Origin of the sequence: Novosphingobium sp. KCTC 2891 (genome assembly GCF_025938155.1) — a bacterium.
In the GTDB taxonomy this organism is placed as follows: Bacteria; Pseudomonadota; Alphaproteobacteria; order Sphingomonadales; family Sphingomonadaceae; genus Novosphingobium.
In genome coordinates this window covers 112,315-225,294 of record NZ_JAPCZG010000002.1, presented here as the reverse complement: position 1 = coordinate 225,294, position 112,980 = coordinate 112,315, and the positions used below count along the sequence as shown (strand labels likewise).

Annotated in this window: 108 protein-coding genes and 2 tRNA genes (2 of these 110 cut by a window edge); 44 read left to right on the top strand and 66 right to left on the bottom strand. The window is 67.9% G+C overall.

Going from position 1 to position 112,980, the window contains the following annotated elements:
- Positions 1–263 carry the 3' end of an esterase-like activity of phytase family protein gene (locus OLX02_RS04755; RefSeq protein ID WP_264420664.1) on the top strand. Its footprint begins 736 nt before the window's first position, so only the last 263 of its 999 coding nucleotides appear in the window; its start codon lies off the left edge, out of view; the stop codon is at positions 261–263.
- A 24-nt stretch (positions 264–287) separates the two neighbouring features.
- Here OLX02_RS04755 and rpmB read toward each other — a convergent pair whose 3' ends face one another.
- Positions 288–572 (bottom strand): 50S ribosomal protein L28, encoded by a 285-nt coding sequence (rpmB, locus tag OLX02_RS04750; RefSeq protein WP_264420663.1) that lies wholly within the window; start codon positions 570–572, stop codon positions 288–290.
- Between the two features lie 145 nt (positions 573–717).
- Here rpmB and OLX02_RS04745 point away from each other — a divergent pair, with 145 nt between their 5' ends.
- Positions 718–1,173, top strand: a complete 456-nt coding sequence (locus OLX02_RS04745) for a nucleoside deaminase (RefSeq protein ID WP_264420660.1) — start codon at positions 718–720, stop codon at positions 1,171–1,173.
- Between the two features lie 3 nt (positions 1,174–1,176).
- Here OLX02_RS04745 and OLX02_RS04740 read toward each other — a convergent pair whose 3' ends face one another.
- The 5 genes from OLX02_RS04740 to OLX02_RS04720 all read right to left on the bottom strand — a co-directional run bounded on the left by OLX02_RS04740 (position 1,177) and on the right by OLX02_RS04720 (position 5,360).
- Positions 1,177–1,803, bottom strand: coding sequence for a ribonuclease T2 (locus tag OLX02_RS04740; protein WP_264420658.1), 627 nt, complete (start codon positions 1,801–1,803; stop codon positions 1,177–1,179).
- 76 nt (positions 1,804–1,879) lie between these two features.
- The gene (locus OLX02_RS04735) at positions 1,880–2,404 is read right to left on the bottom strand and encodes a hypothetical protein (protein ID WP_264420656.1); all 525 of its coding nucleotides are present in this window, start codon (positions 2,402–2,404) and stop codon (positions 1,880–1,882) included.
- On the bottom strand, positions 2,401–3,273 hold the full coding sequence (gene nadC, locus OLX02_RS04730; RefSeq protein ID WP_264420654.1) for a carboxylating nicotinate-nucleotide diphosphorylase: 873 nt from the start codon (positions 3,271–3,273) through the stop codon (positions 2,401–2,403). The genes OLX02_RS04735 and nadC overlap by 4 nt, the downstream gene beginning before the upstream one ends.
- 37 nt (positions 3,274–3,310) lie before the next feature.
- On the bottom strand, positions 3,311–4,108 hold the full coding sequence (locus OLX02_RS04725; protein WP_264420652.1) for a LytR/AlgR family response regulator transcription factor: 798 nt from the start codon (positions 4,106–4,108) through the stop codon (positions 3,311–3,313).
- Between the two features lie 67 nt (positions 4,109–4,175).
- On the bottom strand, positions 4,176–5,360 hold the full coding sequence (locus OLX02_RS04720; RefSeq protein WP_264420650.1) for a sensor histidine kinase: 1,185 nt from the start codon (positions 5,358–5,360) through the stop codon (positions 4,176–4,178).
- A gap of 84 nt (positions 5,361–5,444) precedes the next feature.
- Here OLX02_RS04720 and OLX02_RS04715 point away from each other — a divergent pair, with 84 nt between their 5' ends.
- Complete coding sequence (locus OLX02_RS04715) at positions 5,445–6,044, top strand: HD domain-containing protein (RefSeq protein WP_264420648.1); 600 nt, start codon at positions 5,445–5,447, stop codon at positions 6,042–6,044.
- Positions 6,045–6,047: 3 nt separating this feature from the next.
- Here OLX02_RS04715 and OLX02_RS04710 read toward each other — a convergent pair whose 3' ends face one another.
- From OLX02_RS04710 to OLX02_RS04665, 10 genes are all read right to left on the bottom strand, one after another.
- Positions 6,048–6,968: a hypothetical protein gene (locus tag OLX02_RS04710; protein WP_264420647.1), complete on the bottom strand. Its 921-nt coding sequence runs from the start codon at positions 6,966–6,968 to the stop codon at positions 6,048–6,050.
- Between the two features lie 4 nt (positions 6,969–6,972).
- The gene (locus OLX02_RS04705; protein ID WP_264420646.1) at positions 6,973–7,773 is read right to left on the bottom strand and encodes a DsbA family protein; all 801 of its coding nucleotides are present in this window, start codon (positions 7,771–7,773) and stop codon (positions 6,973–6,975) included.
- Between the two features lie 11 nt (positions 7,774–7,784).
- On the bottom strand, positions 7,785–9,143 hold the full coding sequence (locus OLX02_RS04700) for a M48 family metalloprotease (RefSeq protein ID WP_264421180.1): 1,359 nt from the start codon (positions 9,141–9,143) through the stop codon (positions 7,785–7,787).
- Between the two features lie 15 nt (positions 9,144–9,158).
- Positions 9,159–10,103 (bottom strand): alpha/beta hydrolase, encoded by a 945-nt coding sequence (locus OLX02_RS04695; protein WP_264420645.1) that lies wholly within the window; start codon positions 10,101–10,103, stop codon positions 9,159–9,161.
- 55 nt (positions 10,104–10,158) lie between these two features.
- Positions 10,159–11,538: a hypothetical protein gene (locus OLX02_RS04690; RefSeq protein ID WP_264420644.1), complete on the bottom strand. Its 1,380-nt coding sequence runs from the start codon at positions 11,536–11,538 to the stop codon at positions 10,159–10,161.
- Between the two features lie 94 nt (positions 11,539–11,632).
- The gene (locus tag OLX02_RS04685) at positions 11,633–12,538 is read right to left on the bottom strand and encodes an HpcH/HpaI aldolase/citrate lyase family protein (RefSeq protein ID WP_264420642.1); all 906 of its coding nucleotides are present in this window, start codon (positions 12,536–12,538) and stop codon (positions 11,633–11,635) included.
- Positions 12,510–13,796 (bottom strand): MFS transporter, encoded by a 1,287-nt coding sequence (locus tag OLX02_RS04680; protein ID WP_264420640.1) that lies wholly within the window; start codon positions 13,794–13,796, stop codon positions 12,510–12,512. Before OLX02_RS04680 ends, OLX02_RS04685 begins: the two co-directional genes overlap by 29 nt.
- On the bottom strand, positions 13,793–14,224 hold the full coding sequence (locus tag OLX02_RS04675; RefSeq protein ID WP_264420638.1) for a DUF2141 domain-containing protein: 432 nt from the start codon (positions 14,222–14,224) through the stop codon (positions 13,793–13,795). The genes OLX02_RS04680 and OLX02_RS04675 overlap by 4 nt, the downstream gene beginning before the upstream one ends.
- Positions 14,221–14,964, bottom strand: a complete 744-nt coding sequence (locus tag OLX02_RS04670; protein ID WP_264420636.1) for a sterol desaturase family protein — start codon at positions 14,962–14,964, stop codon at positions 14,221–14,223. The genes OLX02_RS04675 and OLX02_RS04670 overlap by 4 nt, the downstream gene beginning before the upstream one ends.
- Before the next feature lie 71 nt (positions 14,965–15,035).
- The gene (locus tag OLX02_RS04665; RefSeq protein ID WP_264420634.1) at positions 15,036–16,571 is read right to left on the bottom strand and encodes a DEAD/DEAH box helicase; all 1,536 of its coding nucleotides are present in this window, start codon (positions 16,569–16,571) and stop codon (positions 15,036–15,038) included.
- 315 nt (positions 16,572–16,886) lie between these two features.
- Here OLX02_RS04665 and OLX02_RS04660 point away from each other — a divergent pair, with 315 nt between their 5' ends.
- Positions 16,887–18,203: a M20/M25/M40 family metallo-hydrolase gene (locus OLX02_RS04660; protein WP_264420632.1), complete on the top strand. Its 1,317-nt coding sequence runs from the start codon at positions 16,887–16,889 to the stop codon at positions 18,201–18,203.
- Positions 18,200–18,397 carry a DUF1289 domain-containing protein gene (locus OLX02_RS04655; RefSeq protein WP_264420631.1) on the top strand — a complete coding sequence of 66 codons (198 nt, stop codon included), beginning with the start codon at positions 18,200–18,202 and terminating at the stop codon, positions 18,395–18,397. The genes OLX02_RS04660 and OLX02_RS04655 overlap by 4 nt, the downstream gene beginning before the upstream one ends.
- Here the strand turns inward: OLX02_RS04655 and OLX02_RS04650 are convergent.
- Positions 18,370–19,764 (bottom strand): alginate export family protein, encoded by a 1,395-nt coding sequence (locus OLX02_RS04650; RefSeq protein WP_264420629.1) that lies wholly within the window; start codon positions 19,762–19,764, stop codon positions 18,370–18,372. The genes OLX02_RS04655 and OLX02_RS04650 overlap by 28 nt on opposite strands.
- A 334-nt stretch (positions 19,765–20,098) precedes the next feature.
- Here OLX02_RS04650 and OLX02_RS04645 point away from each other — a divergent pair, with 334 nt between their 5' ends.
- Positions 20,099–20,674 (top strand): TMEM165/GDT1 family protein, encoded by a 576-nt coding sequence (locus OLX02_RS04645; RefSeq protein ID WP_264420627.1) that lies wholly within the window; start codon positions 20,099–20,101, stop codon positions 20,672–20,674.
- A gap of 15 nt (positions 20,675–20,689) precedes the next feature.
- On the opposite strand, the gene OLX02_RS04640 is transcribed toward OLX02_RS04645, so the two are convergent.
- Both OLX02_RS04640 and OLX02_RS04635 read right to left on the bottom strand, forming a co-directional pair.
- Entirely contained in the window at positions 20,690–21,196 is a 507-nt protein-coding gene (locus OLX02_RS04640) for an MmcB family DNA repair protein (protein WP_264420626.1), read from the bottom strand.
- Between the two features lie 38 nt (positions 21,197–21,234).
- Positions 21,235–21,669: a hypothetical protein gene (locus OLX02_RS04635; protein ID WP_264420624.1), complete on the bottom strand. Its 435-nt coding sequence runs from the start codon at positions 21,667–21,669 to the stop codon at positions 21,235–21,237.
- 106 nt (positions 21,670–21,775) lie between these two features.
- On the opposite strand from OLX02_RS04635, the gene OLX02_RS04630 reads away from it, so the two are divergent.
- The 3 genes from OLX02_RS04630 (at position 21,776) to OLX02_RS04620 (ending at position 25,738) form a co-directional block, all read left to right on the top strand.
- Positions 21,776–21,852 (top strand) — tRNA-Arg (locus tag OLX02_RS04630).
- Between the two features lie 146 nt (positions 21,853–21,998).
- Positions 21,999–23,087: an ecdysteroid 22-kinase family protein gene (locus tag OLX02_RS04625; protein WP_264420622.1), complete on the top strand. Its 1,089-nt coding sequence runs from the start codon at positions 21,999–22,001 to the stop codon at positions 23,085–23,087.
- Between the two features lie 182 nt (positions 23,088–23,269).
- A complete protein-coding gene (locus tag OLX02_RS04620) occupies positions 23,270–25,738 on the top strand; it encodes a beta strand repeat-containing protein (RefSeq protein ID WP_264420621.1) in 2,469 nt (822 codons plus the stop codon).
- 213 nt (positions 25,739–25,951) lie between these two features.
- On the opposite strand, the gene OLX02_RS04615 is transcribed toward OLX02_RS04620, so the two are convergent.
- Positions 25,952–26,026: transfer RNA gene (locus tag OLX02_RS04615), tRNA-Gly, on the bottom strand.
- A gap of 210 nt (positions 26,027–26,236) precedes the next feature.
- On the opposite strand from OLX02_RS04615, the gene OLX02_RS04610 reads away from it, so the two are divergent.
- Both OLX02_RS04610 and OLX02_RS04605 read left to right on the top strand, forming a co-directional pair.
- Positions 26,237–27,145: a tetratricopeptide repeat protein gene (locus OLX02_RS04610; protein ID WP_264420619.1), complete on the top strand. Its 909-nt coding sequence runs from the start codon at positions 26,237–26,239 to the stop codon at positions 27,143–27,145.
- 5 nt (positions 27,146–27,150) lie between these two features.
- Positions 27,151–27,780 carry an LON peptidase substrate-binding domain-containing protein gene (locus tag OLX02_RS04605; protein WP_264420617.1) on the top strand — a complete coding sequence of 210 codons (630 nt, stop codon included), beginning with the start codon at positions 27,151–27,153 and terminating at the stop codon, positions 27,778–27,780.
- Here the strand turns inward: OLX02_RS04605 and OLX02_RS04600 are convergent, their stop codons facing one another.
- A complete protein-coding gene (locus OLX02_RS04600) occupies positions 27,781–27,978 on the bottom strand; it encodes a toxin-antitoxin system HicB family antitoxin (RefSeq protein ID WP_264420615.1) in 198 nt (65 codons plus the stop codon). It lies immediately after the preceding gene.
- 8 nt (positions 27,979–27,986) lie between these two features.
- A complete protein-coding gene (locus OLX02_RS04595; RefSeq protein WP_264420613.1) occupies positions 27,987–28,895 on the bottom strand; it encodes an SPFH domain-containing protein in 909 nt (302 codons plus the stop codon).
- A gap of 290 nt (positions 28,896–29,185) precedes the next feature.
- Between OLX02_RS04595 and OLX02_RS04590 the strand changes: the two genes are divergently transcribed.
- Complete coding sequence (locus OLX02_RS04590; protein ID WP_264420611.1) at positions 29,186–29,368, top strand: YdcH family protein; 183 nt, start codon at positions 29,186–29,188, stop codon at positions 29,366–29,368.
- On the opposite strand, the gene recQ is transcribed toward OLX02_RS04590, so the two are convergent.
- The 4 genes from recQ to OLX02_RS04570 form a co-directional block, all read right to left on the bottom strand.
- A complete protein-coding gene (gene recQ, locus OLX02_RS04585) occupies positions 29,352–31,139 on the bottom strand; it encodes a DNA helicase RecQ (RefSeq protein ID WP_264421178.1) in 1,788 nt (595 codons plus the stop codon). The two genes, OLX02_RS04590 and recQ, sit on opposite strands and share 17 nt — an antisense overlap.
- A gap of 131 nt (positions 31,140–31,270) precedes the next feature.
- Positions 31,271–31,750 carry a nuclear transport factor 2 family protein gene (locus OLX02_RS04580; protein ID WP_264420610.1) on the bottom strand — a complete coding sequence of 160 codons (480 nt, stop codon included), beginning with the start codon at positions 31,748–31,750 and terminating at the stop codon, positions 31,271–31,273.
- 62 nt (positions 31,751–31,812) lie between these two features.
- Positions 31,813–32,373 (bottom strand): hypothetical protein, encoded by a 561-nt coding sequence (locus tag OLX02_RS04575; RefSeq protein ID WP_264420608.1) that lies wholly within the window; start codon positions 32,371–32,373, stop codon positions 31,813–31,815.
- 24 nt (positions 32,374–32,397) lie between these two features.
- A complete protein-coding gene (locus tag OLX02_RS04570; protein WP_264420606.1) occupies positions 32,398–33,591 on the bottom strand; it encodes a cation:proton antiporter in 1,194 nt (397 codons plus the stop codon).
- A 107-nt stretch (positions 33,592–33,698) separates the two neighbouring features.
- On the opposite strand from OLX02_RS04570, the gene OLX02_RS04565 reads away from it, so the two are divergent.
- Both OLX02_RS04565 and fumC read left to right on the top strand, forming a co-directional pair.
- Positions 33,699–34,004: a hypothetical protein gene (locus OLX02_RS04565; RefSeq protein WP_264420604.1), complete on the top strand. Its 306-nt coding sequence runs from the start codon at positions 33,699–33,701 to the stop codon at positions 34,002–34,004.
- Between the two features lie 66 nt (positions 34,005–34,070).
- Positions 34,071–35,447, top strand: coding sequence for a class II fumarate hydratase (fumC, locus tag OLX02_RS04560; protein ID WP_264420602.1), 1,377 nt, complete (start codon positions 34,071–34,073; stop codon positions 35,445–35,447).
- A 25-nt stretch (positions 35,448–35,472) separates the two neighbouring features.
- Here the strand turns inward: fumC and metH are convergent, their stop codons facing one another.
- Genes metH through OLX02_RS04540 form a run of 4 tightly spaced genes read right to left on the bottom strand, consistent with a single transcriptional unit; the run spans position 35,473 to position 41,100 of the window.
- Positions 35,473–38,121, bottom strand: coding sequence for a methionine synthase (metH, locus tag OLX02_RS04555; protein WP_264420601.1), 2,649 nt, complete (start codon positions 38,119–38,121; stop codon positions 35,473–35,475).
- 17 nt (positions 38,122–38,138) lie between these two features.
- Positions 38,139–39,197, bottom strand: a complete 1,059-nt coding sequence (locus tag OLX02_RS04550) for a homocysteine S-methyltransferase family protein (protein WP_264420598.1) — start codon at positions 39,195–39,197, stop codon at positions 38,139–38,141.
- Complete coding sequence (gene metF, locus OLX02_RS04545; RefSeq protein ID WP_264420597.1) at positions 39,197–40,123, bottom strand: methylenetetrahydrofolate reductase [NAD(P)H]; 927 nt, start codon at positions 40,121–40,123, stop codon at positions 39,197–39,199. The genes OLX02_RS04550 and metF overlap by 1 nt, the downstream gene beginning before the upstream one ends.
- Positions 40,120–41,100 (bottom strand): ArsR/SmtB family transcription factor, encoded by a 981-nt coding sequence (locus OLX02_RS04540; protein WP_413630061.1) that lies wholly within the window; start codon positions 41,098–41,100, stop codon positions 40,120–40,122. Before OLX02_RS04540 ends, metF begins: the two co-directional genes overlap by 4 nt.
- A gap of 211 nt (positions 41,101–41,311) precedes the next feature.
- Between OLX02_RS04540 and OLX02_RS04535 the strand changes: the two genes are divergently transcribed.
- Both OLX02_RS04535 and OLX02_RS04530 read left to right on the top strand, forming a co-directional pair.
- Complete coding sequence (locus tag OLX02_RS04535; RefSeq protein WP_264420596.1) at positions 41,312–41,623, top strand: hypothetical protein; 312 nt, start codon at positions 41,312–41,314, stop codon at positions 41,621–41,623.
- A gap of 29 nt (positions 41,624–41,652) precedes the next feature.
- Positions 41,653–41,862, top strand: coding sequence for a hypothetical protein (locus OLX02_RS04530; protein WP_264420595.1), 210 nt, complete (start codon positions 41,653–41,655; stop codon positions 41,860–41,862).
- Positions 41,863–41,874: 12 nt separating this feature from the next.
- Here the strand turns inward: OLX02_RS04530 and arfB are convergent, their stop codons facing one another.
- The 4 genes from arfB to pabB are packed head-to-tail and all read right to left on the bottom strand — an operon-like array spanning position 41,875 to position 45,898.
- Positions 41,875–42,288, bottom strand: a complete 414-nt coding sequence (gene arfB, locus OLX02_RS04525; RefSeq protein WP_264420593.1) for an alternative ribosome rescue aminoacyl-tRNA hydrolase ArfB — start codon at positions 42,286–42,288, stop codon at positions 41,875–41,877.
- Complete coding sequence (locus tag OLX02_RS04520; protein WP_264420592.1) at positions 42,288–42,941, bottom strand: RluA family pseudouridine synthase; 654 nt, start codon at positions 42,939–42,941, stop codon at positions 42,288–42,290. Before OLX02_RS04520 ends, arfB begins: the two co-directional genes overlap by 1 nt.
- Complete coding sequence (locus tag OLX02_RS04515; protein WP_264420591.1) at positions 42,938–44,107, bottom strand: pyridoxal phosphate-dependent aminotransferase; 1,170 nt, start codon at positions 44,105–44,107, stop codon at positions 42,938–42,940. The genes OLX02_RS04520 and OLX02_RS04515 overlap by 4 nt, the downstream gene beginning before the upstream one ends.
- A 3-nt stretch (positions 44,108–44,110) precedes the next feature.
- Positions 44,111–45,898 (bottom strand): aminodeoxychorismate synthase component I, encoded by a 1,788-nt coding sequence (gene pabB, locus OLX02_RS04510; RefSeq protein WP_264420590.1) that lies wholly within the window; start codon positions 45,896–45,898, stop codon positions 44,111–44,113.
- A 154-nt stretch (positions 45,899–46,052) separates the two neighbouring features.
- Here pabB and OLX02_RS04505 point away from each other — a divergent pair, with 154 nt between their 5' ends.
- Positions 46,053–47,627 carry a DUF853 domain-containing protein gene (locus OLX02_RS04505; protein WP_264420589.1) on the top strand — a complete coding sequence of 525 codons (1,575 nt, stop codon included), beginning with the start codon at positions 46,053–46,055 and terminating at the stop codon, positions 47,625–47,627.
- On the opposite strand, the gene OLX02_RS04500 is transcribed toward OLX02_RS04505, so the two are convergent.
- The 6 genes from OLX02_RS04500 to OLX02_RS04475 form a co-directional block, all read right to left on the bottom strand.
- Positions 47,619–49,061 (bottom strand): sensor histidine kinase, encoded by a 1,443-nt coding sequence (locus OLX02_RS04500; RefSeq protein ID WP_413630060.1) that lies wholly within the window; start codon positions 49,059–49,061, stop codon positions 47,619–47,621. The two genes, OLX02_RS04505 and OLX02_RS04500, sit on opposite strands and share 9 nt — an antisense overlap.
- Positions 49,054–49,794, bottom strand: a complete 741-nt coding sequence (locus OLX02_RS04495) for a response regulator (RefSeq protein WP_264420587.1) — start codon at positions 49,792–49,794, stop codon at positions 49,054–49,056. Before OLX02_RS04495 ends, OLX02_RS04500 begins: the two co-directional genes overlap by 8 nt.
- Positions 49,795–49,826: 32 nt before the next feature.
- Positions 49,827–50,528 carry an EF-hand domain-containing protein gene (locus tag OLX02_RS04490; RefSeq protein ID WP_264420585.1) on the bottom strand — a complete coding sequence of 234 codons (702 nt, stop codon included), beginning with the start codon at positions 50,526–50,528 and terminating at the stop codon, positions 49,827–49,829.
- Positions 50,529–50,779: 251 nt separating this feature from the next.
- Positions 50,780–51,175 carry a cupin domain-containing protein gene (locus OLX02_RS04485; protein ID WP_264420584.1) on the bottom strand — a complete coding sequence of 132 codons (396 nt, stop codon included), beginning with the start codon at positions 51,173–51,175 and terminating at the stop codon, positions 50,780–50,782.
- Positions 51,176–51,181: 6 nt separating this feature from the next.
- The gene (locus OLX02_RS04480) at positions 51,182–51,553 is read right to left on the bottom strand and encodes a VOC family protein (RefSeq protein WP_264420582.1); all 372 of its coding nucleotides are present in this window, start codon (positions 51,551–51,553) and stop codon (positions 51,182–51,184) included.
- Positions 51,554–51,625: 72 nt separating this feature from the next.
- Positions 51,626–53,425 carry an aminopeptidase P family protein gene (locus OLX02_RS04475; RefSeq protein WP_264421172.1) on the bottom strand — a complete coding sequence of 600 codons (1,800 nt, stop codon included), beginning with the start codon at positions 53,423–53,425 and terminating at the stop codon, positions 51,626–51,628.
- A gap of 64 nt (positions 53,426–53,489) precedes the next feature.
- Between OLX02_RS04475 and OLX02_RS04470 the strand changes: the two genes are divergently transcribed.
- The gene (locus OLX02_RS04470) at positions 53,490–55,598 is read left to right on the top strand and encodes a S9 family peptidase (protein WP_264420580.1); all 2,109 of its coding nucleotides are present in this window, start codon (positions 53,490–53,492) and stop codon (positions 55,596–55,598) included.
- Between the two features lie 10 nt (positions 55,599–55,608).
- Entirely contained in the window at positions 55,609–56,046 is a 438-nt protein-coding gene (locus OLX02_RS04465) for an acyl-CoA thioesterase (RefSeq protein ID WP_264420577.1), read from the top strand.
- Here OLX02_RS04465 and OLX02_RS20165 read toward each other — a convergent pair.
- Together OLX02_RS20165 and ald are read right to left on the bottom strand one after the other, a co-directional pair.
- The gene (locus OLX02_RS20165) at positions 56,043–57,773 is read right to left on the bottom strand and encodes a diguanylate cyclase (RefSeq protein ID WP_319641232.1); all 1,731 of its coding nucleotides are present in this window, start codon (positions 57,771–57,773) and stop codon (positions 56,043–56,045) included. The genes OLX02_RS04465 and OLX02_RS20165 overlap by 4 nt on opposite strands.
- A 39-nt stretch (positions 57,774–57,812) precedes the next feature.
- The gene (gene ald, locus OLX02_RS04450; RefSeq protein ID WP_264420575.1) at positions 57,813–58,928 is read right to left on the bottom strand and encodes an alanine dehydrogenase; all 1,116 of its coding nucleotides are present in this window, start codon (positions 58,926–58,928) and stop codon (positions 57,813–57,815) included.
- Between the two features lie 136 nt (positions 58,929–59,064).
- On the opposite strand from ald, the gene OLX02_RS04445 reads away from it, so the two are divergent.
- Positions 59,065–59,526, top strand: a complete 462-nt coding sequence (locus tag OLX02_RS04445) for an Lrp/AsnC family transcriptional regulator (RefSeq protein WP_264420573.1) — start codon at positions 59,065–59,067, stop codon at positions 59,524–59,526.
- A gap of 22 nt (positions 59,527–59,548) precedes the next feature.
- Here the strand turns inward: OLX02_RS04445 and OLX02_RS04440 are convergent, their stop codons facing one another.
- Positions 59,549–61,963, bottom strand: a complete 2,415-nt coding sequence (locus OLX02_RS04440; protein ID WP_264420571.1) for an FtsK/SpoIIIE family DNA translocase — start codon at positions 61,961–61,963, stop codon at positions 59,549–59,551.
- Positions 61,964–62,049: 86 nt separating this feature from the next.
- Complete coding sequence (locus OLX02_RS04435) at positions 62,050–62,613, bottom strand: thiamine phosphate synthase (protein ID WP_264420570.1); 564 nt, start codon at positions 62,611–62,613, stop codon at positions 62,050–62,052.
- Between OLX02_RS04435 and OLX02_RS04430 the strand changes: the two genes are divergently transcribed.
- The gene (locus tag OLX02_RS04430; RefSeq protein ID WP_264420567.1) at positions 62,612–63,283 is read left to right on the top strand and encodes a YggS family pyridoxal phosphate-dependent enzyme; all 672 of its coding nucleotides are present in this window, start codon (positions 62,612–62,614) and stop codon (positions 63,281–63,283) included. The two genes, OLX02_RS04435 and OLX02_RS04430, sit on opposite strands and share 2 nt — an antisense overlap.
- A gap of 147 nt (positions 63,284–63,430) precedes the next feature.
- Entirely contained in the window at positions 63,431–64,750 is a 1,320-nt protein-coding gene (locus tag OLX02_RS04425) for a GGDEF domain-containing protein (RefSeq protein WP_264420566.1), read from the top strand.
- A 26-nt stretch (positions 64,751–64,776) separates the two neighbouring features.
- Here the strand turns inward: OLX02_RS04425 and pyk are convergent, their stop codons facing one another.
- Entirely contained in the window at positions 64,777–66,246 is a 1,470-nt protein-coding gene (pyk, locus tag OLX02_RS04420) for a pyruvate kinase (RefSeq protein ID WP_264420564.1), read from the bottom strand.
- A 71-nt stretch (positions 66,247–66,317) separates the two neighbouring features.
- On the opposite strand from pyk, the gene OLX02_RS04415 reads away from it, so the two are divergent.
- A complete protein-coding gene (locus OLX02_RS04415; RefSeq protein ID WP_264420563.1) occupies positions 66,318–66,659 on the top strand; it encodes a DUF1244 domain-containing protein in 342 nt (113 codons plus the stop codon).
- On the opposite strand, the gene OLX02_RS04410 is transcribed toward OLX02_RS04415, so the two are convergent.
- The gene (locus OLX02_RS04410; protein ID WP_264420561.1) at positions 66,656–67,351 is read right to left on the bottom strand and encodes an HPP family protein; all 696 of its coding nucleotides are present in this window, start codon (positions 67,349–67,351) and stop codon (positions 66,656–66,658) included. The two genes, OLX02_RS04415 and OLX02_RS04410, sit on opposite strands and share 4 nt — an antisense overlap.
- A gap of 99 nt (positions 67,352–67,450) precedes the next feature.
- Here OLX02_RS04410 and OLX02_RS04405 point away from each other — a divergent pair, with 99 nt between their 5' ends.
- On the top strand, positions 67,451–68,380 hold the full coding sequence (locus tag OLX02_RS04405; RefSeq protein WP_264420560.1) for a 1-phosphofructokinase family hexose kinase: 930 nt from the start codon (positions 67,451–67,453) through the stop codon (positions 68,378–68,380).
- 195 nt (positions 68,381–68,575) lie between these two features.
- Here the strand turns inward: OLX02_RS04405 and rpsI are convergent, their stop codons facing one another.
- From rpsI to OLX02_RS04390, 3 genes are all read right to left on the bottom strand, one after another.
- On the bottom strand, positions 68,576–69,121 hold the full coding sequence (gene rpsI / locus OLX02_RS04400) for a 30S ribosomal protein S9 (protein ID WP_264420559.1): 546 nt from the start codon (positions 69,119–69,121) through the stop codon (positions 68,576–68,578).
- 3 nt (positions 69,122–69,124) lie between these two features.
- Entirely contained in the window at positions 69,125–69,604 is a 480-nt protein-coding gene (rplM, locus tag OLX02_RS04395; protein WP_264420557.1) for a 50S ribosomal protein L13, read from the bottom strand.
- Between the two features lie 155 nt (positions 69,605–69,759).
- Positions 69,760–70,827: a COX15/CtaA family protein gene (locus tag OLX02_RS04390; RefSeq protein WP_264420556.1), complete on the bottom strand. Its 1,068-nt coding sequence runs from the start codon at positions 70,825–70,827 to the stop codon at positions 69,760–69,762.
- 154 nt (positions 70,828–70,981) lie between these two features.
- Between OLX02_RS04390 and OLX02_RS04385 the strand changes: the two genes are divergently transcribed.
- The gene (locus tag OLX02_RS04385) at positions 70,982–71,353 is read left to right on the top strand and encodes a MerC domain-containing protein (RefSeq protein ID WP_264420554.1); all 372 of its coding nucleotides are present in this window, start codon (positions 70,982–70,984) and stop codon (positions 71,351–71,353) included.
- Positions 71,354–71,406: 53 nt separating this feature from the next.
- Entirely contained in the window at positions 71,407–72,405 is a 999-nt protein-coding gene (thiS, locus tag OLX02_RS04375) for a sulfur carrier protein ThiS (protein WP_319641231.1), read from the top strand.
- Positions 72,406–72,483: 78 nt separating this feature from the next.
- Here thiS and OLX02_RS04370 read toward each other — a convergent pair whose 3' ends face one another.
- Together OLX02_RS04370 and OLX02_RS04365 are read right to left on the bottom strand one after the other, a co-directional pair.
- Positions 72,484–74,748 (bottom strand): NADP-dependent malic enzyme, encoded by a 2,265-nt coding sequence (locus tag OLX02_RS04370; protein WP_264420553.1) that lies wholly within the window; start codon positions 74,746–74,748, stop codon positions 72,484–72,486.
- Between the two features lie 151 nt (positions 74,749–74,899).
- Positions 74,900–76,537, bottom strand: coding sequence for a hypothetical protein (locus OLX02_RS04365; protein ID WP_264420551.1), 1,638 nt, complete (start codon positions 76,535–76,537; stop codon positions 74,900–74,902).
- A gap of 108 nt (positions 76,538–76,645) precedes the next feature.
- Between OLX02_RS04365 and mutS the strand changes: the two genes are divergently transcribed.
- Together mutS and OLX02_RS04355 are read left to right on the top strand one after the other, a co-directional pair.
- Positions 76,646–79,228 (top strand): DNA mismatch repair protein MutS, encoded by a 2,583-nt coding sequence (gene mutS / locus OLX02_RS04360; RefSeq protein WP_264420550.1) that lies wholly within the window; start codon positions 76,646–76,648, stop codon positions 79,226–79,228.
- Positions 79,225–80,199 (top strand): hypothetical protein, encoded by a 975-nt coding sequence (locus OLX02_RS04355; RefSeq protein ID WP_264420549.1) that lies wholly within the window; start codon positions 79,225–79,227, stop codon positions 80,197–80,199. The genes mutS and OLX02_RS04355 overlap by 4 nt, the downstream gene beginning before the upstream one ends.
- Here OLX02_RS04355 and OLX02_RS04350 read toward each other — a convergent pair.
- Complete coding sequence (locus OLX02_RS04350) at positions 80,189–81,445, bottom strand: NupC/NupG family nucleoside CNT transporter (protein WP_264420547.1); 1,257 nt, start codon at positions 81,443–81,445, stop codon at positions 80,189–80,191. The two genes, OLX02_RS04355 and OLX02_RS04350, sit on opposite strands and share 11 nt — an antisense overlap.
- 125 nt (positions 81,446–81,570) lie before the next feature.
- Here OLX02_RS04350 and OLX02_RS04345 point away from each other — a divergent pair, with 125 nt between their 5' ends.
- The 10 genes from OLX02_RS04345 to OLX02_RS04300 all read left to right on the top strand — a co-directional run bounded on the left by OLX02_RS04345 (position 81,571) and on the right by OLX02_RS04300 (position 88,399).
- Positions 81,571–82,257, top strand: coding sequence for a queuosine precursor transporter (locus tag OLX02_RS04345; RefSeq protein WP_264420546.1), 687 nt, complete (start codon positions 81,571–81,573; stop codon positions 82,255–82,257).
- A 51-nt stretch (positions 82,258–82,308) separates the two neighbouring features.
- On the top strand, positions 82,309–83,235 hold the full coding sequence (gene argB / locus OLX02_RS04340) for an acetylglutamate kinase (protein ID WP_264420544.1): 927 nt from the start codon (positions 82,309–82,311) through the stop codon (positions 83,233–83,235).
- A 10-nt stretch (positions 83,236–83,245) separates the two neighbouring features.
- On the top strand, positions 83,246–83,830 hold the full coding sequence (locus tag OLX02_RS04335) for a hypothetical protein (protein WP_264420542.1): 585 nt from the start codon (positions 83,246–83,248) through the stop codon (positions 83,828–83,830).
- A gap of 72 nt (positions 83,831–83,902) precedes the next feature.
- Entirely contained in the window at positions 83,903–84,196 is a 294-nt protein-coding gene (locus tag OLX02_RS04330; RefSeq protein ID WP_264420540.1) for a YggT family protein, read from the top strand.
- 11 nt (positions 84,197–84,207) lie between these two features.
- The gene (folD, locus tag OLX02_RS04325) at positions 84,208–85,101 is read left to right on the top strand and encodes a bifunctional methylenetetrahydrofolate dehydrogenase/methenyltetrahydrofolate cyclohydrolase FolD (protein WP_264420539.1); all 894 of its coding nucleotides are present in this window, start codon (positions 84,208–84,210) and stop codon (positions 85,099–85,101) included.
- Positions 85,102–85,156: 55 nt separating this feature from the next.
- Entirely contained in the window at positions 85,157–85,942 is a 786-nt protein-coding gene (locus OLX02_RS04320; RefSeq protein WP_264420538.1) for a hypothetical protein, read from the top strand.
- A gap of 3 nt (positions 85,943–85,945) precedes the next feature.
- Positions 85,946–86,566 carry a MarC family protein gene (locus OLX02_RS04315; RefSeq protein WP_264420537.1) on the top strand — a complete coding sequence of 207 codons (621 nt, stop codon included), beginning with the start codon at positions 85,946–85,948 and terminating at the stop codon, positions 86,564–86,566.
- Positions 86,567–86,668: 102 nt separating this feature from the next.
- Positions 86,669–87,658: a right-handed parallel beta-helix repeat-containing protein gene (locus tag OLX02_RS04310; protein WP_413630059.1), complete on the top strand. Its 990-nt coding sequence runs from the start codon at positions 86,669–86,671 to the stop codon at positions 87,656–87,658.
- 38 nt (positions 87,659–87,696) lie between these two features.
- A complete protein-coding gene (locus OLX02_RS04305) occupies positions 87,697–88,044 on the top strand; it encodes a hypothetical protein (RefSeq protein WP_264420536.1) in 348 nt (115 codons plus the stop codon).
- Between the two features lie 55 nt (positions 88,045–88,099).
- Positions 88,100–88,399 carry a hypothetical protein gene (locus tag OLX02_RS04300; RefSeq protein WP_264420535.1) on the top strand — a complete coding sequence of 100 codons (300 nt, stop codon included), beginning with the start codon at positions 88,100–88,102 and terminating at the stop codon, positions 88,397–88,399.
- A gap of 40 nt (positions 88,400–88,439) precedes the next feature.
- On the opposite strand, the gene ribA is transcribed toward OLX02_RS04300, so the two are convergent.
- The 6 genes from ribA to ppk2 all read right to left on the bottom strand — a co-directional run bounded on the left by ribA (position 88,440) and on the right by ppk2 (position 93,636).
- A complete protein-coding gene (gene ribA, locus OLX02_RS04295; protein ID WP_264420534.1) occupies positions 88,440–89,522 on the bottom strand; it encodes a GTP cyclohydrolase II in 1,083 nt (360 codons plus the stop codon).
- A complete protein-coding gene (locus OLX02_RS04290) occupies positions 89,519–90,310 on the bottom strand; it encodes an exodeoxyribonuclease III (protein ID WP_264420533.1) in 792 nt (263 codons plus the stop codon). The genes ribA and OLX02_RS04290 overlap by 4 nt, the downstream gene beginning before the upstream one ends.
- Before the next feature lie 351 nt (positions 90,311–90,661).
- Positions 90,662–91,318, bottom strand: coding sequence for a LolA family protein (locus tag OLX02_RS04285; protein ID WP_264420531.1), 657 nt, complete (start codon positions 91,316–91,318; stop codon positions 90,662–90,664).
- Between the two features lie 118 nt (positions 91,319–91,436).
- Entirely contained in the window at positions 91,437–91,604 is a 168-nt protein-coding gene (gene rpmG / locus OLX02_RS04280) for a 50S ribosomal protein L33 (RefSeq protein WP_264420530.1), read from the bottom strand.
- Between the two features lie 84 nt (positions 91,605–91,688).
- Entirely contained in the window at positions 91,689–92,732 is a 1,044-nt protein-coding gene (locus tag OLX02_RS04275) for an acyltransferase family protein (protein ID WP_264420528.1), read from the bottom strand.
- A gap of 124 nt (positions 92,733–92,856) precedes the next feature.
- Complete coding sequence (gene ppk2 / locus OLX02_RS04270) at positions 92,857–93,636, bottom strand: polyphosphate kinase 2 (RefSeq protein WP_264420527.1); 780 nt, start codon at positions 93,634–93,636, stop codon at positions 92,857–92,859.
- A 155-nt stretch (positions 93,637–93,791) separates the two neighbouring features.
- On the opposite strand from ppk2, the gene OLX02_RS04265 reads away from it, so the two are divergent.
- Together OLX02_RS04265 and phhA are read left to right on the top strand one after the other, a co-directional pair.
- Positions 93,792–94,949, top strand: a complete 1,158-nt coding sequence (locus OLX02_RS04265; protein WP_264420525.1) for an acyltransferase family protein — start codon at positions 93,792–93,794, stop codon at positions 94,947–94,949.
- Between the two features lie 70 nt (positions 94,950–95,019).
- Positions 95,020–95,958 carry a phenylalanine 4-monooxygenase gene (gene phhA / locus OLX02_RS04260; protein ID WP_264421166.1) on the top strand — a complete coding sequence of 313 codons (939 nt, stop codon included), beginning with the start codon at positions 95,020–95,022 and terminating at the stop codon, positions 95,956–95,958.
- Between the two features lie 75 nt (positions 95,959–96,033).
- On the opposite strand, the gene OLX02_RS04255 is transcribed toward phhA, so the two are convergent.
- The 5 genes from OLX02_RS04255 to OLX02_RS04235 form a co-directional block, all read right to left on the bottom strand.
- Positions 96,034–96,318, bottom strand: coding sequence for a hypothetical protein (locus OLX02_RS04255; RefSeq protein ID WP_264420523.1), 285 nt, complete (start codon positions 96,316–96,318; stop codon positions 96,034–96,036).
- A 78-nt stretch (positions 96,319–96,396) separates the two neighbouring features.
- Positions 96,397–96,663, bottom strand: a complete 267-nt coding sequence (locus OLX02_RS04250) for a GlsB/YeaQ/YmgE family stress response membrane protein (RefSeq protein ID WP_264420521.1) — start codon at positions 96,661–96,663, stop codon at positions 96,397–96,399.
- Between the two features lie 109 nt (positions 96,664–96,772).
- Positions 96,773–97,588, bottom strand: coding sequence for an undecaprenyl-diphosphate phosphatase (locus tag OLX02_RS04245; protein WP_264420519.1), 816 nt, complete (start codon positions 97,586–97,588; stop codon positions 96,773–96,775).
- A 75-nt stretch (positions 97,589–97,663) separates the two neighbouring features.
- Positions 97,664–99,823, bottom strand: coding sequence for a M13 family metallopeptidase (locus OLX02_RS04240; RefSeq protein ID WP_264420517.1), 2,160 nt, complete (start codon positions 99,821–99,823; stop codon positions 97,664–97,666).
- 150 nt (positions 99,824–99,973) lie between these two features.
- Complete coding sequence (locus tag OLX02_RS04235; RefSeq protein WP_264420515.1) at positions 99,974–101,761, bottom strand: ABC transporter transmembrane domain-containing protein; 1,788 nt, start codon at positions 101,759–101,761, stop codon at positions 99,974–99,976.
- Positions 101,762–101,905: 144 nt separating this feature from the next.
- On the opposite strand from OLX02_RS04235, the gene OLX02_RS04230 reads away from it, so the two are divergent.
- Complete coding sequence (locus OLX02_RS04230; RefSeq protein WP_264421164.1) at positions 101,906–103,162, top strand: polyhydroxyalkanoate depolymerase; 1,257 nt, start codon at positions 101,906–101,908, stop codon at positions 103,160–103,162.
- Between the two features lie 57 nt (positions 103,163–103,219).
- Here OLX02_RS04230 and OLX02_RS04225 read toward each other — a convergent pair whose 3' ends face one another.
- The 3 genes from OLX02_RS04225 to OLX02_RS04215 form a co-directional block, all read right to left on the bottom strand.
- Complete coding sequence (locus OLX02_RS04225) at positions 103,220–103,681, bottom strand: MaoC family dehydratase (protein WP_264420513.1); 462 nt, start codon at positions 103,679–103,681, stop codon at positions 103,220–103,222.
- A 91-nt stretch (positions 103,682–103,772) separates the two neighbouring features.
- A complete protein-coding gene (locus OLX02_RS04220) occupies positions 103,773–105,146 on the bottom strand; it encodes a putative O-glycosylation ligase, exosortase A system-associated (protein ID WP_264420512.1) in 1,374 nt (457 codons plus the stop codon).
- Between the two features lie 2 nt (positions 105,147–105,148).
- Positions 105,149–105,319, bottom strand: coding sequence for a hypothetical protein (locus tag OLX02_RS04215; RefSeq protein WP_264420510.1), 171 nt, complete (start codon positions 105,317–105,319; stop codon positions 105,149–105,151).
- 108 nt (positions 105,320–105,427) lie between these two features.
- Between OLX02_RS04215 and OLX02_RS04210 the strand changes: the two genes are divergently transcribed.
- From OLX02_RS04210 to gltB, 3 genes are all read left to right on the top strand, one after another.
- On the top strand, positions 105,428–106,663 hold the full coding sequence (locus OLX02_RS04210) for a TIGR04063 family PEP-CTERM/XrtA system glycosyltransferase (RefSeq protein ID WP_264421162.1): 1,236 nt from the start codon (positions 105,428–105,430) through the stop codon (positions 106,661–106,663).
- A gap of 64 nt (positions 106,664–106,727) precedes the next feature.
- Positions 106,728–108,572, top strand: a complete 1,845-nt coding sequence (locus OLX02_RS04205) for a hypothetical protein (RefSeq protein WP_264420508.1) — start codon at positions 106,728–106,730, stop codon at positions 108,570–108,572.
- Positions 108,573–108,764: 192 nt separating this feature from the next.
- On the top strand, positions 108,765–112,980 hold the 5' portion of the coding sequence (gene gltB, locus OLX02_RS04200; RefSeq protein ID WP_264420506.1) for a glutamate synthase large subunit. 425 nt of this gene lie beyond the right edge of the window; 4,216 of the gene's 4,641 nt are visible here — the first part of the coding sequence; its start codon is at positions 108,765–108,767; its stop codon lies beyond the right edge, outside the window.

The window sequence follows — 112,980 nt, the reverse complement described above, 5'->3', positions numbered from 1 at the left end:
TGGGGTTCCGTAGCGTGATCATGACGGCCGATCCCGCGGCGCTGCGCGCAGGGGCGGTGGTCCGGACGCACGAAATCGCGAGGATCGACGATCCACGCGTGCGGGACAACTACGAGGGAATGGCGGTTTCGCGGGAGCGAGACGGATCGACGGCCATCTGGATCATTTCAGACAGCAACGCGATGGTCTGGATGCAGCGAACAATCCTGCTCAAGCTGCGCTTCCGCTCCGGCCGCGCCGGAGGGCGGAAGGCCGGCCCCTGAGAGAGGTGCCGGCCTTACCCGAAATCAGGCAGCAACAGCCTTCGACAGCTCGCGCTTGACCTTGCGGGCGCGCGGGCTGAGCTTGGCTTCGTCCTGCTTCAGCAGCCAGTTGTCGAGACCGCCGTTGTGCTCGACCGAGCGCAGACCGTGCGTCGAAACGCGGAACTTGAAGCTGCGATCCAGCTTCTCGCTCATCAGCGTCACGTTCTGCAGGTTGGGCAGGAACAGACGCTTGGTCTTGTTATTGGCGTGGCTTACGTTGTGACCGACTTGGCGGCCCTTACCGGTCAGTTCGCAGATACGCGACATGGCTAAACTCGCTTCGTGTGTTCGATAAACCTATCGGGAAGGCGCGGCCATTATCGATTCACGGAGGGAAGTCAAGGATTCGCGCCCTCCAATCGCGGCTCAATTCGCGTTGCGCGCCTGACCCGCGCGGTTTAGCCCGGGCGTCATGAACCGCTGGCCGCTTCCCGAACCCATGCGAAAAGCACTGGAACAGGCGCATCGCGCCGCGGAGGCAGGCGAAGTGCCGATCGGCGCGGTGGTGGTCAAGGGCGGCGAGGTGATCGCCGCCGCGCACAACGCGCCGCGGGCGATGACCGATCCCACCGCCCATGCGGAACTGCTGGCGATTCGCGAAGCGGCCCGCGTGCTGGGGCAGGAACGGCTCGACGGGTGCGACTTGTGGGTGACGCTGGAGCCGTGCGCGATGTGTGCCGGGGCCATCGTCCATGCGCGGATCGGCCGTGTTTATTATGCCGCGCCCGATCCCAAGGGGGGCGCGGTGGAGCATGGCGCGCGCGTGTTCGAGCAGCCGACCTGCCTGCACCGGCCCGAAGTCTATGCGGGCATGGGCGAGGGCGAGGCGGCGGACCTGCTGCGCACGTTCTTCCGCGCAAGGCGCTAGACCCTAGGGCGGGGTGACCCGCACCGGCGTCTGGTCCCCCGGGCCGGCATTGGCCGCAGGGCAGCGCGTGGGGGTGAAACGGCGCGAGAGGCACAGATGCACTTCGCGCAAAGCGCCGTCCCGGCCCAGCAGCAGGCGGATCGCCTCTGGCGTGAGCCATGGGTTGGCCCGGGTGAAAGCGGCCCGGACCGCGCCCGCGTCAAGGCCGGGCCGGCGGGCCAGAGCCGTCATGTCGGGATAGCGGACGCGGGCGTAGAGGGCGTCGGCCCTGGCGAAGTAGGCCTGGGGGCTGGCGGTCATGCAACTGCCATGCTTGGCCCATTCGTGCGTCAGGAGCGCTGGTGAGGGGGTCATGCACAGATGGCGGCGCAAGGTGGCGGCATCGGGCATCCGGCGCACAGGGCACCACTGGGGCCACTGGCGGCCGCGCCCTTCGGGCCAAAGGCCGTGCAGGATGAAGCCGAACCGGCCGAGGCGGCCTCCGCATTGCAGCGCCTGCGCCGGATCGGCGCGGCGGCTGCGGCAGAATTCGGGCGACCAGCTGAGCGCGAGCGTATGGCCGGCAATGGGAAGGCGGCGGACCGGCCCGTCCGGCACCGGCGGCGCGGGCAGGTCGACCGCAGGGGGCAACCGGCAGGACTGCGCGAGCGCCGGGGCGCAAAGGCCTTGGGTTAGTGCAAGAGCGACCAGAACTCTCGTGGAGTAGCTAATCAGGACGTCTCGCCTTCTTTATGACGGCGTTCCGGTGCGTCACAGTGACGGATGTTTCTGTTGCCTTCAGGACATCCTCTGTGTGAAGATCGCTATCGCTCGCTGATCCAATGGCAGAATTGACACTCCTGCTGCGCGCCTTGAGCCAGTCGCTGGTCTCCTTGCGGAAGGCAAAGACCATCGCGGCCACTTCCACCGACATCGCGGCGAGCACGAACAGCGCGAAGACCGGGCTGACGCCCCTCGCGAGCGCGGGAACGCCGGCCAGGCCAAGGAGGTCAAGCACGACGATGGCAACAAGGAACCAGCGCGCAATCCCGCTGCGGCCGCGCGCGACGACGAGCGCGAGGCCCGACGAGACAGCGGCGTTGGCGAAGGCCCCCATCATCACCGCGAGCGGCTGCACGCCGCCCAGCGCGGCGAGCGCCGCCGCGAAGACCGCTGCATTGACGAGGCGGATCGCCTGGCTGGCAAGGAACAGCCGCTCGAACCAGACGACCGATTGCGGGCGCGGGGTCATGCGGCGTCCAGCGGGGTGAAATCGAGGCCGATGTCGGCGGCGGGGGCCGACTGGGTAAGGCGCCCGACCGAGACGTAGTCGACCCCCGTCGCGGCGATGCCGGCGATGGTGTCGAGCCGGACCCCGCCCGAAGCTTCGCACGGCACGCGGCCGGCGACGAGCGCGATGGCTTCGCGCAGTGTGTCCGGGCCCATGTTGTCGAGCAACAGGCGGGTGGCGCCGGCGGCCAGCGCGGGTTCGATCTGGTCGATCCGGTCCACTTCGCAGATCACGTCGGCGATCCCGGCGGCCAGCGCGCGCTGCACCGCTTCGGCGACGCCGCCGGCGACCAGCACGTGGTTGTCCTTGATCATGGCTGCGTCCCACAGGCCCATGCGGTGGTTGTGGCCCCCGCCGGTGCGGACGGCATACTTTTCGAGATGGCGCAGGCCGGGGATGGTCTTGCGCGTATCGAGCAGCTTCGCGCGGGTATCGCCCATCGCATCGACATATTGCCGCGTGAGCGTGGCGACGCCCGACAGATGCTGCACGGTGTTGAGCGCGCTGCGCTCCGCCGTGAGCATGGCGCGGGCATTGCCCACCAGCCGCATGAGATCGGTGCCGGGGGCGACCTGCGCGCCTTCCTCGACCAGGATCTCGATGGCGATGGCGGGATCGAGCGCGCGGAAGAAGGCGGCGGCGATGGGCAGCCCGCACACGGTGATCGCGTCGCGGCTGTCCATCACGCCGGAGAACAGCGCGTCGGAGGGGATCACGCTCTCGCTGGTGACGTCATGCCCGCCGCCGGGCAGGCCGTTCCCCAGATCTTCGGCGAGCGTGGCGGCGACGAAAGCTTCGATATCGAAGCCGGGAATGGCAAATTGGGTCATGCCCTTGCCTTACCATCCCCGCGCCGGCTGTCGAGGCTCAGTGGACGAAGCGGGCCACCACGTCGCGGTAGGAGCGGCTGACTTTCACTTCCGCGCCCGATTCGAGCACGAGGAAGCATTCGCCATTGGTGTGCGGACGAACCTGGCGCACCTGATCGAGATTGACGATCTTCGAGCGGTGGACGCGCTGGAACACGCGCGGGTCGAGCCGCCGTTCGAGATCCTTCATCGTCTCGCGCAGGATCAGCGAATTGTCGCCGGTGTAGATGCACATGTAGTCGCCCGCGGCCTCGATCCGCTCGATCGTGTCCACATCGACGCGGAAGATCTGGCCGCGATCCTTGATGTTGATGAGCTTTTCAAAGCGGCCGGCGGCGGGTTCGGCGTCTTCGGGCATATCCGGCATCGCATCGGGCGCGACTTCGGCGAGCACGTTCTTGAGCTTTTCGGCCTCCTCCAGCCCGCGCTTTTCGGCAAGGCGCGTGCGCGCGCGGTCGAGCGCGTCGGCGAGGCGGTCTTCCTCCACCGGCTTGAGCAGGTAGTCGACGGCGTTGGCCTCGAATGCCTTGATCGCGTGCTCGGAATAGGCGGTGACGAAGACGAACAGCGGCGGGTCGATCTCCATCACGCCCTTGACCACGGAAAAACCGTCGAAGCCGGGCATCTGGATGTCGCAGAAGACAAGGTCGGGCTTCTCCGTCTTGATCTTGCGGATCGCCTCGCGGCCGTTCGAGCAGGTGTCGATCACCTCCACGTCGGGGAAGGCCTGAAGGCGGAGCTGAAGGCCCTGAATGGCGAGCTTCTCGTCGTCGACGAGGATCGTGCGGATGGTCATGCGCTACCCTTGTTATATCTGAGGCAACCGCGACAGAAATGCGGGCGCGGGCGGAAGTTCCCGCGCATCAACCAGCAATGGCCCTTCCAGGGACCATACGTGTTGTGGAAGCCGGCAGGGGAGCAGCTTCGCGGGCTTCGAACGGAAGTTCGATCACCACGGAAAAGCCGCCCTCCGGCCGATTGGAAATCTCGAATCGCTGGTTCTCGCCGTATGCCTGTCCAAGCCGGTCGCGAATGTTCGCAAGGCCGACGCCTGTCGAGACATGGCCCGACGAGAGTGTGTCGCTGCTGTCGCTGGTCACGCCGAACAATGTTGATGGGTCCGTGCCCGTAGGCAAGCCCGGGCCGGTGTCCGACACGGTGACGCGAAGCATCGAGCCGACGAGTTGCGTCGCGATGGTGATCTGGGCGCCATCCTCGACCGGACTCACGGCATACTTGATCGCGTTCTCCACCAATGGTTGCAGCAGCAACGAAGGCATCAGCGCAGCGCGGGTGTCCTCGTCGATGCGGAAATCGGTGCGCAGGCGCTCTTCGAAGCGCATCCGCTCGATGTCGAGATAGAGCTTCAGCGTCTCCACCTCCTGCGCGACGGTGACGCGCGCGGTCGGCTCGTTGATCAGCGTGTAGCGCAGGAACGAGGATAGGCGGCTCAGCATCGCGTTGGCCGGCTCGGTCTGCTTGAGCAGGACCAGGGTGGAGATCGAGTTCAGCGTGTTGAACAGGAAGTGCGGGTTCAACTGATAGCGCAGCATGGCGAGCTGCGCGCTCGTCGCCTGGTTTTCGAGGTGGATGAGCTGGTCGTTCTGCTCTTCCACCTGAATGTAGAAATTGATCGCGTAATAGAGCGCCGACCATGCGCCCAGCAGCGTCAGGTCGAGATAGAACACCCCGAGGAACAGCTGCGCGAACTTGGCGTCGCTGTTGGGCCGGTAAAGGCTGATGACCCAGGAATCGATGAAGGCATAAAGCCCCACCGCGATCGCCAGCACCAGCGCGGTCACCCCCCAGGTGATCAGCGGGCGGCGGTTGATCAAAGCGCGGTAGATGACCGACAGGATCAGCGAGATCGAAAATCCGGTGATCGTGGCGATCAGCACGATGATCAGGAACGACCAGGGCTGCGCGTTGGCAATGCTCGACAAGGCACGCAGCAGCATGGCGCCGCCCCAGCCGAGGAATTGCAGGCGCCAGAAGGCGCGGTTCTTGTTGCCGAAGAACGGCGTCGGGGTCAGCGGCAGCACGGCCATCGTGGTACTGTAGCGCCAAGCCGGCCATTGCGCCAAGGGCGGAAAGGCGTAGCCTCGCTCTCAATCAAAAAACAGGAGAGGCCCATGGAGCACGATTCGCCCGGAGAAACCCTGGAACGGGCGCACTTTCGCTCGATGATGGAAGGCACGCAGGAAGACTGGTCGATCATTTCGCGCGACTACAACGCCTTTGCCGGCGCGCTGGCCGACCGCGTGCTGACCCACCTGAAGCTGCTCGACGGCGATTTCGGCGGGTTCCCGGTCGACCGGATGACCCACAGCCTGCAATGCGCCACGCGCGCCCACCGCGACGGGCGGCCCGAGAGCTACGTGGTGATGGCCCTGCTGCACGACATCGGCGACACGCTGGGCACCTACAACCATCCCGATGTCGGCGCCGCGATCATTAAGCCCTTCGTGACCGAGGAAGAGCACTGGATCTGCCAGAATCACGGCGCGTTCCAGGGCTATTACTACTTCCACTTCCTGGGCATGGACCGGAACCTGCGCGACCGCTTCCGCGACCACCCGTTCTACGATTCCTGCGCGGAGTTCTGCGCCAAGTACGACCAGTCCGCGTTCGACCCGGATTATGACACGCTGCCGCTGTCGTTCTTCGAGCCGATGCTGCGCCGGGTCATGGCGAAGCCCCGCAACCGGACCGCGGTGCCGGCCGAGGCGTAACCGTCAGCGCACGTTGCGGCGGAAGCGCAGCGGCCAGTCGGTGTCGGGTGCGGCGGTGAGCGCCGCGATTTCCGTCCGCACGTCTGCCGCGCGGGTGCGCCAGCCGCCGTGAGTGGGCGGCGCGAGGAACGATTGCTGTCGGGCGATGACGGTTTCCATCAACCGTACTTCGGATTCGGGCGCATAGCCCGCGTTGGCGAGTAGCCAGACCGCCAGCCGGTCCGCTTCTCGCTCGGTTTCGCGCACCGTGGCGAGGCGATTTCGCGCGGCGTCGATCGCGGCGGGGTGATCGAGCGCGGCATGGGCCAGTTCGTGCGCGATGAGCGCGGCGAGCAGCGTCTCGTCGCCGTGCGTGGCATCATACAGCCGGCGGCCGATGCGCACGTCGTCGCGATTGGCGCTGGCGTTGCCCTCACCGTCATCGAGGAGGAAGCGGACGTGGCACGCGCTCTCGCCCGCCACGGTGACCTCGCGCCCCCCTGCGAGTGTTAGCGTGACCGATCCGGTCGTGGCGACGGTATTCTCCAGCAGGCCCTGCAGCGCGAACACGCGGTCCCAGCTGCCTTGGGCGGGGACGGCCACGGCGCTGACAGGCCGCCCGGCGACCGCGATCACCGTATCGTTGGCATCGAGCCCCGCTTTCGCAGCCGTGCCATCGCGGGCGACCGCGCCGACCGCGATGTCCCCCTTGAGGCCGTAAAGCGTGCGGGCAGCCGCCGGATCGTCGAAAGTGCGGGCATCCTGCAGCAGCAGCCCGATGCCCGGCGCGGTGCGTGTGCAGAACCGGGCATTGGCGCGCGCCAGCTTCCAGCCGACCGACTGTACCGCCGCATCGGCCTGCTGGAGCGCGTCGAGCGGCTGGGCGGAAACCGGCGCAGCGAGAAGCGACGCCGCGCCTGCCAGAGCAAGAAGCGTGCGCCGCATGGGATCAGCCCTTGCGCGCGGCGTCGATCGCCTGTTGCAGTCGCTCCGGCCCGACCGCGCCATTGATCAGGTCTTCGCCGATCACCCACGACGGAGTGCCGTTGATGCCGAGCTGACGCGCCATGCCGAGGTTGCGTTCGAGTTCCTTCTGCACGTCTGCCTTTGCACCGAAAGCCTGCGCGGCGGCCATGTCCAGGCCGGCTGCCTGAGCAGCGGCGGCGATGCTGGCGGCGCTGGGGCGCGGGCCTGCGAACATGGCCTTGTGGAAGGCGGCATATTTGCCCTGCGCGGCGGCGGCGAGGCCCATGCGCGCCGCGGGTTCGCTTTCGGGCGCGATGATCGGTAGTTCGCGCACCACAACTTTCAGATCGGGATTGGCACGCACCAGCGCTTCCACGTCCTCGACGCTCTTGCGGCAATAAGTGCAGGCGAAGTCGGTAAACTCGACGAGCGTGATCTTGCCCGCCGGGTTCCCCAGCACAGCGCCGGGGAAGGGCGTTTCGAGCGCGCCGCGCATCGGGGCGAGGCGGGACTGGTTCTCGCGCGCCTGGAGCCGGTCCATCGCCTCGGGCAGGATTTCCGGATGATCGAGGATGTAGCTTCGCACCAGCGCTTCGATCGCGGCGCGTTGGCGCGCGTCGATGCCGGCGCCGGAAAGCGTGGCGGCCAGCGCCCTGTCGTCCGTGCCCGCACCTGCCGAAGCTTCGCGGTGCGATTCGAACCACCAGCCCCCGCCGATGCCGGCAACGACGAGCAGGATGGCGAGGATGAGGAAGGGGCGGACGCGCGGGGGGGATGAGGCCATGGTGGGCAGCGCTACTTCTTCTTGCCCCGGCGCTCAATCATCGCGCGTGCCGACATCGCGATATCCTGCGCGCGCAGCCAGTCGGGCGTGCCCTTCGGCAGCGCGGCTTCGGCCGCTTCGGCGCTGCCGACGGCCTCGGGCAGCTGCAATTCCATCAATTGCTGTTCCGCGCTGGCGAGCCGCGCGCGGGCGGTATCACCGCGTGCCTCGTAGACGACGCCCAGCTGATACCACGCGAAGGGATTCTCGCGGTCGCGCGCCACGGCCGTGCGCAGCACCTTTTCCGCTTCGGCGAAGTTGGCCTTGTCCTCGGTGGCGAGCAGGGCATGGCCGAACGTGGTAGCGATCAAAGGGGCGTTGTCGCTGAGCTGGGTCGCGCGGCGCAGCGGCGCGAGCGCCGCGGCCGGCTTGCCGGATTCGAGCAGGATCTGGCCCTTCAACTCCAGCACGTAGGGGTCGTCCGGCGTCCTTGCCAGCAGCGTGTCGGTTTCGGCCAGTGCCTTGTCGAGGAACGCCTCCTTGTGGAAGGCATAGGCGCGCGCGTAATGTGCCGGCGCGTCGTCGAGGTAATCGGGATAAGCGGCCAGCGTGGCCTGCGGTTCGGCGAGGTAGCCGTAAAGCTTGGCCTTGATCCGCAGGAACCGGGCCTGGAGCGCCGGATCCTCGGGCTTGTTCCACGCCGGATCCTTTTCATAGGTGTCCTGCAAGGTGGTCAGGCGGTCGGCCGTCATCGGGTGCGAGCTGTAGAACTCCGAATCCGCATTGCGCTTGAAGCCGTAGCGGAACTCCTGGTTTTGCAGCTTCTTGAAGAAATCGATCGAGCCGCGCCCCGAGATGCCGGCTTTCGACAGATACTGCGCGCCGGCAGCATCCGCCGAGGATTCCTGCGCGCGGCTGAAGGCGAGATAAGTGCCCAGCGCGGCCTGCTGCCCGGCCATGAACACGCCCATGCCTGCGTCGGGGGAGCCGGCCGCCACTGCCGCTGCGCCCAGCAGCAGGCTGAGCAGCGTGATGTTGGTCGCTGGCCGCGCGCCCTCGTCGTTGCGGATGACGTGGCCGCCGATGATGTGGCCCAGTTCGTGCGCGATCACGCCCTGCACTTCGTTGACATGGTCGGCAGCGCCCAGCAGTCCCGAATGGACGTAGATTGCCTGCCCACCCGCGACGAAGGCATTGATCGAGCCATCGTTGAGCAGGATGATGTCGACGTTCTTGGGATCGAGCCCGGCGGCGGCGATGATCGGCGCGGACATGTCGCGGAACAGCGCCTCGGTTTCGGCATCGCGCAGCACCGATTGCGCGGCGGCGGGCTGCACCGCCAGCAGCAGGGCGGCGGCGAGGGCGGCCAGACGGGAATGGAGGCGCTGCATCACGGTGGTTGCCGGTTATCGGGCCGGCGTCTGAACCGGCGGTGAAGGGCGGGCGGTGACCCGGTCGAGAAAGGCCGTGACGGCATCCAGGGCCCGCGCATCGCGCGAGAAGGGCCGCGCGAACATCATGATCGCGCCTTCGTGGCTCACGTCCTTGAGCAGCACCGCTTGGGTCGGCGCACCGGCGGCGGTGAGCGCGCGGGCCAGCGCAACCGAGTTGCGCGGTTTCACGCGCGTGTCCGCGCCGCCATGGACCAGCAGCATCGGCGGGGCATCGCCGCGCGCGTGGGCGATCGGCTGGGTATCCTCGGGATCGGGGGCGCGGCCGAAGGCGTCGATCGTCGCATGATCGTCGAAAGGGTAGAAATCGTAGGGACCGGACAGGCCGACCACGCCGCGCAGGGCATCGGCGGACAGCTTCTGATGCGCCAGCCAGCGCCGGTCGAGTACGAGCATGGCCGCATTGTAGGCGCCGGCGGAATGCCCCATCAACACCACGCGCGACGGGTCTCCGCCGTGCGCGGCCGCATGGTCCGCCACCCAGCGCAGCGCGCTGGCGCCGTCTTCGAGCATGGCGGGGTAGCGTCCGTGCGGGCCGAGGCGGTAGCCCGCCAGGACCACCGCATAGCCGCGCGGCGCAAGCGCGCGGGCCAGGAAGCGATAGTCATGCGGATCGCCTGCGTGCCAGCCGCCGCCGTGGATGAACACGATCACGGGCAGCGGCGCGGCGGCATCCGCCGGCACGAACATTTCCAGTTTCTGCGCGCCGTCCGGACCATAGTGGATCGCGGCGGTCTGCCGGATCGATCCATCGCCGCCGCGCAGCAGGCGGTCCGCGCCGTCGAGCACGGCGACGGCGTTGGTTTCCAGCGCATGGCGGATGGCGACGAAGCCGGTCAGCGCCAGCAACAGCAGCGTGACCGCGGTCCAGCCAAGCCAGCCGATCTGGGGAAATGTCACGCGCCGATTGCCCTGCTTGCCCGCCGTCATGACGAGGAGCTAGCAGGTCCGGCGGTCACCCCACAAGCCGGCGTGCGGCGCGCTCGAACAGGGGCAGGTCTTCGGGCACTTCGCCGAGCAGGGCGATCTCGCCGCCGGGCATCCGGCGCACCATCACCAGTGCGAATTCGCTGCCTTCACGCGGGAGCGCGGCAAGCGACCGGGCGGGAAGCGCGCGCAGGTCTTCGGCGATCAGGTCGCGCGGATCCTTCTTCGCCTCGCCGGCTTCCTCGCGCCGCAAGCGGCGTTCGAGCGCGACGACGCCCTTGAGACCGCCCGCCGTCTCCGAAAGGAAGCGGCCCAGCTCCCCGCGGCCAAGGCCGAGACGCTGTGCGTGGCCCAGCGCGGTGGCATATTCGGTGAGGCGAGTCTTGTCGTAGTCGGCGCCGAACACGAGCTTGACCAGCGGCGTCAGCGGCGCGCGTTCCTGCATGGTCAGCCCGGCCTGTTCGACCATGCGGCGGTAGTCTTCGGGCGCGGCCTGCGCGGCCAGCGCGAAGTCCCACGCACGGCCGATCGCGGCGTAGAGCGCGCTACGCGTGCGGTCCTCGTTGGAATTGGCGACGTGCGCCAGTTCGCGCGCGGAGGACAGCCAGTCGTCGAGCGAGACGGGGGCGTCATCGAACACGGCAGCCGGGGAAAGGCCGAACGCAGGCCCGGGCATGGGCGCCGCGGCGAAGTCCGTTTCGTCGATGGAACCGGGGAACGGCAGGATTTGCGCCCCGATTTCGGCAAGATCGAGCGTGGCCGGGCCATCTGCCCATTCCGACAGCGGTTCGGTGGCGCGGCGCAGGCTCGCACCGGGTTCGAGCGCCTGGCCGATTTCCAGGAGGAGCTCGTTGGTCGTGACCTGATCGGCCACTTCCTTCCAGTTGATCACGCCGTAGATGAAATCGATTGCGGTCCCGTTCGACGTGAACGGCAGCAGGATGCCGCGATAGAGGATCGTGCGGCCGCGCTGGTTGACGAATTCGGCCTCGAACCCGATCGGCGCCTGGTTGGCGATGATCTGGAGGTAGTGGTCGGTGATGCGCGAAAGCAGCGACCGGCCCGGCACGTCGCTCAGCCGCTTGAGATCGTCGGCGGTGCCGCATTCGTCTGCCAGCGCTGCGCCCAGAAACGCGATCGCCGGATCGTCGATGCCGCGGTCGAAGCGAAGCAGCACGGCATTGGCGGCGAAATCCGGCAGCTTACCGTCGAGCAGCGTGGCGACCGGCGGGTAGGGGCCATCACCCAGCAGGCCGGCCCAGAAATTATAGGCGCGCACCTGCATGCGCCGCTCGTCCTGCCCCACGGCGGGCGGCGGCGGTTCCATCGCGCTTTCGTCCTCGTGCGTGTCGAAGTCGGTCATGCCGACGTCGGTCCGGTCACTGTCGAAGCCGCGATAGTTGTCCATGAAAGGCGTTCCTGATCCTTGATCGGTCCTTTCTGGCGCAACGTGGTAAAAGAGTGATTAAGTTGCGCCGCAACTTTGCCGCATGGCTGCGCTATTATCGTGCAGAGATAGATTCTGCCTTTTCAATCAATCTCTTGGCCATGTCCCGGTGGAGCAGTTCGGCCATCTTCCCATTGACCCGCAGCGCGCCTTTGCCAGCGTTGGCGGGGTCGGCGAAGGCATCGACGATGGCGCGCGCCTCGGCCACGTCCGACTCGGACGGGGCGAACACGCGGTTCGCGAGATCGAGCTGCGAGGGGTGGATCAGGGTCTTGCCGTCGAAGCCGAAGTCGCGCGCCTGACAGCATTCGCCTTCCAGCCGCACGGGATCGTCGATCGCGTTGCACACCCCGTCGAGAATCGCGAGGCCATGCGCGCGCGCGGCCATCACGGCGTGGGACAGCACCGGCACGAAGGCGGCGCGGCCGGGCTGCTGCGCCATGCCGGTGTCCTTGGCGAGATCGTTGAGGCCGAGCACGAAGGCGGCGAGGCGGGTCGATCCGGCGCATTCGGCGATGCGCTCAAGCGCGAGGATCGCGCGCGGGGTCTCGATCATCACCCACAGCGCCACGTGCGGGCCGTAGCCGGCAGCGTCCATCGCCTCCGACAGGGCGATCACGTCTTCGGCGCTGTCCACCTTGGGCGCGAGCAGCGCACCGATGGGGGCGACCGCGAGTGCGGCGAGATCGTCCTTGCCCCACGGCGTCGAGAGCCCGTTGATTCGCGCGATCATCCGGCGATAGCCGAAGCCGCCGGCGGCCACTTCCTCGCACAGCGCGGTGCGTGCCTCCGCTTTCAGGTCGGGCGCGACCGCATCTTCCAGATCGAGCACGACCGCGTCGCAATCGAGGCCGCGCGCCTTGTCGATGGCGCGGCGGTTGCTTGCCGGCATGTAGAGCACCGAGCGCAAGGGGCGGTGGTCAGGCCTGAAATCAGGTGCGCGCGAGCTTTGCGTTGCCATGGGGTTCCTCTACCGAATCAAGGCGTCCTTCTTCGCGCGTCGGCATAGGCGCGATCAGCCGCAGCGCAAGCGTCGCCGCCATCCAGCCGGCCGCGCAGCGCAGCGCGAAGGGCTGCCCGGCAAGATCCGCCAGCGTGCCCCACAGCCACGCGCCCACTGCCATGCCGCCGAACGTGACGGCCTGGTAGATCGACAGGCAGCGCCCCAGAATCGCCTCGGGCGAACGCAGTTGCATCGCGACGTTCAGGCTGGTCATGGCCGAGACGAAGCCCGCCCCGGCAAGGAACGCCGCCCCCATCGCGAAAGGCAGCGACCGCGCGGCGGAAATGGCGAGCAGCGCCATGGCGAAGGCGACGGTGGCCGCGCCGATCACGTTCTCGCTGCCGAAGCGGCGGCGGGCCTTGCCCACCCACAGCGCGGTCATGATCGATCCGATGCCGAATGCGCCGAGCATCAGGCCATAGTCCAGCTCGGTGCCGTGCAGCAGACCGCGCACCACGGTGGGCATCAGGGCCTGGAATCCCGCGACCCCCAGCCCATAGGCGAGGCCGCGCAGCAGGACCTTGCGGATCGGCGCGGAACCCCAGCAGAAGGCGAGGCCGACGCGGATCGATGCGAGGATCGGCTGGCGCTGCGGGCGCGGCGCTTCGGGGCGCCATGCCATGAGCACCGCGATCATGCCGATGTAGCTTACCGCGTTGAGCGCGAAGGCAAGGCTGACGCTCCAGATCGAGATCAGCACGCCGCCCAGCGCCGGGCCGACGCTGCGCGCCAGATTGAACGAAATCGAATTGAGCGCGATGGCCTGCGGCAAGTCCTCCCGGCCGACCTGGAGCCGCACCGAGGCCTGCCATGCCGGCCCGTTGAGCGCGGTGCCCATGCCCACCATCAGCGTCAGCGCCAGCAGGATCGAGGGTGTGATCCAGCCCGCATAAGCCAGCGCGGCGAGCACGGCCGAGATGACCAGCATCCCGCTCTGCGCCCACAGCATCACGCGGCGGCGATCGAAATTGTCGGCGATGGCGCCCGCAAACACGCCCAGCAACAGGATCGGGATGGTGGCGGAGGCCTGGATCAGCGCCACGAGGACATGGCTGCTGGTCAGCTCGGTCATCATCCACGCGGCCGCGACCGACTGGATCATCGAGCCGACGTTGGAAAAGAGATTGGCCGTCCAGATCGACCGGAAGGCGGGGTAGCGGAATGGGGCAAGCGCGCCGGAGGGCCGCGCCGCGCCTTGTCCGCCGCCCCCGCTCACAGCAGGTAGCGCACGCGAATGGCGGTGCGCAGCTGCGTCTCGCCAAGGGTGAAGGCGGCGGCGCCGAAGCTGGGCGGCCCGAAGCGCACGGGCGCGTCGCGCGAAAAGCCGTAGCCCTCCTTCGGGATCATCATCATCTTGTCCATCCGCCCGTTGGCGTTCTCGTCGTGGAACAGCGCTATGGCATAGCGTCCGGGAAGAACGTCATGGAAGACCAGCGTTTCCCCGTTCTTTGCCGCCACCGACAGATGGAGCGCGGCTGGATCCTTCTGGCAATTGGGAAAGGTGGCGCGGTCCGCGGTGAGGCAGGCCTGGACGAGGCCCTTGGCCGAGCGCAGGCCATCCACTTCTACCAGCACCGAACTGCGTTCGGGCACGGTCGCGCCGATCAAGGCCGGAAAGGCGGCGAGGAACGCGAGCGCCTTCACGGGGCCGAAAGCCCCTTGTCGGTGCCGCACACGTGATCCCAGAAGCGAAAATAGAGGCCGTAGTTGCACCGGTATTGCTCATGATGGCGATGATGGTGACTTGCCGTTATCAGCCATTGGCCTGCGCCTCCCTGAACAAGGCGGCGTGGAAACATTTCCCAGCCCATGTGGTTGGTGACGCCCATCACCGTCATGACCAGCAGCACCAGCCCCAGCACGGCGACATGGATCGGGATCACGAAGACCAGCGCGGGCACCAGCAGGGCCACCAGCGCGGCTTCGACCGGGTGGAAGTTCATTGCCGCCCAGGCCGTGGGCGGGCGGCTGGCATGGTGGACTGCGTGGATGCGGCGAAACACCGCGGGGCGGTGCATCCAGCGGTGGGTCCAGTAGAACCAGGTATCGTGCAGGAACAGGTAGGTGATCAGCGACAGCGGTAGCCACCACAGCGGATAATCGCGCGCGCCGGTATAGATCCGCGTCCAGCCATGCTGCTGCCAGCCCCAGGCGACCACGCCGGCGGGCAGCCCATAGATTGCGCAGGAGACGAGACTCCAGCCGATCTCGGCTTTCATCTGCCGCTCCAGGCCCGCGTAGTGGCCCGGACGGACTTTATGGGTCAGCGCGGCGAACAGGCCGCTGGTGGCCAGATAGCGGGCGGCGACGATCAACGTCATGGCCAGCGCGGACAGGGCAAGGCCCGTGATCCCGGCGGAGGATGCGGAAAGCGGCGCTGCCATGCCGCCGTCTATGCCAAGGTATCGCCCCGGCGAACAGGGATTTCACCCCGTTCGCCGGTACGTTGTCCAAATCAGCTGGCGCGGCGCACCTTGTTGCGGTGTGCGCCAACGCCGGGCACGCCGCGCGGGCGGAAGCTGCGCTGCTGGTCGCCGCCGCGCTCGCCTTCGGGGCGTGCCTCGCGGTCGCCGTGAACCGGGTTGCGCACCGGGCCGCGATCGCCTTCGTGACGATCGGCGTTACGCGGATTGGGATCGCGCGGACGGCCGTCACGACCCTGCGCGCGGCCACCGGGGCTGCGGTCGTCGCGCACGCGGCCACCCTTGTGCTGGCCGTCGCCGCTGCGCTGACCGCCACCGTTGCGCTGGCCGCCACGGCCGCGCGCATCGCGTTCGTCGCGGCGCGCGTCCTGGGCGAGTTCCTCGGGCTTGCGGCTGGGCGCCGGCAGGCGCGCGGCTTCGACCAGGAAGTTCTCGGGCAGCTGCATCGGCATCAGCTTCACGCCGGTGAGCTTCTCGATGTCCTTGAGGTAGGGCTTCTCGTCGGGCGCGCAGAAGCTGATCGCCACGCCGTCAGCGCCGGCGCGCGCGGTGCGGCCGATGCGGTGGACGTACTGTTCCGGCACGTTGGGCAGCTCGAAGTTGAACACGTGGCTGACGCCCGAGACGTCGATGCCGCGCGCCGCGATGTCGGTCGCGACGAGGATCGGGCAGGAACCCTGGCGGAAGGCTTCCAGCGCGGCCGTGCGCTGCGCCTGGCTCTTGTTGCCGTGGATCGCGCGGGCCGAGATCTTGGCCGCCGAAAGGTGGCGGACGACGCGGTCGGCACCGTGCTTGGTGCGGGTGAACACCAGCGCGCGGTCCAGCGTCTTGTCGGCCAGCATGGTGCGGATGCGCAGCGTCAGCAGCGCCTGCTTCTCGGCCTGGTTCAGGTGCGTGACGAACTGTTCGACGCGCTCGGCCGTGGTCGACTGCGGGGCAACCTCGACGCGGACCGGGTTGTTGATGAACTGCTTGCCCAGATCGGCGATCGCCTTGGGCATCGTCGCCGAGAAGAACAGGCTCTGGCGCTGCTTCGGCAGCAGGTTGGCGACGCGCTTCAGCGAATGGATGAAGCCGAGGTCCATCATCTGGTCGGCTTCGTCGAGCACGAAGATCTCGACCCGGCCGAGCGTGAGCGCGCGCTGGTCGATCAGGTCGAGCAGGCGGCCCGGCGTGGCGACGAGGATGTCGACGCCCGGCACCAGGCGGCGGGCCTGCTTGCCGACGGGCACGCCGCCGAACACGCAATCCACGACGAGGCGCAGGTTCTTGGCATAGGCGGCCATGTTTTCGGCGATCTGCGCGGCGAGTTCGCGGGTGGGCGAAAGCACCAGCATGCGGCACGATGCAGGCTTGCGCGGCTGCGGATCAGCGGCGAGGCGGTGCAGCGAGGGCAGCGAGAACGCTGCGGTCTTGCCGGTGCCGGTCTGCGCGATGCCAAGCAGGTCGCGGCCCTCGAGCAGCGCGGGGATCGCCTGGCGCTGGATCGGGGTGGGATCGGTGTAGCCCTTGGATTCGAGCGCATGGAGAATGGGCTCGGCAAGGCCGAGGTCACGGAAATAGGACATGAAACGTGTGCTTTCAAAGGCGCGTTACGAACAAGGGCGCTGGGCCGATGGCACGCGTCGCGCAGCTTCTGGACGCTTGGGGGTCGAACAAGCGACCCATGCGTGAATGGGGAAGCGGGTGGACAAGAACGCTCGGCCGGGGCGGATCCGCCATGTCTGCGGCGGACCTCACGCTTGCTCCGGACTGCGGCGGGCATCACCCACTCGCCGGTCTTGCTGCGGCGCATATAAAGGGATTGCCCGGAAAAGCAAGGAAATTGCGTGGGACCCTTCAAAGGCCGCGGGCGAAGGCTGGCGTTGCAAGGACTTGGCGCTATGGTCCGGCCCATGCTGCTGACCCGTCCGCTGATCGCCGCCGCCCTCGTCCTGGCCCCGGTTGCTGCCCGCGCCGCGCCGCCGACGCCTGCCGAACAGGCCATGATCGCGGCGGTGACGCGTGAGCAGGACCGCACCTTGGGCCTGCTGGAAAGGCTGGTGAACCAGAATTCGGGCAGCCGGAACATCGCGGGCAACAAGGCGGTGGCCGAAATGCTGCGGCCGGAGTTCGAGGCGCTGGGCTTCGCCGTGCGGTGGATCCCGATGGAGCACACCGGCCGGGCCGGGCATCTGGTGGCCACGCACAAGGGAAAGAAGGGCGGCAGGCGGTTGCTGCTGATCGGCCATCTCGACACCGTGTTCGAGCCGGATTCGCCGTTCCAGCGCTTCAGCCGCGAAGGCGACAAGGCGATGGGGCCGGGTGTCGCCGACGACAAGGGCGGGGTGGTGACGATGGTGGCGGCCCTGCGCGCGATGCAGGCGGCCGGCACGCTGAGGCCCGCGAACATCGAGGTGTTCCTGACCGGCGACGAGGAAGACGCGGGCACCCCGCAGGACGCGGCGCGCGCCGATCTGGTCGCGGCGGGCAAGCGCGCCGACGCAGCGCTCGACTTCGAGGGATTGAGCCGCGTCGACGGCAAGGACATGGGCTCGATCGCGCGGCGTTCGGCGCAATCGTGGACGATTACCGTCACCGCCAAGTCCGGCCATTCGAGCGGGGTGTTTGGCGCGGATGGCGATGGCGCGATCTATGCGTTGTCCGAAATGCTGTCTGCCATCAGGCACGACGTGCCCGAGCCGAACCTGACGCTCAATGTGGGCATGATCGCCGGCGGCGCGGAGGCGGCGCTGGCGGCGGACGAGGCGCACGTTTCGGCCAGCGGCAAGACCAACATCATTGCGGCGAAGGCCATTGCCCGCGGTGACCTGCGCACGTTGAGCGCCGAGCAGAACGCCCGCGCGCAGGCGAAAATGCAGGCGATCGTTGCGCGCAGCTATCCCGGAGCGAGCGCTGCGCTCAACTTCGAGGACGGCTATCCCCCGATGGCGCCGACCGAGGGCAACAAGGCGCTGCTGGAGAAGCTCAACGCCGTCAACGACACGCTTGGCCTTCCGGAGATGGGCGCGCTTGATCCGATGAAGCGCGGCGCGGGCGACATCAGCTTCGTGGCGGCGGACGTGCCGGGCCTCGTCGGCCTCGGCCCGGCGTCGAGCGGCGACCACACCCCGGCCGAAACGGTCGACGTGCCGAGCATCTGGCGGCAGGCCCGGCGCGCCGCGCTGCTGATGAGCCGGTTGGGCGCGGAGAAACGGTGATTTCCGCTGACGGAGCCGAGCCGCCCAGCCCCTGCGTCCGCATCTGCGCGGTCGATCCGGCAACGCGGATCTGCGGGGGTTGTTCGCGCACGCTCGACGAGATTTCCGCATGGTTCACCGCCGGTGCGGCGGAAAAGCACGCCATCCTGCGGGCCGTGGCCGCGCGTCAGAGCGTAAGCGTCAGGTCCAGGTAGCCATAGGCGGTATCGCCGTTGCCCCGCGCATTGGGCGCATCGCGCAGCAAGCCGCGCTTGAGCAGGAACGCCGCGCCGAGGTCCGACTGGAGCAGCCCGGGCACGATCCAGTAACGCAGGCGCCCTTCGATCTGGTGCCCGGCAAAGCGGCCCGATGCCCCGCTGCCGTCCTTGACCGCGGTGCTGGCGAAGGCATCGCGCGCATTTTCGGCCCAGAGCGCGCGGTATTGCGCCATCAGGTCCACCCGCTTGTCCGGCGCGGCTTCCACGCGCAGCGCGGGCGAGACGAGGTTGGCGCGGCCGACCGCGCCGTAAAGGCTGGTCGGGCCGAATTCCGACCGGCGCGCCCCGAACAGCGTGTCGAACCGGCGGTAATGGCCGGCACGCCCGGAATCCCCGCTCGCCGCATCGAACATGGCGGAAATGCGCGGCTTCCATGGCGAGGCGAAAGTGTAACCGGCCTCGGCATGGGTGAACCATGCGGCAACGTCGAGGTCGGTCAGGTCCGCTGCGCCGGTGCTGCGCCGCGCCTTGCCGAACTGGTAGGCGGCTTCGATGTCATGGTCTGGCTGGCCGGGCGCGGGCTTGCGGAACAAGCGGCCGCCGATCGTCCACAGGCGGCGATTGCGCGTGAGCGCATCGGGCCGGTCGCGCTCGACCAGACGGAACGCATAGCCCTCGGCAGTGCCGCCCAGCACGTTCGGCACGGAGGCATTCGCGCCGAAGAACTGGAGATCGGTGCTTTCGCGGTCCAGCTTCACGCGGTTGTCGGCAATCCCGGCGGCATCATCGGGCAGGCGGACCTGCGGCATCGTCCAGAACGTCACCAGCCGCTTGCCGTCCGCGGCGGTCCAGTCCAGTTGCGCCCCGGTGAAGGCGTTGGTGGTGTTGCGGAAGCGATTGCGCGCCACGAGCCGGCGGCCGCCCAGGTCCATGGTGAAGCGGCCGAGCGTGAGCAGGCCGCGGCCACCCTTGGCGCCCTTGCCGAAAGCGCCGGTGCCGCTGTCGCCCAGTTCGAGGCGCAGATAGGCCTGAACCGGCTCCAGCGCGTTGACCTCGCCGGTGCCCGCGGTCGAATTGGCCGCCTGCCCATAGACGCGCGAATCCTGCACTTCGCCGCCGATCCGCACAGGGCCGGCATCGTATTCGGCCAGCACGTCGGTGCGCAGCGACAGCATCGAATCGCTGTCCGGCCCGGTCGCGCGGAACTGGTTGTCGATGGCTTCAAAGCGGGCGCGCACGTTCGCGCTGACCTGCCAGTCGTCAGAGACCCCCAGCGCGCTTGCGAGCGGACCCTGCTTTGCGGCGGCGGGGCTGGCGATCAGGCCTGATGCGCCAAGCGCGGCGAGGAAAGCTCTGCTGGTCACGGTGGCGCTCCTGCTCGTCTGTCGCCCGGTCCTCCCCGTGAAGGTGCCTGCGTGGGCGGCGCGCCTATGACAGGCTTTGCGCGAATCGCAAAGACCGGGGCTTGCCACGCTGGTCGGCGCCGCCTATCGGGCGAGCACGTCACTTGGGGAGTAGCCGTCCGCACATGTGCGGATCCCCCGCGTCAACATACTCGGCCGAGAGGTCGTGGCGCAGGCGGCAAGGCCGAAACGGCCTTTCCGGGCGAGACCAATGGCACCACGCTTTCCGTCCGGCCGGGCGGGAAAGGGCGGTGTCGTTCGTCTCGATTGGTTCGCCCGGCCCCGGAAAAATCCGATGCTTGAAGCCCTGACCACGTCCACCGCGATCGTCGCGCTTGCCGAAATCGGCGACAAGACACAGCTCCTCGCGGTGATTCTCGCCACCCGTTTCCGCAAGCCCTGGCCGGTCATCGGGGGCATCCTGTTCGCCACGCTGGCCAACCACTTCCTTGCCGCGCTGGTCGGTTCGACCGCAGCCTCGTTCCTCGATGGCACGGCATTCCGCTATGCGGTGGCCGCCGGTTTCATCGTCATGGGCCTGTGGACGCTCGTGCCCGACAAGCTGGACGATGACGAGGCGCCCAAGCCCAGCCGTTTTGGCCCGTTCCTGACCACGCTGGTCGCCTTCTTCATCGTCGAGATGGGCGACAAGACCCAGGTCGCCACCATCGCGCTGGGCGCGCGGTTCCATGATGCGCTGGCGGTCACCGCGGGCACCACGCTGGGCATGATGCTGGCCAACGTGCCGGCGGTGTTCCTCGGCCACGAACTGATCAAGCGCGTGCCGCTGAACGTGGTGCGGATGCTCGCCGCGCTGCTGTTCGTCGCCATCGGCGCCTGGCTGCTGGCGCAGACGGCAGGTCTGCTCTGACCCACCCGGTCTGAGCTAGCTGCCACTTCCCCAGGTGGCGCAGTGGGGATCGACGCCGACAAGCTGGCGCCGCAGCGAGGCGCGGGCGAGGCGTTCGATCTCCGCCTTGCGCCGCGCGGCCGCCAGCGGCAGCGACGGCGCGGGGCGCAGGATCTCCGCGTCGTAGCTGTCGGCCACGATCACGCCGCAGGCGTGCGGCAGGAAATCGTCGGTTTCAAGGCAGGCGCGGTCAAGATGGGGGGCAAGGCCCCAGTAGAACCGGTCGCAGTGGTCGAGGTAGTCGGTCCATTTGGCGTCGCCCAGCAGGTCGGCGCGGCTGACCTTGATCTCCACGATCACGATCCGCCCCTTGGCGTCGATGCCCATCAGGTCGGCGCGCCGGCCGGAACGCAGGGGCATTTCGGACAGGCACCAGATATCGTTGCGGGCAAACAGCCGGCAGATGCCGCGCGCAACGGCACGGGCCTCACGCTCGGCGGGATCGAAAGCGGTGTCGACGGATATGGGCAGCGATTCGGCCATGCCCCCAGTGTAGGAACATATTGGGAACGGGTAAACCCTCAGGCGCGGCGCTTGATGCCCAGCGGGGGAACCAGTTCCAGCAGCGCGGCGCGCGCGGCCAGGAATTCCTGCCACAGGGCCAGCGCGGCGGGCACGGCGGAGACGCCGCGTGCATGGACGGCCAGCAGAGCGGACAGCCCAGGCTCCATGATCGCGGCAAGATCATCCACGCCGCGGCGTGCCTCGTCATAGCGCCACCCGCCGGTGTCACGCATGATTGCAGGAAAATTGCGCACTTCCGCCTTGCGGTTTTCCGGCGCCAGCCCGGCGAGCGCACAGACCACGGCAGAGGCATCGTGCAGTGCCGACCACTTCATCGACAGCGCGGTGCCAGCACCATTGCCGAACTCGGCGCGTCCCGCCCCGGGCATTGCCGTGCCCGGCGCTGCGCCGGAAGAAGCGGGATAGCCCGTTGATTGGAAAGCAGTTGCCATGCAGCAAACCTTAGCCGATTCGCCCTTCCAAATCCCTAAGGTTGAGTTCGTATAAGGAATAAGACTAGCGCCCCGCATCGCGCGCTGCTAGTGCTCCCCAACCCACGCACCCGTAGCTCAGCTGGATAGAGCGCTGCCCTCCGAAGGCAGAGGCCACAGGTTCGAATCCTGTCGGGTGCACCATCTCTCATCGCGAACCCCAAAATCGACCGAAGCGGCAGCGCGCGGGGTTTTCCCGGCGACCGCGTCGTTGCTGTTGGCGGCCGGGGTGATCTGGTCCATCGTGCCGCCCGGCAGGCCGCAAACGACCGCTGGCGAGAGGATGGCGAGTGAACGGGAATACTTTGGCGCGCGTGCCGCGTCCGCATGACATCGACGCGGCGTGGCTGACCGATATTCTGGCAGGGCAGGGGCACGATTGGGATATCGCCGGCTTCACGATGGAGTCTGTCGGAACCGGCCAGCTTGGCGATACCCTGCGGCTGACGCTGCGCTATGGCGCGCGGCAGGGGCCGGAAACCATCGTCGGCAAGTTTGCGGCCGAAAGCCAGGACAGCCGCGATGCTGCCGCCGCCAACAACCTCTATGCCCGCGAAGTGGGCTTTTATCGCGATCTGGCGGGACGCGCGCGGATATCCACCGCAGCCTGTTACGGGGCGGCGCTGGCCGATGACGGGTCTTTCGTGCTGCTGCTGGAAGATTGCGCGCCCGCCCGCACGGGGGACCAGATCGCGGGCATCACCGCCGCACAGGCAAACGCCAGCATGGTCGAGGCGGCGCGGCTCCACGCGGCGTTCTGGGACAGGGGAGATGCCCCGGAACTGGCCTGGCTCGACACCGGGGAGCAAGGCGCGCCGCCGCTGTCGCAGCCCTTCTACCCGGCCGAGGCGCTGCGCGGCGCGTGGCCCGAGTTCCGCGACCGTCATGCGGACAATCTCACTGCCGAAATGATCCGCGTCTGCGACCGGTTCTGCGAGCGCTACGAAGGCTACAACGCCGCGCCGTCCCGGCCGCGCTGCGTCACCCACAACGATTACCGACCGGACAACATGCTGTTCCTGGGCGACGAGAGCCTGAAAGTGGTCGACTGGCAATCGGCGGCACTCGGCTTCAATGCGGTCGACGTGTCCTACCTGATCGGCGGTGCCTTTGCGCCGGGCGTGCGGCGCGATGCGGAGGCCGGCCTGCTGGGCGCCTATCACGACGAGCTGCTGCGACAGGGCGTGACCGGCTATGCCCGCGCGGATTTCGAGGAGGACTATCGCCGCTTCACCTTCGCCGGGATCAACGTGGCGGTCTGCGCGGCGATGTCGGTCCAGCGCACCGAGCGCGGCGACCGGCTGTTCCTGACCATGCTCGACCGGCACGTCTCGCACGTGGTCGACACCGGTGCGCTGGCGATTCTGGACGCGGGGTGATTCGCCCCGGCGCCCGGTCCGATCGGCGGGACGGGCGCCGGAAGGCGATCCGGCAACGATTTGTCGCCTAATTTCGCGGCGAGCGGTGCAGAGTTAAACATTAGGTTCGCCAAACCGTCACTTCAGTGGGGCACAGGTCGGCTGCCCGCGGGCCCGCGCGGGTTAGCCCGAAGGACCATGCCATGCCGCCGTTCAACACCATCACCGGCGACGATACCGCCAACCTGCTGACCGGCACTGCGGCAGACGACGCGATCTATGGCCTGGGCGGCGCGGACACGCTGGCCGGCCTGGCGGGTGACGACTGGCTCGATGGCGGCAGCGGCGCGGACGCGATGAGCGGTGGGCTTGGCGACGATACCTATGTCGTGGACGTGACCGGCGATACCACGATCGAATTGGCCGGCGAAGGCACGGACACGGTCCGCGCCTCGCTCTCGTGGGTGCTGGCCGCGAATGTCGAAAATCTGGTCCTGACCGGGTCGCAGGCGATCAACGGCACCGGCAATGCGCTCGACAACGTCCTGACGGGCAATGGTGCGGTCAACATCCTCAACGGCGGCGCCGGGAACGACTGGCTCGATGGCGGCGCGGGCGACGATACGTTGATCGGCGGCGCGGGCAACGACGTCTACGTCGTCGATTCGGTAGGTGACAAGCTGGTCGAGGCATCGACCGAAGGCCGCGACACCGTGCGCGCCTCGCTGTCTTGGGTGCTGGCCGACAATTTCGAGAATCTGGTCCTGACCGGAACGAGTGCGATCGACGGTATCGGCAACAACCTCGGCAATGCGATCACCGGCAACGATGCCGACAACGTGCTGACCGGGCTTGACGGTAACGACACGCTTGATGGCGGCGCCGGTGCCGACGTGATGATCGGCAACACTGGCGACGATACCTTCATTGTCGACAATCTGGGCGACCAGGTCATCGAAAGCGCGGACGAAGGCTCCGACACCGTCCGGACCGGACTTTCCTACCTTCTTGGCGCCAATGTCGAGAACCTGACGCTGACCGGCACCGATGCGGTCGACGGCACAGGCAACGCGCTGGCCAACGTGCTCACCGGCAATACCGCGGCGAATCACCTGGTGGGCCTGGGCGGGGCCGACACGCTCGACGGCAAGGGCGGCGGCGATACGCTCGAAGGTGGGGCGGGCGATGATCTCTACGTGGTCCGCGGCCTCGATGACGTGGTCATCGAGGATGCGGGCAACGGCATCGATACGGTCCAGGCGGATTTCACCTATGTGCTGGGCGCCAATGTCGAGAACCTGACGCTGACCGGCAGCGCCGCGATCGATGGCACCGGCAACGCGCTGGCCAACGTGCTGGCCGGCAACAGTGCGGCCAACGTGCTGACCGGCGGAGCGGGTGACGACACCTATGTCGTGGACAACATCGGCGATCGCACGGTGGAAGCGGCGAGCGAGGGCACCGACACGGTCCAGTCGTCCATTTCGTGGACACTGGCAGACAATGTCGAGACGCTGGTCCTGACCGGCCTTCTCGCGATCGACGGCACGGGCAACGCGCTCGACAACCGGATCGCGGGCAACAGCGGCGCAAACGTGATCGTCGGTGGTGGCAGCGCCGACGAACTCGACGGTGCGGGCGGATCGGACATCTATGTGTTTTCGACCATGCTGGAGCACGTCGGCGGCGAGATCCGGGATACGGGTGCCAGCGGCACCGACGAGGTGCGGATCGCGGCGTTGACGGGCGGCACGTACAGCGTGGCTGCCGGTGAGAGCGGGATCGAGCGAATCGTGATCGGCACCGGCACCGGCGATGTGGCCGACGCTTCGGGGGCGTACGCGATCAACGTCAACGCCGGCCGCAGCGCGAACGCCCTGACCATCATCGGCAACGCCGGCGTGAACAAGCTCAATGGCACCGATTTCGCCGATGTGATCGACGGCGGCCTAGGCGCCGACGTGATGTCGGGTGGGCGCGGCGACGACACGTTCCATGTCGACAACAGCGCAGACCGGGTCAGCGAGCGCTCGAATGGCGGTATCGACACGGTGATCGCCACCGCCAGTTTCAAGCTTGGCGGCAATATCGAAGTGCTCGTCCTGGAGGGCGGCGATGCGATTGACGGCACGGGCAACACGATCGACAACAGAATCGACGGCAACGAAGCTGCCAACGTGATCGACGGCGGCAAGGGCAACGACATCGTCCATGGCCATGGCGGCGATGACACGCTGATCGGCAATGCCGGCAACGACATCCTCGATGGCGGCGCGGGCACGGACGTCCTGGTGGGCGGTCTGGGCAGCGACACGCTGACGGGCGGGCAGGGGGCGGATACCTTCCGCTTCAACGCGGTGGCGAAGGTTACCTCGGGCAGCGACATCGTGGCCGATTTCTCGCGCGCCGATGGCGACGTGATCGAGCTGGCGCGCGCGCAGTACAAGGGGCTGGGCGCATTGACCGGCGCGCTCACCGCAGACCAGTTCTGGTCGGGCGCCGGCACCGACCTGGCGCACGATGCGACCGATCGCATCATCTACAACACCGATACCGGCTCGCTGTGGTACGATGCCGACGGCACAGGCACCCGCTACGGCGCGCTTCTGATCGCGCAGATCGGCACATCGACCCATCCGGCGCTGGACAGTACCGACATCTTCGTCGTGTGATGGTGTGAGGCCGTTCCGGGCGCCAGGCGCGGGAACGGCCAGCGATGGCACTTCGGCGACAGCTTGAGACCGCGCGGCGCTCCGCAGGCCCCCTGACAGCGCAGCCCGAGGGTGCGCGCACGGCAGCGAAGCCATGTCCGCAGATGCTGCGATAAGAGCACCGTCCGGGGACAGTGTGCCCGAAGGCAAAATCTTTGTTTCAGTGGAGGAAACTGGAGCGGGCGAAGGGATTCGAACCCTCGACCCCAACCTTGGCAAGGTTGTGCTCTACCCCTGAGCTACGCCCGCTCGTGCGTTTCTGGCCGGTGGAGAATGCCCCGTCCGGCTGGGGTGTTGGCGCCTCTAACGGCGACTCGGGATTGGCGCAACCCCCCAAATGCACTTTCCCGCAATCGACGTGGGGAAACGTCCCTGCGGCATCGTTGGGGACTTGCCGAACCGCGCCGGGTTCCCACATGAAGACGCAAACCTGTCCTCGTTCGCCACCGGAGAATCGCATTGGCAAGCCTCGGCCTCAACCTCGAAGAACAGAAGGCGGTCGACCGTTTCCGCAAGGCCGTGGTCGAACCCTCGATGACCAAGCTGGTCATCCTCGACTTCTGGGCGGAATGGTGCGGCCCCTGCAAGGCGCTCACCCCGGTGCTGGAAAAGGTCGCGGCGGAATATGCCGACAAGGGCGTGATCCTCGCCAAGGTCAACGTGGATGAGGAGCAGTTCATCGCTGCCCAGTTCCAGGTGCGTTCGATCCCCACGGTCTATGCGATGTTCCAGGGCCAGCCGGTGGCCGACCTGACCAACGCGCGCGGCGAATCGCAGCTGAAGCAGTATCTCGACCAGCTTCTCTCGCAGCTTCCGGTGCAGGCCGGCGATGCGCCGGCGCAGGACATCGCTCCCCTGCTCGCCATGGGCGAGGAAGTTCTGGCGGAGGGTGACGGGGAACGCGCCGCCGGCATCTTCTCGCAGATCGTCGAGATCGCGCCCGATAATGCCCCGGCGCATTCCGGCCTGATTCGCGCGCTGATCCTCGCCGGCCACCGCGAGGAAGCCGCCGAGGTGCTGGCCGCGCTCGATCCGAAGATCGCGGAGGACCCCGCGCTGGCGCAGGCCCGGTCCGCGCTGGCGCTGGCCGAGGACGCGCCGGAGGAAAGCGAACTGGCGACCCTGCGCGCGGCGGCAGCCGAGCGTCCGGCGGACATGGATGCGCAACTGGCCTTCGCCAACGCGCTCTATGCCAGCGGAGACCGCGACGCGGCGGCGGCAAAGCTGCTGGAGATGGTGGCGGCGGACCGCGCCTGGAACGAAGGCGCGGCGCGTACGCGCCTGCTCCAGATCTTCGAGGCGACGGGGCTGGAAGATCCCTGGGTGGCCGCCACACGGCGCAAGCTTTCCACCGTGCTGTTCGGCTGACGCGGATGGGCGGCACTCCGGGCACCGTCAGGCTCTCGATTTTCCCGTTGCCGGGAGTGATCCTGTTTCCGGGACTGCAATTGCCGCTGCACATCTTCGAGCCGCGATATCGCGCGATGGTCAGCGATGCGCTGGCCCGCGACCGGCGCATCGCGATGATCCAGCCGCAAGCGGCGGGCGAGGGCGCGCCGCTGTTCACCGTGGGCTGCGTGGGCAAGATCGACAATGTCGAGGCGCTGGACGACGGGCGCTTCAACATCGTGCTTGAAGGCATCGCGCGCTTTCGCATCCTGCGCGAACTCGACGTGACAACGCCGTTCCGCCAGGTCGAGGCGGAACTGATCGAGGACGAGGAAGGCGCCAGCCTCAGCGCCGTCGAGCGTGCTTCGTTCGAGCGGGAGGCCCGCAAATTCGCCATGTCGCAGGGCTATGCCGTGGACTGGGAGGCGGTGGCGCGGCTCGACGACGAATCGCTGGTCAACGGCGTGTCGCAGATCGCCCCGTTCGACAGCGCCGCCAAGCAGGCGCTGCTGGAGGCATCGGACCTCGCCACGCGCTGCGAGATGCTGGTGCAGCTGATGCAGTTCTTCGGCCGGCGCGATGCGGACGACGACGGCCGCGTGACACTGCAATAGTCAACCGGCTCCGCGTGGGCGGCGCACAGGCGGCGCGGCCGGCTCCAGCTTCACGCCCCGGCGGGCAAGCGCTTCGCGCAGCAGGCATTCGATCTCGGCATTGACCGAGCGCAGGTCGCCTGCCGCCGCGCGCTCGACCGCCGCGTGCAGCGCGGGATCGAGGCGCAGCGGGAACGCCTTCTTCTGCGGCGACGCCATGCCCGCGCCTATTGGTAGAGCGTGCCGGTGTTGACGATCGGCTGCGTCTCGCGCTCGCCGCACAGCACGACCATCAGGTTCGAGACCATCGCGGCGCGGCGCTCGTCGTCGAGGTGGACGACATTCTTTTCCGATAGCTGGGTGAGCGCCATCTCGACCATCGTCACCGCGCCTTCGACCAGTTTCTTGCGCGCGGCGATCACCGCTTCGGCCTGCTGGCGGCGCAGCATGGCGCCGGCGATCTCAGGGGCGTAGGCGAGGTGTGTCAGCCCGCATTCGTCCACCGTGATCCCGGCGAGGCGCAGGCGCGCGTTCAGCTCGTCGCGCAGTTCCGCGTTGATCACGTCGTGGTGGCCGCGCAGCGTGACCTCGTGGTGCTCGATGTCGTCATAGGGGTAGCGCGATCCGATCGAGCGGACCGCGGCTTCGATCTGGACGAACACGAAGGCCCGGTAATCATCCACGTCGAACAGCGCCTGCGCGGTATCGGCCACGCGCCACACCACGTTGGTGGCGATCTCGATGGGGTTGCCGCGCAGATCGTTGACCTTCAGCTTTTCCGATACGACGTTGTTGGCGCGCACCGAGATGCGGGTCTTGCCCATCCACGGCCAGACCCAGCGCAACCCGTGGTTGCGGTCCGTGCCGCGATAGGAGCCGAACAGCGTGATCGCGGCGGCCTGGTTGGGCTGGATCATGTAGAAGCCCTTGGCGATCACCACCAGCAGCACGGGCAGCAGGGCGACCGAGCCGATGAAGCCCAGGACTTCGGCATCGCTCGCCTCGCCCCCGGCGAACGAGCCGAGACGCCACAGGAACAGCGCGAGCAGCGCCAGGAACAGGCCGAGCATCAGGTAGCCGCTGGTGCTGCGCGCCGGGATTTCCCGGCTGGTGTTCATCGCAGGCGAATCGGTCATCGCACTTCCCCTTAAAGTGATATCACCATGATATGCCAATCACGCAGCAACACAACGTAACTTGCATGACGGCGGCGTGCTCCCCATGTTTGGTTCTGCGGACCGGGCCCCTCTGGCGCGGCACGCAGACCTTCCGCCCATCCCCCCTGCGGAAGGCCTGCTGCCTCGTGATGTCGGACCGCATCGGGTGATGCCGATGCCTGCCGGGTCCGGAGTTCTTCCCCCCTTTTTCGGCCTGGCGGCACGGCGCACCCGATCGAACGCAACCGTTCTGATCGAGGAGCAGAAATATGTCCGACCGTACGTTCCGTCTGCTGGAGCGCCACCAGAAGCTCGATGCCGCCCTGCGTGCCGCGCAGGCGCGGTTCTGGGTCGATCCGTTGGAGATCGTCCGGCTCAAGAAGCTGAAACTGGCGGTGAAGGACCGGCTTTCGCGGCTGGCGCGGAGTGCCCGCGTCAGTGCTGCCGGATAAGCGCGAGGAACGCGTCGCCGTAAGCATCGAGCTTGCGCGCGCCGACCCCGCCGATCGCGCCCAGTTCGGCGCGGCTGGCGGGGCGGCTTTCCGCCATCTCGCGCAGCACCGAATCGTGGAACACCACGTAGGGCGGCACGCCGGCGTTCTGGGCCAGTTCGCGGCGCAGCGCGCGCAGCGCATCGAACAGCGGATCGCCCACCGGGTTGAGCGCGGCGCCCGCGCTGCCCTTGCGCTTGCCGCGCGCGCCGCGTTCCTGCTTGGGCGGCAGGACGATCTCGACGCTCGCCTCGCCCTTGAGGATGGCGCGGGCATCGCCCCCCAGCGCCAATCCGCCGTGGTCCGTGGCGATCAGGCTGCCCCGTGCCTGAAGCGCGCGGCATAGCGCGCGCAGCAGCGGCGCGTCTTCCGGCGGCACGATGCCGAACACCGAGAGCTGGTCGTGCCCGCGCTGGAGCACGCGCTCGTCGGCCACGCCGGTCAGCACTTTCTCGATATGGCCGAAGCCATAGGTCTGTCCCGTGCGATAGACCGCCGAAAGCAGCTTGCGCGCCAGCTCGGTGGCGTCGCTGACCCCCGGCGGGTTGAGGCAGTTGTCGCAATTGCCGCAGGTCTGCGGCGGATCCTCGCCGAAGTGGCGCAGCAGCACCGCGCGGCGGCACCCGGCGGTCTCGACCAGTCCGGCCAGCGCATCGAGCCGTGTGCGCTCGCCGGTAATGCGGCTTTCGTCCAGTTCGGACAGGCGCTGGCGTGCGCGCACGAAATCGTCCGCGCCCCACAGCATCACCGCGACCGAAGGATCGCCATCGCGCCCGGCGCGGCCCGTTTCCTGGTAATAGCCCTCGATCGACTTGGGCAGCGCGGCGTGGGCGACGAAGCGCACGTCGGGCTTGTCGATGCCCATGCCGAAGGCGACCGTGGCGACCATGACCATGTCCTCGCTGGCGACGAAGGCGGACTGGTTGGCGGCACGCGTCTCGGGCGGCAGCCCGGCATGATAGGGCAGCACCGGGCGTCCCTGCCCGGAAAGCTGTTCCGCCAGCCGTTCGACCTGCGCGCGCGTGGGCGCATAGACGATGCCGGGGCCGGGATTGTCCGCCATCAGCCGCGTCAGCTGGCGCAGCGGATTGTCGCGCGGGGTGATGGCGTAGCGGATGTTCGGCCGGTCAAACCCGGCCACGATCAGCCCGTCCGCCGGGATGCCCAGTTGCTCCAGGATGTCGGCGCGCGTGTGGCGATCCGCCGTGGCGGTCAGCGCCAGCCGGGGCACTTCCGGAAAGGCCTCCATCAGCGGACGCAGCAGGCGGTAGTCGGGGCGGAAATCGTGGCCCCATTCGGAGACGCAGTGCGCTTCGTCGATGGCGAACAGCGCGATCGGCGAGCGGGTCAGCATTTCGCGGAAATGCGGCTGGCTGGCGCGCTCCGGCGCCACATAGAGCAAGTCCAGCTCGCCCGCGCGGAAACGCGCGATGGTCGCCTCGCGGTCGGTATCGACGCTGGTGAGCGTGGCGGCGCGGATGCCGTTGGCCGTGGCCGAGCGCAACTGGTCGTGCATCAGCGCGATCAGCGGCGAGACGACCACGCAGGTCCCGCCCATCATCACTGCCGGCAATTGGTAGGTCAGTGACTTGCCCGCACCGGTCGGCATCACCGCCAGCGTCGAGCGCCCCGCCAGCACCCGGCCCACCACTTCGTCCTGCACCCCGCGAAAGGCGCTGAAGCCGAACACCGCGTGCAATGCTTCGAGCGGATCGCCCGGCAAGGTTGACACAGTCGGCGCTGTGCTGGGGGAAAACTCGTATTCTCCCGCAAAGCCGTCATCGGGCAGGAAATCGAGTTCGTAAGGCCGGTCGTTGGAGGTCACCCGCGCGCTATGGCAGATCGCGCGCGGGTAGGAAATTGTCAGCTGCCCAGAATTACGTGGAGCCGGGTGATGCGCGAGGTGACGATGCGCCAGGCGCCGCCGTCCTTGCGGTAGGTTTCATGATAGTGGCCCATGCCGTGCAGCGTCAGCGCTGCGCCGCTTTCGTCCCAGATCTGGTCTTCCATCGCGATCACGCCGCGCGCCTCGGTATCCGACAGGATCTCGATTTCGTGGCAATGGCCATGGTGGACGGTGCGCTGCGTGCCCACGGCAGTGCGGATGAAGTCGATGATCGTGTCGCCGCCTTCGTAGACCCAATCGTTGCTTTCCGCCGCGCGGCCGGATTCGCCGTTGCCGTCGATCGAAAGCGACGCGCGCGCGTCGAACACGGCATCGTCGGCGAAGACGCTGCGCAGCGGCTCCCACTGCTTGCTGTCCATCAGGCGGAAATAGCGTGCCTTGAGCTGCTTGATCTCTTCGATGGCGATCAGGCGCGAAAGGGGATCGATCTGGGTCACGGGTGGCCTCTCCATTGGTCTTTGGCGGCATGCCTATAGCAGTGGTCGGGCGCCGCGGCCTCTCACTTGTGCGAGACGAGGTCGGCCACGCGCTCCCATACTAATTGGGGATGCGCCTCGTCTTCGTCCGCGATGCTTTCCAGCCACTGCGGCGGACGGCCGGTGCGCGCCCAGTCGATGCCCCAGGCAAACACGGCGTAGAGCAGTGCGAGCGACAGCACCGCCATGGCCGTCCAGTAATAGGCGCCATAGGCGGTCACGCGCGCAGGATTGGCCCGGTCGTACCAGATGGCGAAGACGCTGGACGGTTTCCACGACCGGGTTACCTGCCGGCCGACGATGGCGCGTTGGGTGTGGCCCTCCGCCGTCTCGAACAGCACTTCGTCCTCGATCCAGCGCTTGCCTTCGCCGTCGCGCCAGTTCCAGCCGCGGATCGTGCCGAAGGACTGCTGGAGATGGAAGAAATCGTCGAGCCGTTCGGTGTCGCTGTAGCCGCCGCGCGTCACATGGGCGACCGCGCGCTGCCAGCCGGCGAACAGCACGGTGGCCCGGTAGAGGCACCAGCATGTGCCAAGTGCCAGCCCGGCAACGCCCAGCATGAGGAGAACTTCGGCGCCGCGCATGGTCGTTCCATGCATGGCCAGCCGTTAAGGCGCGGTTGACGCCTGCAGTCTTGCCAGGCGCGGGCGGACGATGGGCACGGTCAGCGCGGTGCTGGCCACGGCCATCAGCAGCAGCGCGGTGAAGGCCTGTGCGGTGATGATGCCCTTGTCGAGCAGGACGTTGACGAAGATGATCATGATCAGCGCCTTGGTCTGGAGCATCCAGCCGATCACCGAGGCTTCGCCCTTGCCCCAGCCAAGCAGGCGTCCGGCGAGATGCACCCCGGCCAGCTTGCCGCCGACCGAGGCGACCAGCAGCAGCGCGGCGCCGGCAAAGACCATCGTGCCATCCACGCCCCAGCTGGTGCGAAGCCCGGTGGAAAGGAAGAACACCGGCATGACCGTCAGCAGCAGGAACTCGCGCATCGCGTCGAGCTTCGCGGTGTCGAACCACTTCGCTTCCAGCACCGCGCCCGCCAGGAACGCGCCCACCATGAAATGCAGCCCCGACCAGTCCGCGCCGAATGCGGTCGCCGCCAGCCAGACCAGCGCGATGTACCACCGGTCTGCCTGTGGCAGACGGACGATCGCCCGTCGCATCGCCCAGGCCGCCAGTGCGAAACCCGCCAGGAACAGCGCCTGCCGTTCCAGCCGCGACCAATCGAGCAGGATCAGCGCGAGCACGCCCCAGATCGCCACGTCATCCAGGCTGGCATAGCGCAGCAGCCGCTGCCCCAGCGGTTGCCGGAACAGCCCCAGCCGTTCCATCAGCAGCACCAGGATCGGCAGCGCGGTCACCGCGCAGGCCATGCCGATACCCGTCACCGCCTGCGCCCAGGCGCCGTGCGGGCCAATCCAGCCGGGCGTGGTCAGCAGTGCCATGGCCGCAAGCGCGCCCGCGGCGAGCGGCACCAGCAGCGCGCAGGCAGCGGTGATCGTCGTCTCGCGCCGGTGTGCCCAGGCATCGGCCAGATCGAGTTCCAGCCCGGCGACGAACACGAACATCATCACCGCCCACCACGCGATGCCGTTCAGCGCGCCGATGACCTGCGGTGTGAACACGAACGCGTAATAGGCGGGAAAGGCGGCACCCAGCACGCCCGGCCCCAGCAGGATGCCGCCGATGATCTGCACCACCACCAGCGGCGCCCAGCGATCGGTGCGCAGCAGGCGCCACGCCGCGTAGGGCACGGCCAGGATGATCGTCAGCGCGATCAGGAAGATTTCGGTCGTGCCCATGCGCCTCGTATGTCCCTGTCGCCCGCTTATGCGTTGGTCGCCGCCGCGGGCAAGCGGCTTGCGGTCCTTGGTCCGGACGCCCATCTTCCGGGCACAGGAGAACCGCGATGGCCTTTGACCCGCGCGAGGCGCCGTTGCGCAAGCGGGAATACGAATACGCCGCGCCGGGCGATGGCGATGTCGCCGCCATGGCCGCGGCGCTCAAGGCGATGGCGGCGCAGCTTTCGCTGCACCCGGTGCCGCTGCTGGCCCACCTTGCCGAGAGCGGGCTGGGCGATGCGCTGGCGCTTGCGGCACGGCAGGCGGGACTTGCCGAGGACGACGTGGTTGCCCGTTTCCGTCGCTGCGAGGCGCAGGTTCGGCGCGGGGTGGCCGCAGACAGGGGAGAGCCCCCGCCGATCGGGCACGGCTGACCGGGTTGTCGCTTGCGGAACACCAGGCCGCGCGGTTCATTCCCCGACAGCAGCAGGAGCAAGCACATGCCTCGCATCGAGACGGACTCCATCGGCGCGATCGAAGTGCCGGACCATGCCTATTGGGGCGCGCAGACCCAGCGCAGCATCGAGAACTTCCCGTTCGGACCGGCCGAGCGGATGCCCGGCGGGATCATCCACGCGCTCGCGCTGGTCAAGCAGGCGGCGGCCCGCGTCAACCGTGCGCACGGGCTGGATGGGCGGTTGGCGGAAGCCATCGCATCGGCGGCGGCGGACGTGGCGGCGGGAGGGTTCGACGAGCAGTTCCCGTTGGTGATCTGGCAGACGGGAAGCGGCACCCAGACCAACATGAACGTGAACGAGGTGATCGCGGGCATCGCCAACGAACGCCTTGCCGGCACGCGCGGCGGCAAAAGCCCTGTCCATCCCAACGATCACGTCAATCGCGGGCAATCGAGCAACGACAGCTTTCCCACCGCGCTCCACATTGCGGCGGTAACCGCGCTGAACCGCGACCTGATCCCCGCGCTCGACCGGCTGGTGGCGGCGCTGGATGGAAAGGCGGAGGACTGGGCCGGCCTCGTCAAGATCGGCCGCACCCATTTGCAGGACGCGACGCCGCTGACGCTGGGGCAGGAGTTTTCAGGCTATGCCCAGCAGTTGCGAGATGCGCGCGAACGGCTGCGAGATGCGGAGCGGCACTTGCTGCGGCTGGCGCAGGGCGGGACGGCGGTGGGCACCGGACTGAACGCGCCCGCGGGCTTCGGTGCGGCGATGGCGGCCGAACTGGCGGCGCTCACCGGCCACCGTTTCGTGCCCGCGCCCAATGCGTTCGAGGCGCTGGCGAGCAACGATGCGCTGGTGCAGTTCTCGGCCACGCTGGCCACGTTGGCGGCGGCGCTGACCAAGATCGCCAACGACGTGCGCCTGCTGGGTTCCGGCCCGCGGTCGGGCCTTGGCGAGCTGGACCTGCCGGCGAACGAGCCGGGCAGCTCGATCATGCCGGGCAAGGTCAACCCGACGCAGGTGGAGATGCTGACGATGGTGGCTGCTCAGGTTGTCGGCAACCATCAGGCGGTGATCGTGGGCGGGATGCAGGGGCATCTCGAACTCAACGTCTTCAAGCCGATGATCGGCGCGGCGGTGCTGCGCTCGGTCCACCTGCTCGCCGTGGGGATGGACAGCTTCGCCGCGCGCTGCGTCGAGGGGCTGAAGGCCAACGAGGCGCGCATTGCCGAACTGGTCGAGCGCTCGCTGATGCTGGTGACCGCGCTCGCGCCCGAGATCGGATACGATAACGCGGCCAAGATCGCCAAGCTGGCGCACGCCGAAGGTCTGACCCTGCGCGAAGCGAGCCTGAAGCTGGGGCTGGTCGACGCGGAAACCTTCGATCGGCTGGTGCGCCCCGCCGACATGGTGTGAGCCATGCCGGCAGGGCCGGGCACCGTCAGTCGAGGTTGGGGCGCAGCCAGCGTTCCGCCGTGGCCAGGTCCACTCCGCGCCGCGCGGCATAGTCTTCCAGCTGGTCGCGGCCAATGGTCGCAACGCCGAAATACTGGCTTTCCGGGTGCGCGAAGTAGAAGCCCGAAACGGCCGAGGTCGGCAGCATCGCCTGGCTTTCAGTCAGCGTGATCCCGGCATTGTCCTGCGCCTTCAGCAGATCGAACAGGATCGGCTTGAGGCTGTGGTCCGGGCACGCGGGATAACCGGGTGCAGGGCGGATGCCGCGGTACTGCTCGCGGATCAGCGCCTCGTTGGTCAGCTGCTCGCCCGGCGCATAGGCCCACAGCGTGGTGCGCACGTGCTGGTGCAGGCGTTCCGCGAAGGCTTCGGCGAAGCGGTCTGCCAGCGCTTTCAGCAGGATGTCCGAATAGTCGTCGTTGTCCGCCTTGAACCGTGCGAGGTGCGGGTCGATGCCGTGGATGCCCACCGCGAAGCCGCCGATCCAGTCGCCCGCCGGATCGATGAAGTCGGCCAGGCAGAAGTTGGCGCGGCCCCGGCTCTTGATGAACTGCTGGCGCAGGAACGGCAGGTGCAGCGGCGGCTGCGGCCCTTCCAGGTGCAGCACCACATCGTCGCCGTGGCGCGCGCAGGGCCAGAAGCCGCAGACGGCCTTGGCGGTCAGCCACTTCTCGCTCACGATCTTGCCCAGCATCGCCTGCGCGTCGGCGAACAGGTTGCGCGCGCTTTCGCCCACCACCTCGTCGCTCAGGATCGCCGGGTAGGTGCCGGCCAGTTCCCACGCACGGAAGAACGGTGTCCAGTCGAAGCACTCGACAAGGTCGGCCAGATCCCAGTCCGCGAACGTGTGCAGCCCCGGCTGCTCGGGCGGGGGCGCCTTCTCCGAGAAGTCTGCCGCGAAAGCGTTGTCACGCGCGTCTGCCAGCGGCAGCAGCTTCGATGCACCCTTGTTCGCGCGGGCATCGCGCACGTGCTGGTAATCGGCGGCGGTCGTCTTGACGAAGGGATCGCGCTGGGTGTCCGACAAGAGCTGGCTGGCGACGCCGACCGCGCGGCTGGCGTCGAGCACGTGGATCACCGGGCCGTCATAGGCCGGATCGATGCGCAGCGCGGTGTGGACCTTGCTGGTGGTCGCCCCGCCGATCAGCAGCGGGATCGACATCCCGGCGCGCTGCATTTCCTCGGCCACGGTCACCATCTCGTCGAGCGAGGGGGTGATGAGGCCGGACAGGCCGACGATGTCGATATCTTCCTTCAGCGCGGTGTCGATGATCGTTGCCCACGGCACCATCACACCCAGGTCGATCACTTCATAGCCATTGCACTGGAGCACGACGCCGACGATGTTCTTGCCGATATCGTGGACGTCGCCCTTCACCGTGGCCATGATGATGCGGCCCTTGGCCTTGGCGCCGGGCTGCTTTTCCGCCTCGATGAACGGGATCAGGTGGGCGACCGCCTTCTTCATCACGCGGGCGGACTTCACCACCTGCGGCAGGAACATCTTGCCCGATCCGAACAGGTCGCCAACCGTGTTCATGCCTTCCATCAGCGGGCCTTCGATCACCTCGATCGGCCGGCCGTTGCGGGCCGCGATGGCGGCGCGTGCTTCCTCGGTATCCTCGACGATATAGGCGTCGATGCCCTTGACCAGCGCGTGTTCCAGCCGGCGCACCACGTCCCAGCCGCGCCACTCCTCGGCGGCCTTTTCGGCGACGGTGTCCTTGCCCTTGTAGCTTTCGGCCAGCGCGATCAGCCGCTCGGTCGAGGTTTCCTCGCCCTCGACAGAGGGGCGGCGGTTGAGGATCACGTCCTCGCAGGCTTCGCGCAGCGCCGGGTCGATCTGGTCGTAGATGTCGAGCTGGCCGGCATTGACGATCGCCATGTCCATGCCCGCCGGGATGGCGTGGTAGAGGAACACCGAATGCATCGCGCGGCGCACCGTCTCGTTGCCGCGGAAGCTGAACGAGAGGTTCGACAGGCCGCCCGAGATATGCACGCCGGGGCAGGCTGCCTTGATCTCACGCGTGGCCTCGATGAAATCGAGCGCGTAGCGGTCGTGCTCCTCGATGCCGGTGGCCACCGCGAAGACGTTGGGATCGAAGATGATGTCCTCGGCCGCGAAGCCGATGCCGGTCAGCAGCTGATACGCGCGCGAGCAGATCTCGACCTTGCGCGCCTTGGTATCGGCCTGGCCCTTCTCGTCGAAGGCCATGACCACCACGGCTGCGCCGTAATCCATGCACTTGCGTGCCTGGGCCAGGAACGCTTCCTCGCCTTCCTTCATGCTGATCGAGTTGACGATCGGCTTGCCCGACACGCACTTCAGGCCGGCCTCGATCACCTCCCACTTCGAGCTGTCGATCATCAGCGGCACGCGCGCGATGTCCGGCTCGGCAGCCAGCAGCTTGAGGAACGTGGTCATCGCCTCGACCGCGTCGAGCAAGCCCTCGTCCATGTTGACGTCGATCACCTGCGCGCCGTTTTCGACCTGCTGGCGCGCAACCTCGACCGCCCGGGCATAGTCGCCGGCAAGGATCAGCTTCTTGAACGCGGCCGATCCGGTGACGTTGGTGCGCTCGCCGATGTTGACGAAGCGGGCGCCGGACGAACTGCTGGGGGAAGTGGTGTTCATGTCTGTCTTTCGGGCCTTCAGCGGGCCATCACGAAGGGTTCGAGACCGGCGAGCCGGGTGACCGGCTCGGGCACGGGCAGCTTGCGCGGGGGGAGGCCGGCCACAGCCTTGGCCATCGCCGCGATATGCGCCGGGGTGGAGCCGCAGCAGCCGCCCAGCACGTTGACCTGTCCGTGATCGGCCCATTCCTTGACGAGGCCGGCGGTGGTGCCGGGCATTTCGTCGTATTCACCCAGTTCGTTGGGGAGGCCGGCGTTGGGATAGACCATGATCAGCGTGTCGGCGATTTCGGACAGCGCGCGCACGTGCGGGCGCAGCTGGGTGGCGCCGAACGAGCAGTTGAGCCCGATGGTCAGGGGCTTGGCATGGCGCACGGCATACCAGAACGCTTCGACCGTGTGGCCCGACAGGTTGCGGCCCGAAAGGTCGGTCAGCGTCATCGACAGCATGATCGGCACTTCGCGGCCCAGTTCCTGTTCCAGCTTGCGCACGGCCATCACGCCTGCCTTGGCATTCAGGGTATCGAACACCGTCTCGATCAGGATGAAGTCCGCCCCGCCTTCGACCAGCGCGGCGGCCTGCTCCTTGTAGACATCGACCAGCGTGTCCCAGTCGATCTCGCGGTAGCCGGGATCGTTGACGTCGGGCGAAAGCGACAGCGTCTTGTTGGTCGGCCCGATCGCGCCGGCGACGAAGCGCGGGCGGCCGTCCCTGGCCTGATATTCGTCTGCCAAGCGGCGGGCGAGCTTCGCGCTTTCAAGGTTGATCTCGCGCACCAGATGTTCCGCGGCGTAATCGGCCTGGCTGATGCGGTTGGCGCTGAAGGTGTTGGTCTCGGCAATGTCCGCGCCGGCCTCGAAATAGGCGCGGTGGATCGCCTCGGGCACTTCGGGCTTGGTCAGCGCGAGGATGTCGTTGTTGCCCTTCTGGTCCTTGGCGAGGCCCAGCGTGCCGGCATAGTCCGCTTCCGACAGCTTCCAGTTCTGGATCTCGGTGCCGAAGGCGCCATCGGTGATGAGGATGCGCTTCTTCGCTTCTTCAAGGAAGGCGGTGCGCGCGGGAGAAGGGGTGGGCATCAGGCAGCCTTTTCAGGAGCAGGAACGATGGCGGCCGGGCGGGGGCGCAGGCCGAGCAGGTGGCAGGTCGCGTAGGACAGGTCCGCGCGATTGAGCGTGTAGAAGTGGAAATCGCGCACCCCGCCGGCATAGAGGCGGCGGCACAGGTCGGCGGCGGCCACCGCGGAGACCAGCGCGCGCGGGCCGGGGCGTTCGTCGAGGCCCTCGAACATCGCTTCCATCCACGCCGGGATTTCGGTGTTGGCGCTCATCCGGCGGATCGCGGCGAAGTTGGTCACGGGCATGATACCGGGCAGGATCGGCGCGGTGATGCCGGCGGCCAGCGCCTTGTCCATGAAGCGGAACCACGCGTCGGTCGAAAAGAAGAACTGGCTGATCGCGCGGGTCGCCCCGGCATCCAGCTTGCGCTTCAGGTTGTCCAGATCGGCGTCGAGGCTGGCGGCCTCGGGGTGGCCTTCGGGATAGGCCGCGACCGAAATCTCGAAATCGTGGCGCGCCTTGAGCCCCGCGACCAGTTCGGCGGCGTTCCTGTAGCCCTGCGGGTGCGGCACGAAATGCCCGCCATCGGACGGCGGCGGATCGCCGCGCAGGGCGACGATGTGGCGCACGCCCGCTTCCCAGTACTGGTCCGCGATCTCGGCGATCTCGTCCTTGCTCGCCGCGACGCAGGTCAGGTGTGCGGCGGGAACGAGGTCGGTTTCCTTGATGATGCGCGAGACGGTGGCGTGCGTCCGCTCACGCGTGGTGCCGCCCGCGCCATAGGTGACGGAGACGAATTTGGGGGCCAGCGGGGCCAGCGTGACGACCGTCTCCCACAGCTGCGCCGCCATCGCCTCGCTCTTGGGCGGGAAGAATTCAAAGGAAACCGCGATGTCGCCGGGCAGGCCGGCAAACAGCGGAGTGTCGAGCGTCGCGTCGTGGGTCATCCTGTCCTCCGGGGCGCTTCGGCCCCATTTTCGTCGCGGCGGACGCCTGTCCATACCTTGACGATCAATTCGTGGCCGGCGAGCGCGCGCTCTGCGTCGAGCGTGAACCCGGCATCGGCAAACAGCTTGGTCATCTGCGCGTCGGAAAAACCGAGGCGCGCGTGGGCGTGTTTGGTGCGCAGTTCCTCGCGCCCGTGCGGGGCGAAATCGACCACGGCGATGCGCCCGCCAGGCCGCGTCACCCGCGCCGCTTCGGCCAGCACCGCCTCGGGCGCAAGCGCATAGTGCAGCACCTGGTGGATCAGCACCGTGTCGAACGTGGCGGCATCGAACGGCAGCGCGCCGAAATCGCCGCGCACCAGCTCGAACTTTTCGGCGGGCAGGTGCTGCAGCCGCGCGCGGGCGAGGCGCAGCATTTCCGCGCTTTTGTCCAGCCCGACCACGCGGGTGGCGCGCGGGGCGAAGAGTTCGGCCATGCGGCCCGTGCCGGTGCCCACGTCGAGCAGGCGGCCAAGGCTGCCATCGCCGAGCATCGCCCCCAGCGCGGCCTCGACCGGGCCGTCGGCGATGTGCAGGCTGCGCAGGCTGTCCCATTCGGCGGCGTGGGCTGCGAAATAGTCCTCGGCGTGGGCTTGCCGTCCGGTGCGGATCGCATCGAGATGACGGCGATCCTCCGCGCATTCGGCAGCGAAGGCGGCATCGGCCTGTTCGCCCGCCGCCAGCAGGCGCGCCAGCGCGGCGGGAAGAGGATGTCCCGCCTCGCCCACGGCGGCGCGCAGGAACACCCAACCACCTTCGCGGCGGCGCTCGGCCAGCCCGGCATCGCACAGGATCTTGACGTGGCGCGAAACGCGCGGCTGGCTTTGCCCCAGCACTTGCGCGATTTCCCCCACCGCCAGCTCCATGCTGACGAGCAGGCGCATGATCCGCAGACGGGTCGGATCGGCCAGGGCGCGAAGGGAATCGAGAAACGTCACCGAGAGGCATATAAAGTATTCTTTATATGGGTCAATGGGCTGCGGTTTTTCCGTGGATTCGTTGGTATTGAAACCGGATGGCGGCGCACTGCGCTCGGCGCTTTTTTGTGGTCTTGCGCCCGGCGGAGGGATAGAACCGCGCCGCAGGCCAGCTTCGCGCCGGCCCCGACTTTTGCATTCCAACGCCATGAATACGTTCGAGAGGGACCCGATGAAGAAGTTTGCGATCGCCGCCTTTGCCGCTGCCGCCGCGCTCTCGCTGGCCGCCTGCGGCAAGTCCGACGATGCCTCGGAGGCTGCCGCTGCCGACAATGTCGAGATGCCGGCCGACGAGCTGCCCGCCGCCGAGCCTTCGGCCGCCGCGCCCGCGCCCGTGCAGGAAGCGGCTCCCGCTGCCGATGCCTCGCAAGCCGCGATGACCGCCGAGGACGCCGCCAAGAGCGCCGCCGACAGCGCCGTTTCGGCTGCCGAAGCTGCCCGCGCGGCCGCTGCCGCCGCCGAAGCGGACAAGAACCCGCAGTAATCGCGCGCCGTTTCCCGATGCGCACGGCCTTGCTTCTCGCTGCCCCGCTGCTGCTGCTTGCGGCGTGCTCGAAAGAGACCGACCCGGGACCGGGCGGGGTGACCGAGGGCGAGGCCAAGGCGCTCGACGATGCGGCGGAAATGCTGGAAAGCCGGCCCAAGCCGCCGCTCGTCGACGCGACCGTGCCTGCCGATCTCGCCAGCGTGCCGGCCACGCGGCCGAGCGGGGCGACGAATTAATTCAGGCGCGGATCAGTCCAGCCGCACCTTGCCGCGCCCGGCCTTGACCGTGCCGCGCTTCTTCTTGCCTTCCAGGCGCGCGGTCTTGCCCACCCGGTTCAGCCGCGATTTCGCGCGCTTCTGCGGCAGGTTCGCCGCTTCCCGCAGCAGGTCGGCAAGCCGTTTGCGCCCGTCCTCGCGGTTCTGTTCCTGCGTGCGATAGGTGCGCGCGGTCAGCACGATCTCGCCCTTCGACGTCATCTTGCTGCCGGCCAGTTCCTTGAGCCGGTGGAACACTTCGGGCGGCAGGCGCAGCGCGAAGACATCAAGCCGCAATTGGGCGGCGGTGGCGACCTTGTTGACGTTCTGCCCGCCGGGGCCGGCGGCGGCGATGAAGCTTTCCTCCACCAGCGCCATCGCCCGCGCGACAAGCTCGTCCACGTTCATCAGAGGCCGAAGCCGAGTGCCTGGAAATCGGCAGGAATCGGCGCTTCGGCGGTGATCGGCGCCTTGCCTTCGCGCGGCACGACAAGGCGCTGGGCGTGGAGCAGGGTGCGCGGCGCACCCGTGCCGTCGCCATAGACCGGATCCCCCAGCAGCGCGTGGCCGAGGCCCGCGAGCGCATGGATGCGGATCTGGTGGGTGCGGCCGGTTTCGGGGCGGAACTCGACCAGCGAAAGCCCTGCTTCCTGCGCCACGACGCGCCAGTGGGTGACGGCGGGCTTGCCCTTCTTCGCCGGGATCATCCGCCATCCCTCGGCCTCGCTGCTGATCTTCGACAGCGCCAGTTCGATGGTGCCCTGAACGGCACCTAACGTGCCCTGAACGACGCCGAGATAGACTTTCTCCACCTGCCGCGCCTCGAAAGCGGCGGAGAAACGCTTGAGCGCCTTGGGGTTGCGCGCCAGCAGCAGGCAGCCCGATGTGTCGCGGTCCAGCCGGTGCACCGGCGCGGGCGGACGCTGGAAACCGAAGCGCAGTTCGTCGAGGTAATCGTCCAGGCTGATCCCCCCGGCGCGCGGCCGATCGAGCGGCAGGCCGGCGGGCTTGTCGATGACCAGCGCTTCGCCGTCTTCGAACAGGATGGAGAAATCGATCATGCCACGGCTCCGGCGATGCGGCGGAGCGCTTCGGCGAGGGTCGCCTCGTCTGCCGCGAAGGAAATACGGAAACCGTCGCGGCCGCCAAAGGCCGAGGCGGGAACCACGGCGACGCCGTGTTCGAGAAGGTGCAGGGCGAGCGCGTCGTCGTCGCCGAAGCGCGCCATCAGCGGGGCTGCATCGACCATGCAATAGAACGCGCCATCGGGAACCGGCGTGGACAGGCCCGGGATCGCGTTGATCGCGGCCACGACCATGTCGCGCCGGGCGCGGAAGCGCTCGCGCCAGTCGAGCAGGAAGTCCTGCGGACCGGCGAACGCGGCAACCGCGGCGGCTTGGCTGATCGAGGCGGGATTGCCCGAGCTGTGCGACTGGAGCCTGGCCATCGCGTTCACCAGCCAGAGCGGGCCGGCGGCGACGCCGATGCGGAAGCCGGTCATCGCGTGGCTTTTGGAGACGCCCGAGACGGTAAGCGTGCGTTCCGCCAGATCGGGGCATTCGACCGCGAGCGTGGCGTGCGCGCCTTCGCCGTAGCGCAGCGGCGCGTAGATATCGTCGCTCATCACCAGCACGCGCGGATGGCGGCGCAGCACGTCGCCCAGCGCGCGCAGTTCTTCCGCCGGATAAGTTGCGCCGGTGGGATTGCCGGGGCTGTTGAGCAGCAGCCAGCGGGTGCGCGGGGTGATCGCGGCTTCGAGTTGGGCCGCGGTGATGCGGAAACCGCCCGCCGCATCGGTGGGCAGGTCGACCACGCTGGACCCGGCGAAGCGGACGATTTCGGGATAGCTGACCCACCATGGGCTGGGGATCAGCACTTCGTCGCCCGGATCGAGCGTGGCGAGCAGGGCGTGGAAGATCGCCTGCTTGCCGCCCGCGCTGACGATCACCTGCGACGGCGGAACATCGATGCCGAGGTCGCGGCGGAAATGCAGCGCCGCCGCCTGGCGCAGCGCGGGCGTTCCGGCGACGGCGGTATAGCGCGTGTCCCCTTCATCGAGCGCGCGCTTGGCCGCTTCGACCACATGGGCGGGCGTGGCGAAATCGGGTTCGCCCACCGACAGCGAGATCACGTCGCGGCCTTGGGCGCGCAGTTCCATCGCGCGGTCGGTCATCGCGGTGGTCCGCGATGGGGCGATCCGCGCGAGCGCGGCAGAGAGATGTTGCATGGGTTACTCGCCGAGAAGGCGCGCGGGGCACAGGCCGCGCAGCGCGTTGCCGACGAAGAAACCGCCGGCAAGATCGTGAAGGGTGAGGTCGGCTTCCTCGGCTCGGCCACCATCGAGCAGGCTGCGGCGCAGCACGCCGGGGAGGAGGCCGGAAGCCGCGCGCGGGGTGAGCAGGCGGCCCTCGCGCTCGACGAACAGGTTGGTGAAGCTGCCTTCGGTGACAAGGCCGTCGTCGCGGACGAACAGCGCTTCCTGCGCGTTCGCGCCGCGCGCCACGCTGAGCGCCTCTTCATAGAAGCCGCGATCGGTCGACTTGTGGCGCAGGCGCCAGTCCCCGTCGGACACGGGCAGCGGCAGGACCGCGCAGGCGACCGGCCCGGTGAACCTGGGCGGCAGGGGCGCGGCTTCGAGCGCGTGAGCACCACCGCGCGAGACAAGCAGGCGCACTTTCGACGGTGCATCGAGATCGAAGCACAGCGCGTGGATGGCATTGCGCACGGCGTGCCGGTCGAAGGCGAAGCCAAGTTCGGCGGCGCTCGTCTGCACGCGCTCGATGTGGAGGTCGAGCAGAGCGATCCCTTGCGCGGGATCGAAGGCCATCGTCTCGATCAGGTCGGCATTGCCGGCGGACAAGCGCAAGAAGTTCCCTTTCACCACGCATTCGCGCCACTCGCCGAGCATGGCGGAATCGGCGACCACCGCCGAACCCACGCCCATGCTGGCGCGCCCCCCCTGGGCGCCCGGATGATCCGGGACGAGGCGTAGCGTACGGATTGCCACATTGAAGGCCGCGTCGCCAGTGCTGTCCAAACGGCCCACCGCACCGCAGTAGAGCCCCCGCGCATCGCGTTCCACGTCGTCGATCAATTCCATCGCGCGAATCTTGGGTGCGCCGGTGATCGATCCGCAGGGGAAGATCGCGCGCAGCAGGCCCGATGCATCCTCGCCGGGGGCGAGGCGCGCGCGCACGGTCGTGACCATCTGGTGGACGGTGGGATAGCTTTCGATGGCGAAGGGCGCTTCCACATGCACGCTGCCGGGCACCGCCACGCGCGACAGGTCGTTGCGCATCAGGTCCACGATCATCAGGTTTTCGGCGCGGTCCTTGGCGTTGGTGGCCAGGGCTTCGCGCAGGTGGGCGTCCTCCTGCGCGCTGGCGCCGCGCGGGGCGGTGCCTTTCATGGGGCGGACCGTCGCCTGCCCATCCTTCAAGGTGAAGAACAGTTCCGGCGAGACAGACAGGTGCCAGTGCGCGCCGTCCCAGATCACGCCGCCGTAACCGCTGCGCGAATCGGCACGCAGCGCACGGTAGATCGCCAGCGGATCGCCCGACCAGCTGCCCGAAAGCGGGAAGGTCAGGTTCGCCTGGTAGATATCGCCGCTGCGGATCGCGTCCTGGATGCGTGCGAAGGCCGCGCCGTAGCCCCCCGGCGAAAGCTGCGGATCGAGCGGGCCGATGTGGCCGGGGCCGGCGGCCTGCGCGGCGAGCCATTGCTCCACCTCGCCCCCCGACAGTTCCTGCCAGCCGGCAAAGCGGGCGAACCAGACGAGCGGGCCGGCGCCGCCGGTGCGTGCCGGGGCGCGGGGGGCAAGCCGGGGTTCGAGCGCAAGCCCGGCTTCGTAGGCGATCATGCCGGCCCAGTCGCCGGGGGTGGCGGCGATGCGGGCGAGTGCGGGGGCCACGTCCTCGGGCCGGCGCGCGACGACGATTTCAAGCGGATCGACGTAGAGCCGCGAGGGGCTGGCGCCGGTTTCACGGGCATCGTCAAGGAGGAGGAAGGGCGTGCGCATGGGATCCTGCGCGCTCTAGCCGCTTGGCGGGGTGGATGCAAAAGGGGGGCTGCGTCCGGTCGACCATCCGGTGACGCGCCATTGCCGAAGCCAGTGGTCAAACGCGCCTGTGCGACTTAGACCTTGGCCCGGCGGCAAAGGCGAGGACAGGAACATGAGCGAAATCATCATCGGCCTGGGAGCGGACGGGCAGCAGCAGGTGCTCCGCCTGGACCGCGCCAACCGCCACGGGCTTGTCGCCGGGGCAACCGGCACCGGCAAGACGGTGACCTTGCAGGGCATCGCCGAACAGTTCTCGCGCGCGGGCGTTCCCGTGTTCATGGCCGACGTGAAGGGCGACCTTTCGGGCATCGCCATGCCCGGCAGCCCTACGTTCAAGAACGCCGACAAGCTGGAAGCGCGGGCGAAGGAAGTGGGCATGACCGACTATGCCTATTCCGACAATCCGGCGGTGTTCTGGGACCTTTACGGCGAGGCCGGCCATCCGATCCGCACGACGATCTCCGAAATGGGGCCGGTGCTGCTGGCGCGGCTGCTGGGGTTGAACGAGACGCAGGAAGGCGTGCTGAACATCGCCTTCCGCTATGCCGACGACAACGCCCTGCTGCTGATCGACCTGGCCGACCTGCAATCGGTGCTGGTGGCCTGCGCCGAGAACGCGAGCGCGCTGGCGACCCGCTATGGCAATATCTCCAAGGCCAGCGTCGGCACGATCCAGCGCCAGTTGCTGTCGTTCGAGAGCCAGGGCGCGGACCGGTTCTTTGGTGAGCCGGCGTTCGAGATCAACGACTTCCTGAAAGTGGACGATCAGGGGCGCGGGCTGGTCAACGTGCTCGCCGCCGAGAAGCTGATGCAGAGCCCCAAGCTCTATGCCACGTTCCTGCTGTGGCTGCTGTCCGAACTGTTCGAGGCACTGCCCGAGGTGGGCGACCCGGAAAAGCCGTGCCTGGTGTTCTTCTTCGACGAGGCGCACCTGCTGTTCGAGGACGCGCCGCAGGCGCTGTTCGAGAAGGTGGAGCAGGTTGTCCGCCTGATCCGCTCGAAGGGCGTGGGCGTCTATTTCGTGACGCAGAACCCGATCGACATTCCCGAGAAGATCGCCGGCCAGTTGGGCAACCGCGTGCAGCACGCGCTGCGCGCCTTTACCCCCCGCGACCAGAAGGCGATCAAGGCGGCGGCGGAGACGTTCCGCATCAATCCCGATCTCGACGTGGAAAAGGCCATTACCGAGCTGAAGGTGGGCGAGGCGCTGGTATCGACGCTCGATGCCGATGGCGCGCCGGGGATCGTGCAGCGCACGCTGGTGGCGCCGCCGCGCTCGCGGCTGGGGCCGGTCAGCCCCAAGGAGCGCGCGGTGATCCAGTCGGTCAGCCCGTTCGAGGGCAAGTACGACACCGCCGTGAACCGCGAATCCGCGGCTGAAGTGCTGGCGCAGAAGGCATCGGACGCGGCCGCCGCCGCGCAGCGGGTGGACGAGCAGGGCGCCGACAGCCAGCGCGCCGCACCGCGCCAGTCGCCCAGCCTGTGGGGCAGGGCCGGCAAGGCGGCGGTGGGCGCGGTGGCAAGCTCGGCCGGCGCGGTGATCGCGGCCGAGCTGACGGGGCGCAAGTCGCGCGCGTCGCCGGTGGCTTCCGGCCTCAATGCGGTGGTGGGCACCGTGGCGACCCAGCTCGGCGGTGCGGCGTTCGGCCGTTTCGCGCGCGGGCTGCTGGGCGGGCTGCTACGTTAGCGGCAGGCGCAGAGTGGCCGTCAGCCCGGCGATCCGGCCACCTTCCTGGCGGTTGGCGAGCGTGAGGCTGCCGCCATGCTGTTCGGCGATGGCGCGCGCGAGCGCGAGGCCGAGGCCGGTGCCGCCGGTGGCGCTGTTGCGCGAGGCTTCGAGCCGGGTGAATGGCTCCATCATGCGGCCGATATCGCTTTCGGGGATGCCGGGGCCGTCGTCCTCGATCCGCAGCACGGCATGGCGCCCTTCACGGTGGAGCGAGACGCGCGCGCGGCTGCCATAGCGCAGCGCGTTGGAGACCAGGTTGCGCATCGCGCGGCGCAGCCAGGTGGCGCGCAGCGGCAGCACGATGCGCTCGGTCTCGCCCAGCACCACGTCCTCGCCCATGTCTTCGTATTCGTCGGCCACATCGGCGACGAGCGCCGCCAGTTCGGTGTTCTCGATCGGATCGGACGGACGGCCCACGCGCGCGAGCGAGAGGATATCGTCGAGCGAGCGATTGATGTCCTCGATGGTGGCGGCCATGCGTCCGCGCTCGGTATCGTCTTCCACCGCCTCGATCCGCACGCGCAGCGCGGCCAGCGGGGTCTTGAGATCGTGGCCGATCGCGCCAAGCATCACGTCCTTCTCGTCGAGCAGCGAGACGATGCGCAATTCCATCGCGTTGTGCGCGGCGATCAGGCGCTGGATGTCCTCCGGCCCGTCGGGGGCGAGCTGGCCATCGGTGGAGCGGTCCTGCGCGAAGGCTTCGACGCGGCGGGTCAGCGCTTTCAGCGGGCGGGCGATGCGGCGCAGGATCAGCGCCACCGCGCCGACCAGCACGATATAGATGAAAATGGTCTGGAGCAGGATCGAGACGAGGATGCGCCGCTCGTCGCCCGGCACCAGTACGCGCGCGGTGAGCCAGGCGCCGTCAGGCCGGCGCATCGCGGCGACGACAAGGCGCGGGGGATCGCTGTCCGGCCCGGGCGTGAACCGGCGGCGGGTACGGAACCATTCGGCGATCGCGCCGTCGCGCGCCGGATCGCGCTCCACCACCACCACGTCCGTGGCGGGCACGCCCTGGGCTTCGAGCACTTCGCGCAGGGCGTGTTCGGCATCGCCGCGGCGGTAGTCGCCGTGGGCAAGCGGCGAGGCCGGTTCGACGCGCAGGCGCAGCGGGCGGGGGAGGCGGAAACCATCGTCGGGCGGGGGCGGACGGCGCAAGGCGGGGTCTTCGTTCCGCGTGTCACGGCGTTGCTCCTGTGGCTGGCCGAGCAGGCGGAAGGCGACCGAATTGACCATGCCGGTCATGTGCCGTTCGTGCTGCGCGCGCCAGATGAGGCCCGAGGAGATGCCTTGCGCCACCATCAGCGCGAGCGCGATGGCGAGCAGCATCTGGCCCTGCAGGCTTTTCGGCCAGAGCGGAATGCGGCGCAGCGCGGAGCGCAGGTCAGTCACGCGCGGCCGTCTTGCGCACTTCGGCGGCCAGCATGTAGCCGCCGCCCCACACGGTCTGGATCAGCTGGGGGTTGCGGCTGTCGACCTCGATCTTGCGGCGCAGGCGGCTGATCTGGTTGTCCACCGCGCGGTCGAACAGGTGCGCCTCGCGGCCCTGCACCATGTCGAGCAGGCGGTCGCGGTCCAGCACCTGGCGCGGATGGTCGAGGAAGGCGAGCAACAGGCGGAACTCGGCCGAGGAAATCGCGACAACCGCGCCCTCGCTGTCGGTCAGCCGGCGCTTGAGCGGATCGAGGCACCAGCCTTCGAATTCATAGACCACCGCCTCGCCCGGGGGATCGATCGGCTGGCGGTTGGCGCGGCGCAGCACGCTGCGGATGCGGGCGATCAGCTCGCGCGGGTCGAACGGCTTGACCACGTAGTCGTCGGCGCCGATTTCCAGCCCGACGATCCGGTCGGTCGCCTCGCCCTTTGCGGTGATGAAAATGACGGGAAGCTGGCGCGCCTCGACCAGGTGGCGGCAGAGCGACAGCCCGTCCTCGCCCGGCATCATGATGTCGAGCAGGACGATGTCCGGCGCAGTCTCCGCCGCGGCAAGGTGGCTGCGCGCTTCGGCGGCGGTGCCGGCCTGCACCACGGCGAACCCCTGCCGGACAAGGTAGTCCGCCAGGGGTTCGCGCAGCGCGGGTTCGTCATCGACGACGAGGACGCGGATCGGCGTGGTCTCGTTCATGCGCCCTGACTTGGCTCAGTTCGTGCCGTCTGTCACTGGCCGGGAGGCGGCGGAGGCATGGCGCCCATCGGTTCGCCGTCACGCGCGCGGGGGCGCATTGCCTTGAACGCGGCGCGGCGTTCCTCGGGCGTGATCTTGCCGTCGTGGTTGGCATCGACCTTGTCGAAGTGTGCCTTGGCTGCCGCATCGTATTCGGCGCGGGTGATCGTGCCGTCGTGGTTGGCATCGGCCATCATGAGCATCATGTGGCCGCCGCCCATCATGTCGCCATGACCGCGCATTCCGCCGCGATGGCCGCCCATGCGGTGGCCGCCCATGTCACCCATGCCAGGAGCGCCCATGTCGTGCCCAGCCATGCCGGGTCCACCCATACCGGGACCAGCCATGCCAGGACCACCCATGTCATGGTCACCCATGGGGCCGTCCTTGTGGTCCATCATGCCGCGATGATGCGCCATGAACTCGTCACGGCTGATCGCGCCGTTGTGGTCGGTGTCGATCTCGTCGAACTTCTGCGCCATCTTCGCGTCGCGGTCTGCCTGGTCGAGCTTGCCGTCCTTGTTGACGTCGAGCTTCGTCCACATCTCGTCGGCCTTGGCCTTGGCTTCCACCCAGGTGACGGTGCCGTCGCCATTGGCGTCGGCGCCGTGATGCGGGGCGGGGGTGGCGGCATAGAGGGCACCGGCGCCCAGCGCGATCGCTGCGGCGGAGAGACCCAGGGCTAGCTTCTTCATCGCGATCGGCTCCGGTCCTGAAAAAAGAGAGGGAAGCTGCGGGGCCGGCCACCGGAGAGAGGAAGGGGGAGGGATGCTCTCTTCCGGTTATCGTGGGGGGACTGGACTGCCAGCCACCGCAACTTCCTGAACACTGATATAGGTGCGGGTTGTCGCAGGCCTATGCCATGCGCCCGGTCAATTTGTCGCAATTTGTCACGCATTCACCGATCCGTTCATCCACGCGAAAGCCCGGCTCTGCGGGGGCCAGCTCAGCGGGCTCGGTGCTGCGTGCCCATGCCGGCGGTAACGAACAAGGCGCTGGCCGGCCCATCGAGATCCGCGGTGTGCCACGTGCCGGGCGGGTTCACCGCGTATTCCCCGGGCTGGAGCAGCACCGTCGCGGTGGTGCCATCGGCGTGCTGCTGGTGCAGCGTCATGCCGCCCGAAAGGCAGCAGACCAGTTCGTCTCCCGCCGGGTGCATTTCCCAGCTGTCCCAGCTTTCGGTGAAATGATGGATGGTGACCAGCCGCCCTTCCGCGCCGTCCGCAGCGTGGCGGGCAACATAATCGCCATACCATTCCAGCCCGGTGAAGGCGGGCTGCGGCACCGCGCGGCCGCCCCGTCCGAGGTGGACGGGGTGGCTGTCGAGGCGCGGTGCCGGCATCGTCCCTTAGCCCATCACGAAGGCGTTGAGCTTGTTGCCGTCGGGATCGCGGAAATAGGCGGCGTAGAACCCGCCGTCGCCGCGCGGTCCGGGCGCACCTTCACACGTGCCGCCGTTGGCGAGCGCGACAGCGTGGAGCCGGTCGACCTGCGCGTTGTCCTTGGCTTCCAGCGCGACCATCACGCCGTTGCCGACAGTGGCGGGATTGCCGTCGAACGGCTTGGTCAGGCCGATGCCTGCGCCGCCGCCGGGCGTGCCCCAGGCAATAGCGCCGTCCCATTCCATCATCCGCGCGGTGCCCATTTCGGCGGCAAGCGCATCGTAGAACTTCGCGCCCCTTTCCAGGTCGCTGGTGCCGAGCGTCACGTATCCGATCATTGGTCTTCTCCCTTTGCGCTGCGAGTCGCGTGCCGAGAACATATCACGAACAATGCGCCCGGCAACCGGGCATCACAGCGGCGCGCAGGCGGCCTCCAGCCAGGCGAGATCCGCGCCCGAAAGCTGCGGGCCAAGCACTTCCCGCGTGCGGGCGTGGTAGGCGTTCCACCACTCGCGCTCCTCCGCGGTGAGCAGGGCGACATCCACCAGCGCGCGTTCGATCGGCACGTGGGTCAGCGTTTCGAAGGCGTAGAATTCGCTCTCGGCCCCCGGAATCTCGCGCTTTTCCACGAGGATCAGGTTCTCGATGCGGATGCCGTAGGCGCCGGTCTTGTAGTAGCCCGGCTCGTTCGAGAGGATCATGCCGGGCACGAGATCCTGCCCGGTGCCGGCCTGCCCGCCCGCCGCCTTGGCGATGCGCTGCGGGCCTTCGTGGACCGACAGGAAGCTGCCCACGCCGTGGCCGGTGCCGTGGGCATAATCGAGGCCGGCCTGCCACAGGAACTGGCGGGCGAAGCTGTCGAGCTGGCTGCCGGCGGTGCCCTTGGGGAACACCGCGCGGGCGAGCGCGATGTGGCCCTTGAGCACGCGGGTGAAGCGGTCCTTCACTTCGGCCGGCGGGGCATCGGGGCCGATCCACACGGTGCGCGTGATGTCGGTGGTGCCATCGACATACTGACCGCCCGAATCGACGAGGTAGACGCTGTTCGGTTCGAGCGGGCGGTTGGTTTCGGGGCTGACGCGGTAGTGGACCACCGCGCCGTTCGGCCCGGCGCCAGAGATGGTGTCGAACGACAGGTCGCGCAGCAATCCGCCTTCGGCGCGGAAGGCTTCGAGCCGGTCGGAAGCGGCCAGTTCGGTCACGCCGCCCTTCGGCGCCTCGCTGGAAACCCAGTGGAGGAAGCGCGACACGGCGGCGCCGTCGCGCGACTGGGCTGCCTTGTGTCCGGCCTGCTCGACCGGGTTCTTGATCGCCTTGGGCAGGACGGTGGGATCGGTCAGAGGCACGACGGTGGCGCCGGCCTGCTCCAGCGCGGCGAAGATCGCGGCGACGGCGCGTTCGGGATCGACCGCCACCTTCTTGCCCGACAGGGCGTGCAGCGCGGCCAGAAACGCCTCGCGCGGCTGGATGCGGACGGCGTTGCCAAGGTGGGCGACGAGTTCGGGCGTGACCTTTTCCTCGGCGATGAACAGATCGGCGGTGCCGTCTGCATGGGCGAGGACATAGGACAGCGCGACCGGCGTGCGCTCGACATCGGTGCCGCGCACGTTGAGCAGCCAGGCGATCGAATCGAGCGCGGAGATCACGGCGGCGTCGAGTTTCTGGGCGGCGAGCCATTCGGCGACGCCCGCGCGCTTTTCATGGCCCGGCTGGCCGGCGTGCGCGTCGTCATGGACCAGCGCGGGGGCGAGCGAGGGGGCGGGGCGGTCCTGCCACACTGCGTCGACCGGGTTGGCATCGACCGCGACGAGCGCGGCATTGCGGCCGGCCAGCGCCTTGGCCACGCCTTCGGCCCAGCCCTTCGAATGGAGCCATGCGTCGTAGCCGATCCTGGCGCCTTCCGGCGCGTTCGCGCCCAGCCATGCGGCGATAGAGGTCTGCGGCACCGACTGATATTCATAGAGCCGGCCATCGACCTGATCGCGCACTTGCAGCGTGTAGCGCCCGTCGATGAAGATCGCGGCCTTGTCCTTGAGCACCACGGCGCTGCCCGCCGAGCCGCCGAAACCGGTCAGCCAGGCGAGGCGCTGGGCATAGGCGCCGACATATTCGCTCATGTGTTCGTCGGAAATGGGGATGACGAAGCCGTCGAGCCCCTGGTGCGCGAGTTCCTTCCTCAGCGCATCGAGGCGGGCTTCATGGGTGTGCATCAGCATCGGGTCTTGTCCTTGGACGGGATCGGTGCGCCTTGCGGGCGCCATGCAGGGATCATAGATGCGAGGCATGGCAGAAACCACCCCTGCGGCCACCGCCGCAACCGCCCCGCTCGCTCCTCCCGTCGCCGCGAAGAAACCGTCCAGCTTCACCCACCACGGCGTGACCGTGGCCGACGACTACGCATGGCTGCGCGATCCGGGATACCCGGAGGTGAAGGACGCCGAGGTGCTGGCGCATCTGGAAGCGGAAAACGCGTGGTTCGAGACGCGGATGAAGGACCGTCAGCCGGTGATCGACACGCTGTTCACCGAGATGCGCGGGCGGATCAAGGAAGCCGACACTTCGGTGCCGCAGAAGGACGGCGACTTCCTCTACTGGATCGAGTTCGAGGAAGGCGCGGAATACAAGAAGTGGTGGCGCCGACCGGTGGGCGCGCCCGCCGATGGCAGCGCCGACCAGCTGATCCTTGATGAAGTGGCGCTGGCCGAGGGCAAGGAATACTTCCGGCTGGGCGCGATCTCGGTTTCCAGCGACGGCAGCCGGCTGGCATGGGCGGTGGACGACAACGGGTCGGAACGCTTCACCGCGCGGATCAAGGTGATCGCTACCGGGGAACTGCTGCCGGACGAGATCCCCGGCATCAATTCCGGCCTGATCTGGGTGAAGGGCGACACCGGCCTCGTCTATTCTCTCGCCAACGATAACTGGCGCACCGACAACGTGCGGCTGCACTGGCTGGGGCAGCCGGTGGCTGAAGACGTCGAGCTGTATCATGAAGACGACGAGGGATTCCGCGCCGGCGCCGCGCTTTCCGCCAACGAGAAGTGGCTGATCCTTTCGACCGGCGACCACGAGACCAACGAAGTGCGGCTGGTGCCGGCGGACGATCCGCTGGCCCCGCCGATCCTGGTGCGCGAGCGCGTGGCAGGGATCGAATATGACGTCGAAGAGCGCGACGGCGTGCTCTACATCCATGCCAACGACACCCACGAGAACTTCCGTCTGGCGACGGCCCCGCTTACGGCCCCGGCGGAGTGGACCACGCTGATCGAGGGCACCGACGATTTCTACCTGACCGGGTTCGAGTTGTTCCGCGATTTCTACGTGGTCGAGGGCCGGGTGCGCGGGCTCGACCGGATCGAGGTGCGCTATTACGACGACCCGGCGCGGATCGAGCCGATCGTGTTCCCCGAGGCGAGCTATGAGGCCGGGCTGGGCGACAATCCCGAATGGGCGGTCGAGAAGCTGCGCGTCAGCTATGAATCGATGGTCAGCCCGGCGTCGGTCTATGACTACGACGTCGCGGGCAAGTCGCTCGAACTGCTCAAGGTGCAGGAAATCCCCAGCGGCTACGACGCCGGGCTCTATGATACCGCGCGGCTGGAAATCCCCGCGCGTGATGGCACGCTGGTGCCGGTCTCGGTGCTGTGGCGCAAGGATCGGCCGCAAGGTGGGCCGCTGCACCTTTATGGCTACGGCGCTTATGGCATCGCGATCGGGCCGGGCTTCTCCACCACGCGGCTGAGCCTGGTGGATCGCGGCTTCGCCTATGCCATCGCGCATATCCGTGGCGGCGACGATCTGGGCCGGCGTTGGTACAAGGACGGCAAGCTGGAGAAGCGCACCAACGCTTTCAACGATTTCGTCGATGTGGCGAACGGGCTGGTGGAGCGCGGCTTCACCGTGGCGGGGCGCATTTCCGCTTCCGGCGGTTCGGCCGGCGGCGAACTGATGGGCGCGGTGATCAATTCCGATCCGCACCTGTTCGGCGCGGTGGTGGCGCACGTGCCGTTCGTGGACGTGCTGAACACCATGCTGGACGAGACCCTGCCGCTGACGCCGGGCGAATGGCCCGAATGGGGCAATCCGATCGAGGACAAGGCCGCATTCGAGCTGATCCATTCCTATTCGCCCTACGACCAGGTGCGCGCACAGGACTATCCGCCGCTGCTGGTGACGGCGGGGCTGAACGATCCGCGCGTGACCTATTGGGAGCCGGCAAAGTGGGTCGCGCGGCTTCGCGAGCTGAAGACCGATCGCAACGAACTGCTGCTCAAGACCAATATGGGCGCGGGTCATGGCGGCAAGTCCGGCCGGTTCGAGAGCCTGAAGGAAGTGGCCGAGGAGTTCGCCTTCATCCTGTGGCAGCTGGACGTACCGGCGTGAGGCGGGGATCGTGAGCAACCGCCATCGCCTTACTTTCACGGCCGGCCCCGGCGACATCGACGTGATGGGCCACGTCAACAACGCGGTGTGGGTGCAGTGGATGGAGGCGATGGCGGTGGCGCACTGGGAAGCGGTGGCCAGCGCCGCGCACCAGGCGGCCTACGTCTGGGTCGTGACCCGGCACGAGATCGATTATCGCGGCAACATCGCCGAGGGCGAGAGCGTGACCGCCGAGACATTCATTCCGGAAGCGCCATCGGGCGCGCGGTTCGACCGCAGGGTCGATTTCACCGATGCGCGCGGCAAGGTGATCGTGAGCGCGAAGACGACCTGGGCGCTGCTCGACAAGGCGAGCGGGCGACTGCTGCGCGTGCCGAAAGCTGTGGCGGCCCCATTTCTGCCGGATGCGGGCCTGCCGGATGCGGTCCCGCCGGCGGAAGGCGCCTAGCCGACCACGCGCAGGTCGGCGCGGTCGGTGGTGAAGCCGGTGACGCGCTCGCGCATGGTGCGGTTGCGGCCGAGCCGCTTGGCTTCGTAGAGCAGGCGGTCGCAGTGCGCATAGAGCGCCGCGAAATCGACGTGCAGGCGGCCTGCGCGGTCGTGCTCGACCAGCCCCATGCTGGCCGTGACCATCCGGTCCAGCCCGGGCACTTCGGCGCTGATTCGCGTGCTGATCGCGCGGCGGCAGCGTTCCGCGCGCTCCGCGGCATCGGCACCGCGCAGCAGCAGCATGAATTCCTCGCCTCCCATGCGGATCGCGCGGGTATCGGCATCGTCGACCAATGCGCCGGCCGCTGCGCGCAAGACGTCGTCTCCCACCGCGTGGCCGTGCGAATCGTTGATTGCCTTGAAGTGATCGAGATCGAGCACCGCCATCGTGCGGAAGCCGTTGTCGAGCAGGTCCTCGAAGCGCTTCTCGATCGAGCGGCGATTGCGCAGGCCAGTCAGCGGATCATGGCCGGCGACGCCTTCCAGTTCACGTGCGCGGGCGGTGGCGTAATCGCGCTCGCGCCGGATGTCGCCGAAGCGGTTGATGATGCCCAGCGTGGTCACCAGCACCTGCACCGCAAGGCCGAGCTGATAGACGACAGTGGCGTCGGTGGGGTGGGCGGGCGGCAGGATGTAGCAGGCGATCTTCCACAGCCCGGCCATGACCATCGGCCCCCAGCCGATCGCCTGGTATACCGCTGCGCGGCTGCCCCGCCGCCATGCGACAAAGGCCGCCAGTCCGAACAGCAGGATCGCGGGGACCATGTCGAGATGGAGCAGCAGCGTGGAATAGGGGCGCATCGCGGCTAGCGGCGTGGCGGCCAGCATCCCCACCGCGAAGATCGCGGCGGCGGCATGGCGGAGCAGGCGGCGCAGGCGGCGGGGCAGCGTGCCCGGCTCGATGAAATCCGCGGCAAACATCAGCGCGGCGGACGCCATGACCGCATAGCATGTGTTGGACAGCGGGCCTTCGACGGTTTCGGGCAGGTCCACCAGCAGGTGGATCAAGCCGGTGCCGATCAGCATCTGCATCAACATCGACCCGGTCAGCGCCAGGTGCCACAGCACGAAGCGTTCGGGCAGCGCCGCATAGATCGAACCGTTGAGCAGCAGCGGCACGACCAGCAATCCGCAGATCACCGCCATTGCCACGACCTGTCGGATGGGCCAGCCGCTGCCGGCGGGACTGCTGTCGAGCCGGGCCTCGCTGCCGGCCGCCTTGGTCCAGGGATGGGATATGCGCACGATAACCGTACGTGTCGCCGCCGAGGTTGGCGGCATGGGCAGGACCATCAGCGGCCCGGTGGGCAGGTGGCGTGCGGCATCGGGTGCAAGCGTGGCGGTGCGCACCGCGCCGCCTGCATCGATCGCCCATATCGTGACCCGGCTATAGCGCGTGGCGAGCGTGACGAAGCTGCGCGGCGGCGGCTCGGCGCGGTCGAGCGTGAAGCGCAGGTAGAGCGATTCACCCGCGATCGACCAGCCGCCGGACGAACACGTCCACAGGCCGCCGCGGGTTACATCGGACGGGGTCTGGGCAGCCCCCGTGCTGGCGTGGCAGAGCTGGGCCGGGACGATCGGGCGCGCCGTGGCCGCAGCGGGCAGGAATGCGGCGAGCAGGGCGAGCACGAGCGCAGCGGCAAGTCGCCTTGCACATGCAATCCGTGCTTCTGGTTCCCACGCCATGACGCGAGCATAGCGCGTCAGGCCTTCCGACCCGTTAAATCACATAAGTATTTCTGCGGAGGAGGTGTAGGCGTAGCCCAGTTCGCGCGCGACCGCCTCATAGGTGATCTTGCCGGCGTGGACGTTGAGCCCTGCCGCCAGATGCGGATCGCGGCGCAGCGCTTCCTTCCAGCCCAGATCGGCAATCCGCAGCGCGTGCGGCAGCGTCACGTTGTTGAGCGCATAGGTGCTGGTGCGCGCCACCGCGCCGGGCATGTTGGCCACGCAATAGTGGACGATGCCATCGACCACGAACGTCGGCTCGGCATGGGTGGTGGCATGGCTCGTCTCGAAGCAGCCGCCCTGGTCGATGGCGACGTCGACCAGCACCGCGCCCGGCTTCATCGTGCCGAGCATGTCGCGCGTGACCAGCTTGGGCGCGGCGGCGCCGGGGATCAGCACCGCGCCGATCACGAGGTCTGCCTCGGCAACGCTTTCGGCAAGGTTGGCGCGGTTGGAAAAGCGCGTCTTGGCGCGGCTTTCGAAGTGGATGCCCAGCCGTTCGAGCACTTCGGGATCGCGGTCGAGCACGGTCACGTCGGCGCCGAGGCCGACCGCCATCTGCGCCGCGTTGAAGCCGACCACGCCGCCGCCGATCACCGCGACCTTGCCCGGCATCACACCCGGAACGCCGCCGAGCAGTACGCCGCGCCCGCCGTGCGCCTTTTCAAGCGCGGTGGCGCCGGCCTGGATCGACATTCGGCCGGCGACCTGGCTCATCGGCTTGAGCAGCGGCAGCGTGTTGCCGGCACCGGTCACCGTTTCATAGGCGATAGCCGTGACGCCGGACTTCACCAGATCGGCGGTCTGTTCCGGATCGGGCGCGAGGTGGAGGTAGGTGTAGAGTACCTGCCCTTCGCGCAGCATGGCGCGTTCGGCGGCCTGCGGCTCCTTGACCTTCACGACCATCTCGCAGCCTTCGAAGACGGAGCGCCCGTCGGGATGGATCTTCGCGCCGGCAGCCAGATAGTCCGCATCGGCGGCGCCAATGCCCAGCCCGGCGCCGGTTTCGACCCACACCTCGTGGCCGTGAACGACGAGTTCATGCGCGCTCTCGGGCGTGAGCCCGACGCGGTATTCGTGGTTCTTGATCTCGCGGACGGTTCCGACGCGCATGGCAGGCTCTCCGGCAAATGGTCGAGGCGGACAGGATACGCCCGGCGGCGTGCAATGTTTCACCGAATTGCGGCTTGCGGGCGCGCCATGCGTGGAATATTTTCGCTCAAATAGGAAAATATCGGGAAATTATCGCATGGACCGCGCGGATGTTGCCCTGATCGAGGCGTTGCAGCGCGATTCGTCGCGTTCCATTGCCGAGCTGGCGGAAAGTGTCGCGCTTTCGCCCTCCGCCTGTCACCGGCGCATCCGCGCGCTGGAGGAGCGCGGCGTGATCGACGGCTATGCCGCACGCGTCGATCCGCGCCGCATCGGGCTGGCGGTGGAAGTCTTCGTGGAAATCACACTGACCAGCCAGAGCCGCGAGTCGATGGACCGCTTCGAGCGCGCGGTGGGCGATTTCGACGATATCCTGGAGTGCCACCTGATGAGCGGCAGCGCGGACTACCTGCTGCGGGTGGCGGCGGCGGACCTGGAAGAATATGGCCGCATCCACCGCGATTGCCTGGCGCGTCTGCCGGGTGTCTCGGCCACGCGTTCGAGCTTCTCGCTGCGTCGGATCAAGCGCTTCGAGGGCTATCCCGCGCCCCGCGCCTGAGCGGCGCGGGACCGGGTAGACGTCAGAGCGGGTTGCCGTCCTTGTCGCGGTAGATGTCGCGCCGGCCGACGTGATTCGCCGGACCGACGAAGCCGTCCGCTTCCATGCGCTCGATCCACTTCGACGCGGTGTTGTAGCCCACGCCCATCTGGCGCTGGATCCAGCTGGCCGATGCCTTCTGGCTCTCGAACACCAGCTGGCAGACCTGCCGATACTTGCGCTCTTCGGGGTTGTCCGACGCGGTGGCGTCGAGATCGTCGAAGCCGAAGCCGCCGTCCTCGGGCTCCTCGGTGACCGAATCGACGTAATCGGGGCTGCCCTGGCTGCGCCAGTGATCGGCCACGCGCTCGACTTCCTCGTCGCTGACGAAGGGGCCGTGGACGCGCTTGATCGGGTCGGTGGCGGGCTTGTAGAGCATGTCGCCCTTGCCCAGCAGCTGTTCGGCGCCCTGTTCGCCCAGGATCGTGCGGCTGTCGATGCGGCTGGTGACGGCGAAGCTGATGCGCGTGGGCAGGTTGGCCTTGATGACGCCGGTGATGACGTCGACCGAGGGGCGCTGCGTGGCCATGATGAGGTGGATGCCCGCGGCGCGGCTCTTCTGGCTGAGCCGCTGGATCAGGACTTCGATTTCCTTGCCGACCGTGACCATGAGGTCGGCGAGTTCGTCGACGATGACGACGATCTGCGGCAGCACCTGGAAATCGAGCTGCTGTTCCTCGAACATCTCCTCGCCCGTATCGGGATCGAAGCCGACCTGGATGCGGCGGCCGAGCGGCTTGCCCTTCGACGCGGCGGCGCGGACCTTCTCGTTGAAGCCGGACAGGTTGCGCACGCCGATGGAGGACATCTGGCGGTAGCGGCGCTCCATTTCCTCGACCGCCCACTTGAGCGCGCGGACCGCCTTGGCCGGTTCGGTGACGACCGGCGAGAGCAGGTGCGGGATGTCGTCGTAGGACTTGAGTTCGAGTACCTTGGGATCCACGAGGATCAGGCGGCACTGCGCCGGGGTGAGGCGGTAGAGCAGCGACAGCAGGATGCAGTTGAGGCCCACCGACTTGCCCGAGCCGGTGGTGCCGGCGACGAGCAGGTGGGGCATCGTGGCAAGGTCGGCCACGACGGGCTCGCCCGCGATGTCCTTGCCCAGGATGATCGGCAGCAGCGCCTTCGAGCCCGCGAACTTGTCGCATTCCACCAGTTCGCGGAACGAGACCATGTCCCGCACGGCGTTGGGCAGTTCGATGCCCATCACGGTGCGACCGGGGATCGAGCAGACGCGCGCCGAGATCGCGCTCATGTTGCGGGCGATGTCGTCGGCCAGGCCGATCACGCGGCTGGCCTTGATGCCGGGGGCCGGCTCCAGCTCGTACATGGTGACGACCGGTCCGGTGCGGACGGCGGTGATCTCGCCCTTCACGTTGAAATCGTCGAGCACGTTTTCGAGCAGGCGGGCGTTGCGTTCGAGCGCCAGCTTGTCGATCTTGGGCTGCGAATTGGGCGCGGGCTCCTCGAGGATGCCGGTCGAGGGCAGCTCGTACTTGTCGAACAGGTCGCCCTGGCGCAGCTTGGTCCCGGCGGACGTGGCCGCGACGGGCGGGCGCGAAGGATCGCTGATCTCAGTCTGGCGGCGCGGGGAGCCGGAGTCATCGGCCGCTTCGGGCAACATGGCGACGGCATCGCCGGCAGAGGCGGGCTTGTCCTTCGCCTTGCGTTCCTTGCGCGCGGAGGGCGCGGCCGTCTCGGGCTCATCGGCGCGCGGCGCGGCGGGGGCGCGGCGCAGCACGGCCGGCACGGTCAGGAACCGGCGCCAGTCTAGCGCGAACACCCGGCCGGCGACGATCGCCCCGGCGCCCAGCGTGACCGCGGACAGCGCGAGGATGATCCAGCCTTCGGCAGGCGGTGCGAGATGGGCGAGGGCGCGGATCGCGGCGGCGCCAAGCAGGCCGAACAGTCCGCCGAAACCGGCGGGCAGGCTGCCACCGGGCGCGGTGAAGGCGAGTGCCGCCGTGGTGCCGAGGAGGACCATCGCGAGCGCCAGCAGCAGCGCGAGCCGCCACCATGCCGGATCGGCGACGAGATCCTCGTCGTCATCGGCGCCGGGATCGATCAGATCGCCGGCGGCGTCCCACAGGCGGCGGGCATAGACGAACAGCAGCGGCAGCAGCAGAGCGCCGGGCAGGCCGAACAGCAGCAGCACGCGCTCCGCCGCCCACGCGCCGGGCAGGCCCATCCAGTTTTCGACCGGGCTGCCGGAAGCGGTGCTGCCCGAAGGGTCGGTCTGGGTATAGCTGGCGAGCGCCAGTGCGAGAAACACGGTCGCCGCGAACAACGCCGCGCCGCCGATCAGCTCCGCGCTGCGCCTGAAACTGCGCCGCAGCACCGCCCGCCAATCGGCGCGCGCTCGGGTATTCCCCGCAGATGTGAGTGCCCGGCTTGCCATCGTTGTCCCTTCCGTTCGCGGAACATAATGCGCCCGAAGGGGACTCACCGTCAAGAATCCAAGGGATTCCGCCTATGTTTTTGCGGTCAGGTGATGCCGTCGATCGCGGCCCAGCCGTGGACGGGCAGCCGCGCGGCGCGGCGCGGGGTCATTCCGCCCAGCGCCAGCACCGGCAGCGAAGACTGCCGCGCCAGCAGCAGGAAGCGCACCGGGCCAAGCGCCTTGCCGCCCGGATGGCTGCGCGTGGCGAAGACCGGGGAGAGCAGCACGGCATCGGCGCGCGCGGCCGCCGCTTCGCGCAGTTCGCGCAGGGAATGCGCCGTCGCGAGGCGCAGTCCGGTTCCGCCAAGGTCGGCGGGCGCCGCATAGATCCCGTCGATACGCCAGCCCGGCTGGGGCCGCGCGGCGATGACGGCGATGCCGCGCGACCGGCACAGCCGCGCCAACGCGCGGAACCGTTCGCGGCGCGCGGCCGGTGGCAGGTGGTAATGGCGAAAGACGAAGCCGCTCCCGCGCGGCAGCCGCGCGATGGCGCGTTCCAGCCCGGCATCGTTGCGCGCATCGCCGAGCAGCAGCAGGCGCGGGATCGCGGAGGAGAGGACCGGCACGGGGTGGCACTTCGCCATGCCCGCGCTATAGCACCGCGCCATGCACACGCCAGACTCCCCCAGCCCGTCGCCGCTCGCCCATGTCCGCGCGCGCATCGCGCACGCCGCCGCGGTCGCGCAGCGCAATGTGGCCGATATCACGCTTGTCGCGGTGTCCAAGACCAAGCCGGCCGAAGCGATCCTGCCGCTGATCGCCGAAGGGCAGCTGGTCTTTGGCGAAAACCGCGTGCAGGAGGCCGAGGCCAAGTGGTCGGCGCTGCGCGAGGCACACCCCGGTGTGAAGCTTCACCTTGTGGGCCAGCTTCAGTCGAACAAGGCCGAGGAGGCGGTGCGGCTGTTCGATTGCATCCATTCGCTCGACCGCCCCTCGCTGCTGACCGCACTGGCCCGCGCGATGGACAAGGCCGGACGGCGCGTGCCGCTGTTCGTGCAGGTCAACATCGGCGCGGAAGAGCAGAAGGGAGGCTGTGCGATTGCCGACCTGCCCGCGCTGCTCGCCGAAGCCCGCGTGGCCGACCTCCCCGTCGAAGGTCTGATGTGCGTGCCGCCCGCCGGAATCGAGGCGGCGCCGTTCTTCGCGCTGCTGGGCAAGCTGGCGGCCGACAATGGCCTTGCCGGCCTGTCGATGGGCATGAGCGACGATTTCGAGACCGCCATCATGCTGGGCGCGACGCACATCAGGGTGGGGTCTGCGCTGTTCGGTGAACGCTGATCCTGGCGCGAATTGGTTCGAATCGCGTGTTTTCAAGGATTTCGCTCGTTAACGGATGGCCGCGCCAGCCTCGTGTTTCGCAAGCATCCGGCGTTTAAGGTTTCGTCCTTGCCCGTGGCTTAAGTCGCGTTGCCGAGGGAGACCAGCGTGCACGCGTTCGATACCGAGACGACCCCCGACGAGCAGGGTTCAGGTCAGCATTGGCGCAACGACGATCGCCGGACCGACCGGCTGCACATCGGCGGGTTGCTTGCGCACGCGCTGGCGCTGGCCGCTGTCGCGGCGACGCTGGTGGTCGATGACGCCTGGCACGACGATCTGGCCGGGATCGCGCTGACCGGGCTGACGGCGATCTTCATGTCGCAACTGGTGCTGCGGCGGATGGCGGTGGCGGTGCGAGCGCGCCAGCGCGACCAGTTCCGCGCCACGCGCGAGAGCCGCGAGCAGATCGGCGAGCTGTTTGCCATGACCGACATGCTGCAGGCGGCGGAAACCTATGACGACGCCAGCGCCGTGCTGATGGCGACGGCGCGGCGCCTGCTGCCCGATTTCGGCGCCGCGCTCTATATCTTCAACAATTCGCGCGACCGGCTGGACCTCGCCAAGGGCTGGGACCTGCCCGATGGGTATCGCGCGCCGGAAACGCTCTCTCCCGCGAACTGCTGGGCGCTGAAGCGCGGCAAGCCGCACATCAACGCGCCGCAGCAGGCCACGCTGTGCTGCGCGCACCATGGATCGCAGACCGCCACGGTGGAATTGCCGATGATGGCTTGCGGTCAGGTGCATGGCTTGCTGATCCTCGCCCGCGGAAGCGAGGAGGATGCGCTGGGCAAGCTGATCGAAATCCGCCGGCTGGGGCAGGCGCTGGCGGATTCGATGTCGCTGGCGCTGTCGAACATCGCGCTGCGCGAGAAGCTGCGCACCCAGTCGCTGCGCGATCCGCTGACCGGCCTGTACAACCGCCGCTACATGGAAGACGCGCTGGAACGCTTCGTCTCGCTGGGCGCGCGGGGCGGAGGCAGCACGGCGGTGGTGATGCTCGATCTCGACAACTTCAAGGCGCTCAACGACGAGCACGGCCATGCCAAGGGCGATGCGGTGCTGCGCGACGTGGCGGCCCAGCTGGTCGGCGCGCTGCGGCCGACCGATGTGGTCTGCCGCTATGGCGGGGAAGAACTGCTGGCGATCCTGCCTGACTGCAGCCTGGAGGATGCGCTGGAAAAGTCGGAAGTGCTGCGCGAGCGGATCGAGCTGCTGAGCGATGTGCACGGGTGCCGGATCAGCGCCTCTTTCGGCGTGGCGGCCGTGCCCGAAGCGGCGACATCGGCGGGTGACGTGGTGCCGCTGGCCGACGGTGCGCTCTATGCGGCGAAGAAGGCGGGCAAGAACCAGGTGATCGCCGCTGAGCGCCGCGCCGGGCGCGAGGGCATGCCTGCGGCGCGGCTGGCGGTAACCGGCGCACGCTGAAACATTCGCGCGCCGGGAATGACGCCTCAGTCGTCGTGGCCGTCGAGTTCCTCGCCGCTCAGCGTCACCACATGGAGCAGGTTGGTCGCGCCCGGCGTGCCGAACGGAACGCCGGCCAGCGCGACGAGCTTTGACCCGGCGCTGCCGAAGCCGTGGCGCAGCGCCATGCGCTTGCCCTTGGCGATCATCTCCTCGAAGCTGCCGATGTCCTTGGTGTGGACCGCGTGCGCGCCCCACAGCAGGCCCACCTTGCGCGCGGTGCGCTCGGACGGAGTCAGCACCAGCATCGGCACGCCCGGGCGTTCACGCGCCACGCGGCGCGCGGTGGAGCCCGATCCGGTGAACACGATGAGGCCGGAGATGGACAGCGTCTTGGCGATGCTGGCGCAGGCTTCGGCCAGCGCGTCGGCCGTGGTGGGATCGGGCCGCGTCTCGATGAAGTGGACGCGCGCGGAATAGCCGGGATCCGCTTCGACCTGCGCAGCGATGCGGTGCATGATCGTCACGGCCTCTTCCGGCCAGGCGCCGGCGGCGGTTTCGGCCGAGAGCATGACCGCGTCGGCGCCGTCATAGACCGCGTTGGCCACGTCGGACACTTCGGCGCGGGTGGGCGTGGGGGCCTCGATCATCGATTCGAGCATCTGCGTGGCGACGATCACCGGCTTGCCTTCGCGGCGCGCGGTCTCGACGATGCGCTTCTGCAGCGGCGGCACTTCTTCGGGGTTCAGTTCGACGCCCAGATCGCCGCGGGCGACCATGATGCCGTCGGAAAGCTCGATGATCTCTTCCAGCCGGCTGATCGCGGCGGGCTTTTCGATCTTGGCCATCAGCGAGCCGTGGCCGCCCATCAGGCGGCGGGCCTCGGCCACGTCCTCGGGCCGCTGGACGAACGAAAGCGCAATCCAGTCGGCGTTGTGTTCGACCGCGAAGGCGAGGTCGCGGCGGTCCTTCTCGGTCAGCGCCGGGACGGGAATGACCGCGTCGGGCACGTTGACGCCCTTGCGGTCGGAAATCACGCCGCCGACTTCGGCGGTGCAGAGGATCTCGTTGTCGTCGGCGCGAATCACGCGCAGGCGCAGCTTGCCATCGTCGATCAGCAGGCGCTGGCCCTTGCGCAGGATGCCGAAGAGTTCGGGGTGCGGCAGGCAGACACGGGTTTCATCGCCCGGCGCGGGATCGCGGTCGAGCGTGAAGTGGCCCGAATGGCGGATCACCGCGCGGCCCTCCTTGAACGTTCCGACGCGCAGCTTGGGGCCCTGCAGGTCGCACAGCACCGTGACCGGCCGGCCGACCTTCTTTTCCAGCGCGCGGATCGCAGCGATCGTCTCGGCATGGGTGGCGTGATCGCCATGGCTCATGTTGACGCGGAAGGCGTCCGCCCCGGCCCGGAACAGCTTTTCGAGCATCTCCGGCGAACGGCTGGCGGGGCCGACCGTCGCCAGGATCTTGACCTTGCGACCGCGCGGGTCCTGGGTGGGAAGATCCAGCTGTGCCACGATAGAAATCCTTGCTTTTGATGCGGGCGCGATATGGCCTATGCCACCCGGAAACCCAAGGAATCTTTGCAATGGATACGAATTCGCACGCAGTCCCGGCCGACCCGCTGGATGCGCTGCCCGATGACGTCGCCGCCGCCGCGTTCCGCACGCTGGTGCGCCATCTGCGCCTGCGCCACGATGCGCAGAACATCGATCTGATGGGGCTTGCCGGCTTCTGCCGCAACTGCCTAGCCGATTGGATCAACGAGGCGGGGGCAGGGTTGGACAAGACCGCCGCGCGCGAGGTGATCCACGGAATGCCGGCGGGCGAATGGAAGGCGAAGTTCCAGACCGACGCGACGCCGGAACAACTGGCGCGGATGGACGCCAGCCTGAAGATCAACGAGGAGCGCCGCGCGCAGGCGGGTTAACGCCCGCCGTTCTGCCAGCGCTTCAGCACGCGCTGTTCCACCTCGCGGAACAGCGCGTCGAGATCCTCGCGCTCCACGTCGAGCACTTCGTCCCATTCCTCCAGCACCGCGTCCAGGTCGGCGCTTTCGTAGGTCCCCGCCCACGTGCCCGCAGGCAGCGTGGGGGCGGGATGGGCACGGTGCGGCCAGGGGTGGCCGGTGAGGCCGTTGTAGACCCAGCCGGCGAAGATCAGCAGCACCAGATTGGGCAGCAGCGGCACCAGCAGGAAGCCCGCGCTCAAGCCGCTGGCATTGGCGCCCAGCGCGCACAGCAGCGCGCAGGCGCCGCCCGGCGGGTGCAGGCAGCGGGTCAGGGTCATCACCGCGATGGCCGTGCCGACCGCCAGACTTGCGGCGAGCCACGGTGCGCCGATGGCATGGCCGAAGGCAAGGCCGATGGCGGCAGACAGCATGTTGCCGCCCAGCACCGACCACGGCTGCGCCAGCGGGCTGGCGGGCACCGCAAAGACGAGCACGGCGGATGCGCCCAGCGGCGCCACCAGCCAGGGTGCGCCGCTCTTGGCGCAGAGCTGGGTGACCAGTCCGGCGAGCGCGATGCCGATCAGCGCACCCACCGCGCCGCGCGCCCAGCCCAGGCGTCCGCCGGGCTTCCACTGCGCGTTTGCCGCGGCTCCACGAAATACCGGTTGCAATCAGGCCTCCAGCAGGGTGCGATCAAGCGCGGTCAATACACGTCCCTTCGCGCGCCGCGAGGGAGAAATCCCGCTGCACCTTGGAAGATGGACTTTACGATGCCCGTGATCGCCACCCTGACGATGAACCCGACCATCGACGTCGCCTATGAAGTCGAGCGGGTGTTCCACACGCACAAGATGCGGACTCTGGGCGAATTCTACGCGCCGGGCGGCGGCGGCATCAACGTGGCGCGCGTGTTCGTGCGGCTGGGCGGCAATGCGCGCTGCATCTACCTTTCGGGCGGCGCTACCGGCGGGGCGCTCGACGGGCTGATCGACCAGCACCAGCTGGTTCGCACGCGCGTGCCCATCGCGGGGCAGACGCGCGTGGCGATGGATGCGCTCGAAACGTCGACCGGCAAGGAATATCGCTTCACCCCCGCCGGCCCCCATGTCGAAGAGGCGGAATGGCAAGCCTGCCTCGATGCTCTGGACGGGGCGGAATGCGACTGGCTGGTCGCCAGCGGCTCGCTGCCGCGGGGTGTGCCCGATGATTTCTATGCGCTGGTCGCGCAGCGCATGGCGGCGCGGGGCATCCGCATGGTGCTCGACAGCTCGGGTGAGGCATTGCGGCAGGGGCTGGCCGGCGGCGGGATCGCACTGGTCAAGCCGAGCCGGGGCGAACTGGAGGGGCTGGTCGGGCAGAAGCTGCCCACGCCCGAGGCGGTGGCCGACGCCGCGCTGGCGCTGGTGACGAACGGGCAGGCGCAAATCGTGGCAGCTACTTTGGGACACGAAGGTGCGGTGCTGGCACACGAAGGCGGCACGCTTTACGCGCCGGCCTTGCCGATCGAGGCGAAAAGCGCGGTGGGTGCGGGCGACAGTTTCGTCGCGGGGATGGTCTATGCGCTGGCCACGGACGCGAGCGCCGAGGAAGCTTTCCGCCACGGTGTCGCTGCCGGCAGTGCGGCGGTGCTGCGCGCGGGCACGGACCTCGCCCGCGCGGACGATATCGCGCGGTTGCTGCCGCAAGTCCGGCTGGACTGAGCACAAGCGAAAACGCCCGGTGCGGAAGCCGGGCTTATTCGGTCGAATGGATGCCGATCTGGTCAGATTGGCAGCGGATCATTCCCGGGCACGCGGCCAACTGGCCGCGCGTTTGCAGGCGATCCGTCCCCAAAGAAAAAGGGCCTGCGATTTCTCGCAGGCCCCCTGATTTCCAGTCGAAAGGAAAGCTTCGACTTAACGCTTCGAGAACTGGAAGCTGCGGCGAGCCTTGGCCCGGCCGTACTTCTTACGTTCGACGACGCGCGGGTCGCGGGTAAGGAACCCGGCGGCCTTGACGGCGCTGCGCAGAGCCGGCTCGAACTTGGTCAGCGCCTGGGCGATGCCATGCTTGACCGCACCGGCCTGGCCCGAAAGACCGCCGCCCTTGACGGTGGCGACCACGTCGTACTGACCCGAGCGATCGGCGACGTCGAACGGCTGGTTGATCACCAGGCGCAGCGTCGGACGCGCGAAGTACACTTCCTGCTCGCGGCCATTGACCGTGATCTTGCCCGAACCAGGCTTGATCCACACGCGGGCAACGGCGTCCTTGCGGCGGCCGGTGGCGTAGGAACGTCCCTGGGCGTCGACTTCACGCTCGCGCAGCGGCATGGTCGGGGCGGCCGGGACAACCGGAGCGACCGGCGCGTCAACGTCGGCAGCCGGAGCTTCGGGAGCGGGGGCATTGGCGGTGAGGTTCTTCAGGTCCGCCAGGCTCGAAACGATATCGGTGTCGGCCATGTCTTACGCACCCACCTTGTTCTTGCGGTTCATCGAAGCGACGTCGAGCGCTTCGGGCTGGGTACCGGCGTGCGGGTGTTCCGTGCCGGCATAGAGGTGGAGGGCGCGCATCTGCGCACGGCCGAGCGGGCCACGCGGGATCATGCGTTCCACGGCCTTTTCAAGCACGCGCTCGGGGAAGCGGCCGTCGAGGATCTTGTCCGCGGTCACTTCCTTGATGCCGCCGGCATAGCCGGTGTGCTTGTAGTAGATCTTGCCCTTGAGCTTGTTGCCCGTGAACTTCACCTTGTCGGCGTTGATCACGACGACGTGGTCGCCGCAATCGACGTGCGGGGTGAAGCTCGGCTTGTGCTTGCCGCGCAGGCGATTGGCGATGACGACGGCGAGGCGGCCGACCACCAGGCCTTCGGCATCAATCAGATGCCACTTCTTTTCCACCTCGGCCGGCTTGATCGACCGGGTGACCTTGCTGAGAGCCTTCATGGCTGGGTCATTCCCTGATACTGGTGCGCCGGACGTGCAGAGTTCTGCGCATCACGGCGAGGAAGCGCGCCTTTGTTGCATTGGCGGACGTGAGTCAAGCTTTTGCGCGGCTTTCCGGGGAGGTAAAATAATACCTCATAGCCGAAAAGGGCGGCTCAGCGTGCCCGTCCGAGCGCGTGTGCGCCCCATGTGACGGTCACGAGGAGCAGCGCGCCGACGAGCTGGTGCAGCACGGCCAGCCAGATCGCCACCCCGCTCCACACCGTCGCGATGCCCAGCAGCACCTGCGTGCCGAAGGCGCTGTGGATGGCGATTCCCGCCGGGCGGGCGCCGGCTGCGCGCAGCTTGCGCGCCATCACGACCAGCACGGCGACCACGGCCCAGGCCCACCAGCGATGGATGAAGTGGACGAGGAACGGGTCGGAGGTGAAGGCGTGGCCCGCGCCGCGCAGCCAGTCGATGCCGGCGGGCACGAAGGCGCCCTGCATCAGCGGCCAGGCGTCCCAGTTGAACCAGCCGCCGCCTGCCGACGTGCCGGCGCGAAGCCCCGCGAGCAGGGCGCCGTAGAACAGTTGCAGCACCAGCATGGCGAGCGCGAGGCCGGCGAACCCGGTAAGCCGGGCGCGCGGCTCTCCGCGGTGCAGCGCGCGAAGGTCCAGCGCGGTCCAGACCAGCCCGGCCAGCGTGGTGAGCGCGACCAGCAGGTGCGCGGCGAGGCGGAAGTGGCTGACCTTCACATCGTGAACGATGCCCGACTTGACCATCCACCAGCCCACGGCGCCCTGCAGTGCGCCCAGCGCCAGCAATGCCAGGAGGCGCGGCTTGTATCCGGCGGGAATGCGGCCCTTCGCCCAGAACCACAGCAGCGGCAGGGCAAAGACCATGCCGATCGTGCGCGCCAGCAAGCGGTGGACCCATTCCCAGAAGAAGATGAACTTGTAGGTCGCCAGCGTCATGCCGGCCGGGCCGTTGACCAGCACGTATTGCGGGGTCTGGCGATAGGCGTCGAACTCAGCCTTCCATTGCGCTTCTGTGAGCGGGGGCAAAGTGCCTGCCACCGGCTTCCATTCGGTGATCGACACGCCCGATTCGGTGAGGCGGGTGATGCCGCCGATGACGACGATGGCGACGACCATCGTGGCGACGACGAACAGCCAGCGCGCGAGCGCAAGCGGGGCGGGGCGCGCAGATCCGGCGCGGGGCGCAAGGGCGGAAGCTTCCATGACGGCTCCGGCCTCTGCGTCTGCCCCGTTGAAATCGCAAGCGCAAAGGCGGGGGGATTCCCTTTGGGCCGCGTCGGCTGGCGCGGTTCTCGTCACCCTAGTGCAACATCACCCATTGCGTGATGTTATAGTATTACATATATCGAGAGCAGCGATGACCCAGACCCTTCTTGCCCTGCGCTCCCGGCTCGACCGATTCGGTGTGCTCCTTTCGGGGCTGTGCCTTGTGCACTGCCTGGCCGGGCTGTTCCTGGTGGGCATCCTTGGCATTGGCGGCGGTGCGCTGCTCGATCCCGCGATCCACCGGGTCGGACTGGTGGCCGCGCTTGTCGTGGGGGCGGGCACGATCGGGCTCGGCGCGCTGCGACACGGGCACAAGCTGCCGCTGATCGTCGGCAGCACGGGATTGGCGCTCATGGCCGGCGCGGTGATCGCGGGCCATGGCTCTGCCGAAGCGGTGCTGACCATCCTTGGCGTGCTGCTGGTGGCATCGGCGCATGTCATCAATATGCGCCGCACCTGCTGACCCATCGCTTTCGCGCACTTGCGCGGGGGCGTGCCTTCGCTACATCGGCGCGCATGGCTTCCTCTCCCTCCCCCGTCGCCCTTTCCCTCATCGTCAATGGCGAGCCGCGCCGCGCCGCGCCCGGCAGCATCGCCGACCTCGTGCGCGGCCTCGATCTCGATCCGGCCAAGGTCGCGGTCGAGCGCAATGGCGAGATCGCGCCGCGCTCGACGCTGGCCGATGTCATGCTGGCCGATGGCGACGTGCTGGAGATCGTGCATTTCGTGGGCGGCGGGCAGGATGATGGCGATACCTGGACGGTCGCCGGGCGCACGTTCCGTTCGCGCCTGATCGTCGGCACCGGCAAGTACAAGGATTTCGCGCAGAACGCGGCTGCGGTCGAAGCCTCGGGCGCGGAAATCGTCACCGTGGCGGTGCGCCGCGTCAATGTGTCGGACCCCAAGGCGCCGATGCTGACCGACTTCATCGATCCGAAGAAGATCACCTACCTGCCCAACACCGCCGGCTGCTTTACCGCCGACGACGCGATCCGCACGCTGCGGCTGGCGCGCGAGGCGGGCGGCTGGGACCTGGTGAAGCTGGAAGTGCTGGGCGAGGCGAAGACGCTCTACCCGAACATGGTCGAAACCATCCGCGCCACCGAAGTGCTGGCGAAGGAAGGCTTCCTGCCGATGGTCTATTGCACCGACGATCCGATCGCGGCGAAGCAGTTGGAGGATGCCGGCGCGGTCGCGGTCATGCCGCTGGGCGCGCCGATCGGTTCAGGGCTGGGCATCCAGAACCGGGTGACGATCCGCCTGATCGTCGAGGGCGCGAGCGTGCCCGTGCTGGTCGATGCGGGCGTGGGCACCGCGTCGGATGCGGCGGTTGCGATGGAACTGGGCTGCGACGGCGTTTTGATGAACACCGCCATTGCCGAGGCGAAGGACCCGCTGCTGATGGCCCATGCGATGAAGCTGGCGGTCGAGGGCGGCCGCGCCGCCTATCGTGCCGGACGCATGGCGACGCGCAAGTATGCCGACCCGTCCAGCCCGCTGGCCGGCCTGATCTGAGCGAACGCTTCTGAACGTCCGCAAAGAAAAAGGGGGCCGCCTGGCCCCCTTTTCCGTTTCAGCGCCGTTCGGGCAGGCTCACCCCGCCACGCCCGCTGCCGCCAGCACGGCCAGCGTCAGGATATCGGGCGCGATCGCGGTCATCGGGGCGACCTGCACCGGCTTTTCCATGCCGATCAGCATCGGGCCGATTACCGCGTTGCCAGCCAGTTCGCGCAGCAGCTTGGCCGAGATGTTGGCCGATTGCAGGCCGGGCATGATCAGCACGTTGGCCGGACCCGAAAGGCGGCAGAACGGATAGTTCGCCATGACCTTGGGATTGAGCGCGGCGTCGGGCGCCATTTCGCCCTCGTATTCGAAGCCGGGGTTCCTGGCGTCGAGGATGGCGACCGCCTCGCGGATGTTGTCCAGCCACTTGCCCGACGGGTTGCCGAACGTTGAGTACGACAGGAACGCGACCCGCGGTTCGTGGCCCATGCGCTTGGCGACCGCAGCGGTCTCGATCGCGATGTGGGCAAGGTCTTCGGCGCCGGGACGCTCGTTGACGGTCGTGTCCGCCAGGAACACGGTGTAGTTCTTCGCCACCATCATGTGGATGCCGAAGGGCAGGTGGCCGGGCTTGGGGTCAAGCACCTGCCGCACTTCCTTCATCGTCTGCGAGAAGGTGCGCGTCATGCCCGAGATCATCGCATCGCCATGGCCGAGCGCGACCAGCAGCGAGGCGAACACGTTGCGGTCCTGGTTGACCATCCGCTTCACGTCGCGCTCCAGGAAGCCGCGGCGCTGGAGGCGGTTGTAGAGGTAATCGACCATTTCGGGGACGAGCGGCGACACGGCCGAGTTGTGGATCTCGTAGCTTTGCGGGTCGGACACGCCGAGTTCGACCAGCTTGTCGAGCACCGGCTGGGTGCGGCCGACCAGCACCGGGGTGCCATAGCCGAAATCGCGGAACTGGATCGCGGCGCGCAGCACCACTTCGTTCTCCGCCTCGGCGAAGACGACGCGCTTGGGGTTTTCCTGAACGCGCTCATAGACGTTGGTCAGCGCGGCGGAGGTCGGGTTGAGCCGCGCCTTGAGGCTGTTGCGATAGGCGGCGAAGTCCTCGATCGGCTTCTGCGCCACGCCGGTTTCCATTGCCGCCTTGGCGACGGCGGAGGAAACGATTTCCATCAGGCGCGGGTCGAACGGCGCGGGGATGATGTAGTCGACGCCGAACTGGTGGTTCTTGCCATAGGCGGCGGCGACTTCCTCGGGCACGGATTCGCGCGCCAGTTCCGCGATGGCGCGGGCGGCGGCGATCTTCATCTCCTCGTTGATCGCGGTGGCCCGCACGTCGAGCGCGCCGCGGAAGATGAAGGGGAAGCCGAGCACGTTGTTGACCTGGTTCGGATAGTCCGAACGGCCGGTGGCGACGATGCAATCGGGGCGCGCGGCCTTGGCTTCGGGCGGGGTGATCTCCGGGTCCGGGTTGGCCATGGCGAAGATGATCGGCTGGGGCGCCATCTTGCGCACCCAGTCCGGCTTCAGCGCGCCGGCGGCCGATAGGCCGAGGAAGATGTCGGCGCCGTCCAGCGCCTCTTCCAGCGAGCGGGCGGGAGTGTCCACCGCGTGCGCGCTCTTCCACTGGTCCATGCCGCCTTCGCGGCCGCGATAGATCACGCCCGAACGGTCGCACATGATCACGTTGTCATGGCGCACGCCCATGGCCTTGATCAGCTCGGTGCAGGCGATGGCCGCGGCGCCCGCGCCGTTGACCACCACTTTGACGTCCTTCAGCTCGCGGCCGGTCAGGAAGCAGGCGTTGAGCAGGCCGGCGGCGGAAATGATCGCGGTGCCGTGCTGGTCGTCGTGCATCACCGGGATCTTGAGGCGCTCCTTCAGCGCCTGTTCGATGATGAAGCACTCGGGGGCCTTGATGTCCTCAAGGTTGATGCCGCCGAAGCTGGGTTCCATCAGCGCGACCGCGTCGATGAAGGCCTGCGGGTCTTCGGTCGCCAGTTCGATGTCGATCGAATCGACGTCGGCGAAGCGCTTGAACAGCACCGCCTTGCCTTCCATCACTGGCTTGGAGGCTAGCGCGCCCAGATTGCCCATGCCAAGGATGGCGGTGCCGTTGGAGATCACCGCGACGAGGTTGCCCTTGGCGGTGTAGTCATAGGCGGCGGCGGGATCGTCGGCGATGGCACGGACCGGAACCGCGACGCCCGGCGAATAGGCCAGGCTGAGATCGCGCTGCGTCGCCATCGGCTTCGATGCGATGATCTCGATCTTACCGGGGCGGATCGTGTTGTGGTAGAAAAGCGCCTCGCGCTCGGTGAAGCGGACGTTGCTTTCCTCGGACATTTCGGTCCCCCCAGATGTTTGTCGATGTTGTCGGTGTCGGCCCGGCACTGTCCGACCTTGGCCGCTGCGTCAAGGCACGGATGTTGCGCTATTTCCGACGGCGCGCTTGCGAAAATCGCAAGCGTCATGCGATCGTCTAACGCGCCGCGCTTCAGAAATCCTTGGGCTTCCACGTGGGGAAGCCAAGCGGGCGGACCTTGAACAGCATGCTGCGCCCTTCCTGCCAGACGAGCTGGAGCCGGGGGTCGGGGCGGAGCGGCAGTCCGGTGTCGATCAGCCAGACATAGTCCACGCGTTCGATCGGGGCGAAGCGCAGCGCGTTGTCGACATTGCGCAGCCGGCCGCTCTTGCACTTGCGCGACCAGACGAATTCCGAAGGATCGGCCGCGAAATTGCGTCCGGGGCGGAAGCGCGGGATCACCATGTGCAGGCCGGGCACCGCCCAGTTGTCGTTCACCCAGGCCTGCCGGTAGAGGCTGGCGAGGCTGGCCAGATGGTCGCGGCGGGTGTTGCGCCACGATTCCTCAAGGCACGAATGCTCGACGAAGGCGAGCACGCGGCTGCCGGGCTCTACATGGTGCAGGGCGGACAGTTGCTTGCGGTAATCGTCGGCATAGTCGGCGAAGCTGGAGCCGGTGACGACCAGCCGCACCGCGAGCAGCAGCATCCCGGCCACGGCCACGATCCGCGCCCGTCGTTCGCCCGCACCGCTCCAGTCCTGAAGGCCGAGCGCAAGCATCGCGGCGACGGGCAGCAGGCGCACGTCGACGAAGGCGCTGCCGTTGATGTCGCTCGGAATGGCGAGGAACAGCAGGAACACGAGCAGGCCGGGCAGGCCCAGCTGCCATTTCCAGCGCGCGCCGAGCAGCCAGCCGAACAGGATCAGGGCAAAGCACGAGAAGGTCGTCGCGCTGTCCAGCAGCAGCGACTGGTCGCGCAGCGTCAGGATCAGGTACCAGGCCTTCTGGTCCCAGCGCCAGCGGTTGAGGCTGCGCACCGGCTCGGGCGAAAGGTACTTCCACAGCAGGATCGTCACCACGGTGGCGAGCAGTGGCCAGCACAGCACGAACAGGCGCCGCGCGATTTCCTTCCATTCCAGCTCGCGCCCCAGCGTGCGGAACACCGAGGGGCGCCACCAGCCGCGCGGCAGGCGGTCCATCTCGCGGCCCACGGCATTGGCGCCGATCAGCAGCGCCAGCAGCATTCCGCCGATGGCATGGCACAGCATCGCCACCGGCTGCGCCGCGATCAGCAGCGCGGCCCGCTTTTTAGGCTGGCGTTCGAGCCAGACCGCGGCGGCGAAGGCCGACAGCGACAGCCCGGTGGCCAGGATGTAGTTGAGGAAGCCGGTCAGCAGCGGAAAACTGAACACGAACATCAGCGCCCAGGCGGCCCCGTGGCCGCCGCGCGGATTGAGCATCCGGATCGTGGCGAGGCAGCCGCCCGCGAACAGGCCGGTCGCCAGCACCGTGCTCCACCATCCGGCGGCAAGAATGCCGAATTCGGCGCCGAGCAGCTTCATCAGCACGCCGCCGCCGATGTTCAGGGTGAACACCCACTTCCACGAAAAATACTTTTCGAGCGGATTGCCCGGCCCGGCGGCCTCGATCGCGGCTGCGCCCATGTGGCCCGGCACGTCGATCAGGGGCGGCACCTCGACCAGCGCGAACGGCAGGCACACCAGCAGAACGAGCAGCAGAATGCCCGGCGCGCTGAGCCATGGCAGGGCTCCCGCGCGTTCCCACAATGTCTTGAGGCCAAACGGCCAATCTTTGTCGCGGACCTGCATCAGCCCCTGTGCGCTCGCCGGAATTGTCGATATCCGGCATCGGTGGTTTGAGAAACTCGCGCGGCTGGTCTAGCCACCACCGCCGTGACTCCCCATGCCCCAACTCCGATGATGGCGCAATATCTTGCGCTCAAAGAGCAGGCCGCCGACTGCCTGTTGTTCTACCGTATGGGGGACTTCTTCGAGCTGTTCTTCGACGACGCGAAGGTGGCCGCGCAAGTGCTCGACATCGCGCTGACCAGCCGGGGCGAGCATCACGGCGTGCCGATCCCGATGTGCGGCGTGCCCGCCCATTCGGCCGAGGGATACCTCGCGCGCCTGATCAAGGCTGGCTGCCGCGTGGCCATCGCGGAACAGGTCGAATCGCCCGAGGAAGCCCGTAAACGCGGCGGTTCCAAGACACTCGTCGCGCGCGACATCGTCCGTTTCGTCACCGCCGGGACGCTTACCGAGGAAGCCCTGCTCGAACCGCGCCGGGCCAATGTGCTGGCGGCGGTGTGCAGCTTGCGCGGTGCGGTGGGCATCGCCGCCTGCGATATTTCGACCGGCCGGATGGAGCTGGAGGAATGCAGCGCCGAAGGCATGGGCGCCGCGCTGGCCCGGCTGGGCGCGAGCGAGATCGTCGCCCCCGAGGACTGGCCCGAAGGCGCGGGTGCGGCGCCGCAGGGCGTCGTTGCGCGCCCGGCGCGCGGGTTCGATTCGGCGCGCGGCGAATCGCGGCTGAAGGACATTCACGGCGTTTCCACGCTCGACGGGTTCGGCCAGTTCAGCCGCGCGATGCTGGCTGCGGCGGGCGGGCTGGTCGATTATCTCGACCATGTCGGGCGCGGACGCCTGCCGTTGCTGCTGCCGCCGGTCGCGCGTGAGGCGCATGGCCACATGGCGATGGACGAGGCCACCCGCGCCAGCCTCGAAATCCTCTCCAGCACCCTGGGCGCGCGCAAGGGCAGCCTGTTCGAGGCGGTCGACCGCTGCGTGACCGGTGCCGGCGCGCGCCTTCTGGCCGAAGACTTGTCGGCGCCGCTCACCGACCTTGGCGGCATCCGCAGCCGGCTCGAACTGGTCAGCTGGCTGCACGACGATCCGCTGCTGCGCGGCGACGTGCGCGCGATCCTGCGCGCCGCGCCCGACGTGGGCCGCGCGCTCGGCCGCGTGGTCGCGGGCCGCGGGTCGCCGCGCGATCTCGGCCAGTTGCGCGATGGCCTGTCCGAAGCCCGCCGCTTGCGCGAAGTGCTGGCGGAGCGTGGGGACCGGCCCGCGCTGGCCGATGCGCTGCTGCCGGCGCTGGGCGGGCACGGTGCGCTGGTCGATCTCTATGCCCGCGCGCTGGTGCCCGCGCCGCCGACCGAGCGGGCGCAGGGCGGGTTCATTGCCGAAGGTTATGACGCCGCGCTCGACGAGCTGCGCCGCGCCGCCGGCAATTCGCGCCGCGCCATCGCCGCGCTGGAGGCGAAATACCGCGACGAGACCGGCGTTCCCGCGCTCAAGATCCGCCACAACGGCGTGCTGGGCTATTTCATCGAAGTGCCGGCGAAGCACGCCGACCGGCTGATGCAGCCCGATTCGGGCTTTACCCACCGCCAGACCATGGCCGGCGCGGTGCGCTTCAATGCGCTGGCGCTGCACGAAGAGGCGAGCCGCATCGCCGAATCGGGCGGGCACGCGCTCGCCGCGGAGGAAGCGCATTTCGAGGATCTGGTGGGGCAGGCCGTGGCGCGCCGAGAGGAGATCGCCCGGACCGCCGCCGCGCTCGCCCGGCTCGATGTCGCCGCCGGGCAGGCGGAGCGCGCGGCCGAGGGCGGCTGGACGTTGCCGCGCGTGGTGGACGAGGCGTGCATGACCATCACCGGCGGCCGCCATCCGGTGGTGGAGGCCGCACTGGCCGCCAAGGGCGAGCGCTTCGTCGCCAACGACTGCCGCCTCGCGCCGGAGGACCGGCTGTGGCTGGTGGGCGGGCCGAACATGGGCGGCAAGTCCACTTTCCTGCGCCAGAATGCGCTGATCGTGCTGCTGGCCCAGGCGGGGGGCTTCGTGCCGGCGGAAGCGGCGACGATCGGGCTGGTCGATCGCCTGTTCAGCCGTGTCGGCGCGTCGGACAACCTGGCGCGCGGGCGCTCGACTTTCATGGTCGAGATGGTGGAGACGGCGGCGATTCTTTCACAGGCGACCGAGCGCAGCTTCGTCATCCTTGATGAGGTCGGGCGCGGCACGTCCACGTATGACGGCCTCGCGCTCGCCTGGGCGGTGGCCGAGGCGGTGCACGAGGCGAACCGCTGCCGCTGCCTGTTCGCCACGCACTATCACGAACTGGCCCGGCTGGCGGAAACCTGCCCCGCGCTATCGCTCCATCACGTCCGCGCTCGCGAATGGAAGGGTGATCTGGTGCTGCTGCACGAGCTGGCCGAAGGTCCGGCGGACAAGAGCTACGGCCTCGCCGTCGCGCGGCTGGCCGGGGTGCCCGCACCTGTGGTCAAGCGCGCCAAGGCGGTGCTCGACAAGCTGGAAAAGGGCCGCGTGGCCACCGGCGGGCTGGCCGCAGGGCTGGGCGACCTGCCGCTGTTCGCTGCCGCGCTGGATGCGGCGGAGGAAAAGGTCGATGCCCTGCGCGACAAGCTCAACGCGGTCGATATCGATTCGCTCTCGCCGCGCGCCGCGCTCGACCTGCTTTATGAACTGAAGCGCGAGGTATGAGCAAAGCGGGGCGCTGGTGCCGGGGGGCCATCGCGGTCCTGCTTCTCGCGCAGGCATGGCCCGCAGCGGCGGCCGCGCCGGTTCGCCGCGATGACCGCGAACTCTATCGCGCCGTGGTGGAGCGCGTCCGCGCGGGCGAGGGATATTATACGGTGGCGGCGGCGGAGCAGCGCGCGCGCAACTATCCGCTGCGCCCCGCGCTGGCGATGCGCCCGCCCACGCTGGCCTGGGCGCTGGCGCTGCTGCCATCGACCATCGCGCGGGTAGCGATGCTGTGGGCCGGACTGTTCGCCGTGCTGGTGTGCTGGCGCAATGCGCTGAACGATCGTCCGAAATGGGAAGCGTTGCTGCTTTCGCTGCTGGCGCTCGCCGGGTTTTTCGGCGCCTTCTTTCCCAAGTCCGTCTATCTGCACGAGCAATGGTCGAGCGCGCTCGTGCTCGCCGCGCTGGCGGCGCACCGGCGGCCCGCGCTGATGGTCGCGCTGGCCTTCGCGGCGGTGCTTGTGCGGGAAACCGCGATTGCGTGGCTGGGGGCGATCGTGCTGGTCGCGCTGTGGCAGCGAGATGTGCGCAAGGCGGTGCTGGCCGGCGGCGCGGTGGTGCTGGCAGCAGGGTTGTGGCTGCTCCACGCGCAGGAAGTCGCGGCGGTGGGCCGTGCGGGCGATCTCGCCTCGCAGGGGTGGGTACGCTTCCACGGTTTGCCGATGGCGATCGATGCGCTTCGCCGCAACCTGCTGCTCTATCCGCTGCCGGGGTGGCTGATGCTCGGGGCGGCCGCCGCCTCGCTGGGGGCAATGCTGCGCTGGGGCGGCGAGGCGGAGCGGATCGCGGCGGTGGGCTGCACCGGCTTCCTGCTCGCGCTGACCGTGCTGGGCCGGTCGGACAACGCCTATTGGGGCTTCATGGTCGCCCCGTTCGTGCTGCTGGGCCTACCCTTGTTGGCGCGGCAGGTAGTCCTTCTCAGACGCTGAGGAACAGGCCCGCCAGCGCCGCGCTCATCAGGTTGGAAAGCGCGCCCGCCACCAGTGCGCGCAGGCCCAGCCGGGCGATCACCGGGCGCTGGTTGGGCGCCAGGCCGCCGGTCACCGCCATCTGGATGGCGATCGAGCTGAAATTGGCGAAGCCGCACAGCGCGAAAGTAACGATCGCCACCGTGTGCGGCGAAAGCCCCTGTGCCGCGCCAAGGTCGATGAAGGCGACGAATTCGTTGAGCACCAGCTTCGTGCCGAACAGCCCGCCCGCCTGCATGGCTTCTGCCCAGTCGGGCGCGCCCAGCAGCAGGAACACGGGCGCGAAGACATGGCCCAGCACTTGCTGGAACGACAGCTCGGGATGGCCCAGCAAACCGCCCAGCCAGCCGAAGATGCCGTTGGCGAGCGCGACCAGCGCGACGAAGGCCAGCACCATCGCGCCGACCGCGACCGCCAGCCTCACACCGGTCTGCGCGCCCTGGCTCGCCGCCATGATGATGTTGGCGGGGCGCTCCTCGTCGGTGGGCATCGCGCCGTGCAGCGGGTGCGGATCGGGCAGCGCCTCCTCGCCGATGGCGGGCGGGGCGGGCGGCTCGTCAGGCATGACGATCTTGGCCATCAGCACGCCGCCGGGGGCGGACATGAACGCGGCGGCGACAAGGTAGTCGATGCGGATGCCCATCGCGGCATAGGCCGCCAGGATCGTGCCTGCCACCCCGGCCATGCCCACGGTCATCACGCAGAACAGCTGCGACGGCGTCAGCGCGGCCAGGTAGGGCCGGATCACCAGTGGTGCCTCGCTCTGTCCCACGAAGATGTTCGAAGCCGCGCACAGCGCCTCCACCTTGCTGATCCCGGTCAGCTTCTCCAGCCCGCCGCCGATCCAGCGGATCACCAGCTGCATCACGCCCACGTAATAGAGGATCGAGATCAGCGCGGCGAAGAACACGATCGTCGGCAGCGCCGAAATGGCGAAGCTGTGCCCGCCGATTTCGGGCGCGGCGAGCGGACCGAACAGGAAAGCGACGCCCGCGCGGGCGAAGCCTAGCAGGCTTTCCACCCCGCGCGCCGCACCTTGCAGCGCTGCATTGCCAGGCGGGAAATAGAGCACCAGCGCGGCAAGGCCCGCCTGCAGCGCGAAGGCCGGCGCCACCACCCGCAGCCGGATGGCGCGGCGGTTGGACGAAAGCAGGAACGCGGCGAACAGGATGAGCGCCATCCCGACGAGACTGTAGATCACGCGCATCGGGGGCGGACGGCCTTTCGCGTTGAAGCCATGGGGAGGCAACTGGTTGCAAAGGCTCCTAAACGGGATTTGGCGGGGGGTCAAAATCCCGCTATCGGGCGCCGATGAAGGACATCGCTTCTACCATGCCTCCTGCCGGCCTGCTGGTGCCGCGCTCGCTGTTCGCGTTTTCGCTGCTCTATGGCGGGCTGGTGGTGCTGGCGGGCGTACTCGGGACCAAGATCGCCAGCCTCGGCCACTGGCCGCTGCTGGGCGACCTCGCGGTCGAATCGGGGATCTTCGCGTTCCTGCTGCTGGTGGTGCTGGCCAGCGCGGTGGCCGAGCTGTTCGGGCAGGATGTGGCCAACCGGCTGGTCCGGCTGGGCTTCGTGCCGCTGATCCTCTCGATGTGCCTGCTGACGCTGGTGATCCATGTCGTTCCGCCCGCCCCGTTCTGGAGCGATCAGGACGCCTTTGCCCGCCTGCTGGGCCAAGGCGCGAGGATGCAGTTCGCCGGGCTGATCTCCTACGGCACCTCGCAGACGCTCAACGTCTACGTGTTTTCGCGGCTGGCGGGCGGGCGCGGACGGCAATTGCTGGTGCGCGCGTGGGTGGCCAGCCTGCTCAGCCAGGTGGTCGATACGCTGATCTTCATCACCATATCGTTCTGGGGCGTGACCGACGCCGCGGGGGTGCCGCTGCCGCTGGCGCAGATGATGGAAGGCCAGATCATCGCCAAGCTGGTGCTCTCCACGATCATGGTCCCGCCGCTGATCTGGCTCTTCGTGCGACTGGGCCGCAGGCTCGACCGTCCGCACGCTTTGGCCGCCTGAATCACGAATCCGCTTTAATTTCGCCGCAGCCGGGGTAATGCCGCGCGCATTATGGCCACGAACATCGACCACACCGACGCCTATCGCCAGTCCATGCTCGACAAGGCGGAAACGCTTGTCGAGGCGCTGCCCTATCTGCAGCGATACGCGGGGCGCACGTTCGTGGTGAAATACGGCGGCCACGCGATGGGCGATCCGGAGCTTGCCGAGGACTTTGCGCAGGACATCGTTCTGCTCAAGGGGCTGGGCATCAACCCGGTGGTCGTCCACGGCGGCGGTCCGCAGATCGGCCGGATGCTGAAGGCGCTGGGCATCGAATCGCGCTTCGTCGACGGACTGCGCGTGACCGACAAGCAGACCGCGCAGGTGGCCGAGATGGTCCTCGCCGGCGCGATCAACAAGGAACTGGTCGGCTGGATCGCCCAGGCCGGCGGCAAGGCGATCGGCATTTCGGGCAAGGATGGCGGCATGGTCATCGCCCGCAAGGTGCAGGCCAAGGCGCCCAAGGCGATTGCGGATGACGAAAGCGGTGAACCGCTGGTGGTCGATCTGGGCTTCGTGGGCGAACCCGCGCGGATCGATACCACGGTGATCGACACCATCTGCGCCGCCGGCATGATCCCGGTGATCGCGCCGATCGGCGTGGGCGAGGACGGCGAGACCTACAACATCAACGCCGATACCATGGCCGGCAGCATCGCCGCAGCGCTGGGCGCGGCGCGCCTGTTCCTTCTGACCGACGTGCCGGGCGTGCTGGACAAGGACAAGAACCTGCTCACCGACCTGACGCCGGTCGACATTGCCGGGCTGGCCGAGGACGGCACGATCAAGGGCGGCATGATTCCCAAGCTGGAAACCTGCGTTCACGCGGTGGAAGCCGGGTGCGAGGCGGCCGTCGTGCTCGACGGGCGCGTGCCCCATGCCATGCTGCTCGAAATTTTCACCTCGCGCGGTGCGGGCACCTTGATCCGACTGTGATCTTCCCTTGATGGGAACCGAAGCGGGCGCCGCGCGTCGCTGGCGCATGATCCGCGCATCCCTCGCCGCTGCCTTTGCATCGGCCATCGCCATCAATCTTGCCGGCTGCGACCGCGCGCCCCCTGTTGCCGCCCCGTCGGAAAGCGCGGCGCCGGTCGTCCCTGCGCTGGCTTCTCCGCCCGCCGATCTTGCCGCGCCCTCTCCCGAACCGACCCCCACGGCCGAGATCAGCACCCCCGGCGTGCCCTCCGCTTCGCGCGATCCGGGCGAGGTGCTGGCGGCGTGGGCCAAGGCCGTCGAGATGCGCGACTGGGCGACCGTGCGCGCCTATTGGGGCGACAAGGGCGCGCGCAGCGGCCTGTCGGACAAGGATTTCGCGGCGAAGTGGTCCAGCCTGCTCGATCCGCGCGTGACGATCGGCAAGGGCGAACAGGAAGGTGCTGCCGGCTCGCTCTACTATACCGCGCCGGTGCGGATCATCGACGGACCGCGCACGGTGCGGGGACAGATCGTGCTGCGCCGGGCCAACGACGTGGACGGCGCCACCGACGAACAGCTGCGCTGGCACATCGAAAGCACCACGCTTGAGCCTTGAGCCTGCGGCTCCGGTTGCCCTCCACCGCCGCTCTCGGCTAAGGCGCCCCGGAACCCGCGCGAGAGGACGGCCATGCTGCTCTATACCCTTGTCCAGATGATCGATTATCTGGTGAACATCGTCAGCATGGTGGTGATCGTGCAGTTCGTGCTCGGCCTGCTGATCGCGTTCAACGTCGTCAACATGCAGAACAATGCGGTCGCCGCGATCTGGAAGGCGCTCAACGCCATCCTCGAACCGCTGCTCGCGCCGATCCGCCGGATGATGCCCGATACCGGGCAGATCGATTTCTCGCCGATGGTGCTGATCGTGCTGCTCAACCTGCTGTCGATCCTGCTGCGCGGCGTGGCCGCGTCCGGCTACTGAGGGGAAACGCCATGACTGCAGCCGTGATCGACGGAAAGGCCTTCGCCGCCACCCTGCGCGCCCGCGTGGGCGATCTTGCCCGCGCGTTCGAGGACAAGGCCGGCCGCAAGGCGGGCCTCGCGGTGGTGCTGGTGGGCGAGGACCCGGCCAGCCAGGTCTATGTCCGCTCCAAGGGCAAGAGCACGCTGGAGGCCGGCATGGCCAGCTTCGAGCACAAGCTGCCCGCGGACACCGCCGAGGCCGACCTGCTGGCCGTGGTCGAGAAGCTCAACGCCGATCCCGCAGTGGACGGCATCCTCGTCCAGCTGCCGCTGCCCCGGCATATGGACGAGCAGAAGGTCATTGCCGCCATCGCGCCGGACAAGGACGTGGACGGCTTCCACGTCATCAATGCAGGCCGCCTCGCGGTGGGCCAGCCCGGCTTCGTGCCCTGCACCCCGCTGGGTTGCCTGATGCTGCTGAAGGACAAGCTGGGCAGCCTGTCGGGCCTCGATGCGGTTGTCATCGGCCGCTCGAACATCGTCGGCAAGCCGATGGCGCAGTTGCTGCTGGCGGAAAGCTGCACCGTGACCATCGCGCACAGCCGCACGAAGGACCTGCCCGAGGTGGTTCGCCGCGCCGACATCGTCGTGGCTGCGGTCGGCCGTCCGGAAATGGTGAAGGCTGACTGGATCAAGCCCGGCGCCACCGTGATCGACGTGGGTATCAACCGCGTGCCGGCGGCGGAGGAAGGCAAGACGCGGCTTGTGGGCGATGTTGACTACGCCGGCGTCTCGCAGGTCGCGGGCGCGATCACCCCGGTGCCCGGCGGTGTCGGCCCGATGACCATTGCCGTTCTGCTGCGCAACACGCTCGTGGCCGCGCACCGCAATGCCGGGCTGGAGCTTTCCGCCGACGCGATCTGAGCGAAGGGGCAGCCAAGGTTTCCAACCGGCGACGGTTGCAGTAGAAACCTTGCCCATGAAGCGTTTCCTCGCCGCGCTGCCGGTGCTCGCCCTGCTTGCGTCTCTCGATCCCGCGCTTGCCCGGTCTCCCCAGCGCGGGGGCCTGCGTCCGCTGGCCAATCCCAGCGCGCTGATCGCCGCCGAACTCGCCTTCTCCCGCCTCGCGCAGGACAAGGGGCAGTGGACCGCCTTTGCCGAAACCGCCGCACCCGATGCGGAAATGTTCGTGCCGCAGCGCGTTGCCGCGCCCGAATGGTTGAAAAAGCGCGCCAGTCCGCCGGCTGCCGTCAAATGGCAGGCCCATGCCGTCTGGATCAGCTGCGACGGCAGCGCCGGGGTTACGCGCGGGGCCTGGCAATCGGGCGCCGGGGGCAGCGCCACCGGCTGGTTCACCACCGTGTGGCATCGCCAGAAGAAGGGCGATTACAAGTGGGTGCTCGATCAGGGCGATGCGGCCGCCGCCCCCATTGCCGCGCCTGATTTCCTCGAAGGCAAAGTCGCCGATTGCCCGGCGCGCAAGGATGCGCCCGATGGCGGCCCCGCCCCGGACGAAGCGCCGCGCAAGGAGCGCAAGGCCGGCAAGGACGCACCGGTTCCGTTGCCGCCGCTCGCCGGCCCGCTGCCTCCGCTCGACGCCCCGGCCGGCGCAGACGCGAAGGATGGCCGCTCCACGGATGGCACGCTCGCATGGCGATCGGTGGTGCTGCCCGGTGGCGCGCGCGATTTCACGGCATGGATGTGGAAGGACGGCGCCATGGCCGAAGTCGTGCACACCCATGCCGCTGCGCCGAAGGCGGGCTGAGCCATGTTCCAGCTGTTCGTCTCCGCCTTCGTCACCCTGTTCGTGGTGATCGACCCGCCCGGCTGCGCGCCGATCTATGCGGGCCTCACCGCCAATGCCTCGCACCGCCAGGCGCTGTCGATGGCGGCGCGCGCCTGCCTCATCGCCACGGGCATCCTGCTGGTCTTCGCGCTGTTCGGCGAGGATCTGCTCGGCGCGCTGCACATCGAGCTGGACAGTTTCCGCATCGCGGGCGGGATCATGCTGTTCCTGATCGCACTCGACATGGTGTTCGAAAAGCGCACCGAGCGGCGCGAGGAACGGGCCGAGAAGGTCAAGACCGCACAGCCCCACGTCGAGGATGTCTCGGTGTTTCCGATGGCCATGCCGATGCTCGCGGGGCCGGGATCGATCGCCTCGGTCATGCTGCTGACGGCACGCGCCAAGGGGATCGAGGAGACCGGGGTGATCCTGGCCGCGCTGGCGCTGGTCATGGTGCTCAGCTTCCTCGCGCTCGTCGCGGCGCGGCCGATCATCCGCGTGCTGGGATCGCAGGTGGAAGCGGTCATCACCCGCCTGCTGGGCGTGCTGCTGGCCGCGCTGGCGGCGCAGTTCGTGATCGACGGCATCCAGGCGCAGTTCTGACGGTTTCTGTGCCAGAACGGGGCGTCTCGCCGGTTGGACAGGGAACCGGATGACGCCGCGCTCATTTGCAGATACCCGGGTGCAATGCTCCGGACCATCGCCATGCTGAAACAGATCGAATCCCGGATGAGCCGGCACCACGCCCTGCGCGTGCAACTGATGCTCCTTGGCGCGGCCATGCTGCTGGCGATTCCCGCCGGCGCGGTTTTTGCGCAGTCGCAGCTGGCGCCCTACACCGTGGTCGAAACCGGACAGCGCTTCGCCTCGCTGCAGGAAGCGGTCAACGCCATCGGCGACCGTTCGGGCACCATCGGTATCGCGCCCGGCGCGTATCGCGATTGCGCGGTGCAGACCACGGGCGATGTCGCTTATCTCGCGCAGGTGCCGGGGCGCGTCGCGTTCGATGGCGCGGTTTGCGAAGGCAAGGCGGCGCTGGTGATGCGCGGCCGCTCGATGCGGGTCGAAGGGATCACGTTCCAGAACCTGCGCGTGCCCGATGGCAACGGCGCGGGCATCCGGCTCGAACACGGCGACCTTGTCGTGCGCCAGGCATGGTTCAAGGACAGCGAGGAGGGCATCCTTTCCGCCGACGATCCGACCGGCTCGGTGCTGATCGACCAGTCCACCTTCACCCGCCTTGGCCGCTGCGATCGCGGCCTGTCCTGCGCGCATTCGGTCTATTTCGCCGACTATGGCAGCGTCACCATCCGCCGCAGCCGCTTCGAGCAGGGCCGTGGCGGGCATTACGTGAAGACGCGCGCGGCCCGCGTCGAAGTCGTCGATTCGAGCTTCGACGACAGCAAGGGGCGTACCACGAACTACATGATCGACCTGTCCACCGGTTCCACCGGGCTGATCGCGGGCAACTGGTTCGTGCAGGGGCAGGACAAGGAAAACTACAGCGCCTTCATCGCCAACGGCGCCGAAGGCCACGCGCATTCCGCCAACGGCTTGACCATCGCCGACAATGTCGCGCGGCTTGCGCCCGGCGTGGACCGCAACACCGTGTTCTTCGCCGACTGGACGGGCGACAAGGTGAAACTGGGCCAGAACACCATCGGTGCCGGCCTGAAGCCCTTCGAAAAGCGCTGAAACTTGCGCTTGCGGGCGCGAGACCTTACCTCGGAGGGGTGAACCGGCCGCTTGCCCTGCGGACGGCGGCGCGCCTCTGGGCGCTGCTGCTGGTCCTGACCATTGCCTTCCAGGCGCTGGCGCCGTCGGGTGAGGCGCTGGCCCAGCGCAGCGGTTCCGCTTTCAGTGCAGACACTATCGAGGTCGCCATCGCTCCGGCGCGGCGCGAGGTTTCGGTGGAACTGCCTGCGCTGCCGGCAGCCCCGCCGGTGCTGCCCGCGATTGTTCCCGCGCTCGTCGCAATCCTTGCCGCCGTGGTCCTGCTGCGTCCGCGTTCGACTGGCCCGCCGCTTCGCCTGATGCCCTTGGCGCGGCGGCTTTCACCGCGGGCGCCGCCCCTGACCTGAACGACACCTAACCGCACCTTGCGTGCATCTGGCCGTCTTTCAGGAAGACCCGAACATGAACGAACTGAACCCGAGCGCCACCGCGCTCGCCCGCCGCGCGCACGTGGAAGCGCTGCTGGCCGCCTACCCCGATGTCACCCCGCCCGAACATGGGATCCTGCTCCAGTGGTTCCGCAAGGAAGCCAGTGCGCTGGACGTTGCGATGATGGCGAGCAACCCCGAGATCGCACGCGGCTACCGCCGCTTTCGCGAGGAGCATATCGACCGCTTTACGCTGGCCGACGTGGGGAAGGCGCTGGCCTTTGCTTCGGTGGTGGTGCTGCTTGCGGGGCTGATGCTGTTCCGCGCTTTCTGAGCGCGGGGAGGGGGCCCTTGCGGCCTCCTCCCGTCTCCGATCAGCCGAGGCCGTTTCCTTCGCCGAGGATGTGGCCGGTACGGTCGCGCTTGGTGGCGAGGTAGCGTGCGTTGTGCGGATTGGCGGGCAACTGGTGGGGCACCCGCTCGATCACGTTGACGCCCACCGACTGGAGCGCGGCGACCTTGGCCGGGTTGTTGGTCATCAGCCGCACCGCCTGCACGCCGATCAGGTCGAGCATCCGTGCCGCCACCGGGAAATCCCGCGCTTCGCTGGGCAGGCCCAGTCGTTCGTTGGCGTCGACCGTGTCGAACCCCTGGTCCTGCAATTCATAGGCGCGCAGCTTGTTGATGAGGCCGATGCCGCGCCCTTCCTGCCGAAGGTAGAGCAGCACCCCCCAACCACCCGCGTTGGCTTCCTCCGCCATCGCGGCCAGTGCGGCATCAAGCTGCGGGCCGCAATCGCACTTGAGGCTGCCGAGCACGTCCCCGGTCAGGCATTCGCTGTGCAGCCGCACCAGCGGCGGGCGGTCGCCGCTCTGCGTGCCGAGAACCAGCGCAACGTGTTCGCGCAGGTCGTCGCGCGCCCGGAATGCGATGATCTCGGCATGTTCGCAGGCGTGGACGGGCAGGCGCGCGCGGGCCTGGATGGTGAGGTTGAGAGGGTCCTTGAACGCGGCGAGATCGGCGGCGGCGACTTCGGCCGCCACGTCTGCCCCGGCCGCGACGAGGAAGGCGGGGAGAATGCCGGCCAGCCGCGCCATTTCCATCGCGGCGAAGGCGGCGTCATGCGCCTCGATCGGTTCGGCGCGGAAGGGGCCGCGCAGGGGCCGGGCAAGGTCCAGCGCCGGATCGGCCAGTTCGCGCGCGGTGCGCAGGCTGAACGGTTCGGCGCCGTGGATCATCACTGGCGCTTCGGGCACAGCCGCCTCGCGCTGGTTGGCGAGCTTGAGCGTGACCGCCCGCGCGGCCGAGATCAGCATCTGCGCGGCGTAAACCCCGGGCTGGGCAAAGCCGGTTTCCGCCGGCAGCAGATCGAGGGCCCCGCCGGCCCCGGTTACCCGGATCGCCCAGCCGTGGCGCAGGGCATCGAGAGCGCGCGCCACCGCGCGGGCTTCGGTCACAGCGCGAACTCGGTGATGAGGGGAATGTGATCCGATGGCTGTTCCCACTTGCGGGTTTCCTCGACGAACCGATGCGACGCCGATTGCGCGGCCAGTTCGGGCGAGGCCCACATATGATCGAGCCGCCGGCCCTGGTCCTTGGCGCGCCAGTAGGAGCGGTAGGACCACCAGGAATAGTTCCGTTCGGGCGCGGGGATGTGCTTGCGCCCCAGGTCCACCCAGCCGTGCGCGTCGGCAAAGCGCTGGAGCGTCTCGACTTCGAGCGGGGTGTGGCTGACCACCTTGAGCAGCGCCTTGTGGCTGTAGACGTCGCAATCGAGTGGAGCGATGTTGAAATCGCCGACGATCAGCGTGGGCCGGTCGACCTTGTCCGCCCAGCGCGTCATGCGTTCGAGGAAATCGAGCTTCTGCCCGAACTTCGCGTTCACCTCGCGGTCGGGAATGTCCCCGCCCGCGGGAATGTAGACGTTTTCCAGCACCATGCCCTGGCCGGGGCCGAGCAGTTCGACGCCGACATGGCGAGCCTCTCCGTTGTCCTGCCAATCGTGCCGGCTGAACTCGCGGAAGGGGATGCGGCTGACCGTGGCGACGCCGTGGTAGCCCTTCTGCCCGTGGACCGCGCGGTGGGTGTAGCCCAGCTTCTCGAACACCTCGTGCGGGAACAGCGCCTCGGCGGTCTTGATTTCCTGGAGGCACAGCACGTCGGGTGCTTCCTGGGTGAGGAAGCGCTCGACCTGATCGGCGCGCAGGCGGACGGAATTGATGTTCCAGGTGGCGATGGAGACCATGGGCGTGGCTTTAGGTGGCTTGGCCGGGGTTTTCCAGTTCCGGTTTCGCCGGGCACGCTGCCTTCGACAGGCTCAGGTTGAGTGGCCGGGCGCGAATCGTGCGCATCAAATGGAAAACCCCCGCCCCGGGGGCATTGGGGCGAGGGTTCCATGTGCGTTCGTCACGCGATGACAAGAGGGCGGGAAGGAGGCCGGGCAACAGGGGGGAAACCCGCCTCGGCCGTCTTGTCGAGAGCCCTTCTAGAGGCACCCCGCTTGCTCCCCGATGAACGCTTGCGTCAGGATGGTCGCAAATTGTCGCAAGTGCCCAACAGGTTGCGGGTGAGGCGTGGCCCAGAGGGGACGAACGCCTCAGTGGCGAATCTGCGGACGGGGATCGGTCCAGCGGAAAGTGTTGTCGGGCACGTCAACACCGTATTGCTGATTCGACAGGCGGATGGTGGTCCGCTTGGCCTGCGAATCGAGCGCGACCCACGAATCGAGCTGCCATCCGCCCGGGGCGGCGGCGTTTCGCGTCATGACCATGGTGATCGTGCCATATTCGGGATGGCGCGGGTCCTTGACGTTCACGCTCAGCACGTCGGGATGCGCGGTGGGGTTGAGCGTGGCGAAACGGGCCACGTCCTTGTTGGGATCGAGCAGCGCGCCCAGCGGGCTGTTGCGGATTGGCCAGCGCTGCACCTGCCGCACTTCGTAATCGATCATGGTCAGCGCGGCGCCGTCCGAGACGATCAGGAAGGGCACGCCCTTCTGGTACTGGAAGCGGATCTTGCCGGGGCGCTTCAGCGTCATCGTGCCGCCGATGCGCTGGCCGTTGCGGTCGGTCTGGACGAAGTCCGCGCGCATCGTGGAGATCGCGCGCAGCGCCGAAACGGCCTGGTCGACCTGGGGCGAGCGTGCGCTTTGTGCCGAGACGGCCTGCGGAAACGCGGCAAGGCCCGTCGCTGCAAGAGCGAGGGCCGAGCCGGCGAGAGCCGCGGTGCGGAGGGATTTCAAGATCGTGTTCATCGCCGTTCCTTGCAGTGTCGGCGTTGAACTCACCGTGAACCCCCCAAGTTCCATGACGAGGGCCGGTTCCGGCAAAGGCGCGGGCGCAACCGCTTGCAGCGGGCGCCCGCCAACCGCCTTACTTGATCTTGGCTTCCTTGAACTCGACGTGCTTGCGCACGACGGGATCGTACTTGCGGAAGTTCATCTTCTCGGTCGTGTTGCGCGGGTTCTTCTTGGTCACATAGAAGAAACCGGTGTCTGCGGTCGAGACCAGGCGGATCTTGACGGTGGTGGGCTTGGCCATTGCTCTATCCTGAAAACGAAGTCGGCGGCGCGTCGCCACGCCGCCTTCACAGGGCGCGGGCGTTGGGGGAGAATCGGGGGAAAGTCAAGCAGGGGATGGTACCGGCACAGCCCTTTGCCTGACCATTTGCTGGATCGGCTTGTCGAACCAGCGCCACGCCAGCCAGCCGGCGGCGATCGCGGCAACCATCTCCGCGCCGGAAAAGGCAAGGTCGGCCATCCCGTGGGGGACGATCGCCCGGCGCAGTTCAAGCCCCACCCGCAGGACCGGCGCCTGGCAGATATAGACGGGGTAGGACAATAGCCCGCCGAACCGGCAGACGGACGAGAGGCGGGCGCCCAACTGGCTGGCCGAGCCCGCCCAGACTAGCATGGGGAACAGCACCAGCACCATCAGCAGCGAGACGATCGCGGTGGATATGGTGGGCAGCAGCAGCGCGAGCGTGAGGCTTCCCACAATCAGCCAGGCAGGCAGGACCGGCTGCGCGGGGCGGAAGCGATAGGCCAGAATGCCCACGAAAAACGGATAGGGAACGCGCGAGAAGCCGTACCAGAAGTTTGCCTGCCTGTGCCCTCCGTCCACGATCCCCTGCGCCAGCGCGTTGGAGAGCAGCAGCGCGGCGGAAACCAGGAGAATGGCGATCAGCACCCGCGTGGAAAGCCAGGGCGCCATCGCGGCGTAGACCGCATTGGCGATGGCCTCGAACGTCAGCGACCATACCGCCATGTTGAAGGGGTAAGCGGTTGCCCACTGTGGGAAGACGAAGGAGGGAAGCAGCAGCAGGGATAGCGCCGCCGCGCTCAGCACGTCGGTAACCGCGATTTCATGCCGGGTCAGAGCCGCTCCGAGCGCGAGGACGATGCCCACCGCTGTGCTGAGGAAAACGAGCGGGTAGAGCCGCTTGAAGCGCACGCTGGCGAATGCGGCGAGCGACATCGCGCCGCTGCACAGGCGTTCTTCATAGGCATAGGCGATCACGAAGCCGCTGAGCACGTAGAAGAAGTCCACCGCCAGAGCCGCAAAAGGCAAGACCTCGCCAACCGCCTGCTGGACCACGTGCAACAACAAGACGACGAGGGCGGCAATACCGCGCAGGCCGTCCAGAAAAACGAAGTGGTTCTTGTGCAAGAAAGTGCCCCCCGGCCCCTGCAGAATTCACGCTGCATCGCGCAATGATCCAGGGGCGGCAAGCTGTGTAAGGTTCGTTATGGGGCCTTGGCAGCGGAGCACTCGCGGTGGAGCGGAAAGTGGCTCAGCTGCCGCCGTGCGGGCTGATTGGTTCGACCACGCCGAAGCGCTCCTTGTGGGGGTCGTGGCCCAGCGGGGGCAGGTCGAGCGGTGCGACGTCGACCTCGGTATCGGGCAGGCGGTCGAGCAGGTGGCGCACCAGCGTCAGGCGGCCCCGGCGCTGGTCGTTGAAATCGACGAGCGCCCAGGGCGCGTGGGACGTGTGGGTGGCAGCGAGCATGGCCTCGCGCGCCTTGGTGTAGTCCTCGTAGTGGCTGCGGGCCTCCAGATCGATCGGCGACAGTTTCCAGCGCTTCATCGGATCGTCGCGCCGTTCGGCAAAGCGTTTTTCCTGCTCGGCCTGATCGCAGCACAGCCAGTACTTGAACAGCAGTATGCCGTCGTCGGTCAGCAGCTTTTCGAACACCGGCACCTGCGCAAGGAACGTGCGGACCTGGTCCAGCGTGGCATAGCCCATCACGCGCTCGACGCCCGCGCGGTTGTACCAGCTGCGGTCGAACAGCACGATTTCGCCGGCGGCGGGCAGGTGGGGGACATAACGCTGGAAGTACCACTGGTCGCGCTCACGCTCGGTGGGCTTGCCCAATGCGACGGTGCGGACCTGCCGGGGGTTGAGCTTTTCAGAAATGGCATGGATCACGCCGGTCTTGCCCGCGGTATCGCGCCCTTCGAGCAGGACCAGCACGCGCGCGCCTTTGGCGGCGGCCCAGCGGGCCATGCCCGAAAGTTCTTCCTGCAAGGGTTCGAGCAGCTGATCGTAGTCCTTGCGCTTCAGTTCGCTCATTGCGTGTTCCTTTGCTCGGCTCAGTATAGGCCGTTGAAACAAGGCTGCAAAAAGTAACTGCGCGTGGCCCGCGCCTACAAAAGGCATGCGATTCGGGTCCATTTTGCATTTTACACAGGCCTTAGGCTGCTGCGCTGATGTGCCGACAGCCGGGAATGCCGATCTCGGCCTCGATGGACAGAGGGGTTTTCGTGTCTTTGGGGGCAAGAATGGCATCGGCCGACGGGCGACCGTCCGGCTTCGATTATATGCGACTGTTTCTCGCGGTTTCGGTCATGGTGATGCACATCACCATTACGACTTATGGCCAGCAGGCGGACTTCGCGCTGTGGGCCTCCCCTTGGCGGCCGTTGCTGCGGGCCATCGTCCCGGCCTTTTTCGTCCTGAGTGGTTTCCTGGTGTGCGGGAGCCTCTACCGCTGCCGTACGCTGTTCATGTTCGCCGGGCTGCGGGCGATCCGGATCTATCCAGCCCTGTCCGTCGAGGTGCTGATTTCGGCGTTCCTGATGGGGCCATTCGTTTCGACGATGGCGCCGCCAGACTATTTCACCGACGCACAGTTCCTGCGCTACCTCGTGAATGTGACCGGGCATATCAGCTATCAATTGCCGGGTGTGTTCACGGGCAATCCCTTTCCCGACATCGTCAATGCGCAGTTGTGGACGGTGCCCTTCGAGCTTTATTGCTACCTTGCCCTGATCGTGGCCGCGCTGGCCGGAATCCGGCGGCACCGGCTCCTGACGGTGATTGCGGTGATCCTGGTGATGGCGGGGCATCTGGCGGCGCGCCTGATCCGCCATGGCGGGCATTACGAGCCGATCTTGGGTGCTCCGCCCGGACCGCTGCTGATCGGCTATTTCCTCGCCGGAATTGCCTTTTACCAGTATCGCGACGAGGTTCCCGCCAATCCCCTGCTCGCCGCCGTGAGCGCGGCGGTGGCCGGGGTAAGCCTCGCGGTTCTGCCGCTTGGCGAATATGTGGCGATCCCGGCGCTCGGCTACCTCACCGTCTATCTGGGGACGGCCGATCCCAGGCGTACTGTCATCGCCAAGGCAGCCGACTATTCTTATGGCATCTACCTTTACGGCTTTGTCGTGCAGCAATTCGTCATGGCGCTCTGGCCGCATCTGCGGACTTGGTACTGGAACGCTCTGATCTGCATTCCGCTGGCCACCATCCTGGCGGCGATTTCGTGGCATTGGATCGAACTGCCCGCGACGAAATTCCGGCCAGTCCTGAACCGGCTGGAGAACCGCTGGGTGGCCTTCATGGCGCGTCTTCCCAAGGTCGGGGGCGTCCAGCAGGGCGCCTGACCGGCGATGGGGCCATCATCGTCTGCCTTTGCAGTGCGGGGCAGACATGATACAAGTTGCAATGGAAACCATGTCCATCGCGGCCGGCCTTGCCTCCGATTATCGCCTTCTGCCCGAACTGCCGGCGGATGTGTTCACCGCGCCGCTCAGGCGGCCGGCGAGGGTGGGGGAGGACTGGGTCGAGCCGGCGCAGCGCGCCTATGGCGCGGACGAGGACCGGATCTGGGACGACCTGTTTGCCCGGCAGATGGACATCCTGCCCGGCCGGGCGGCGAGCGCGTTCCTGCGCGGGCTGGACAAGCTGGACCTCGGGCGCGGCGGGGTGCCCGATTTCGGGCGGCTGTCGCAGGAACTGGATGCGCTGACGGGGTGGCGCGTGGTGCCGGTGCCGATGCTGATCCCCGACCACGTGTTCTTCTGGCACCTGGCCAACCGGCGGTTCCCGGCGGGGAACTTCATCCGCACGCGCGAGACGTTCGACTATATCGAGGAGCCGGACGTGTTCCACGACGTGTTCGGCCACGTGCCGATGCTGACCGACCCCACTTATGCCGATTACATGCAGGAATATGGCCGCGCCGGTTGGAAGGCGATGCGCCATAACCGGCTCAAGGCGCTGGGCGCGCTCTACTGGTACACGGTGGAGTTCGGGCTGATCGAGGAGGAGGCCGGGCTGCGCGCCTATGGCGCGGGCATTCTGTCCGGCCCGGCGGAGGCTGTGTTCGCGCTGGAGGCCGCCTCGCCCAATCGCATCTACCTCAACGTCGACCGGGTGATGCGCACCGACTACGTTATCGACGACCTGCAACCGACCTATTTCGTGATCGAGAGCTTCCGCGACCTCTATCACCAGACGGTGGAGCGCGATTTCGACCGGCTCTATCGCGGGCTGGGGCCGGGCTTCACATATGCCAATACCGCGGTGATCGACATCGACAACGTGTTGCACCGGGGCACGCTGGAATATCACTTGCGCGGTGGGCGCGGATCGGGCGCCGTTCCGGTCTGATCCGGCACGCCCGACGTGAAAACGGCGCCCGGTTACCCGGACGCCGCTTTGAAGCAAGTGGTCGACGAAGGGCGATCAGCCCGGCGTCTTGTCCATCTTGTCGGCCTTGTCTTCCATGGCGTCTGCCTTGGCCTCGCCCGAAGCGCGGACCGCATCCGCCTTGTTCTCAAGCGCTTCTTCCGAAGCACCGCCCACCTTGTCGGCGGTCTTGTCGATGGCATCGGCGGTGGCGTCGGTCGATTCGCGGACGGCCTGCGCCTGGTCTTCGGCGGCATTTTCCTGCTTGCTGTCGCAAGCGGCGAGGCTGAGGCCGAACGCTGCGACCGATGCGATCATCGCGCCCTTGAAAATGGTCTTCATGGATGTGGTCCCCTTCTTAAAGGAGGGGCGGCCCGCAAAGACCGCCCCATTTTGTGGAAGTACTTGGTTTTCAGTCTGTTAACGAACCGCGCCGCGACGGACGAGGTTGACCACCGCAAGCAGGATCACCGCGCCGAGGAACGACACGATCAGGCTGCCGGCCGAAATGCCCTGGGTGATGCTGCCGCCGCCGATCAGCGGGGCAAGGAGGAAACCGCCGAGCAGGGCGCCGACGATCCCGACCACGATGTTGAGAAAAATGCCCTGCTGCCCATCAGTGCGCATGACGATGCTCGCCAGCCAGCCAAGAATACCGCCGACGACGAGAAGGATGATAAGGCCCATTTTGCTAATCCCTTCGAATGCTGTCTGGTCCGGAAAATCCGGGGACAGGCATTTGGTTCCGAAGGTGCGACGAACCGAGTTTACTTGGGCCGGGCCAGACCTGATTATTTCAGGTGTACATCAGCCAAGCGCCGGCCAGCACGCCGGCGACAATGCGATACCATGCGAAGGGCGTGAACCCGCGCCGGCTGACATAGGCGACGAACAGCCGGATGACCGCGAGCGCCACGACGAACGAGACGAGGAAGCCGATGCCGATCTCGCTCCAGCCCACGCCGGTGGTGCCCGCCGCCAGCTGGTGGCGCTGCCCGAGCAGTTCGATCGTGCTGGCGCCCAGCATCGTCGGAATGGCGAGGAAGAACGAGAATTCGGCGGCGGTGCGCCGTTCGATGCCCATGGCAAGCGCGCCCATGATCGTCGCGCCCGAACGGCTGACGCCGGGAACCATGGCCAGGCACTGCACGAAGCCGACGCCGATCGCCTGCTTCAGCGGAAGCTGGCCGATGCCCGAAGGCTCTCCGCCCTTGGCGAAGCGTTCGACAACGAGGATGCCGATGCCGCCGACGATGAGCGCGGCGCAGACCACCAGCGGCTTGCCCAGCAGGCCTTCGATCTGGTGCTTGAAGATCAGCCCGATCACCGCCGCCGGCATGAACGCGGCCAGCAGGTTGCGCAGGAAGCGCAAGCTGAGCGGTTCGAGCTTCAGCAGGCCCATGCCCACCGCCCAGAACGTGCGCCAGTACTGCACGACGACCGCGAGGATTGCGCCAAGCTGGATCACCACGTTGAACAGCGCCCACTGCGCCGCGTCGTAGCCGAACAGTTCGGTCGCGAGGATCAGGTGGCCGGTCGAGGAGACGGGCAGGAACTCGGTAAGCCCCTCGACGATGCCGAGAAGTACTGCGGTGACGATGGTGCTGTCCATGGGGCCAAGGCCTCGCCGCAGCGCAGCAAAGTGTCAAGGGCGGCGCATGCGCGCCGCCCTTAAATTTTGGTCACTTCACCAGATGCGCACGCGCTGCGCGGGCGGGAGGTAGAGCTTGTCCGAAGGCTTGACGCCGAACGCCTTGTACCACTCGTCGAAGTTCCGGACGACGCCGTTGATCCGGTAGGCCGGCGGCGAGTGCGGATCGGTGACGAGGAACTGGCGCGCGGTCTCGTCGCGCACCTGGCTGCGCCACACCTGCGCCCACGACATGAAGAACCGCTGGTCGCCGGTCAGCCCGTCGATCACCGGCGCAGGCTTGCCGCCGAGCGAGAGCTTGTAGGCGCGGTAGGCGAGGCTGAGCCCGCCCACGTCGCCGATGTTCTCGCCCATCGTCAGCTTGCCGTTGACGCAGGCCTTGCCGCCCGCCGACTTCTCGTCGAACGGGCAGAAGGCGTCGTACTGCTGGCCCAGCCGCGTGGTCAGCGCCTCGAACGCGGCGCGGTCCTTGTCGGTCCACCACTCGCGCAGGTTGCCCTTGCCGTCGTAGCTCGATCCCTGATCGTCGAAGCCGTGGCCCATTTCGTGGCCGATCACCGCGCCGATGCCGCCATAGTTGACCGCCGGATCGGCCGAGAGGTTGAAGAACGGCGGCTGGAGGATCGCGGCGGGGAACACGATCTCGTTGAACGTGGGGTTGTAGTAGGCGTTGATCGTCTCGGGCAGCATCCCCCACTCGGTGCGGTCCACTTCCTTGCCGATGCGTGCGGTCTGGTAGCGGAAGTCCCAATTCTCGGCGGCGATCGCGTTGGCGAGCGGGGTGCCGGGCGCCTGGCTGAGCGCGGCATAGTCCTTGAACGTGGCGGGGGCGCCGATCTTGGGATTGAACGCGTCGAGCTTGGCCAGCGCTTCCTTGCGCGTATCGGTGCCCATCCACTTGAGATCGGCGAGGTTGGCGGCCATCGCCTTGCGCAGGTTGCCGACGAGATCGCCCATCGCCGCGCGGTTCTCCGCCGGGAAATAGCGGTCGGCGTAGATCTTGCCGAGTTGTTCGCCGACTTGTCCTTCGACCGCCTTGATCGCGCGCTTCCAGCGCGGCAGCTGCGCCTGCTGGCCGGCGAGCACGGTGCCGTAGAAGGCGAAGCGAGCATCGTCGATCGGCTTGGGCAGGGTGCCCGCGTAAGAGGCGAGGAACTGCGCGGCGAGCCATGCCTTCCACGTCTCGACCGGCTCGCTGCGGATCAGCGCGGCCACGGCGGGCACACCGCCGCCGAGCTTCGCCGCCATTTCCGGCGTATACTTCGCCGCCGCCAGCGCTTCGGCCGAAGGAGGCATCCGGGTGACGACCATGGCCTGCGCCGCGCCCGCACCCATCTCGTTCAGCATGGCATCGACGGGCAGGCCGGGCAGCGCCTTGGCGGCGTCCGCGCGGGCGACCTTGGTGTAGGTGAGCGAGGGGTTGCGCGACAGCGCGCGGTCCCAGAACGCGCCGGCCAGCTTGGTTTCCAGCGCATAGACCGCGTCTGCCGTCCTGGCCGGATCGGCATAGCCCGCCTGCCCCAGGGCAAAGCGCAGCCATTCCATGTACTTGGCGCGAACAGTCGTGTTCCGCGGGTTGTCGACGAGGTAGAAATCGCGGTCGGGCAGGCCAAGGCTGCCGGTGCTGACGTAGAGGATGTAGTGGTCGCTGTCCTTCTCGTCCGCATCGACGCCGAAGCCGATGGGCGAGGCGATGCCCGGCTGGGCGAACAGCAGTGCAAGATCGTCGGAAGTCTTTGCCGCGGCGATCCGGTCGAGCCAGGGCTTGGCCGGTGCAAGACCCGCGGCGTCGATCGCGGCGGTATCGAGATAGGCGGTATAGGCGGCGGCCACCTTGCCTTCGGGCGTGGCGGGATCGGCCTTCTTGGCGACCAGTTCGTCGAGAATGCCGCGCAGGCGGTCCTGGGACAGGTCATCGAGCGCGTTGAACGAACCGTAGCGCGTCTTGTCCGCGGGCATGACGAAGCCCGCCTTCCACTTGCCGTTGACGTACGTGTCGAAATCGTCGCCCGGCTTCACCGACTTGTCGACGTATTGCAGTTGCAGGCCGCTGCCGGGGAAGTCGCGGCTCATCAGTGGTGCCTGGGGCGCGGTGGCAGCGGCTGTCGCAGCCGCCGGGGCATCTTCGGCAAAGGCCGGCGCCACTTGGGCGAACACGGAGACGGCGGCAAGGAGCGCGGGAATCGACTTGTGCATCGCTGAGGAAATCCGTCCGGTTACAGATGTGACCGGATCACCCTTAACGGCTTAGCCGCGCCTGAACACCCCTTGGCGATTTCCCCGAAGGGCGATCGCTTGTCGTTCGTCGGCGCCCGTATGTCGCTGGTCGATCAGCGTCGGCCGCGATCAGGCGTGCACGGTGTCGAACTGGAGCCGGGCCAGGCGGGCGTAGAGCCCGTCCTGCGCCGAAAGGCTGGCGTGCGTGCCCTGTTCGACGATGCGGCCGCCTTCCATCACCACGATGCGGTCGGCCTGGCGCACGGTGGCGAGGCGGTGGGCGATGACCAGCGTGGTGCGCTGCTTCATCAGCCGGTCGAGCGCGTCCTGCACCAGCCGCTCGCTTTCGGCGTCGAGCGCGCTCGTGGCCTCGTCCAGCAGCAGGATCGGCGCGTTGCGCAGCAGGGCGCGCGCAATGGCGATGCGCTGGCGCTGGCCGCCCGAAAGGCGCGCGCCGTCCTCGCCCAGGAAGGTGTCCAGCCCTTGCGGCAGCGCGCGGAGGAAGGTTTCGGCATTGGCATCGCGCGCGGCCTGCCAGATCTGTTCGTCGGTGGCGTCCCAGTTGCCATAGCGCAGGTTGTCCCGCGCGCTGGCGGCGAACAGCACGCCTTCCTGCGGGACGAGCGCCATGCGGGCGCGCACTTCGGCCGGATCTGCCTGTGCCAGCGGCACGCCGTCGATGCGCACGGTGCCGCCCTGCGGATCGTAGAAACGCTCGGCCAGCAGGAACAGCGTGGACTTGCCCGCGCCCGAGGGGCCGACGATGGCCACGGTCTCGCCCGGCTCGACCGTGAGCGAGAAATCTTCCAGCGCCGCCACTTCGGGACGGCTGGGATAGCGGAACGCCACGTTCTGGAACGCGAGCTGGCCACGCGGCGGCTGCGGCAGCGCGATCGGCCGCGCCGGCGGGGCGATGTCCGGCTGTTCGAGCAGCAGTTCGTTGAGGCGGCTGGCGGCGCCCGCGCCGCGCACGAGATCGCCATAGACTTCCATCAGCGAGCCGAATGCGCCCGCGACGATGCCGCCGGTCAGCACGAAGGCCGCGATGGTGCCGCCGCTGATCGTGCCCTTGGCCACGCCCATCGCGCCTTCCCACATCAGCGCGGTGATCCCGCCGAAGATCAGGAAGATGACGATGGCAGTCATCACCGCACGGATGCGGATGCGGCGCTGCGCGGTCTCGAACGTGCGTTCCACCGCGCCGCCGAAGCGCTCCGCTTCGCGCCGTTCCTGTCCGAACGCCTGGACGACCTTCATCGCGCCGAGCACTTCGGAGACCATCACGCCGATGTCGGCCACGCGGTCCTGGCTGGAGCGCGATGCCTTGCGCAAGCGGGTGCCGAAGAACATGATCGGGCCGATCACCACGGGAATCCCCACGAGCAGTCCGGCGGTGAGCGCCGGGGCCAGCGCGAACAGGTAGATCACCCCGCCGATCGCGGTCAGCGCGTTGCGCAGCGCGACCGAGACGGTGGTGCCCACGACCTGCTCGATGATCGCCGTGTCCGACGTCATGCGCGAGGAGATTTCCTTCGGGCTGTTGCTCTCGAAGAAGCTGGGAGGCAGCCGCAGCAGGTTCTGCTGGACCTTCAGCCGCACGTCCGCGACCACGCGTTCGCCGATCCACGAGACGAAGTAGAACCGCGTGGCGGTGCCGATTCCCAGGATGATGACGATCAGCAGCAGGATGCGGAAGGCGCCGTTGATCGTATCGGGATTGGCGCCGGGGCCGAAGGCCTGGTCGATGATCGACTTGAAACGGGCCGGGATCGAGATCGTCGCCGCCGAGGTGGTGATCAGCGCACCGAGCGCGATCAGCACTTGCGTCGGATAGTTGAGCGCCTGGCGCCACACCATGCGCAGCGGGGTCAGGTTGCGCGCGGCGCGCGGTTCGGCGGGCTGGGTTCCCTCATCCATCGCGCCCGCCTAGCCCATGCACGCGCGCGCCGGAAGGGGTCTTGCTCGCCCTGATTTTTGTTGCATTGCACAAAAGGTCGAAAGGCGGCATTCTTGGCGGGAAAACGAATCCCCGGCGCGGCCGGGTCACGAAAGGTGTCGCTCGTGCTTTACAAGGCCTATGAAATCCAGCGCTCGCTGCTCAATGCCGGCAGCGCCTGGGCCTCGATGACCGCGGACCTGCTCAACGATCCGCGCTCTCCCCTTGCCGGTCTTGGCGGCAGCCAGATGCTGGCCTCCGCGCTCGATGTGTTCGCACACGCAGCGGCACCGCGCGGCAAGCCCGCCTTCGGCATCAAGACCATCCACGTCGATGGCGCGATCCATGCGGTCAGCGAATCGACCGAAGTGCAGCGCCCGTTCGGCAAGCTCAAGAAGTTCACCCACGCCGGCCTGCCCGCGGATGCGCCGCGCCTGCTGATCGTGGCGCCGATGAGCGGCCACTTCGCCACGCTGCTGCGCGGCACGGTGGAGCGGATGATGGAACGCAGCGTGGTCTACATCACCGACTGGGCCGACGCGAAGTTCGTGCCGCTGGCCGATGGCACGTTCGATCTCGACGACTACATCGACTACATCGTCGGCTTCCTTGAGCACATCGGGCCGGGCGCCCACGCCATGGCGGTGTGCCAGCCTTCGGTTCCGATGTTCGCCGCGACGGCGATCATGGCGGCGAACGAGCATCCCTGCCGCCCCGTCACGCTGACGATGATGGGGGGGCCGATCGACACGCGCGAATCGCCCACGGCGGTGAACGACCATGCGATCACCAAGCCCTACGTGTGGTTCAAGCACAACGTGATCACCACCGTGCCCGGCAACTATCCGGGCGAGGGGCGGCGCGTCTATCCGGGCTTCGTCCAGCTGGCGAGCTTCATGTCGATGAACCTCGGCAGCCACATGATGAGCCACTACAAGCTCTACCAGCACATGATGCAGGGCGCGGAAGACAGCGCCGAGGCGACCAAGACGTTCTACGACGAATATCGCGCCGTCTGCGACCTGCCGGCCGAATTCTATCTGCAGACCGTGGACGTCGTCTTCCAGCAGCACGCGCTGCCCAAGGGCGAGTTCGTGCACCGCGGCAAGGTGGTGGACCTGGGCGCGATCACCGACACGGCGATCCTGTGCATCGAGGGCGAGAAGGACGACATTTCGGGCATCGGCCAGACCAAGGCGGCGCTGAAGGTCACGCCGAACCTGCCCGACGACCTGAAGAAGTATCACCTCGCGCCCGAAGTCGGCCATTATGGCATCTTCAACGGCACGCGCTGGCGGACCACGATCGCCCCGGTGGTCGATGCCTGGATCGGCAAGTTCGACAAGAAGGGCAAGGGCCGCAAGCTGACCGCGGTCGCCTGATCCCGGGTACGTCCTACCCCTGGCGCTCGCCGGGGGCAGGACGGGGAACCGGACAGCTCAGACGAAGAACTGGGTGACCCATTCGCAGATCAGGGCAGGCTTTTCCTGACCCTCGATCTCGACCGTGATCTCCATCGTCTGTTGCCACTGGCCGGGACGCTTTTCGTCCAGCGCGAGCAGCTTGAACAGGCCGCGGATGCGCTTGCCCGAGCGGACGGGCGAGAGGAAGCGCGTCTTGTTGCCGCCATAGTTGACGCCCATCTTCACGCCTTCGGGGCGCGGGCAGTCGCTTTCCATGGTCAGCAGCGGAATCAACGACAACGTCAGGAACCCGTGCGCGATGGTGCCGCCGAAGGGCGTGTCCTTCGCGCGTTCCGGATCGACGTGGATGAACTGGAAGTCGCCCGTCGCCTCGGCGAACTGGTTGATGCGCTCCTGCGTGACTTCGACCCAGTTCGACGTGCCGACGACCTGGCCGACGAGGCTCTGGATCTCGGCCGGTGGGATGTAGCGGGTCATGACCTCTCCTTGCGTTCGGTGTCCTTTGCGGACCTGCCGACCGTCATGACCGCTTCCGCGCGCGCTGGCAACGCCTTGTTTAACCGGTTGCTTAAGTGGCGTCGGGCAGCGGGGCAGGCGCGGAGCGGGCCTTGCGGAAGGGCACCGGGGCAGAGCGGCGCACCCGGCCGATGTAGGCCGACAGGCCGCACTGAAGTCCCACCAGCATGTAGCAGAACGGCTGGAACGCGATGCCGACGAAGGCGCCGCCGACCAGGTAGACGATCTGTGCCTGTTGCAGTGCGTCGGCCAGCGGTGTGACCCACGCGAACCCGTCCGGCGGGTTCTTCGCATATTGGCGGCGGATCACTTCCATATGGATCACGCCCATGACGTGGAGCAGCAGCCACAGTGCAAGGCCGGGATAGCCCTGTTCGCCCAGCATCTCGAAATAGCTGGAGTGGTAGGCGCGCGCGGTTTCCTCGATCCGCTCGGTCTCGATCGCGGCATTGTTGTCGCCCGCATAGTCGGCCTTGACCGTGTCGTATGAAACGCGGTTCTGGCGGAAGGCGTCGAACCCGCCGCCGAAGGGGTGATCCTTGGCGAAGTCGATCGTCCACTGCCACACCGCAAGCCGGGTCGAGGCGGACTGGTCGCCCTGGTGGTTCTTGATCGTGCTCATCCGCTCGTTGAAGCTGGATGGCAGCAGCGGCAGCGCTACCAGCGCCCCCACGGCGATCACGGAGACATAGAGCAGTCGCCGCTTCGTGCTTCGCAACATCATCACGCCCAGCACGGCGGCGCACACCAGCCCGGTGCGCGCCTGCGTGCCCACCGGCATCAGCAGGCAGGCGAAGCAGATCCCGATGGCAAACAGGCGCACCATCCAGCCGGGGCGGAAGATCGTGCCGTGATTGGCCAGCCATAGCGCCAGCGGGATCACGCAGATCGCCACGGTGGAGATGATCGAGCCTTCGTAAAGCCCGGTATTGTCGTTCACCAGCAGCTTCAGTTCGCCGTATCCGCCGCCGCCCGACGCCAGCGTCTTGATCCCGCCCCCGATGACGATCACGCCCACCGACAGCACCATGATCAGCGCCAGCGCCTCGATCCGGAGCCGCGTGCGCAAGGTCAGCGGCAGGAACAGCGCGAAGACCAGCGCCTTCCACACCCAGCCCCATTTTTCGGCGGCTTCGACCGGGAAATCCGCGGTGCGCGTGGTCAGCCCGCAATAGAGCAGCAGCAGCAGCAGAACGCACTGGCGCGAAGACAGGCGGATGCCGTTCTTGTCCTCCGCCACCAGCCAGGCCCCGAACGCACAGGCAAACGCGATCAGCGAGACCGGCACGCTTTGCAGGAAGCCCCACGTCACCTTTTGCGGGGCAACGATGTCGATATAGGCATAGGCCAGAACGAACAGGTACGGCCGGCGCACGCCCGCCGCGAGGAAGGCCAGGACAAACGCGGTGAGGAAGAGGTTGAGCACGCCTAGTCGCCCGTCTCGCCCGATCGTGCGGCCGGACGCCGCGCGGGCTTCTGCCAGCCGATCTTGCGGCGGGGCAGGGCAGGGTCCTCGTCAAGGTCGTCGCGCTGGAGCAGGCGCCACACCGCCAGCGCCATCAGCGCGTGGGGGAGCAGCACGGTGAAGATGTCGATCATCGCCTGCCTTACCCGTCCTGTTTCCCGATTGCCGCGCTCGCTGCCTTTTTGGCGCTACCGGAACGGAGTTGACGCCGCGTTAAGCGTTCGCTTGGCATGGCATCGCGCATGACCCGCGTGCTCCACGTCCTTGACCACAGCCTGCCGCTGCACAGCGGATACACGTTCCGCACCCGTGCGATCCTGAAGGCACAGCAGGCGGCGGGGAACGAGGTGATCGGGGTAACCGGGCAGCGCCACAATGTCGAGACGGGCGAACCGGACCCCGGCGAGGCGCCGGAAATCGCAGACGGCATCGCGTTCCATCGCACCCCCGGCCTGCCTTCCGGGCCGCCGCTGCTGCGCGAATGGCGCGAGGTGGCCGCGTTCGCCCGGCGGATCGAGGCTGCGGCGCGCGCGTTCCGGCCCGATGTGATCCACGCCCATTCGCCCGCGCTATGCGGGCTGGCGGCGCTGAGGGCGGGGCGGCGGCTGGGCATCCCGGTGGTCTATGAAATCCGCGCCTTCTGGGAGGATGCGGCGGTGGGCAACCTGACGGGGCGCGAAGGTTCGGCGAAATACCGTCTGACCCGCGCGCTGGAGAACCACGTCGTCGCCCGCGCGGGCGCGGTCGTCACGATCTGCCGCGGTCTGCTCGAAGACCTGGCCGCGCGCGGTGTTCCGCGTGGCAAGCTGTCGATCATGCCCAACGGCGTCGACCTGTCGCTGTTCGGCGCGCCGCCGCCACGCGATCCGGTGCTGGCGGAAGGCCTGGGGCTGGGGGACGGGCCGGTGATCGGCTTCCTGGGCAGCTTCTACCCCTATGAAGGGCTGGACGACCTGATCGCCGCGATGCCGGCCATCGCCGCCCGCGTGCCGGGCGCGCGGTTGCTGCTGGTGGGCGGCGGCCCGGCGGCCGATGCGCTGCGCGCGCAGGCGGAAGCCTCGCCGGCCGCAGACGCGATCCGCTTCGTCGGCCGCGTGCCGCATCACGAGGTGGAGCGGTACTACGCGCTGGTCGATGTTGTCTGCTATCCTCGCAAGGCGATGCGGCTGACCGAGCTGGTCACCCCGCTCAAGCCGCTGGAGGCGATGGCGCAGGGCACTCTGGTGGCGGCGAGCGACGTGGGCGGGCACCGCGAACTCGTCGCGGACGGCGTTACCGGCACGCTGTTTCCGCCGGACAATCCGGCAGGGCTGGCCGACGCGCTGGTGGCGCTGCTGGCTCGGCCCCAGGAATGGGCGGCCCGGCGCTTCGCCGCGCGCGATTTCGTGCGGCGGGATCACGACTGGGCTTTCAACGTTCGGCGTTATGACCGCGTTTACCAAACGCTGTTACCCCAAGTGCCTGACGTCGCCGGATAGCGCCTTGAATCGGTTGCATTGCGGCGTGCGAATCGAGCAAGATAGCGACTGAAGTCAGGGGACCATGAGCCGAAGCCAGACCGCACCGCGCGCCGCAACCCGCAGGGCGAGCCAGCCGATTACGGCGCATCGCCTGTTTCCGGCGCTTGTCGCGCTGTGGTTTGCGGCTTTGTTCGGGCTGGGCAGCTTCGCGCTGCCTTCCGAGTTTCTCGAGCGCCTTGTCGGCGTGACCGGGCTTTCGGCGCTGGTGCCCGCTGCTGCGCCGCCGCTGGGCATCACTGCCCGCCTGCTGATCGCGCTGGCGATGACCGTGGCGGGAATCACGGCGGGCCTGGTGCTGGGCCTGCGCCTGCGTCCGCGTCCGCGTCCTGCCGCCGTGGTGCGCCGCCGGGGCGCTGTCCACGTGGAGCCGGAACCGGAAGCCGAAATCGATCTTGCCGAAGATGCGCCGCAAGTGCGCGCGTTCGATTCCCACCCCGATGCCCCGCCGCGCAAGCCCTTCGACCTGAGCGCGGATCTCGTGCCCGCCGTCGATGAAGTTCCGGCATCCGCACGCGGGTTGCCCGTGCGCCGCCGCGCGCTGTCGCTGACCGACGAAAGCCTGCCGGCCGAACCGGTCGATCACGCACCTGCGCCCGGCTTTGCGCTGTGGGACGATGCAGCGGACGAGCCTGCATTCGCCGAGGACACCATCGACGAGGCGGCCATCGCCGAGGCCGCCATCGCCGAGGACACGTTCGACGAAGTCGAGGATGGTGAGTGGACCGCTGTTGCCGTGCTCGACGCCGAGGCGGACGTGGTGGCTACGGTCATGGTGGATGCGGCTACGGTCGATCCGGTGCCGGCTGCGGTGACCGATGCGCCCGCGCGCCGCGCGCCTGCTCCGACCGCGCCCGACGTCCGCTCGATGCTGACCGGCGCGCCGCTGGAAAGCCTGGGCCTTGTCCAGCTGGTCGAACGACTTGCGCTGGCGATCGACAGCCGGATGCGTGCTGCCGGTGAACCGGCGTTCGAGCGTGCCGCCGCGCCGATCATGGTCGCCGAGCCTGCGCCGGTCGAAGTCATGGCCGAACCTGCCCTGCCGGAACAGGCGATCATCGAACCGGCCATCATCGAGCCGACCATCGTCGAGCCGACCATCATCGAACCGACCGTGATCGAACCGACCGTGATCGAACCGACCGTGATCGAACCCACCGTGATCGAGCAGACCGGGGCTGAACAGGTCGTGGTGGCGCCGGCCCCGTTCGCACCCGCCGAACCCGTGGTGGATGCCGCACCCGAGCCGGAACAGGCGGAGATTGCGCCGGCCCCGCCGCGCTTTGCTTCGTCCGTGCCCGCTCCCGTGGCTGAAGTTCGCCCCGTTGAAGCGCTTCCCGCCGAACCCGCGGCTCCGGTCGTGCAGGCCACCGCGCCGGCAGTGATCGCGCGCTTCCCCTCGATGGCCAACCCGGTCGCGCCCCAGTGGGACGATGCCGACGAGGGTGCCGACGGCGAGGACGTTGTCGTACCGCGTTTTCTGGGCCGAGCCGCGTCGGGCGAGGCAAAGCCTGTGGCGCCCGCCGTGTCCGAGGCTCCGCGCCTTGCTCACCCCGCTGCGCCGGCAGCCGCGCCCCGGCAGGAATTCATCCGGGTCGACACGCCCGATGCGACCGATTCCGCGCCCGATGTCATCGAGCCGGTGGTGATCTTCCCCGGTCAGGGGCCGCGCTCCGGTCCCGTGACGGACGCCGCGCCATTCCTGCGCCCGGTGCCTGGCACGGCTGATGCCGGCGCCGTTCGGAACGGTGCACCCGCTGGACCGGCCCAGGTCTTTGCCTCCGGCGTGCCCGCGCCCGACGTCGAGGACGCGGATCGCGCGCTTCGTGCGGCGCTGGCCACGCTTCAGCGGATGACCGCGCGGGGCTGAAAACCTCGCGGGCCCAAGGGTTTGGTCTGCCGCATCCGTATTTCCGTCGCCCTTATCGGGGGCGAATCATTTCTCGCGGTTGCAAAATAACTTTCCTGCAGTCATGGGGGAAATTCGCGCAACTTTCGTCCCCTTACCGGGGGCGCGATTCGCGCGTCGTTTCCACTTTATGGATGTAGGAACACCTTCGAGATGGGATTTCCGCCGGTTCAGGGCCTGTATGATCCGCGTAATGAGCATGACGCCTGTGGCGTGGGCTTCATCGCCCATATCAAAGGCATCAAAAGCCACGCGATCATTAATCAGGCCCTCGAGATTCTGCGAAATCTCGACCACCGCGGCGCGGTGGGCGCAGACCCGTTGCTGGGTGACGGCGCGGGAATCCTGATCCAGCTTCCCGACCAGCTGTTCCGCAAGTGGGCAGCGGCCGAGGGCAAGGAACTGCCCGCTCCCGGCGACTATGCCGTGGCGATGTGCTTCCTGCCGCGCGACGAGCCTTCGCGGAACTTCGTGACCGAATTCTTCGAGAAGTTCATCGAGAAGGAAGGCCAGGAGCTGATCGGCTGGCGCGACGTGCCGACCACGATCGACGGCCTGGGCAAGACCGTGATCGAGCAGATGCCCGTCATCCGCCAGTGCTTCATCAAGCGCGGCGCGGGCACGCCCGATCAGGACGCGTTCGAGCGCAAGCTGCTGGCCATCCGCAAGCAGACGCAGAACCCGCTGGCCGCGAAGGCCGAGAAGTATGGCCTGCCGGGCGTGACCCAGCTGTACATGCCCAGCTTCTCGTCGCGCACGATCGTCTACAAGGGCCTGCTTCTGGCGACCCAGGTTGGCGGTTTCTACGACGACCTGCGTGATCCCGACTGCGTTTCGGCGCTCGGCCTCGTCCACCAGCGCTTCTCGACCAACACCTTCCCCAGCTGGAAGCTGGCGCATCCGTTCCGCTTCGTGGCCCACAACGGTGAAATCAACACCGTGCGCGGCAACGTGAACTGGATGAATGCGCGCCGCCGCACGATGGAATCGGAGCTGCTCGGCCCCGATCTCGACAAGATGTGGCCGCTGATCCCGCACGGCCAGTCGGACACGGCCAGCCTCGACAACGCGCTCGAGCTGCTGCTCGCGGGCGGCTACAGCCTTGCCCACGCGGTGATGATGCTGATCCCCGAGGCGTGGGCGGGCAACCCGCTGATGGATGCCAAGCGCCGCGCGTTCTACGAGTATCACGCCGCCCTGATGGAGCCGTGGGACGGCCCGGCCGCCGTGGCCTTCACCGACGGCCGCCAGATCGGCGCCACGCTCGATCGCAACGGCCTGCGCCCCGCGCGCTTCTCGATCACCCGCGACGACCTGATCTGCATGGCGTCCGAAAGCGGCGTGCTGCCCTTCCGCGAGGAGGACGTGGTCCGCAAGTGGCGCCTCCAGCCCGGCAGGATGCTCCTGATCGACCTCGACAAGGGCCGGATCATCGAGGACGAGGAAATCAAGGCGCAGCTCGCGGGCGACGAGCCTTACGAGGAGTGGCTGGAAGCCGCGCAGTACAAGCTCAAGGAGCTTGAAGTGGTCGAGCCCGAACTGGCGGCACTGCCGGTCGAGACGACCTCGCTGCTCGATCGCCAGCAGGCCTTCGGCTACACGCAGGAAGACATCAGCAAGTTCCTCGAGCCGATGGCCGTCTATGGCGACGACCCGCTCGGCTCGATGGGCACCGACACGCCGATCGCGGTGCTGTCGAGCCGGTCGCGCCTGCTCTACGACTACTTCAAGCAGAACTTCGCGCAGGTCACCAACCCGCCGATCGACCCGATCCGCGAGGAACTGGTGATGTCGCTGGTCAGCATGATCGGGCCGCGCCCGAACCTGCTGGGCCACGATGCCGGCAGCCACAAGCGGCTCGAAGTCGACCAGCCGATCCTGACCAACGACGAGATCGCCAAGATCCGCTCGGTCGAGGCCGCGCTCGACGGCGCGTTCCGCACCGCCACGATCGACACCACGTGGGATGCCGCGAACGGTGCCGACGGGCTGGCGCAGGCGATCAAGGAAATGTGCTGGGCGGCCACCGAGGCCGTGCTGGCGGACAAGAACATCCTGATCCTGTCCGACCGTGCACAGTGCGAAAGCCGTATCCCGATGCCGGCGCTGCTGGCGACGGCGGCGGTGCACCACCACCTCGTCCGGCAGGGCCTGCGCATGCAGACCGGCCTGGTCGTCGAAACCGGTGAAGCTCGCGAAGTGCACCACTTCTGCGCGCTCGCAGGCTATGGCGCGGAAGCGGTGAACCCCTATCTGGCGTTCGAGACGCTGGAAGCGATCCGCGTCGACAAGGAGCTGCCGCTCTCGACCAAGGACGTCCAGAAGAACTACATCAAGGCCATCGGCAAGGGCATCCTCAAGGTCATGTCCAAGATGGGCATCTCGACCTACCAGTCCTATTGCGGCGCCCAGATCTTCGACGCGGTCGGCCTCAGCACCGCTTTCGTCGAGGAATACTTCACCGGCACCGCGACCAGCATCGAGGGCGTCGGCCTGGCGGAAATCGCGGAAGAGACCGTGCGTCGCCATGCCGCGGCCTATGGCGACAACCCGATCTACAAGAAGATGCTCGACGTGGGCGGGATGTACCAGCTGCGCCTGCGCGGCGAGGAGCACGCCTGGACCGCCAGCAACATCGCCAACCTGCAGCACGCGGTGCGCGGCAACACTCCCGAGAAGTATCGTGAGTTCGCCGAAAGCATCAACGAGCAGTCGGAGCGGATGCTCACCATCCGTGGGCTGATGGAGCTGAAGAAGGCCGACAAGGCCATCGACCTGTCCGAAGTCGAGCCGGCGAGCGAAATCGTCAAGCGCTTCGCCACCGGTGCGATGAGCTATGGCTCGATCAGCTGGGAAGCGCACACCACGCTGGCCGTGGCGATGAACCGCATCGGCGGCAAGTCGAACACCGGCGAAGGCGGCGAGGATCCCTCGCGCTTCAAGCCGCTGGCCAATGGCGACACGATGCGCTCGGCGATCAAGCAGGTCGCCTCGGGCCGCTTCGGCGTCACCGCCGAATACCTGGTCAACGCCGACGACATCCAGATCAAGATGGCGCAGGGCGCGAAGCCGGGCGAAGGCGGGCAGCTGCCGGGCGACAAGGTCGACAAGACCATCGGCAAGACCCGTCACTCGACTCCGGGCGTTGGCCTGATCTCGCCGCCGCCGCACCACGACATCTACTCGATCGAAGATCTCGCGCAGCTCATTCACGATCTCAAGAACGTGAACCAGACCGCGCGCATCTCGGTCAAGCTGGTGTCCGAAGTGGGCGTCGGCACCGTGGCCGCGGGCGTGTCCAAGGCGCGCGCCGACCACGTCACGATCTCCGGCTACGAAGGCGGCACCGGCGCTTCGCCGCTGACCTCGCTGACCCACGCCGGCTCGCCCTGGGAAATCGGCCTGGCCGAAACCCAGCAGACGCTGCTGCTCAACAACCTGCGCAGCCGCATCGCGGTGCAGGCCGATGGCGGCCTGCGCACCGGGCGTGACGTCGCGGTTGCGGCGCTGCTGGGCGCGGACGAATTCGGCTTCGCCACCGCGCCGCTGATCGCGGCCGGCTGCATCATGATGCGCAAGTGCCACCTCAACACCTGCCCGGTTGGCGTCGCCACCCAGGATCCGGTGCTGCGCGCGCGCTTCACCGGCCAGCCGGAGCACGTGATCAACTACTTCTTCTTCGTCGCCGAGGAACTGCGCGCGATCATGGCCGAGATGGGCTTCCGCACCGTCGCGGAAATGGTCGGTCGCGTCGATCGCCTCGATGCGAAGAAGGCGGTGTCGCACTGGAAGGCGCAGGGCGTCGACCTGACGAAGCTGCTGCACAAGGTGGAGCCGGTTGCCGGCACCACGCTGGCATGGAGCGGCACGCAGGACCACGGTCTCGAAGCCGCGCTCGACAACGACCTGATCGCCGCGGCTGCACCCGCGCTCGAAAAGGGCGAGGCCGTGCGGATCGAGCGTGAAGTGCGCAACGTGAACCGCACCGTCGGCGCGATGCTCTCGGGCGAAGTGGCGAAGAAGTATGGGCACAAGGGCCTGCCGGACAACACCATCAACGTCGCGTTCAAGGGCGTGGCGGGTCAGTCGTTCGGCGCGTTCCTGGCCCACGGCGTCACCATCGACCTCGTCGGCGATGCCAACGACTATGTCGGCAAGGGCCTGTCGGGCGGACGCGTGATCGTGCGCCAGCCGGCCCACGTCGACCGCGACCCGTCGGAGAACATCATCGTCGGCAACACCGTGCTCTACGGTGCCATCGCCGGTGAGGCCTACTTCAACGGCGTGGCGGGCGAACGCTTCGCGGTGCGCAATTCGGGCGCCGTCGCGGTGGTCGAGGGCACGGGCGATCATGGCTGCGAATACATGA

Coding starts and splice junctions, on each gene's coding strand:
- OLX02_RS04370 (WP_264420553.1), bottom strand. CDS start 74,748: ATGTCCGAGGAAAGCAACGTCCGCTTCACCGAGCGCGAGGCGCTTTTC.
- OLX02_RS04435 (WP_264420570.1), bottom strand. CDS start 62,613: ATGGCGCGGTGCTATAGCGCGGGCATGGCGAAGTGCCACCCCGTGCCG.
- OLX02_RS04470 (WP_264420580.1), top strand. CDS start 53,490: ATGCGAGGCATGGCAGAAACCACCCCTGCGGCCACCGCCGCAACCGCC.
- OLX02_RS04690 (WP_264420644.1), bottom strand. CDS start 11,538: ATGGACAACTATCGCGGCTTCGACAGTGACCGGACCGACGTCGGCATG.
- OLX02_RS04715 (WP_264420648.1), top strand. CDS start 5,445: ATGGAGCACGATTCGCCCGGAGAAACCCTGGAACGGGCGCACTTTCGC.
- OLX02_RS04670 (WP_264420636.1), bottom strand. CDS start 14,964: ATGGCAGCGCCGCTTTCCGCATCCTCCGCCGGGATCACGGGCCTTGCC.
- OLX02_RS04255 (WP_264420523.1), bottom strand. CDS start 96,318: ATGAAGACCATTTTCAAGGGCGCGATGATCGCATCGGTCGCAGCGTTC.
- OLX02_RS04620 (WP_264420621.1), top strand. CDS start 23,270: ATGCCGCCGTTCAACACCATCACCGGCGACGATACCGCCAACCTGCTG.
- OLX02_RS04735 (WP_264420656.1), bottom strand. CDS start 2,404: ATGACCCCGCGCCCGCAATCGGTCGTCTGGTTCGAGCGGCTGTTCCTT.
- OLX02_RS04320 (WP_264420538.1), top strand. CDS start 85,157: ATGAAGCGTTTCCTCGCCGCGCTGCCGGTGCTCGCCCTGCTTGCGTCT.
- OLX02_RS04520 (WP_264420592.1), bottom strand. CDS start 42,941: ATGATCGATTTCTCCATCCTGTTCGAAGACGGCGAAGCGCTGGTCATC.
- OLX02_RS04665 (WP_264420634.1), bottom strand. CDS start 16,571: ATGTCCTATTTCCGTGACCTCGGCCTTGCCGAGCCCATTCTCCATGCG.
- OLX02_RS04550 (WP_264420598.1), bottom strand. CDS start 39,197: ATGCCCACCCCTTCTCCCGCGCGCACCGCCTTCCTTGAAGAAGCGAAG.
- OLX02_RS04710 (WP_264420647.1), bottom strand. CDS start 6,968: ATGCGGCGCACGCTTCTTGCTCTGGCAGGCGCGGCGTCGCTTCTCGCT.
- metF (WP_264420597.1), bottom strand. CDS start 40,123: ATGACCCACGACGCGACGCTCGACACTCCGCTGTTTGCCGGCCTGCCC.
- OLX02_RS04535 (WP_264420596.1), top strand. CDS start 41,312: ATGAAGAAGTTTGCGATCGCCGCCTTTGCCGCTGCCGCCGCGCTCTCG.
- OLX02_RS04570 (WP_264420606.1), bottom strand. CDS start 33,591: ATGGGCACGACCGAAATCTTCCTGATCGCGCTGACGATCATCCTGGCC.
- OLX02_RS04475 (WP_264421172.1), bottom strand. CDS start 53,425: ATGCACACCCATGAAGCCCGCCTCGATGCGCTGAGGAAGGAACTCGCG.
- OLX02_RS04440 (WP_264420571.1), bottom strand. CDS start 61,963: ATGGCAAGCCGGGCACTCACATCTGCGGGGAATACCCGAGCGCGCGCC.
- OLX02_RS04310 (WP_413630059.1), top strand. CDS start 86,669: ATGCTGAAACAGATCGAATCCCGGATGAGCCGGCACCACGCCCTGCGC.
- OLX02_RS04335 (WP_264420542.1), top strand. CDS start 83,246: ATGGGAACCGAAGCGGGCGCCGCGCGTCGCTGGCGCATGATCCGCGCA.
- OLX02_RS04445 (WP_264420573.1), top strand. CDS start 59,065: ATGGACCGCGCGGATGTTGCCCTGATCGAGGCGTTGCAGCGCGATTCG.
- metH (WP_264420601.1), bottom strand. CDS start 38,121: ATGAACACCACTTCCCCCAGCAGTTCGTCCGGCGCCCGCTTCGTCAAC.
- OLX02_RS04235 (WP_264420515.1), bottom strand. CDS start 101,761: ATGGATGAGGGAACCCAGCCCGCCGAACCGCGCGCCGCGCGCAACCTG.
- OLX02_RS04405 (WP_264420560.1), top strand. CDS start 67,451: ATGCCCGTGATCGCCACCCTGACGATGAACCCGACCATCGACGTCGCC.
- OLX02_RS04225 (WP_264420513.1), bottom strand. CDS start 103,681: ATGACCCGCTACATCCCACCGGCCGAGATCCAGAGCCTCGTCGGCCAG.
- ald (WP_264420575.1), bottom strand. CDS start 58,928: ATGCGCGTCGGAACCGTCCGCGAGATCAAGAACCACGAATACCGCGTC.
- nadC (WP_264420654.1), bottom strand. CDS start 3,273: ATGACCCAATTTGCCATTCCCGGCTTCGATATCGAAGCTTTCGTCGCC.
- OLX02_RS20165 (WP_319641232.1), bottom strand. CDS start 57,773: ATGGCGTGGGAACCAGAAGCACGGATTGCATGTGCAAGGCGACTTGCC.
- pabB (WP_264420590.1), bottom strand. CDS start 45,898: ATGCGCACGCCCTTCCTCCTCCTTGACGATGCCCGTGAAACCGGCGCC.
- OLX02_RS04385 (WP_264420554.1), top strand. CDS start 70,982: ATGACCCAGACCCTTCTTGCCCTGCGCTCCCGGCTCGACCGATTCGGT.
- phhA (WP_264421166.1), top strand. CDS start 95,020: ATGTCCATCGCGGCCGGCCTTGCCTCCGATTATCGCCTTCTGCCCGAA.
- OLX02_RS04640 (WP_264420626.1), bottom strand. CDS start 21,196: ATGGCCGAATCGCTGCCCATATCCGTCGACACCGCTTTCGATCCCGCC.
- OLX02_RS04595 (WP_264420613.1), bottom strand. CDS start 28,895: ATGACCGATTCGCCTGCGATGAACACCAGCCGGGAAATCCCGGCGCGC.
- OLX02_RS04390 (WP_264420556.1), bottom strand. CDS start 70,827: ATGGAAGCTTCCGCCCTTGCGCCCCGCGCCGGATCTGCGCGCCCCGCC.
- OLX02_RS04345 (WP_264420546.1), top strand. CDS start 81,571: ATGCCTCCTGCCGGCCTGCTGGTGCCGCGCTCGCTGTTCGCGTTTTCG.
- OLX02_RS04590 (WP_264420611.1), top strand. CDS start 29,186: ATGTCCGACCGTACGTTCCGTCTGCTGGAGCGCCACCAGAAGCTCGAT.
- mutS (WP_264420550.1), top strand. CDS start 76,646: ATGATGGCGCAATATCTTGCGCTCAAAGAGCAGGCCGCCGACTGCCTG.
- OLX02_RS04245 (WP_264420519.1), bottom strand. CDS start 97,588: ATGGACAGCACCATCGTCACCGCAGTACTTCTCGGCATCGTCGAGGGG.
- OLX02_RS04515 (WP_264420591.1), bottom strand. CDS start 44,107: ATGCAACATCTCTCTGCCGCGCTCGCGCGGATCGCCCCATCGCGGACC.
- OLX02_RS04240 (WP_264420517.1), bottom strand. CDS start 99,823: ATGCACAAGTCGATTCCCGCGCTCCTTGCCGCCGTCTCCGTGTTCGCC.
- arfB (WP_264420593.1), bottom strand. CDS start 42,288: ATGAACGTGGACGAGCTTGTCGCGCGGGCGATGGCGCTGGTGGAGGAA.
- rpmB (WP_264420663.1), bottom strand. CDS start 572: ATGTCGCGTATCTGCGAACTGACCGGTAAGGGCCGCCAAGTCGGTCAC.
- OLX02_RS04700 (WP_264421180.1), bottom strand. CDS start 9,143: ATGCAGCGCCTCCATTCCCGTCTGGCCGCCCTCGCCGCCGCCCTGCTG.
- OLX02_RS04725 (WP_264420652.1), bottom strand. CDS start 4,108: ATGACCATCCGCACGATCCTCGTCGACGACGAGAAGCTCGCCATTCAG.
- OLX02_RS04265 (WP_264420525.1), top strand. CDS start 93,792: ATGCCGATCTCGGCCTCGATGGACAGAGGGGTTTTCGTGTCTTTGGGG.
- OLX02_RS04485 (WP_264420584.1), bottom strand. CDS start 51,175: ATGCCGGCACCGCGCCTCGACAGCCACCCCGTCCACCTCGGACGGGGC.
- OLX02_RS04505 (WP_264420589.1), top strand. CDS start 46,053: ATGAGCGAAATCATCATCGGCCTGGGAGCGGACGGGCAGCAGCAGGTG.
- OLX02_RS04330 (WP_264420540.1), top strand. CDS start 83,903: ATGCTGCTCTATACCCTTGTCCAGATGATCGATTATCTGGTGAACATC.
- OLX02_RS04635 (WP_264420624.1), bottom strand. CDS start 21,669: ATGGCAACTGCTTTCCAATCAACGGGCTATCCCGCTTCTTCCGGCGCA.
- rpsI (WP_264420559.1), bottom strand. CDS start 69,121: ATGGCCGACACCGATATCGTTTCGAGCCTGGCGGACCTGAAGAACCTC.
- thiS (WP_319641231.1), top strand. CDS start 71,407: ATGGCTTCCTCTCCCTCCCCCGTCGCCCTTTCCCTCATCGTCAATGGC.
- OLX02_RS04350 (WP_264420547.1), bottom strand. CDS start 81,445: ATGCGCGTGATCTACAGTCTCGTCGGGATGGCGCTCATCCTGTTCGCC.
- OLX02_RS04605 (WP_264420617.1), top strand. CDS start 27,151: ATGGGCGGCACTCCGGGCACCGTCAGGCTCTCGATTTTCCCGTTGCCG.
- OLX02_RS04575 (WP_264420608.1), bottom strand. CDS start 32,373: ATGCGCGGCGCCGAAGTTCTCCTCATGCTGGGCGTTGCCGGGCTGGCA.
- OLX02_RS04705 (WP_264420646.1), bottom strand. CDS start 7,773: ATGGCCTCATCCCCCCCGCGCGTCCGCCCCTTCCTCATCCTCGCCATC.
- OLX02_RS04250 (WP_264420521.1), bottom strand. CDS start 96,663: ATGGGCCTTATCATCCTTCTCGTCGTCGGCGGTATTCTTGGCTGGCTG.
- OLX02_RS04720 (WP_264420650.1), bottom strand. CDS start 5,360: ATGGCCGTGCTGCCGCTGACCCCGACGCCGTTCTTCGGCAACAAGAAC.
- OLX02_RS04495 (WP_264420587.1), bottom strand. CDS start 49,794: ATGAACGAGACCACGCCGATCCGCGTCCTCGTCGTCGATGACGAACCC.
- OLX02_RS04285 (WP_264420531.1), bottom strand. CDS start 91,318: ATGAACACGATCTTGAAATCCCTCCGCACCGCGGCTCTCGCCGGCTCG.
- rpmG (WP_264420530.1), bottom strand. CDS start 91,604: ATGGCCAAGCCCACCACCGTCAAGATCCGCCTGGTCTCGACCGCAGAC.
- OLX02_RS04205 (WP_264420508.1), top strand. CDS start 106,728: ATGAGCCGAAGCCAGACCGCACCGCGCGCCGCAACCCGCAGGGCGAGC.
- OLX02_RS04685 (WP_264420642.1), bottom strand. CDS start 12,538: ATGGCAACGCAAAGCTCGCGCGCACCTGATTTCAGGCCTGACCACCGC.
- ppk2 (WP_264420527.1), bottom strand. CDS start 93,636: ATGAGCGAACTGAAGCGCAAGGACTACGATCAGCTGCTCGAACCCTTG.
- folD (WP_264420539.1), top strand. CDS start 84,208: ATGACTGCAGCCGTGATCGACGGAAAGGCCTTCGCCGCCACCCTGCGC.
- OLX02_RS04300 (WP_264420535.1), top strand. CDS start 88,100: ATGAACGAACTGAACCCGAGCGCCACCGCGCTCGCCCGCCGCGCGCAC.
- OLX02_RS04600 (WP_264420615.1), bottom strand. CDS start 27,978: ATGGCGTCGCCGCAGAAGAAGGCGTTCCCGCTGCGCCTCGATCCCGCG.
- rplM (WP_264420557.1), bottom strand. CDS start 69,604: ATGAAGGCTCTCAGCAAGGTCACCCGGTCGATCAAGCCGGCCGAGGTG.
- OLX02_RS04660 (WP_264420632.1), top strand. CDS start 16,887: ATGGTCCGGCCCATGCTGCTGACCCGTCCGCTGATCGCCGCCGCCCTC.
- OLX02_RS04355 (WP_264420549.1), top strand. CDS start 79,225: ATGAGCAAAGCGGGGCGCTGGTGCCGGGGGGCCATCGCGGTCCTGCTT.
- OLX02_RS04565 (WP_264420604.1), top strand. CDS start 33,699: ATGGCCTTTGACCCGCGCGAGGCGCCGTTGCGCAAGCGGGAATACGAA.
- OLX02_RS04745 (WP_264420660.1), top strand. CDS start 718: ATGAACCGCTGGCCGCTTCCCGAACCCATGCGAAAAGCACTGGAACAG.
- OLX02_RS04210 (WP_264421162.1), top strand. CDS start 105,428: ATGACCCGCGTGCTCCACGTCCTTGACCACAGCCTGCCGCTGCACAGC.
- OLX02_RS04365 (WP_264420551.1), bottom strand. CDS start 76,537: ATGCAGGTCCGCGACAAAGATTGGCCGTTTGGCCTCAAGACATTGTGG.
- OLX02_RS04215 (WP_264420510.1), bottom strand. CDS start 105,319: ATGATCGACATCTTCACCGTGCTGCTCCCCCACGCGCTGATGGCGCTG.
- argB (WP_264420544.1), top strand. CDS start 82,309: ATGGCCACGAACATCGACCACACCGACGCCTATCGCCAGTCCATGCTC.
- fumC (WP_264420602.1), top strand. CDS start 34,071: ATGCCTCGCATCGAGACGGACTCCATCGGCGCGATCGAAGTGCCGGAC.
- OLX02_RS04315 (WP_264420537.1), top strand. CDS start 85,946: ATGTTCCAGCTGTTCGTCTCCGCCTTCGTCACCCTGTTCGTGGTGATC.
- OLX02_RS04645 (WP_264420627.1), top strand. CDS start 20,099: ATGCTTGAAGCCCTGACCACGTCCACCGCGATCGTCGCGCTTGCCGAA.
- OLX02_RS04290 (WP_264420533.1), bottom strand. CDS start 90,310: ATGGTCTCCATCGCCACCTGGAACATCAATTCCGTCCGCCTGCGCGCC.
- OLX02_RS04490 (WP_264420585.1), bottom strand. CDS start 50,528: ATGAAGAAGCTAGCCCTGGGTCTCTCCGCCGCAGCGATCGCGCTGGGC.
- OLX02_RS04430 (WP_264420567.1), top strand. CDS start 62,612: ATGCACACGCCAGACTCCCCCAGCCCGTCGCCGCTCGCCCATGTCCGC.
- OLX02_RS04480 (WP_264420582.1), bottom strand. CDS start 51,553: ATGATCGGATACGTGACGCTCGGCACCAGCGACCTGGAAAGGGGCGCG.
- OLX02_RS04415 (WP_264420563.1), top strand. CDS start 66,318: ATGGATACGAATTCGCACGCAGTCCCGGCCGACCCGCTGGATGCGCTG.